Here is a 115,343-nt window from a genome sequence, read left to right on the forward strand (position 1 = left end):
GCTTTGAAAAATAAAGAAGTTAGAAAAATTATCATCACCCGCCCGGCCGTGGAAGCAGGGGAGAATTTAGGTTTCTTGCCAGGCGATTTAAAAGAAAAAATCGATCCTTATCTGCGTCCGATTTACGATGCTTTGGATGATATGGTACCGGCCGAGAAATTAAAATATTATCAGGAAAACCGAGTGATCGAAATTGCTCCCTTGGCCTATATGAGAGGTAGAACTTTACATAATGCCTTTATTTTGTTGGATGAGGCACAAAATACCACTCCTATGCAAATTAAAATGTTCTTAACGCGTATGGGGCCTCATTCTAAAGCAATCATTACTGGTGATATGAGTCAGGTGGATTTGCCTAAGAAGCAAAAATCAGGATTGATTGAATCCACTCAAATCTTAAAAGATATTAAAGGAATTGGCATTGTTCATTTGAAAGGAGAAGATGTAGTAAGGCATAGGCTGGTAAAACATATTATAGAAGCCTATGATAAAAATGATGCCCTTATTGAAAAAGAACACAAATGATTTCAGTAAAAGTAGTTGAAACTCCAGAAGAGCTAAAGCAAATATTTGCCATCCGAGAGGAAGTCTTTGTGAAAGAACAAAAAGTGGCTCCTGAGGAGGAATATGATGAGTTTGAAGAGATCTCCACACACTTCATAGCAATAGATGAAAGCGGCAATCCCTGCGGAACTGCCAGATGGAGATTCACCGATAATGGAATGAAGCTGGAGCGTTTTGCCGTTCTGAAATCCCATAGGGGAAAAGGAGTAGGACAGGCTTTAGTGAAAGCGGTAATTGATAACATCAAGGATAATCCTAAAGCTGAAGGTAAAAAAATGTATATGCATGCACAGCTTCCTGCTGTTTCTCTCTATGCCCGCTTTGGATTTGAAAAAGTTGGGGATCAGTTTGAGGAATGCAATATTATGCATTACCAGATGGAGATGCTGTAAAGGTTTTAATAGAAAGAAATCTAAACTAAAAGGCTAAGTAAGGATATATTTACTTAGCCTTTTTAATTATTTCCCACTCTCTTTCTTGCTTTCCTTGCTGGGACACCTTAGTTATTCAAAGTACAAATTATTTTAGTCAAATATTCTAAAAATATCCAGAAACAAGTAAAACAAGGTTAAGATAAGGGTATAATATGACCGAATTTATTTGCTGAGTTCATTAATGGCTAACTCCCCCAATTTCGCCTAAGCGAAAAAGCGGGCTGGAGGGTAAAATGGCGGGCCTGCCTGTGGCAGACAGGCGGGCGTTGGCATTTGCGGGAAGTAGCATCATTTTACCTAGATTTTTTGCCAGCCAATAGCTGGTCAGCCTCTGGCCGACATACTTTTTCATCAATGGAAAAAGTATGAATGATCAAGTTAGTATTAGATGCAAAAATTGGCAATTCAAAGCTTTATTTTGCTCTCTGCGACACAATAAAACAATGAAAAAATGCTCTTAAACCAATAAAAAGCAGTATTCTAATTTTACCGAGGAAAACAGGAGTAAGGATATAATTACTTAGCCTTTTTTATTTCCCAGCCTTTGCTATCCGTTTCTCTAAGTAATGCTCTTCTACCCCAAAATCCTTCTTTAAGCTCTCTATTTTAGAATCAATGGCTTCTGTATTGGGTGCTTTACTTGCCTTAGAGCCTACTAACATCACATTTTTTCGAGTATGCTCGTTTGAGATAAATTCGAATACTTTGGTTTTATACTGGTTTCTCTCCAAAATCAGCGCCCGGATAGTATCGGTTATCATCTCAAACTGACGTTCTTTAAAAATACCATATTTTAGAATGGGATTATCCTGAGCAGTTCCTTTTACACTTTGCCGAACCTGCTTATGACAGCAAGGAGCGCAAATAATTAATGAAGATTTGGATACTAAACCTTTAAAAATGGCATCGTCAGTAGCGGTATCACAGGCATGAAGTGCTATCAAAATATCTATTCTCGCCTCATCATAATTTTCTATCCTTTCTGAAACAAAGGATAGGTCATGATATTCACACTTTTTGGCTACCTCATTGCAATAGGTTACAAGTTCTTCCCTTAGCTCTATGCCTGTAACTTGCACATCTAGCTTTCGGGTATTGCGCAAGAAATCATAAAGAGCAAAGGTCAAATAGCCTTTACCGGATCCCATATCTACGATATTGATTTTCTTAGGAAGTGCAGTAGATTTGAGCAATCCTTCAATGATCTCTAAGTATTTGTTAATTTGCTTATACTTATCGGCCATTTTAGGAATAACTTTCCCGTGTTTATCTTTTATTCCCAAATGAAACAAAAATTCGCTTTCAGATGCACGTTTGACTTTCTGCTTATCATGATGGGCAGGAAGTTTATCGCTGAAGGTTGGGGGATTATTTGTAATCGTGGCTTTTCCCTTTTTATTGATTCGAATTGCAATATCTTTTTCCAAAGTAAATAAAGTGCCTATCCGAAAAGAGGTCTGCAATAGATTCCCCAATTCCACTTTGGCTTCCTCGTAGCTATAGTTTTTTACCTGATCATTTGTTTTGAAGCGATACGTAAAAGAAATCATCTTCTCATTTTTGATCTCTACTTCACGCAGATAAACATTTTCTAAATCTGCAGTCTTTCTTGTTGGCTTACTTAACGTAAGCTTTACAAAAGAAGCTTGCTGAAGGGATTTATCTATGTCCTGAAAAAATTGTTGCATTTCATTCATCTTAGGTGCAAAGCTACAGAAGCTTACTATATTAACCGAATTGAAATTAATCTTAGGAACAAATTAAGCAGTTTAAGCAGAAATAAGTTCCTTCAGTTGGTTTACCAGTTAGTCGCAAAACCAGCAGAAATAAAAAAAGCAGACGAAATGGTCTGCTTTCAATGTTCTCTTAGTTGGATCTTACTATTGGTAATAAAAACGTTCGTGAACGATTTTACCATCTTCCCATTTCTGAACACCCACTTGCTCCATGTTTACTCTGTTTCCGTCTTGGAAAGTAACGTCCATAGCCGTTTCATGCATTACAATTCCAGCTTCTTCATCAGAAGTAATAGCGGTAACTTCCATTCCATGAAATTCCTTGATCATGCCTAAGAATTCTTCTTCATGCTTTCTGCACTCGGCTTTACCTTTCCATGTCCCTCTTGGCTCTGTGATCACTACACTTTCGCCATAGTATTTATCGAATGCATCTAATAATTTTCCTTCACCTATTAGGTTGTAAATGTCTTGTGTTTTTTCTCTTAGAGTCATAATATTTTTGTTTAATGTAGGTACATATATGTATATACATATAAATATAAAAAAGGTTTAAAATAGTTGAAATTATTTTCAAATCTCTTGATCACAAGCTATCTACAGCATTGATTACTCCAAATCTACTGTGGTATTCAAACATGATTTTTAAGGGAAAAGATTAGTTGAGTTTTTGATATTACCTTTTTATAGTCCCGCTGATCTGTTTAAGCTGAATTTCATTTAGCTAGATTTGGTGAAAAGTGCATCTAAAGACCAATTATAGTATATTTGATGCAGAATTGACGTTTGGGTCATACCAATTTATTTTAGAAACTGTAGCCAAATGAAGAAAAATCATATTAAAGGAATTTTTAGGGTAGTTTTTATTGCAGTCAGCATTGGTTCTTTATTTTTTGTTCCGTGGATTTTGGTAAAGGCTTGGATTTTACCCTTGCCTGATACAGTTCAAGAACAGGTTGATGAAGCGATTGACCATGGATTTGATGGCATGATTGTGTATGTAGATGAAGCCGGAAAACCACCAGCATTTTATACAGGAGGATGGAAAGATCGAGAGAACAAAATACCAACCGACCCATCCGCATTATTTAAGATTGCCAGCATCAGTAAACTTTACGTAGCAGTTGCAGTTACTAAATTAGTTAAAGCCAATCGATTATCATTAGATCAGACCCTTGCAGAATACTTCCCCGAGCTGCAAGGAAGGATAGAAAATGCTGATAAAATCACCATAAGGATGATGGTGCAGCATAGAAGTGGAATTCCTAATTTCACCAATAATCCTGCCTTTTGGCAAGACGAACAGGAAAATGGAAAAAGAGCGCTTGATTTTGCGCTTGATTTACCGGCAAGCTTTGAACCTGATGCAAAATATGAATATTCAAATACAAACTATCTTTTGCTTCGAAGAATCATCGAGCAGGTGGTGGGCTACGATCATTTCCAGTTCATAAAAGAAGAAATTTTAATTCCGCTTGAACTGCATAATACTTTTGGTTCGATTGCTGAAGTGAATTTAGACGATGTCATGAGCGGTTATTATGTGGGTATTGAAGATGATTTTAAGTCAAATGAGAACGGAATGCTTGCCACAGCAGAAGACGTGGGTATATTTTTAAGAGCATTAAATGAAGGCAGCGTATTTGATGAAGGAGAACAAGAAATCTACTCTTCTATTTATGTTTATGAACATGGTGGCTTGGTTCCTGGCTATCAGAGTTTGGCTGAATATCACGAGGACATCAATACGGTGGTGGTGCAATTTATTAATACTACCAACTTCGATGGATATGAGTGGAATTTATCGGAAATTGTCATTAACCGCATTGTAGAAATAATACGAAGAGAAAAAAACTCTTGATTCTAATTTGCATCCCCTAATTGAATCATGGTATGCTGGACTTCTATAATTTAAATTCAGGATTAGCTGTTTTGAATCAACTCCTTCAGAAAAATCCACCCCGTCAAAGGTCTATTCTTTTATCTTTAGATAGCACTAAATTAAGTTTTCAGCAAAGAAGTGATAAACTGATCGACAGACCAATCAATCATTAACTGTAGCTAACTATAAATGTAAAAAGACTGGATAGTAAAAAAAGTTTTAGCGAGCTGTAAGATTATCTAACACCAGCCACTAATAAAGAAAAGATAAAATTATGAGAAAGATCAAATTATTATTTCTAGTGTTAGTGGCACCATTTCTAGCGTCTGCCCAACATATAACGGGCGATTGGTACGGACTTTTAAAAGTTCAGGGTATGGAGCTTCCACTTATTTTTCATATTACGGAAACAGAAGGTAAGTATTCTGCCACTATGGACAGCCCAGCACAAAAAGCCTTTGGTATGCCGGTTAGTTCCGTAACATTTATTGACGGTCAATTAGATTTGCAGATAGCCAATATTGGAGCACAATACAAAGGAGCGCTATCAGGTAGCAAGATCAAAGGAAAGTTTTATCAGGCTAACCAGTCTTTCCAGCTTGACCTCTCAACTGAACCCATAGCCGAAAAGAAGATTGTTAGACCTCAAGAGCCTACTAAACCCTATCCTTATGATACAGAAGAGGTAAGCTTTAAAAGCGAAGAAGGAAAAGTGATGCTTGCCGGGACACTGAGTTTACCAAGAAACAAAAGAAATTTTCCAACAGCTATCCTGATTTCTGGCTCAGGACCGCAAAACAGGGATGAGGAATTTATGACCCATAAGCCCTTCCTGGTGCTGGCAGATCATTTGACACGAAATGGCATTGCCGTTTTACGCTATGATGATCGAGGATTTGGAGCATCTACTGGCGATCACAATGCGGCTACCAGCGCTGATTTTGCCACCGATGTTAAAGCTGCTATCAAATTTTTAAAGAGTCGAAAAGACATAGATCCGGAGAAGATCGGTTTGATTGGTCATAGTGAAGGAGGCCTAATAGCGCCCATTGTAGCCGCTGAGGTACCAACGAGTTTCATGATATTGCTGGCACTAACCTGGAGTTCCCGGGGAGCAAATATCAATGCAGCAAATCGAGTTGTTAGGGAAGTTGCAAGATGCAAGCCAACAAGATATCAAAAATGAAATAGCGGTCATGAAAGGTATATTTGAGCTAATTAAAAATAATGGTGTTGATATCGAAATTTTAAGAAATAAGCTTGAAGTTTACATTAGCCATCAGCTGGAGAAAAATAAGGTGGTTATAGAAGGAATGAGCACCGAAGAATATATAGAAAAGCAAATAGCTCAGTTGACCAGACCCTGGTTGCGGTATTTTATAAGCTATGACCCAAGACCGACCTTGGCAAAAGTGACATGCCCAGTGCTTGCACTTAACGGAGAAAAGGATGTTCAGGTAGGTGCGGAAAATCTCATGGCCATAGAAAAAGCCTTGCTCAAAGGAGGGAACAAAGAAGTGACCATTCAAAAATTTGTCAGCATGAACCATCTTTTCCAGCGTTGTGAAACGGGCGCAATGGAGGAATATGCTCAAATTGAGACCACCATGGAACCTATAGTGCTGGAGACGGTCTCAACTTGGATTAATAAGCAGGAATAATGAGCAGCGATTTTTATCATTCTTCCATTGTGCCCTATGCAGCCATCATAGTCAAGATCTGCAGAGCCTATACCAATTCTCAGGAAGATTTTGAGGACTATTCTCAGGAAGTTTGTTTGCAAATATGGAGAAGCAGAGAAGGTTTTAAGGAGCAATCTGCCTGGTCAACCTGGATCTATAAAATATCCTTGAATGTATGCCTAACGCTCTTGAAGAAAAGGAAAAATAACGAGACCATTCATTTCACCTCCGATGTATTACCGGATTCAGTTTCTGTGACGAATAAAGCTTTCGAGAATGAGGCACTAAATCAATTATATACCGCCATCAAGCATTTATCGGAAGTAGACAGGGCGGTTATTCTCCTTTACTTAGAGGAAAAACCGCAACAGGAGATTGCAGAAATTTTAGGTACTAATCCAAATAATATTGGAGTGCGAGTAAAAAGAATTAAAGAACGACTTAAAAAAATTATAGATGAAAAATTCAATTGAAAATATGTGGAAAGAAGGCTTCCTGGAAGAAGGAGCTTTAGATTTACCGAAGATCAACAGATTGTACGAGCAAAAGTCTCAACATATTGTGGACAAAATAAAGAGTAGGTTTAAGTTCAACCTGAAGTTTATTATTGTAATGGCAATTGCGATCCCTATCATTTACTTCTTTTTGGACGCACTATGGCAAGGTGTAGCCGTAGCAGTTCTACTCCTGGCAACTGCATGGTTTAGCAAGAAACAAATTGAGCGAATAAAAGCTGTAGATACAGGACAGAATAGTTACGATTACTTAAAATCATTTAAGAGCTGGTTGGACACTATTCTGTTGAAAAATGGAAGCGTGATCCGTTTTACATACCCAATTTATTTCTTGATCGTCATAAATATGATTTTTTCTAGCTGGTCAAGTCAGGAAGAGCTAGTCAATGAAGTAGTACAGAAATTTCCGGATGTCACTTTTATTGGGGATGTTCCGCTCATGGCCTGGATCATAACTGCTGTGGTAACAGTATTGATGCTCATATTTTCTAAGCAGATATATTTATTTGATGTAAGACTTATGTATGGGCGTATTTTTGATAAGCTGGACGCTACTATAAAAGAAATGGAGACTTTGAGAACATAGTTAAAATTTAGAAATCGCAACTGTTTTGGTTCAATAGCGATGGGGTGGCTCATCGCTATTTTTTTATACTTTTAGAATAACTTCTTGTTATCAAACATAGAAGGTATAGCGCAGTAGTAATTGCTTTTAGCTTTTGCAAAGAGTTAAAATAGATATATGTTGCGCTAAGGTTACTATATTTGCAATATTCTTTGGTTTATATATACCGATGTGCACCATACAGCATAGATTAAGTATTATTCGAAATTTCATGTATCTTTGAATTATGGTTGATTTGGTTCAAAATAAACTTGATGAGATTGTAGACGCATGTAAAAAACATCATGTGATTGCTATTGCTTTGTTTGGATCAGCTGCAAAAGATGCTATGAATGAAGACAGCGACATCGATCTTCTCGTTGACTTTTCTGATGATATTGACGTCTTGGACTATGCTGATAACTATTTCTCTTTATTACATCACCTTCAAGAAATTCTAGATAGAAAGGTCGATCTCGTATCTACCAAATCACTGAAAAACCCAATTCTCAAAGAAGAAGTGTACCAGTCAAAAGTAGATTTGTATGCAGCCTAAACTACTCAAATACATTTTAGACATTGAGAGTGTTATCGTGGAGATCGAATCTATTAAACAGAAAACTCAAAATGACTTCAACAATTTTTCTAATGACATTATTTTGCAACGGGCTATAGAGAGGGATTTAGAAATCATTGGCGAAGCCATTAGGAAAATCATTGATATTAACCCAGACGTTCAAATTACAGCCTCTAAAAACATCATTGGATTGAGAAATATTATTTCACACGCTTACGATTCGGTTGAACCAGAGATGTTATGGGGAATAATTCAAAGGAATGTTCCTGTTTTAGCTGACGAAATCCGAACATTAAAAGGTGCATAACATTTGCCAGAACGCATTTGCTTACTGCTTCTAGCATAGTGAAGCGGTAAATCGCCACAAAGCCAAGCGGCTGTTTCAATTAGATTTAGGACAAGCATTCAGCATAGCTCTCTTCTTTTCTCTTTTAATAATTGTGGATATAGTTTGGCTTCGCTACTTTAGTATTTCATCAGCGAAGTGTAGCAAACGCATTTTAGCTTCGCCTTACCGGCAAGCTGAACAAACATATCGCATAAAAAATAACGGACGGCTTCGATATTGGAAAATCGTAAAGTGATTAATGTTACAGACTATTCCGAAAAGGACTTGTAAATTTGTTAGAAACAAATTAAAAAATCTAAAATATGGACAATATAAATAAAATTGGACTTGACAAAAACAAAGCAAAACATTTAGCCGAAAAACTAAATGAACTATTAGCGAACTATTCAATTTTTTACCAAAATACTCGTGGATACCATTGGAATATCAAGGGCGAAAAATTCTTTGAACTACATTTGAAATTCGAAGAGTTATATAATGACTTGCTTTTAAAAATAGACGAAGTGGCAGAGCGAATTTTAACTTTAGGACACACGCCAAAGCACAATTATGCAGACTATCGTACTACCTCAAAAATAAAAGAAAGTGTACAAGTGAGTGACGGAATAAAAGCTGTCGGAGACATTTTAGCTTCTTTTCAAACAATAATAGTACTTCAGCGAGAATTACTTACCATTTCTTCAGACGCTGATGATGAAGGAACAAATGCACTAATGAGTGACTATATTAGGGGACAAGAAAAATTAGTTTGGATGTATTCTTCATTCTTAAACAGATAAGCGGAATAAAGCTAGCAGATAAGAATGTATAAAAAAATAGATGAAATAGTAGTAAATTCAAAGCTTTTGACTCGTATCAAACTTTGAGTTAAACTGAAGGTTTAGTTCTATGAAATCACCTATTTTTCATATATGAAACCGTTGAATAGTAGCCTTCAACAACTTTCATCACTTATTCGTATATTTATATCATGAGTAGAGAAGAAGTAAAATCAGAAATCAATAAAATGCTGGAAAGCATTCCTGAAGAAACATTACAAGAGGTTTTGACTATTTAAAAGCTGTCAAGGACAAATCAAAAGATTCAATTTCATTATCTAAAAATATCCGGACAATACTAACTGAGGACGAAGAGCTCTTAGGAAGATTGGCTAAATGATTTCCGAAGAAGAAGTTCTTGAAATTCAAGAAGTCTTAATCGATAAATTTGGTGGATGAAAAGGTATCCGTGACAAGGAATTATTAAATTCAGCTCTAAGCCGTCCCTATCAAATATTTGATGCAAAGGAGCTTTACCCAACAGTCATCGGCCAGTGTAAAAAACCAGGTTTATACTGACGTTTTAATTTTAAATGATGTTAAAGTAAACTTCCAAAATCACCCCATGAAAAAAGTAAATCTAGAACAGAAATTCTCTTTATTTTCAGAACATTGGTCACCAAAGATTGTGGGCGAGCTGAATGGGCAACATGTAAAACTTGCGAAGCTGAAAGGGGAGTTTGTTTGGCATAAGCACGATGAGGAGGACGAACTCTTTTTTGTGGTGAAAGGCAGCTTTAAAATGGAATACCGAGATCGGGCAGTTGAAGTGAATGAAAACGAATTCTTGATTGTACCCAAAGGTGTAGAACACAAACCCGTTGCTGAAGAAGAAGTTTGGGTGATGCTTTTTGAACCCACTTCTACTTTAAATACAGGAGATGCAAAAAGCGACTTAACCAAAAATGATTTGGATAGCATCTAACATCAGCTTTTTAACAGTAGAAATCTTTGCTCCGTTCTAAGCAAAAGAATAATCTACCTCATTTAAACAAACTTCTCTCTAAACTGCAAATTAAACATTCCATATAGCAGACAAAGCGCACTGGCTACAATCAAGTACAATCGGTTTTTGAAAATGATGCTATGCCAGATGAACTCACTCATTTCCCGCGGTTCTGAGAATGGATTGAGGAATACATTATATACGTTGTATTCGAGTGGTTTAGCAAATACGAAAAATATAAAGGATACAATGACAATCACAATGGCGGTTCCGTTTCCATTTTTAATCAAAGTAGAAAGCATAAAGGCTAATGAGGACAGGAAGATTATTGGAAATAACACTTGCCCCACCATTGGCAGTAAATTAAATCGATAAAGTGTAAAATTCGCAATGCTGCCTAGGACCAGCAGGATTACAAATGCAACGCCTACTGCCAGAATAAAACGGACTAGCCATACCTTGTAGCGATAATTTGGAATACCAAAAATGGTCTCTAGCATCTTGGAATCATCATCGTTCTGAATTCCATAAGCCATCGGGTAGAAAATCAGTAGCAATCCCGGAAAAACTAGAAATCCGTAGATTACCGCTTCATTGAAATCAGGATCATCAAAAATGGCAATGGTGATGATAAAGGCAAAAAACAAAAAGGACGCCACCACAAAGTAGACGAACTTATTTGCGAATATCACCTTCACATTGTAGGTGATTAGTTTATATAGTAGCAGTAAGTAGCTTTTCATTTTTTTAATTATTGATAATCTCTATTTATTCTAAAAAACAACAACTTTTGTTTAAACAATATGCCAGCAGGTACCGTCATTGCGAACGCAGTGCGGCAATCTTAATGCCTGCTTAAAGCGAGATTGCTTCGTTGCACTCGCAATGACGCTTCGAACTAATGAAAGTAAGCGAGCCTCCTTTATCGCAATGACGTTCCAAAACCAAATTGTCCTGTTAATTTATAATCCTTCATTATCAGTTTTCCTACTAATTCTCTTCTGCGCGTATTCCCCCTTTGGGGGCTAGGGGCCGGAGCGACTCTTCATCAACCACAAATAAGCATCCTCCAGCTGAGCACGAACTTGAACGGCATCTTCCCTTGGTTGCACGCCTGCCAGACATTTTACCCTAATCTGATCTCCTTCACGCATGTGGTGAACAATCAGATAGTTTTCTTTTTCCCTTTCAAATTCTACAGGAGAAAGATGAAATTCCCATACTTTATCATTGGCCAACTCTGCCATGGTAGTAGGGCTGCCGATATATTCAATATTTCCTGAAATAAGTACCGCCAAATTATTACAGCTGCTGGCAATATCTTCTATGATATGGGTAGAGAAAACCACAATACGTTCCCGACTTAATTCTACCAATAGATTCCTGAATCGGATCCTTTCTAGTGGATCGAGACCTGCGGTAGGTTCATCTACCACTAATATTTTTGGCAAGTGAAGCAAGATTTGAGCAATCCCAATTCGCTGTTTCATACCTCCGGAGAAAGAGCCAATTTTCTTGTGCTGGTGTTCATCCATATGCACTGCTTTCAGCACGTATTGCACTCTTTCTTCTCGTACATCCTTTTGGCTAATTTTTCGCAAGATGGCCTGGTAGTCCAGAAATTCATAAGGCGTCATATTCTCATAAGTACCAAAAGCCTGCGGTAAATAGCCAATCAATCCCTGAAGCTCTTCTCTTCTCAGATTAGTATCATGTCCATTGATCCAGATTTTTCCATAACTCTGATCCATAATTCCGCATAGAATTCGCATCAATGTAGTTTTACCCGCTCCATTAGGCCCTAAAAGTCCGAACATGCCTTGTTCAATCGTCAGGCTAACTCCTTTAAGGGCTTTGAATTGTGATTTCTTTGGTTTAACAAAAGGAATAGCCAAGAGTAATTTGTAATACAGTCTTCTGATTTTTGCAAAACGCCCTTTAATCTCATCAATTATGACAGGTTTTTCCTTAAGCTTGCTGGCTATTCGCGCCAAAAACAAACCTGTAAACCATACAATAATTAGGAATACACCCACTCCTTTTGTCTGGATATCGCTATAGAGATAGGCTGCACTTACGATAGGGAAGCCCCAGTACAAGAACGAATAAATGAATCGTATGAACCTTTTCCCTTTTTGCGCTAGTAGAGCTACTTCCTTAAAAATAGATAATAATAAGGCATGAAGCGAAATCATAAACAGTAGTTGCCAGTAAGCTTTGTCCAGGAAGAAGTAGATAAAATACACTAGAAAGGCGATTAAAGCACCTTGCCATATGGCATTTTGCAATACTGCCTTGACGGTAACCGGTTCCTCATTACGTTTTTCAAACAATCGCCTATTGCCTTTCCATTCTCTGATCCATCGCTTATCTCTTCCATAAATTTTGGTCAGGCTTTGGATTTCAATATGCATGGCCTCATCAGGGCCTACCATTTTTGCATTGGCTTGTCGTAATGAAGTCATGATGAAATAGGTGCCTCCCGGAATTAAAATCACTGCTGCCAGGAACCAAATGATTTGCCATAGCGCACCTTCTATTTGGAAATAGATTAAGGCTGCAAATCCAATTAAAAGCACGATTTGCACCAGCTTCGTGCTGGTTTTAAGATTTCTAAACCAGTGCAATACGCTTTCAAGCCCTGCATTCATTGTAGGGATATAGATCAAAGTAAGCACGGTAGCAAAAGCCAATCCGCCCATTACGGTGACAGCAAAAGGCTGACCTATGCTGGTCACATATTCAGCATCTCCCATTGCCAAAGGCAACATGGCCACAAAAGTGGTAATAGAAGTGATGAGAATCGGCCTAATCCGAGAAATGCCACTCATCATCAGGGCTCGATATTTATTAAAACCTCTTCTTCTCAAAATTCGGGAATAATCAATCAGTATAATCCCATTATTGACCACCACTCCCAATAATATCATGAGTCCAATTAAAGTATTGGCATTAAGCAGTGAATTACCAGTGAAAGTAAGACCAAGGAAAGCACCTATTCCTGCTAGTGGAATTGAAAACATAATCACTAATGGCAAGTATAGCGATTCAAAAACTGCAGCCAGAATCATGAAAATGATCATGATGGCTGCAAAAATAAAGAAGTATAGCTCATCATACATTCCTTCATCATGGATGACATCCACCACCATGCCTTTAGGAATATTGACACTGCGTACAATTTGGTCAACCTCCATTCTGGAAGATTCAAGCAGGGATTCAGATTTTAATACTTCATCAATAAAGCTATAAGTGATTTCAATCCTTTTTTCCTGATTTAATCGGGTAATGGTGCTTTCTCCCGAAGAGTAAATTACGGAGCCAATATCGTCTAGAGAGTGTGCCACACCTGCGGTGCTGGTAACGGGCATCTCTCGAAGGTCTTTCATTTCTTTGGCTTTCCGAACCTGATTTTGAGTATGAATCGTAATCTCGAATTCTTCACCTCCGCTCACGAAATTAGAGCCGGAAGCAAAAGACGGTTGAAAATCATTCAATCCAATAGCCACATTTTGCAGAGTGATGTTATTGTCACTCATCCGCTTTTGGTTAAATAAAATATGTGCTTCAGGCCTCTCAGGACTAATATTGACGGTACTTCTTTTGATGGATTGTAAGCCCGTTACATAATTATTGATATCATTGGCAATAATTTTCATCAGCTCAAAATCCTGACCTTTGACGATGATTCGTTCTGACGGAGAACCAATTCCCAACATGCGTTCAAAATCAGAAGAAGCAGAGCTGCCCACTCCACTTTGCCCGCCTCTTGCGCGAGGAGGTTCGTCCAAAGAGATATCCATATCTTCAAAACTGCTGCTGATGCTTCTTAATTTGTTTTGAACATCCTCAACAGAGACGGTATCCAAATCCTTAAATCCTTCAATCAGCATGACAGTAAGCACCGCTTCACCTTCCGAAACCTGACTGATTAATTTATCCACCACCGGAATTTCCATCACCTTCTCCTCCAATTTTCTGGTTTTAATATCAGTAGTTGGGAGTGTGGCGCCTTCAGGCATGGTGACAAATAAATTCATTTGAGCATCATTCACTTCCGAAGGTCCTGACATGCTCACCAAAAAACTTAGGCCAATAGTGACGAAGAATAGTACTAATCCTCCAATAACGGTGAGTAATGGTTTTCTGAAGCATGATTTTAAAATCACCATATACTTCTGAATCAGTCGCTGGCGGATAGAAGCATTTTTTATCAATGGAGCTTTTTCTTCATCATCTTTATTAATGGCAGCATGCGCTAACATCGGGATTAAAACCAGTGCCACGACCAATGAAACCAATAGAGTTGATATAATGGAAATGCCGATATGCGTTCCGATTTTTGTGATCAGAAAATTGGAAGAAAATATAAAGGGAAGAAAAACGGTTACGGTGGTTAAAGTGGCCGCAACGACTGATCGCATCACTTCTTTGGTGCCATCTACCACTGCATCCTCTTTTTTCTTTTTATTGACTACATGGCGGTAGATGTTTTCCAAAACCACCACACTATTATCCAATAGCATCCCAATGGCAAGTGCCATGCCTATCAGGGTTAAGCTGTTAACGGAAATATCCGCGGCATAGAAGAAATTGAAAGCAGTATAAACTGAAATAGGAATGGCTAAAGCAATGCTCAAAATGAACTTTAATCTTCTGAGAAAGACCCACAAAACAAATATGGCGAGAAGACCACCAGTGACTGCCAAATTTTTGATTTGGTCAATGTTTTTAGTCATCAACTCGGCTTGATTGTTTTGCACCACCATTTCAACCTCCATGGATTCCAAATCCTTATTGATGGCATCAATAGTTTCTAGAGTTGCATCTGAAAGCGCAATAAGATTAGCCTGGGTACCTTTAGATAATCGAATGGAAACGGCATCTTTCCCATTGATACGGCTTAGGGAAGTCTGTTCTTTAACCCCAAAGAATACTTCTGCTACATCGCTAAGCAGGAGCGGACCTTTTTCTGAAACCACCAGATTCTGAATGTTTTTGATATCCTTTAATTCGGCTGTTACATTGACAAAAATCTGCTGTCCGTTTCGTTCTATTTGCCCCGCAAAAGCACTTTTATTGGAATTTTGAGAAAGTACATTGCTTATGGTGTTGGGCGTAATGCCGTTGGCTTCACAGATTTCATCATTCATGATGATTTCTATGGTTTTTTGACGACCCCCAAATACTTCTACTCCTCCGATTCCGTCAATATCATTGAGTCGGTCGGTTATATACTGATCCGTGACATTTCTTACTCGATCTACTCCGCCACTGCCCAAAACCTGCAAATCCATAAAAGCATTGGTGAACTGCTCAGTATCAATTTTTACAATATTGACTATAAACTCAGAACCAAGCTCAGCTTTAATGGCACTGACCTTTTGTTCTAGCTTTAAGTAAGCATATTTTATATTCACGCCTTGCCGGAAAGAGATAAAGATCATGCCTTGCTGACTGTCCGCATTGGCGGTGATTTCTTCTATACCTTCCATAGTACTTATGGCACTTTCAAGCGGAATAATGGCTTCTCTTTCCATGTATTTCGGATCCACCTCTGAAGTAGCGCCTACCTGCACAATCAATACAGGCAGTTCCACATTAGGGAAGAGCTCAACCGGCAATTTGTTGTAGGAAATATAGCCCATCACGGTGAAGCCGATGAAGAGCATGGAAACCAATACTTTCCTTTTTATGATCGTATGTAAAAGTCCGTTCTTACTCATGTGAAGCTTCTTTTTTGGCGCTAGATGTTCCTTTAATCTTGCTGATTAGATTTTCTATGCTTTCATAGAAGCATGGAATCACAATGAGGGTTAGTAAAGTAGAGGACACCAATCCACCGATTACGGCTACTGCCATTGGGGCACGTAGGGCTGCGCTTTCACCAAAACCAAATGTTAAGGGCAGCAATGCAAGGATAGTGGTAAGACTCGTCATAATGATGGGTCTAAATCTCCTTTGCGCAGCATCCAGTATGGAATCTCTTAAATCCATGCCACTCCTTTTGTTACGATTAATGCTATCCACCAGAATAATTGAATTATTAACCGCTATTCCGGCTAGCATGATGATGCCAATAAAAGCCATCATATTGAGGGACATTCCGAGGATCCAAAAGGAAACGAGTGCTCCAACACAAGCTAATGGAATCGTAAGCAATATGGTGAAGGGATGTAAAAGGGACTCAAACTGAGAAGCCAAAACCATATACACCAACAAAACCGATAAAAGCAGCGAAAACAATAAGTTGTTCATCGACTCCTGTCTTTTTACTTCCTGACCGGCTACACTTATTTTGTATTGTGGAGGCACTGACATTTCTGCGAAAGCGTCATCAACCGATTTTACAATTTGATTGTAAGCTTTGTCTTGATTGACTCGGGCACCCACGGTTACCATTCGGCTTTGATTTTTTCGGTAAATGGAATTGGCAGCATACTGCACACTGATATCGGCAATTTCGCTCAAAGGGAATTCTCTGTTGCTGCTTTTAATGCGCATATTTTCAAGTCCGCTCAGCGATATTTTAGGGACTTTTACAAGGATGTCCTGTAATTCTCCACCTCGCTCTAAGGTTCCGGCCTTCTTGCCTTCCAGCTGATCTTTGATTTGGGTGATAACATCCTCAATGGACAAACTCAATAAGCCTGCTCTGTATTTATCGACATCTACTTTAATTTGCGGTACGCCTTCTTCTAGATTGGAAACTGGTTCATAGATGTCTTCATTGCTGTTCAGTATCACCATCACTGAATCGGATAGTGCACTAAGCGCTTCGAATTCAGCACCGCTTACTTCTACTACCAAAGGCATCTGCTCCTCACCTAAGATTGCATTAAGTGCGCTTTCATCATTGCTAAAACTAGCAGTAAGACCTGGAATGCCTTCAAAATATGTAGATAGGGCAGAAGTGACCTCATTAATATCCAATTCTACATCCTCTTTGAAGATTAATTTTAGGGTGGCTTTATTCTCGTCATATACATTTTCATTATCAATGCCCGACTGACTTTTTTCAGGTCCGATATGAGAATACACATGCTCTAGCTGTTCTTCAAACAAGATTGATAGTTGTCCTTCAATTTGGTCAACAGTAGAAGAGGTTCTTGATAGGGGAGTTCCATTGGCTAATTTCAAATCAACTGCAATCGCTTTGGTGCCCGCTTGTGGCATGTATTCGCTGCCAATAATTCCAATTAATTGATAGGAACCCAAGACTAACAAAAAGGATAAGACAATAAAAGCAATTCTGTAATGTAGTACCTTATTTAAGAAATTTCGGTAGGCTTTATACTTTAGCGGCTTTTCCATTTGCTTCCTATTGTCCTTGCGGAAAATTTGTGAAAAAAGCATTGGGATTACCAAAATGGCAACGGCCAGAGATGAAATCAAGGAGAAAGCTACAGTCCATGCTTGATCTTTAAATAACTCACCGGATGGTCACTTGCAAATAAACAATCGGCAAGAAAACCACAATGGTAGTCAATGTGGAGGCGGTAATGGCACCACTCACATCACTGGTTCCTTTTACTGCTGCATCGATTACACTCATTCCTTCTTCTCGTCTTCTAAAAATGGCCTCTACCACTACAATGGCATTATCCACTAACATCCCGGCACCCAAAGCCAGACCACCTAGCGTCATCACATTTAAGGTCAAGCCATTAAAATACATCAGATTGAAAGTGGCGATAATAGAAACCGGAATAGCGATACTAATGATGAGGGTAGATCCTATTCTTCTTAAGAAAACGAATAAGATGATCACTGCGAAAAGTGCTCCATAAAGTCCTGATTCTTTTACTTCATCTATAGCGCCTTGAATAAACCTCCCTTGATTTTGAATGATCACAAACTCATAACCCGGAACAGATTTTTTCAGTCCGTCCAGTACTTCGGTTAATTCATTTACGGCATTGACTGTATTGTATTTTGTTTCTTTAAAGATGGAAAGCCCAAGACTTCTTTGTTGGTTCACTCTAACAATGCTGTTAGCTTCCTTATCCATGATTTTTAAAGTGGCTACTTCCCGCAACAATACTGGAACCTGACCAGTAGTGGAGGTCTGAGGATTTGAAGCTGATTGCGCCATTTCAGCATCCACATTGATGGAGCTAGGATTGCTGCTTGTGCTTTCACGATTAGTATAGCCTACTACCAATTCCTCTAAATCTTCAGAGTCTTCAATAATGCCAAGGCCTTTGATTACATATTTTCGACCTAATTCTTCAATAAAACCACCCGATACATTGCGGTTATAATTTTCAATTTTGGCTACTAAATCATTTACCGTGAGTCCGTAGGATGCAAGTAGATTAGGATCTGTTTCTAAAACCACTTCTTTCTCTTGCTCTCCTGAAAGTCGAACCTCAGCGATGCCCGGCAAGCGGATAATCTCATTTCTGAAGTTATTTTCTGCTACCTTTCTGAGTGCCTCAGTATCATTAGAATTGGGATTATAGATTCCCAAAATCATAATAGGAGTGGCGTTAGGATCAAATTGAGAGATGACAAATTCTTCAATTTCCTCATCTAAAGAAAAGCTAGAAAGCGATTTTTGTAGGTCCAGGAATGCCTCATCCATGTCTTTGCCCCAATCGTATTGCACGGTCACGCGACCATAACCTGTTTGGCTAATGGAACTTACTTCTACCGCGCCATTTTGCCTGATAGCAACCGACTCTATGGATTCTACAAATTGCTTTTCAATTTCTGATGGAGGTTTTATTCCTGCTTTGAGTTCCACAAATAAAGTAGGATTCTTTAGATCGGGGAACAATTCAATTGGTAATTTACCAAATGAAATGGTGCCTAATAAAATGACGGCCAGCACCAACATCAGGATGGAAATGGGGTAGGAAACGGCCAATGAAACTATCTTTTTCAAATCACTTGGGGTTAAATATTGAAAACATTAGAAACTGACTACTCATCAGTGCTTATTGTAATACACTTACCTTCGATTTATTTCTCAAGGTCTCAAATCCACTCACTACCAATCTATCGTTGATCTTGAGTCCACTTACCACTTCTATATCATCCATGGTTTCTAATCCGGTTGTGATCTGCTTTTCTGTGGCAATACCATTTTCCACTATAAATACCACTTTAGCATCTTGTCTGGAAATCACGGTTTCTTTTGGGATTACAATGGTGCTATCACGCTGCTCTGAAAGTATGGCCGCTTTAATGAACATGCCCGGACGAAGAGCGTGCTTATCATTGTTAATTTGCAAAACGCTTTGAAATGTTCGGGTTTCCGGATCAATGATGGGGGAAATCTGGCTTATCTTACCTTTGATGGTGTCATTACCCATATTGTAATTAGTGATTTGCACCAACTGATCTAGCGTCACTTCCGCTAAGTGTTTCTCTGGCAATTTAACATCCATCAATAGTTTGTTGTATTCCATCACCTTGAAAAGTGCTGTGCCCTGATCGATTTTTATTCCATTGGTATGATAAGGCAGTTCTACAATTACGCCATCAAATGGGACTCTAACCGCCATTTTGGCCAATTGAATTTCCGCATTTTCGTAAGAGTACTTTGCGTTTACGTATGAAATCGAGGCATTTTTCAGTTCAGTTTGGGTCACACCTCCTTTGTCATAAAGCGATTTTTGCTTTTGCAAATTATTCTCGGCCAACTCCAGGTTGAGCTTTTTCCCTTCTACTTGCAGGCCGTTAACGAACTCCTCATTTTCAATTCTTATCAAAACCTGACCCGCTTTTACCATATCTCCCAGTGCAAAAGGTCTTCCGGTAGCTGGATTTCTTTGAAGTTGATATAATCCACTCATTTCAGACTTCATTTCTCCTTCTTTGGAAGAATAGACTGTCCCGGTGGTTTCAATAAACCTGGAAATACTTCTGGGCTTGATGGTTTCTACTGATACTGGAATTTTTATTTCTGTTTGAATATTGTTCTCCTGCTTATTGCATGACCATAAAACAATCATTATCAGTAGGGGCGTGAACCCTTTTAATAGCTTTTTCATAATGTTTTTTTTAAGTAGTGTTGTAAGTTTTAAGTAGTAAGTATTAGGTAGTAGGTAGAGTGTCTATTCGTTATGTAGAATAACTTAAAACCTATCACCTATAACCTATAACTAATTATTCTTTATCATTACGGGTTGGTTTTTCTCAAAATCGTAAAGGGATTGCACCTTTAGGTTTAATAATTCCATCTTATAATTGATCAAGGCATCTGCCAATGCACCTTTTTTCTCCGAAAGCTGACTTTGAAATCTGTTGAGGTCAATACTGGTCAGATCACCGTTTTTGTATCGCTCCAGATTAATGTCATAAGTAAGCTTGGCATTTTTTACATTTTGTTCCGCTATGGAGATTTGGTTTTCCAGATTCTGCAGATTTCTATAAATTTTTCTAATGCCGATAATGATATTATTTTCTTCCACCTGTAAGTCCACCTTATTGATTTCCAGATTAGCATTGGCGGCATCCATTCTGGCTCTGTTTTCGCCCCAATCCCAAATCGGGATATTGAAAGTGATGGCTACTCGTGGGTTTAAATTGGGCTGTTCATAAACCTCAGGCGCCTGTTCGTTATCACCGAATACACCAAGTGATAAAGCGACTGATCCTTTAAACTCATTTAATGCTTTGGTTCGGGTTAATTCAAATTGCGATCTTTCGATGGCCATTCCTCGTTGTCTCAATTCCATCCTATGCTCTAGTCCGTGTTCAATGGCTTTTGCCAAGTCCACCTTTCTTGTGATGAAATCGATATCAACCGCTACTTCTATATCCTCATCCAAATTGAGTCCGAGGAGGAGTTTAAAGTCATCCGCAGCATTGTTGAGTAAAACCTCATTATTCTCCAGTGTGGATTTGGAAGAAGCAAGGTTCAATTCAGCCTGATACAATTCCTCTTTTGCTAAAAGATCAGCTTCTACTTTATTCAATGTAATTTCATAGCTGATTTTTTGATTCTCATATTCATCAGAGGCAATCTCCAAATTATTTTGGCGCTGATAGAAATTATAAAAAGATTGGGTCACATCCTGTTCCAAACTAAGCAGTTGGATACTATTGCTAATCTGTGCATTTTCAAGATTCAGTTCCAACTCCTTCAATTGCAGCTTCGTTCTGTTGTATGTGAAAATGGGCTGCTCCAGCTGTAGGTAGAGGTTGTTGCTAAAGGTTTTTGTTCTCACATCTTGAAATTCAGAATAGTTATCTCTATAGCCGAATTGGTTGATTAAGGAGATGCTACCATCAGTTGCGACAATAGGTTGAGTCACGGAAAAATTAGCAAAGGAATTATAATCTTCATTGGTGTTCCATTGTGAAAATAGATCATTGAAATTACGATTTCGATTATAATCGAAAGGTGTGACATCCAATGAAAACCTTGATTTTAAGGAGGCACGCTGAGCATCCAGAGATCTCTGGTTCCCATAGAGGTTCAATTTAGATTTCTTGATGTTTGGACTCTTCTGCTGAGCAATTTTAATAGCCTCTTGAAGAGTGAGCGTCTGTTGCCCCATTAGATTTTGAGACATTAAGCTGCATCCTACAATGATGAGCACCAGCAGTAATTGGCTGAATCTCTTTGGTTTGTTTCTTAGGTTTTCTTTAATTGTTTTCATGTCTTTATTGCTTAACCCATTTAATCGCATCTGCATAAACTGTTCGAAGGTCACATTCATCTGTTAATGAAATATTTCCCTCTTCTTCGTTGAAATAATAGGATCCCAGGTAATTCCAGCCCGGTTCCGCATTGGATATATTGTAATTGATATTGTCTTCGCCATCGGCATGCTTGATGATGTAGTGATAGAAATACTGCTTTCCATTGCTATCATTGCCACTATATGCGTTCTGATTTTTTCCTTTCATGTAGGTATAGATATCATAGAATCCTGCTTCCTTTATTTCAGGTGTCCAGCTAGCCACTTTTTCACCACTGCCTGAGCGGGTGAAGTGTGCCGACCGTATGACAGTCCCGAAATACTCAGAACCCGTTGTGGCTAACCATTTGGAATAAGGACGATCCCATTCCCCATAGTATTTTTGTTCAGTAGTTTTTCGACTGTCCAGATAGGCTTTTAAATAGGTAGGTTTTATTGGACTAAAGCTACTGAAATTGTCATCTTCATTGTCCACAATGACTTCTGTAAATGCCAACTCTTTATCTTCTGTAGCCAGCCTTTCACCCACAAACAAAGTAGCATTTTCACGCTTGCTTAAAGTTCCGACTGGTATGGTGATTTTAGAAGGTATATTTCTGGATATCAATGTGTTAATAGTGATATTATTCGGTTTTTCATCCAAGATGAAGCCTAGCTCCTTGGTTTCTCCCTTTTTAATTAAGGAAAGCTGTCCTTCAATTTCAGATTCAGTTTCCTCATTCACTTTCCCTCTATAAAATTCGCCATCGCTATTATCTTTATTGTCAAAGATTATCTCAATCACTCCATCATTATCACCACTGTTTTTAATTTTGGTCAATATTTGATAACGCTTTCTATCGCCATCCAAAATCTCATATTTCTGAAGTTCTAAAATCTCAAATGCTGGCTGCGATGTCTCAGAATAGACTTTTTGTATAATCGGATCAATATCCAAATTGAATTCATTCAAAAGTGCTGTTCTGAGATCCTCATAATGGGTCAACTGGTGGTTATGTGCATTGATCCATTCATATAGAAACCCTTTCAAGTTGGCTTCTCCTACTAATTGTCCAAGATAAGAGAAGAGGTATTCACTCTTCAATTCAATAGACTTCTGAATTTTATTGAATTCTGCCTCTGATACAATCTCGTCCAGTGAGGATTCCCTCATTAGATCGTTGCATTCTTCCGTAAAAGAAATTCCATTTCTGTTTCTGGAGAAATCTGTACGGGCCTGCTTTTCATTTATCAAATAATTGGCGATGCTACGGTTGAGTAGTCCCCATTCTTCACTGACAAAACCAGTATTGTAGGTATAGTAATTGGGAAAAATAGAGTAGTCGGCATCATCTTGGTTATATCCATCAAAAGTGTAGTTGGCTCCAATCTGCTTGGTGATTACTCTCTTAATTAAATCATTGAAAACGTTGGCCTGCTTCTGTTTATCTGTTAAAGTCTGATTTTGGGACTTTGCTTGGTTATTCATATCCCGTAATTGCATTCTGAGATCTAACTGCCGGATATCACCTCCTTTTTGGCCAAAAAACGGTTTCCGGCTGCAAATAAGCCTGATGTGTTTCGTACACTTTTGTGTAGGCTGAAAACTGAAGAGGAGTTTCTACAAATTGTAGCCTTTTGAAAGGATAGGAGATTTTTTGTGCATCTTCATATTCATTAGAAAGATCAGTAATAAGTGAGTTCAAAGTATCCGGTAGTTGATCAAGGTGATCCTCAAAAAAATCATGCTCTCGATAATGATATACCGCATACTCGATGGAATCTACGATAATGTCTTTCTTTACATAATCGCCTACTACCAGTGAAATTTGAGGCAGAGGATATTCCGGTCGGAATTCATAAATATTGCCGTTTATAAGTGGCTCACCTTGAGAAATAGCCATTTGCCCATCGCGCGTTTTTACTCTCAATTGAAAGTCAATAAAAGATATTTTATCTGTACTATGATTTTTGGGACTATATCCAATTTGAGTATCAGGATACCACATGACATCCTTGGTGAGCAATACATAGTCAGATTGCAAAAAGGCATATTTTTTTTGAAGAGAGAACATGAAGTATTCTAAAGGCGATTCATATCGTTCTTCATCCACTTCCAAATGTGCAGCTGATTCCTGAATAGTACCGCTATACTTCAGTTCTACATTCATTTCCTGCGCTGGTGCTAGGCTAAATCCTTTTGCAATTGATACGATATGCAGATTTTTTGCTGCAGGAACAGATTGCCCATTCACTAGCACATCATCGAGTTTTAGACCCGGATTTAAACTGAAGTAAATTTTATTGAGGGTTTCAGGCGTATTGTTCTTTACCAGCATTGCCGAATTCCCCATAATTTCATTTTCTGAGAGCTCCAAGTCGATGGAATGGGAAAGAATGCTAATGTTCGGTTCTTCTGCCCACTGTCCGTTGAGGCTGACCATTTGCTCTCTTAATTCTATCGGATCTTGACGCATATCCCATAATCTTAGCATGATAATGGAAGAAAATGCCAAAACTGCTAATCCAATTACTCCAGTTAAAACCTTGGTCGTTTTATGGCTTGAAAGTCGATCCAACAAAAAGGCAGTCATAAATAAAAAAGCGATGCCTAAGATGAAATAAAATGATCGTTGCATGAGTGCAAATTCCATGTCTTGGAAACCGGCAATATCAGAGGTAAACATCGGCAATCGGAAAGCCACAAAATCCAGAATATTGGAAAACTGATCGAAATAGTAGATCAACTGCACCCCGGCAAGTCCTAGTAGCAATACAATGCTAATCGGCTGGTTCTTTAAAATGGTCACCAGTAGGAACGATATTCCCGTGGTAAACATGATGGTGGGCATGCTAGTCAGCAAAGGATACAGAATATAAGCCAGTGGCTCGAAGGTAGTGTAGGGGCTGGTAATATTGAAGATCAGCGAGATCGAAACGAAAATCAGGTTTAACAGAAAGAAAAGCTTAAACAATGCCAGTGCTTTCCCTAAAACATAATCTAAATTGCTAATAGGACGCACAAAAAAGACCTCATTGGTATCCACTTTTTTATCTTTCTTAATCAAGCCAGTGGCCAAAAACACCACAGCAGCTGCTTGTGGTATGCTAATCAACACCAAACTGGCATAAGGCATCATCCAACTATTGGATAGGAAGGCCCATCTTGGGACATCTGCCTCGGAAAAGACCGCAATATTAAAAATAGTCAGGAAGCCTATTCCGGCTATGGCTAAAATTCTGAAAAACCAATTTCTCCAAAGCACTTTAGCCTCAAATCGGGAGATGGTCAATATGTTTTTGATTGAAATCATACCAGTGATACGCCTAGTTGGTTTTCCATAAAATATACATAAGCATGCTCCAGGTTAGGATTCGCATGAGTCGCTTTAGGATGCGGTGAATTTTCAGCAATCAATTGCACTTCCCATTTACCATCGATAGGAATGGTAGAAACCACGGAATATTCCGTTTTGATTTTGTTGAATTCTTCATCATCTAAGCTTACTTGCCATACATGCCCTCGCACTTTTTCTATCATTCCTTCCGGTGAACCTTTAAAGGCCACTTCTCCTTTATTGAGCATGGCCATATTATGACAGGTACTGCTGATATCGCCCACGATATGGGTGGAAAGAATAATGGTCACATCTTTTTGACTTAGATCAGATAAGATGTTTCGAAAGCGAATCCGTTCTTCTGGATCTAGACCTGTGGTGGGTTCATCTATTACCAATAACTTAGGTTCACCAATTAGTGCCTGGGCAATTCCCAGCCTGCGTTTCATTCCTCCGGAAAGTTTGTTGGCCAATCTTTCACGCACATCCAGAAGGCCAACCTGGTCCAACAGTTGATCTACTTTGATGATTCGCTCCTTCTTTTTGAGCGAGGTGGATAATTGGGCAGCATAATCAAGGAACTCCCAGGTCTTAAGCTTTGAGAAAAAGGTAAAATCCTGAGGAAGATATCCTATGCGGGTACGGATTTTTTGTCGGTGCTCATTGATGTCCATCCCATCCATTAAGATGCTGCCGGATGTAGCTTGCTGTGCGGTTACCAAAATGCGCATAAAGCTGGATTTACCTGCGCCATTAGGGCCTAGCAAACCGAACATTCCACTACCGATTTCCAGATTTACATCTTTTATAGCAGTATAACCATTAGGATAGGTCTTCGTGAGTCCTGTGATTTGTATATTCATTGGGCTTTAAAGTTGATAGCTTTAGATCTTTGCCTGTATTTCTTTCTTAGTGGATATAAGTAAGAAGCTGCAACTGCTTTTATGTTGCAGCGCCTACTGATTTATTCTTTTAATTCACAATTAATCTACCGCTTGACAACCTGCTAGTTTCATCTTTTTTGATTTGAATTTCACTTGTGCCAATTAAGTGTAAATAAGAGTCATTGGTCATAGATCCTTTCACAATTTTGATTGGTTCATTCGTCAGTACTTCGGCTGCATTCATGGTAGCATTTAGCGTGTCAAGCTCTACATCTTGTAAATTGAAATGAGCAGAATTCTTGATATTGAGGTTAAGCGTAGCTATTTCATTGCTTGTAGTCACCCTAATCCATCCGTCATTTTGATGAATGTCCAGAGTTTCCTGTTGCAAGTCAGATATGTATAGGAAAGGGTTATTTGCTGTTAAGCCTTTAAAACTCGATTTTGACACATAAATCGATATGTGTAAGGCTTGTTTTTTCTCCAAATCCATGGATTTTATACTTAGTGTATCACCCTCTAAATTATATTTCAAATATTGAAGTACATCTCCCGAAATACTTTTTACTTCTATTCTGGGTTTATCGGATCCGTGAAGCGTAATTTGATGGCCAATATCCTCAAGTTTTAGGTACTGCACTGAAGTAATGTCAACAGTTTCTGAAATGCTGTTGCTATCATCTAAGCGGTTTAAATCCCCTTTCAATCGCATTTCAGTAAAGGCCACAATCATATAAAGGAATAAGAAAGCAAAGAGGCCGATCAATATTTTATTGCTTAGTTTCATAACGATCAGTTTATTTTTTCAATATGTTTTTTCAATTCAGTGGCGCTAATACCTAGTAGCTGCGCTTGCTTCAAGAATTCAGGCAATACTTGATTAAAGAATTCTTCTCTTTTGCCCTCCAGAATGATTTTGGGTGCATTTTCATTGACGAAATAGCCAATTCCTCTTTGATTTTCTATAATATCCATAGCTTGTAGTTCACTGTAAGTTCTCATGATAGTATTTGGGTTTACCCCCATTTCCGCTGCTAACTCTCGCACTGAGGGTATTTTCTTGCCTGCAGGAAATTCGCCACTCACCACCTTGTCGGTAATGCTGTCCGCTATCTGCAGAAATATGCTTTTGCCGTTTTGAAATTCCATGTTATACCTCCCTTTCTTTTAATTTTCTGTAGGCTACAAATAGGATCACCAGATTACCGATGATGGCTAAAGTGCCGAAAAATTGCATTGCGCCCTTTTCACTATTAGGTATCAACCACATGCTTTCATTAGGCTGGTATTTTCCTACCCCAAAAGGTTCCACTATGATATAGAGACAGGCCGCATAAAAAATGACAATTATAGCTACTGCAAAAAGTGTTTTGACCAATGGCTGTTTGCTGAACATGGCCCCGCCCGTAAAAGGCAAAACAAAGCCTAACATCACCAATGCTATAATCATGGTCATAAACCAGGCTTGAAACTCTTGAATCTGATCGGGAAATTCCAAATCTGTCGCCATTCCGAAACCAATGCTTTCAAATTTTTCAGGAGTGAACAGATTGAAGAAATAGCCCTGAAAGTGGAACGTAAGCCAAAATAGCCCCGGGAGCAGTATTGCCACTATGCTTAATCTGGTGATGAATTCAAATAGAAACTTTTCCAGTACCGAGCTTGGCAGCATCAGATAATTGATCGTGCTTTCCTTGCTTCTAAAGGCAGGGAAAGAATAACCGGTATAGAGAATACCAAATACGGCCACGAAACCGATTATAAACCCTCTAAACATTTCCAGGTCATGTGGTTGACGGTCGTTGCCCATTTGCACAATAGTTAGCAGTAGGAATATAACCCCTACATAAGCGATGGACGCAAAGAACAATAGCTTCTGGTTTTGGATATAATGCTGTTTGGCCAACATTATAAATCTTTTGAAATTGAATATATTATTGGACATATTTTTTCAGGTTTTCATGGCCATTGGCTATGGCGTTAAACAATAGTTCTATATCAACATTGGAAGTTCCATTTTCCTGCTGGGTGATGACACGGAAGCCGCCAGGTACCATTTCGCTATACAAGATATGCTCGCCTTCAGCGGATGAAACCGTGGAGAAATTCAGCTGTGAGCCAATTTCATAAAGGTCTTTCTGCATAATGAATTTGCCATTATCCAGCATTAATACCTTATCGATCAAGTTTTCTACATCTTTCACCTGATGGGTAGAAATGATGACCAACTGATCTTCATCCAAAGAACCCGCCAATACTTTTCGGAAAATAGATTTTGAAGGAATATCCAATCCATTCGTAGGCTCATCAAGCACTAGCAAATGGCATTTAGTAGCCAATGCGAAAGAAATCAAGAACTTCTTTTTTTGACCATAGGAAAGCTTTTGCAAGCTTTTGGTTTCTGGTAATTCAAAATCCTTGATCAAGCGAAGCAGCAATTCCTTATCAAATCGCGGATAGAAACCTGAATTGGCCTTAACATAGTTATTGATGGAAATAGAAGGGAGATGAAACTCCTCTGAAACAAAAAAGACATCCTGCAAAAGGGAAGGCTGTCTTTTGGCAGGTTCATGACCTAAAATAGAAATATCACCCTTGTCAGGAAATAACAAGCCGATCATGAGCTTAAGCAAGGTGGTTTTACCTGCTCCGTTTTTACCCAGAAGGCCGACTATGCTGCCCGTTTGCAACTCGCAGTCCAGCTCATTGAAGAGCGGTTGCTGCTTTTTGGCGTAATTAAAAGTTAGATTTTTTATTACAATCATTATTACTGATTTAGTGTACTACTTAACTAATACAGTGCAATAGTAAAAGATTGATTTGGGATTTGCAAGGGAAAGGGGAGAAAAGTTTGGAGATGGGAGTTGGAAGATGGAAGTAGGAAGTAGGAAGTGAGAAGTGGGAAGAAGGAAGTTGGATGATGGATGAGTGTCGATCCCTAAATAGCATTGACCGTTTTGGTTAAACATTCATTTTATAATCCCACGGGCAATTATGAGCCTGAGGTTCTTTTCTTGGGCAAACTTCTAAGGGGCTCGATGCCCCTTGGAAGTTTTTCCTTCCCTCGGTGTAAATAATCACCTTCGGTCTATCTTGGGCATTTAAAGTTAATAAATTCTCTTTAAATTCATTAGGAGAATGTTCCATTTTAAATGCTCTGTGTTTCCTAGATTGATTATAATGATCAACAGCATTTTTTGTTTTCCTTTTTAAATCGTTAAAACTCCTTATTTCCCATTTTTTCAAGTATTCATTTTTAATTGTTCCGTTGACCCTTTCAGCATAGGCATTATCGGTGGCATATTCACCCATGCTAATGTGCATGCCGTTTTTTCTCAGCTCACCGGTGTAGGTTAAGCTGCTGTATTGAGCCCCTCTGTCCGAATGGTGTATGCTATCTCTTAAATCAGCACCCGTTGATTTCAATACCATTTGCAGTGCCTTTAAGTTTGCCTCTTTTCTCATATGGTCACTGACCCTGTAACCTAATATTATTCTGGTATAGACATCTACGATAAATATCAAGTAGTAAAACCTTTCATGGAGATAAAAATAGGTTATATCGCTCTGAAGCACTTGATAGGGCCTTGTTATCTGCATGCCTTCTATTAAATTAGGATAGCTTATAACACCTCTTATCGTAGTTCTACGGTGGTTTCTCTCAGGATTTACTCCATAACCCAGTGAAATAAATATCTCGCAAAATTTATCCCTGCCCATAAACTTAGGTTTAAGCGTATAGTACATCTTTTCAACCCCACAACCCGGATGAACCTTCTTGATTTGATCCGCCAACTTTACCAACTCTTCCAGTTCTTTATCAAAAGAAAACTGTCTTTGCTTGGCTTGATGGACTGATTGCTTGCTTGTCCCAACTGCCCTGTAAAGTTTGTTTAGGCTATAGCTCATTCTTTCCCTGTTCTTTTGGAACCACCAGAGTGTGGGGTATTGAAGTTTTTTTTGATATCGATATCATATTGCTCTTTCGCCAACTCTATCATCTTCTCTAAATAGTCAATATTTATCTGCTTTTGACCTACTGCCTGCTCCAGCTCTTTAACTTTTTCTTCAAGCTCCTTGACCTTATTGAATTGACTGTCTTTCATCTCAACTATCCTGACATTTCTCTCATTATAAGAAGAAAATTTATAAATCCATTTGTAAATAGTGACATTTGATATATTATAATGTCTCTCCATTTGACAGACACTCATAATGCCTTTTTCAAAATCACCTACGATTTTACGCTTGAATTCCTCAGAAAATCTCTTCCTGGCTTTGATACGTTTTCCCGTTTTTATCATAACTTTATTCGATTAAAAACGGTCAACTTATTTCAGAGAATGACAGAGGGACGTAGGGTGATGGATGTAGGATGTTGGGCTAGAGACTAATGAGGAATTGTTGTTTTGGGATATTACTATGTTCAATATTTGCCAAAAACTAGACGTAGTAGTGAATGTTGTCTAGTTTTTGGACAGGTTTCTGCATTATGTTCAATATTTTGGATAATCTGGACATTAGAGTGGTATTCAAGAGTGATATTTTTAGATTTAGTAATGTCAATATTACTTTTAGTTTTTTGAATTAAGCATCAGGGAAATAACAATCTGTTTACTTTGCGAAAACTTTGCGCCTTAGCGTCTTCGCGAGAACTTCTAAGCATCTTTGACGCCTGCGGACTAATCCATATATTAGAGCAATAAACGTGAAAATCAGACCTTACATATCCTCCGACAAAGCAGTTATCCTTCAATTATTTGATTGGAACACACCGCAATATTTTGATGAAACGGAAAGAGCGGGATTAGTCCATTACCTTGAGAATGAAACCGAAGATTACTTTGTAGTGGAGGATAAAGGCCAGATAGTAGGAGCGGGCGGCATTAACTACGAACCACAAGCCAAAACCGCTGTATTTTCTTGGGATATTATCAAACCCACTGAACACGGTAAAGGAATAGGGAGGAAACTGACCCAACATAGAATCCAGCATATCAATACAAAAGCTGATATTGAAAAGATCATAGTCAGAACCTCTCAATATACTGATAAATTCTACGAAAAGATGGGCTTTAAACTCTTAAAAGTAGAAAAAGACTATTGGGCGAAGGGTTTTGACCTATACCAAATGGAGCAGCTTAGCGAAAAAGTCTAATTTCACCGTACTAGCTAGAGATAATTACATTTTTGATCTACACCTTTTTTTTAGTAAATATTTTAAAGTTAATTCTAGAAATTAACTTTCTAGATGTTACAAATTAGTATACATTTACTGTAATGGTGATGTAAAGAAGAGAATCAATCGGGAACATAATTATTAATTATAATGAGTAAACAGATAACTTCACTAGTCTTATTACTTTTATTAAGTAGCATTGCATATGGACAACACTACTATAGTGGTGAGACAGTATATCCAATTGCGGACGCTATAAGAGATCAAGTTAATAAAGACAGACAAAAGTATTCAAACGTGAAGATAAGTGAGGAAGCTGAAATTCCTGTAATATTGAATGGACATCATGTGTTTATGGATACTCTGAGAACTGTCCAAATAAAAGATGTTAGTTCAATTTCTTTAAACTTTGAAAACGATAAGTATTTCTACTTGGGAACTAGAATAGAATACGGTGTAATTTTGATAAAAACGAAAGAGGAAGAAGAGGAAAAGTAATATCTTTGGAGGGTTAGCCAAAAAGTAAACTGAAATTAATCTCCAAAATTAGCATTATCTAGATTTTAAGGTTAATGACATAAAAAGTTCTAAACTATTTTTCACCGTCCCAGCCATGCTCAGCATGAGGGAGTTGAATTTTTTTTAAGTGTACCCCGTTCCCGCCATGCTGTGCATGGTGGCAATTTGTTCGATAGAATGAATCAAAATTACGAATAAACTTATTTAACCTGCTTGAAGAAAATAAATAAGGATTGAAAAAGCTGAGTCTTTTCCCTAAACTCAAAATCAAATGGATAATAATCTTCTGATCGCCATTTTTTCCATCATCCCCTTAATTGTTGGAGTTCACCTATGGCAAAAGGGAATTAGTTTGATCAGAAATGGAATAAAAGCAGAAGGGATTGTATTCAAAAATAATTTTAAAGGGAGTATTAACAATAAAACGGGTTTGTATTTTCCTGTGGTGCGGTTTTTAACCGAAAAGCAAGAATGGATTACCAAAGAACTTGACATCGGACAATATCCAGCCCTTGAAGAAGGTAAAAAACTTCAATTGATCTACAATCAAGAAAATCCTGAAGAAGTTGAAATTAATTCAATATTTAGATTGGAGATTTTGCCTCGTATTTTTGTGGCCGTTGGCATTCTGATGTTGATACTTGGTCTTTTAGGCTATTTGGAAATTATAGAATTAAACTTCGAGAATACATAGCTCTCAAAATTCTTGCTTCTACTGTACGTATTTATCGTACTGGATTTAATAACAGGCTTATTTAACCCGCTTGAAGAAATTAAATTCGAATTGATAAAAGTAAAATATTTGCGCTGCGGTTTGACGGTTTGAACCGTCAAACCGCTAAACTGTAAAAATGGCAGTTTCATGTATCGGTCAGACGGCTCCAGCCGTCAGACCAAATCGTATTTTGTTAATCAGGGCTTGGATAAGTTCCAGCGGAACGCCCTTATGGTAACAATCTCCAAGATAAATCCCTAAAGTTCCGTAGGAACGACCTTATATATGGAAGCAATCATCTTAGCATAAGGCCGCTCCTACGGAGCTTTTGTACTGCCCACAGTTTTCAGTTACCATAAGTAGGCACCTACGGAGCCTAAAATCTCTAGTATAACTTTTTCATGTTATACTTTCCATAGCGCGCGTTCTGAAGCTAAACCCTTGCGAAGTTTCAATCCTTCAACCACTCCAAAACCTCCCGAAAATGATCATCCTTTGCATCTTTATGGGTTAGCAAATTGATGTGATCATAATCATGTTGATAGCCTTGCTGTTTGCCAATCACTTTAAAGGTAAAGTTATCCTGATCACCAATTTCTTTTAGCAATCGCCTGCAGTCTACCGGGTGACCTATCTGTTTATCATTGGCACCTGTGATGGAGAGAATAGGCGGTAACGTTTTTTGTTGCAGGGCAGCGGCATAGTCAAAGCCATCCCTAAGGTCTTTCCAGTCTCGCGAGCGCACCCATTTATTTACTTCTAAGAAATAGTCTTTGGCTTCATCGGCACTGCCAATTTTATACTGTCTGGCGGGTAAATAACCTTTAGTTTTAGCTAGGAAAGTGCAGTAGCCAAACCATAATAAATCTACTATCAAAAACTTTTTGAGATTTTTTACCCTGATATCTCTTTTACTGCCAAAAAAGACCATTGATTTTAAATTGGGCGCTTCATTTTTAGCCAAATAAGCCATCAAATGCACACCACCCCAGCTGTGAGAAACCCAATGATCGGGTTCCTTGCCCTTAATAGATTTAATTTTTGCTATGAAATCAGGAATGTCTTCTTCAAAAGCAGATGCCATTCCAAAGTTGTTATCTCGACTTGGATGAGGCTTGCTTTTTCCTCTGCCTCTTAAGTCCGCCACAAATACATCAAATCCATTTTCGGCTAAAAAGGGCGCAAAACCTTTACCCGATTTGGAATAGAATATTTTGCCGTCTTCTATGCTTCCATGTACTAGAAATACGGATGGAGCTTTTTCTTTGGTGTAAAACCGCTTGAGGTGAAGGGTATAGTTTTCTTTTTCAATAAATAGACTTTCTGATTGCATGCTTGAAATTATATAAAAACTAGTAGGCATGCATAATAGATCACATTTTTTTTAACCACAAAGTTACTCTATGACTCTCACTAAGGACACGGAGGGAAAGCTAAAGCTTTTTTTACCACAAAAGAAAAGATAACAAAAGAATAGCCAAAGGCTGTAAAAAATTCTCGCAAAGCTGCTAAGGCGCAAAGTTTTCGCAAAGAAAAATATGTTTTGTTCATAATTATCTATTTTATCATTCTTTAGGTTGCGAGGTCGTTGCGTCATAGCGGCTTTGCGTGAATAACCTAAAAGCCTTAGGCTTTCATTTCTCCGTGAAACTTTGTGAAATCTCCGCGACCTTTGTGGTTAAATCAAAAGCCTTAGGCTTTCTTTTTATCCTTATGGCCTTTGTGGTAAGAAACAGGAGGGAAGACCCAGTTGCTGATTTGGTGCATTGGATAAATATCCATCAATTTGGTATTGACTTCCAGTTCCAAACCAGCATAATTTTCTTTATATTTTCCTCTGAAATAAGTGGTTAATCCATCATCAGTGCCTTTGTAGGGGTAATTAAATTTCACTCTCCAGCTATCCATTTTTTCATCTATACTTGCTTTCCAGGCTTCAGCAAATTCTTGCTCAAGATGATTTGCAGGATCAAACAGAATCCCGATTTCGGTCTTTCTTATTTCTCCGTTTAGAACAGGCGTGAAACTATGAAAAGAGAGATGAATCACTTGATGGTTATGATGTAAATGCTGTTCTATTTTTCTTTCAATTTGATTTCTATAAGGCAAATAGTACTCCTCAATTAATTCTTTCTTGATTTCTTCCGGCATCTTTTTCGAAAATTCAGAGAATAAATCCTCATGCCCTAAAGTTCGGTTGCATTCAATCAATAAGCGGCTTACGGAATTGGATATTAATTTACTATCAGCTCTACGGCTTATGTATTTGGCAATCTCCAAAGCCCCTTTGTCCCAGCCCCTGTGACTTTGCAATACAGCTTTTTGTCCAGTAAAATAAGATTTATAAAGTTCGGGGATTTCATAGCCCCCGTGCTCACAACTGAAGATGAACTTAGTCATTTCTTTTATTTGAGAATATCCTCATGTTAAATAATTTCATTTCGGCTTCAATGCTAATAAGTTAAGCCTTGAAGCCATATTGTTCACTGTAATCCTAAAAAATAACCTTGGTTATTTTCCTTTGTGTTCTATTGTATCTTTTGTGGTTAACAAATAATGGTGGTAATCTTTATCAACTGTAGCAAATTCCAACCACAAAAGATATAAAAGAAAACAAAAGGTTTTTCGCTTAAGCGAAAAAGTCTTTAAGGAAATCCCCTTAACTTGATAGCATTGAGGGCGTCATCTCGATCCCGATTTATCTGGATTAATTTTCTGGTATAAAGCTATTCTTACCTTAGCTCATAAAGCTTATTATCTTTCAAACAATCCACCAAAATCGCATATTCCTTTTTAATGTTTTCATCCGACCACTTTCTGTCTTTTAGATTTTCTAAAATACGTTGCGAAAGGTTACCATTGTCAAGGATGTATTGAATGATCTCTTTTTTATCATCTGATAAGTAAACATGTTTGAAAATATGTCTCCATACATCTTCTATGCTCACTTTCTCTTTTTTATCCAAATCAAAAATTCGAAGATATTCTTCATTTGAAATCATGCTTTTCCCACCTTTTTCCAGCGCTAATCGGTAAATATCATAGAGCTCATACTCATCAATCGGGTTATGCTCTTTGATATGTGGAATGATAAATTTTAATGCTTGTACCACAAATTCAGCTATAGCAAGATCTGCTGCTGGGCATTCCTGCAAATCAATAATTCTGATTTCTATGGCATTTCTGTCAAAACGAGCAATTGCACCTCTTGAATTCAGCCATTCATATTGCAAACTTTTGTCTTTATCAAAAGGTGCGATATCTTGAAAAATTCTCTTGAATATCACATCTTCATATTCCGCTTTGTTAGCTACAGATTCAGGAATTACTTTTCCCGTGATAGAAGGAATTTTCTTTTGATTTTGCTCATAGAAAGCCAATCTATTATCCAAAATCTCTGATTTCTGTCCGTCAAAAATAGGAGAGGAGGCCGTTAAAGCAGGTATTAAAGGCATGATATGCCTGATTGCCTCATGCAATAAGTAGAATTCTTCATCATTGGCAAATGGAAGATTGATATGCATACTTTGCAAATTGCCCCAGCCGTGTCCCTTACAATCGAATATTTGATTGTATCTGCTGTAAATTTCATTCCGCTCATGCGGCCAAAGCTTTACATCCTTAATTGGATTAAATAACGGATGCATGGCAGTCGGCATCAATTGCGCATCCAATGGCTCCAAAATCTCATTGATTTCCAATATGTTTTGATGAAAATCATGAGATAATCCTTCCACTCCGGGCATAGGATTAGTAGTTTTCAATTCCAATACATGCAATACCAATTCATTGGACCAGCTGATGCTACCGTTTTCCAGTTCATCTGTGATTTGTCCAAGTTTCTTTAATATCAATTGATCAGAAATAGGAGCTGGCATTAATGATTTGCGGTTCACAATCATGTATTCCAGCTCTATGCCGATGCATTCAAATAGAGAGTAGGTTTTAGTTGTATTTATTGCTTCCATCTTAATTCAGTACTACTTGTTTAGATTTTTGGATGCGGTTTAAAAACACATCCATCATTTTACTATATAATTTATCCTTAAGAACGGCATCTTCCACGCCTGTATCTATATTAGGATTATCATTGATTTCAATTACAAAAAACTTATTACCTTTTTGTTTGATATCCACTCCATAAAGGCTTTCCCCAATTAATTTGGATAGTTTTTCGGCAGTTTTAATCAAGGCTGTTGGTGCCAGCTCAACAGGCATAGTTTCTACTTTTCCATACTTTCCATTGTTATTCCAGTTGACGATTTGCCAATGTTCTTTACTCATAAAATATTTACAAGCATAAATGGCCTCTCCGTTGAAAACACCTACACGCCAATCAAAATCTGTTTGCAAAAATTGTTGACCTACAATCAGATCGGATTTCTCCAGCAAATCAGCTACCTTCTTTTTATATTCTCCCATGTTTTCAGCTTTGCTTACGCCTTGGCTGAAAGCACTATCAGGCTGTTTCAGAATAATGGGGAAGCCTAGAATATCTGGTGCCAAATGGATGTTCTCCTTATGAATTATTAAAGTTTCGGGCGCATCGATAAGGTGCATTTTCAAAAGCTCAGCCAAATAGACTTTATTGCTGCATTTGATAATGCTTTCTGGATCATCTACCACTACTAATCCTTCTGCTTTTGCACGCTGAGCAAATCGGAAAGTATGATGGTTTACGGCCGTTGTTTCTCTGATGAATAGTGCATCATAAGAAGAAAGCGTACTGTAATCATCTTTGGTAATTAAGTTGGCTTGAATTCCCTTTTGGTTTGCTGCCTTAATAAATTTTTGCAAAGTCTTTTCGGAGCTAGGTGCAGTTTTCTCCAATGGATCCCACAAAATAGCCATGGAGTAAGCAGCAGTTGTACGTTCAGGTACACTGAATTTTTTAGCTTCAAAGTATTTTTTAGTGGCTTCTTCCACAAATGTCCGGTGATCTTCAGGTATGTCGCCAGATGCAATAGGTGAAATATTCTGTATTGCCCATTTACCATCCCTTAATGTGAAATGGGCACGTATAAATGGAGACTGAAATAAGTTGAATAATTGTACGCTCAAGGCATCGTATTTCTTGGAAAGGTTTTTTCCGAAATAGATACTTAAAATAAATTTTTCTGACTTGATATCTTTAAGTGACTTTTGGATTAAAGAATCCAGTTCTGTTGATAAAATTTTTACAACAGAAAGTGTCTTCATTTCCTGAATCGTATTAATACTCGGAATGGCTTTATGTTTTCTTGCAGCAGCCAATAAGGATACATAATATCCCGTATTTTGGTATTTGTAATCTCTGCAAAGGTTAAAAACCCTGGCATTTTTTAAGTTGGAATAAACAGGATTGGTTAGGTACTGCTTTCCCGTGACAACTTCTACATCTTGTATGTCAAAATCCCAATCTTTTAGGCTAGTGACGGTTATAATAATCTTCATTTATTTATAATTAATAAATTTGCATCATAGGTGATTACCCCTAAAAGAATTGCGCAAATTAGGTGATCAATATCTACTGAATATAATTGTGAATCAAAAGGATTTCCGTGTAAAGGATCAGCTACTTGAACACTGCTATTTTCATAATTAATGCCGCTCAATACTACAAAATGACCGGATGGTTGACCTTTGATGTCATCATAAAGTACCGGTTCTTCTCCAAACTCCCTTTTCTCATTGTAGAGATAGGTCGCACTCAATCCGGTTAAAATGGGGATGTCTTGAATCAAATAAGACTGCAATAAATTTTTATTTAAGGTCTTATAGGTGATTTTTCCACCCTTTTCCAAAAATTGAATATAAGCTAATGAGGCTTGCTTGAATTTAGGAGTCTTTTTAAACTTCAGTTGAGCTTTTAACTTTTCGATTAAGTTAATATTGTCATCTTGAAACCAACTAGGATCAAATACTTTCAAATTGAATGTTATAATCTCTGCTTGAAAGCCTTTTTTTAAAGCATCAATACCTAGCATTACGGCTAAGGTCCCACCAGATTCTAAATATTCAATGGATTTTATGACTTCTTCGAGGCTAATTTCCTCGTTAAAAAAATTATAAACGGCATGCAAACTCGTGGGGCCACAAGTGCTGTCATTAGGTTGTCTGGAAATATCCAGTCTGAGTGTGTTATTTTTCAAATTAGTAGTTCAAAACTGATTCGATAACGCTGGATTTTAGGATTAGTTTCTTTTAAAGATTTTATTTTTGATTAATTTGATAATTATATTTAAACAACTGATAATCAGCTATTAATTATGCTTATTTTCTAATAAATATATAGCTGATATAGGCTATAAAAGTCACTAAATACAGAATAGCTTCCCATCTATCTAGTTTTTTGTTTTTAAGGGTGAACATAAATATAAATAACAAGATGGATCCTCCAATTAATACATAAAAATCGAAGTTCATATCTGTATTGAAGGTCAATGGAGTTACTACTGAATTTATGCCTAGGATAAATGTTAAATTAAAGATATTGGAGCCTATGACATTTCCGATTGCTATGTCTGCTCTATTTCGATAGGCAGCCACTGCGCTAGTAGCCAATTCTGGCAAAGAAGTTCCTGCTGCAATGATGGTTAAACCAATTAATTTTTCACTTAAGTTAAAACTTCTTGCTATATCCACTGCATTATCAACCACTAGTTTACCACCAATTACCAATCCTGTCAATCCTCCCAAAATTAACAATAAAGTAACCCAGTGGCTATGTATTGGGATTTCATCTGGTATATCTAAAGTGTGATTACTCTTTTTTACATTATAGAAAACGTAATAAATGAAAGCTATGAAAAGGAGTAAAAGGATAAATCCATCTATTAATCCTGAAGTATTTGTTTCGCTCCCAAAGAAAAAGGAATCATTCACCAGAATAAATAAAATGATTACTAATCCCATACTAAAAGGAATTTCTTTCCAGACGGTTTCAGATTGAACAACAAGTGGTCTGATAACTCCTGCAATACCTAAAATAAGAAATAAATTAAATATATTACTACCAATCAAATTACCGAAAACTACATCGTCTAATCCTTGTGAACCAGATACCAAATTCACTACTAATTCTGGTGCGGAGGTACCCATGGCGACAATTGTTAAACCAATGGCTATTTCTGAAACATTAAATCTTTTAGCAAATGAAGAGGCTCCGCTGACCATAAAATCAGCTCCTTTGATTAATAATATAAATCCTAATATGATGAATAACGTATCTAGAAATAGTTCCAAATTGCAATGCTGTTTTTATGCTCATCAAGTTAGCACAAGTATTTTTATTGGAAAACAAGAATTATAAAATTTTATCAAAATAGTTTAATTATTCTTATTTTAGGAATCTGAAATTAAGTGAAACAAAAATTATAATATTATGGGAAAAGGAGATAGAAAAACAAAAAAAGGTAAAATTTGGATGGGGAGTTATGGAAATACTAGGCCAAGACCTAATGCTGATAACGATAAAGTAGCATCAAGTTCGGCTAAACCTAAGGCTGAGAAAAAGACTGATGATGATAAAAAACCTAGCGCAACCAAGAAAACTACAGCAGCCAAAAAAACCACTGCTAAGAAAAAAACAGAAAAAGCTGACAAATAATTTTGCTTATTTGAATTTGCCGTTTACATTTGTGCAAATGCAAAAAAGAAATACAAATATCAACTGGTGGTGGACTTCTAATATTTAGAGGACAGCATTGGTATATACAATATTCAAAACCTCGCTGTCAAGTGAGGTTTTTTTTTGACTTAGAATTGATAAAAATGATTAATAAATTAAATAACGCATGGTGGTGGCACAAGAAAACATCTGAAACGGGATGAAGGGATATGCCATGCTTAATTGCGAACAAAAAGGCTTACCGGACATCCGGTAAGCCTTTTTTCTTTTTAAGATTATTTCATTTCGGCAAAGCCGAAAAAGGTAATTCTCGCAAAGACGCATAGCCTGTCCCGCACTGAAAGTCGGGAGGCGCAACGACCTCGCAACGTAAAAGAGAAGAAAAAAAATGACTATTTACATTTTTGATATAGAACCAATTTTCCTTTGCGAAAACTTTGCGTCTCCGCGTCTTCGCGAGACATTAAAAGCGTCAAAGACGCCTGCGGTCGAGTTTTATAGTCTATTAGGCAAAAGGAATTTTAAAACATTGTTAACCAAAAAATATTAATTGATTTAAAGATGACCAAAATCAAAAAGCAACACATTACGCTCCCGGCTGATTCATTCACCCCGGTAGCGCTTTACCTTCGCTTGAGGGATCAGTTTCCTCATACATTCTTAATGGAAAGTTCTGATTATCACACCAGAAGAAATAGTTTTTCCTACATTGGGGTTCAATCTATTGCGGAAGTAAAAGCCACTGAAGATAACTTCTACACAGAGATTGAAGGGGTTAGTAAAACTGAAAAACTAGATAGCAAATTAGACTTACCTGATAAATTGCAATCCTTTATTAATCAGTTTGAAGCTGAAGATCTATTTCCTCAGGAAGATTTTGAAGAAAGTGGTTTTTTCGGAGCTACTGGCTTCGATGGTGTACAGTATTTTGAAGATATCCATTTTGAAAAAGTGCAGGAAGATATTCCATTTCTCCGGTATCATTTCTACAGATTCGTATTGGTTTTTGACCATTTTAAAGATGAGTTACACGTTTTTGAGCATCAGCTTGGAAAAACTTATGATTTTGACCGCAATGATTTGGTGCAGGTGATTTTGAATCGCTCAGTTCCGCAATTTCAATTCAAGAAAGTAGGGGAGGAAGAAACCAATATGAGGGATGAGGAATTCCTGAATATCATAAATAAAGGAATAGAGCATGCTCAATTGGGCGATGTCTTTCAAATGGTGCTGTCAAGAGCGTTTTCGCAGGAATTTAAAGGAGATGAATTTACGGTGTATCGTGCCTTACGATCATTAAATCCATCTCCTTATTTATTTTATTTCGATTATGGCGATTATAAATTATTCGGTTCTTCACCTGAAGCGCAAGTTGGAGTTAAAGGCAATAAAGCCTATGTGAATCCAATAGCAGGAACTTATAGAAGGAGCGGAGATGATCAGGCTGATGCTAAATTGGCTGAAGAGCTCTTGAATGACGAAAAGGAAAATGCTGAGCACACCATGTTGGTTGATTTAGGTCGAAATGATTTATCAAAACATGGAAAGAATGTAAAAGTGGAGGTATATAAGGAAATTCAATTCTATTCTCATGTCATTCATTTGGTAAGTAAAGTAACAGCAGACGTTCCTGAAAAATCACCAGTTAAATTATTAGCAGATACTTTTCCTGCAGGAACCTTAAGCGGGGCGCCAAAATACAAAGCACTTGAGCTTATCAATAAGTATGAGCCTACTGGAAGAGGATTATATGGCGGAGCTGTAGGTTTGATTGGTTTAAATGGAAATTTAAATCATGCTATTGTAATCCGCTCATTCGTCAGCAAAAACAATAAATTGAATTACCGAGCAGGAGCAGGGATTGTGGCTTTATCTAATCCTGATAGTGAGCTGCAGGAAGTGCATAACAAACTATTTGCCTTGCGAAAAGCTATGGAAAAAGCTGAACATTTATTTGATCAACATCAAAAATAAGAGAAGGAAATGAAGATACTATTACTCGATAATTACGATTCCTTCACTTACAATTTGGTGGAGGTCATCAGGCAACAAAATATTGATGTTGAAATAGATGTGATCAGAAATGATAAAATCACTGTAGAGGAAGTGGCTAAATATGATAAAATTTTGCTTTCTCCTGGGCCAAGCGTTCCCGAAAATGCTGGTATTATGTTAGAGTTGATCAAACGATATGCTGCTGAAAAACCAATTTTAGGTATTTGCCTTGGGCATCAAGCCATAGGACAAGCTTTTGGCGGCAAACTTTTGAACATACAGCCTGTTATGCACGGTATTCAAAGTAAAGCTAAACTAGATGATCATTATTTATTTGAAGGAGTAAATAAAGAGATTAGTATAGGGCGATATCATTCATGGGTGATAGATGAGGTGGATTTTCCAGCAGATTTGGAAATCTTAGCTCGTTCAGATGATGGACAAATTATGGCTTGTAAGCATAAAAGATATGATGTTTGCGGATTGCAGTTTCATCCTGAATCGGTGATGACACCAGAGGGAGGACAGATTTTGAGAAATTGGATAGTCCAAGCCCCCTAATCCGCCAACGGGCGGAGAATAAGTCAGTACTTGACACTTAAAACTTATAACCTAAAACTTAAGACTTAAAAAAGAATGAAAGAACTTATAAATAGATTATCACAATACAACACCTTGACTAAAGAAGAAGCGAAAGCTATTTTCTTACGGATTGGTCAGGGGGAGTTTAACAATTCGGAACTGGCGGCTTTTATGACGCTTTTTATGATCCGGCCGGTGACGGTGGAGGAATTAGCGGGTTTCCGTGATGGATTGATGGAATTGCGAGTTCCGATTGATTTATCAGCTTATGATGGTATGGATTTATGCGGTACTGGTGGTGATGGAAAGAACACCTTTAATATTAGTACGATGTCTGCCTTTGTAGTGGCAGCTTGCGGACAAAATGTAGTAAAGCACGGTAATTATGGAGTTTCTTCCAAATGTGGAAGTTCCAATTTGTTGGAGCACTTTGGTTATGAATTTACCAATGAGCAAACTGAATTGGAAAAGCAATTGGAAACCAGTGGAATATGTTTTTTACATGCACCAAAATTTCACCCTGCTATGCGATTTGTAGGGCCTATTCGGAAAGAACTTGGAGTTAAAACCTTCTTCAATATGTTGGGTCCTTTAGTAAATCCGGCTTTACCCAAAAAACAAATGGCAGGAGTTTTTAGTCATGAATTAGCACGAATTTATTCTTATTTATTTCAGGAATCCGATACACAATATAGTGTGGTTTATGACTTAGAAGGATATGATGAATGTTCGCTTACGGGAGAAACTAAAGTGTTTTCATCTACAGGAGAAAAAATCTTGAAGCCAGAAGATTTCGGTTTGGAGCAAATAAAAGCAGAAGAAATCCATGGGGGAGAAACCATAGAGGAAGCCGCTAAAATATTCACCGATATTTTAAAAGGAGAAGGAACAAAAGCACAGAATTCAGTGGTTTACGCAAATAGCGCATTAGCATTACAAGCAGCAGGGAAATATGATAATTTATTAGAAGCAACTGAAGCAGCAAAAGAAGCTATTGAATCTGGAAAGGCTTATGGGGTGTTTAAAAGGTTAGCTCCATAGCCCGCAATAACCCCCTAGCCCCCAAAGGGGGATTGCTGGCTAGCTGGTGAACGTAAATTGAAATATATGGTCATCTCTGTACTTTGTACCCAGTACTCTGTACTTATAACTTAATACTTAAAACCTATTACTTAGGACTTAAAACTTAAAAAAATGAACATTTTACAACAAATAGCAGAATATAAAAAAGCAGAAGTAGCGGAGCGTCAAAAGCTATTCCCAGTGGATTTTTTGAAGCAGAAGCTCTATTATAAATCAAAACCAGTCAGTTTGAAATCCTATGTAATGGATGAAACTAAAACTGGGATAATAGCCGAGATTAAGAGAAAATCACCTTCTGAAGGAAAGATTAATTCACACATTTCAGTGGAGGAAGTTTCTATAGGCTATATGCAAAGTGGAGCAAGTGCTTTGTCTGTATTGACTGATGAGCCTTCTTTTGGCGGAAGTTTGAAAGATTTGGAAGTAGCCAGAAAATTTAATTATTGCCCTATACTAAGAAAAGATTTTATGCTGGATCCTTATCAGGTTTATGAGGCTAAAGCGCATGGTGCAGATGCCATTTTATTAATCGCAGCTATGATTGATAAAACCTTATGTCAGGAATTAGCTTCTCTAGCTTCTGAATTAGGAATGGAAGTTTTATTGGAAGTTCATAATCAGGAAGAATTGGATTCCCATTACGGCAATTATGCTGATTTAGTGGGAATCAATAGTCGTGATTTGAAAAGTTTTAATACTGATTTGGAAGTAGCTAAAAAGTTAGCTAATCAACTACCTGCGGGAGTACCAAAAATAGCAGAAAGTGGCTTGAAAACTCCAGAAGATGTAGTGGCCATGAAAAATGCAGGATTTGATGGCTTTTTAATTGGGACTTTATTTATGAAAAGCAGCGAGCCAGGCAAAAGCTGTCAAAGATTTTCCCAACAAGTTAAAAACTTGTTGAGAGAAGAAGTAGCCAAATAAAATGTTTAAAGTTTAAATCAAAAACCTTATAAAGGAAATGGAAAAACAAGATTTGAAAATAAAGATTTGCGGAATGCGGGATAAAGAGAATATCCTGCAGATTTTGAGATTTGAACCTGATTATCTTGGATTTATTTTCTTTGAAAAATCTTCCCGATATGTTCAGGAAGATCAAATGAAGGAAATAATCAAATTAAGTTTTGGCGAGACTGAAAGGGTGGGAGTTTTTGTAGATGAGGCATTTGAAAAGATTTTAGATTTTGCGGATAAAGGTTTTTTTGATGTGGTTCAGTTGCATGGAAATGAAACGCCAGAAATGGTAAAGGCTTTAAAAGAAGAAGGCTTGGAAGTGATTAAAGTGTTTTCTGTGGATGATGATTTTGATGCAAAGATTTTAAATAAATATACTGAAGCCGATTACTTTTTATTTGATACCAAAGGGAAATTACCAGGTGGAAATGGGGTCAAATTCAATTGGGATGTATTGGGAAATAGTAAAATTAAAAAGCCATTTTTCCTTAGTGGTGGTTTAGGAGTAGATGACATGGAAATGATTAACAGTTTCAAATCTAAAAATCTTTATGCATTGGACTTTAATAGTAAGCTGGAAGATGAGCCTGGACTTAAGAATTTAAGCAAAGTAAGAAAGCTAATGGAAAACATATTCGATGAGAAATAAATTGGATATAAGGTTGATATAAATAGATAGTAAAGTTGAAATAATTAGAAATATATGGTGAATATCTCTGTACTAGATACCAGATACTCACTACTCAATACTAATGATATGGAAATAAAAATAGATGAAAACGGATATTATGGAGAGTTTGGTGGAGCTTATATTCCAGAGCTTTTGCATCCGAATATCGAAGAGTTGAAAAATAATTACTTGAAGATTTCACAAGAGCCAGAATTTATAGAGGAATTCAAGGCTTTGTTAAAGGATTATGTTGGCAGACCAACACCTTTGTTTTTAGCTAAAAGACTATCCGAAAAGCATGGTGCCAAAATCTATCTTAAACGAGAAGACTTGAACCATACGGGAGCTCACAAGATCAATAATGCTATCGGACAAGCATTGCTAGCCAAGCGATTAGGCAAAAAGAAAATTATAGCCGAAACGGGAGCAGGTCAACATGGAGTGGCTACTGCTACTGCTTGTGCTTTATTGGATTTACCTTGTAAAGTTTTTATGGGTGAAGTAGACATGGAAAGGCAAAAGCCGAATGTAGAGCGTATGAAGATTTTGGGGGCTGAAGTTATTCCTGCTACTTCCGGTTCAAGAACTTTGAAAGATGCCACAAATGAAGCCATGCGCTACTGGATCAATAATCCGGATGATACACATTACATTATTGGCTCAGTTGTAGGCCCTCATCCTTTCCCTGATATGGTGACTCGTTTCCAGTCAGTTATCAGCGAGGAAATGATGGCGCAATTGCAAGAACAAGAAGGCACCAATGCACCCGATTATGTGGTAGCTTGCGTAGGAGGAGGAAGCAATGCAGCTGGTGCATTTTATCATTATCTGAATAATGAAAAAGTGAAATTAGTAGCGGTGGAAGCAGCTGGCCATGGTTTAGATAGCGGTGAAACAGCTGCCACCACAGCCAGAGGGAGTTCTGGAGTTTTGCATGGTTTTAAAACCTTATTGATGCAATCGGAAGATGGACAAGTAACAGAACCCTATTCAATTTCTGCTGGATTAGATTATCCTGGGATTGGTCCTTTGCATGCTCATTTATATGCAAGCAAAAGAGGTATCTTTAAATATGTAACGGATAAAGAAGCTATGGATGCAGGAGTTGAGTTAAGCAAGTTGGAAGGGATTATTCCGGCAGTGGAAACTGCACATGCTTTGGCTGCTTTGGATCAGTTTGAATTTAAAAAGGATGATATAGTGGTGATTAATTTATCAGGAAGAGGTGATAAGGACTTGCAGACTTATATCAACTTTGGAAACTACTGAAATGTAATTAATAATTAATAATTAGGAATTAAGAATTAAGCACGGCTCTCCGCTGTAGTCTTAATTCTAGATTCTTTACTCTTGACTCTAACATAATGACCAATAGAATTGAACATATATTTCAGCAGAAGAATAAAGAAAAGCTGACGATTTATTTTACAGCAGGTTATCCTAATCTGAATGATACTACAAGCATTTTAAAAGTTTTGGATAGAACGGATGTGGATGTAATTGAAATAGGTATGCCTTATTCAGATCCTTTGGCTGATGGTCCTACCATCCAGCAGAGCAGCATGAAAGCTTTAGCTAATGGAATGAATTTGAATATACTTTTTGAGCAACTATCTGACTTACGGAAAATCACGGATAAGCCCGTTTTCATCATGGGCTATTGTAATAATGTTTTGAAATACGGCACTGAAAAGTTTTGCCAAAAATGTGCTGAAGTAGGAGTGGATGGTTTGATTCTGCCAGATATGCCGATGCATGAATTCAAATTGCAGTTTAAGCCGATATTTGAGAAGTATAATTTGAAAAATGTATTTTTAGTTACGCCTAAAACCTCAGAAGATAGAATACGGGAAGTTGATGCACAGGAAGGCGGATTTATTTATATGGTGAGCAGTTCAAGCACCACCGGTGGAAGCTGGGGTGATAGCCCCGAAAGACTGGATTATTTGAAAAGAATTCAAGCCATGAATTTGAAAACACCAAGAATGGTAGGTTTCGGTATCAGCGATCATGAAGCTTTAAGTATGGTCAATGAATATGCAGATGGAGGCATAATCGGAAGTGCATTTATTAAGGCATTGGATGGTGATGATTTGGAAGGTAGTATTGAAGGGTTTATATCTAAAGTTAGGAAGAAGGATGATGGATGACGGAAGTAACATGTTTAAGTCAGTACCGAAGGTCAGACCGGAAATAGCAATGAGATAAATTGATATAAATTGAAGTAAGTTGAAAAAGTAGGAAGTATGAAGTTGGAAGCTTGAAGTGTTTCTGGGTTTTATACTCTAAAAATCTAAAATATGATTTTACAATTAGAAAAAGACATAAACAACACCCAAAAGGAAGATCTTATCTCCTCTTTGGGTAAATTCACTAAATCAGTGAGCGAAGTGCAAACCCAAAAAGGCTTCTATTTAGTGGCTTTAGAAAAAGGAGATATAGACATCCGTGAAATCGGACATATAGCAGGAGTTAAGGATGTGCATGTGGTTTCCGATAATTATCAGTTGGTTTCCAAGAAATGGAAAGTAAATCCGGCTGAAATCAAATTACGTGATGGTGATATTCTTTCGCAAAACCATTTCAATATTATGGCTGGCCCATGCAGTATTGAAAATGAAGATCAGGTGGATGCAGTTATCGCTCACTTGGTCGAGAATAATGTAAAAATTATGCGTGGAGGCGTTTATAAGCCCAGAAGCTCCCCTTATTCATTCCGCGGATTAGGAATGGAAGGCTTAAAAATGTGGCATGACAAAGCCAAAGCAGCTGGAATTAAAATTATTACTGAGGTGATGCAAGTCTCGCAGGTAGAAGAAATGTATGATTTCATTGATATTTATCAAGTAGGTGCTAGAAACACTCAGAATTTTAACTTATTGGATGAATTAGGAAAAGTGGATAAACCTGTCATGATTAAAAGAGGGGTGAGTGGAACAATTGAAGAATTACTTTATTCTGCAGAATATGTTTTCAGTGGAGGTAATGAAGATTTGATTTTATGCGAAAGAGGAATCAGGACCTTTGAAAACATGACCCGAAATACATTGGACATCAATGCAATCCCCGTTCTAAAAGATAGAACTCATTTACCAGTTGTGGTTGATCCTTCTCATGGAATAGGAATTCGAAAGCATGTTGAGCCAGTGGCTTTAGCAGGAATAATGGCAGGAGCTGATGGAGTGATTTATGAATTACACCCTGATCCTGAAAAAGCCATGAGTGATGGCCAACAATCATTATACTTTGCTGAAAGTACAGCAATGGTAAACAAAATGCGAAAAGCTTATGAGCTGAGAGGTGAATTGAATTGATTTATCTTTACAATAAGTATAAATAGCAATCTTTAAAAAGAGGTTGCTATTTTTATTTACTCGATTTTTATTAAACTTCTCTAGTTTAAAACCAGAACCCCTCAAAACTAAATAGAATAGTAAGATGATTGCCTTTATTTTTCTAAACTAATGGTTATTAATCAATTCAGTGTTATGGCCATTCTTTTCAAAAGAACCTAAATTAGTTGATTAGCCACAACTATTTCCCTTATTTATTCGGTTATTTTATTGGTATTTGTTAACTAATTCTTTATTATTGGCAATAAATCGCAAGTGTTTTTGATATATACCTATAAATAGGTATTTTAATTGTCCTAAATATTACAAAAATTGCAATTGAGATATAATAAGTAAGCAAAAGTGCTTTAAAATAAAAATAATCTATTCTATAGAAGAAAAGTGCAAATTCACCGAAAAAAATTGAGTAAAAAATTAAATACTTTGCTTTTTTTGTAATAAAATTATGTATTATTGTAAATAATTACTCGAAAAATTACATTTAAAACTACTAAAATTAAATTTTTAACACATAACCCGCTTAATATGAAATACTTACTAAAATGCACGATTAAGCTTTCCTTAGTCCTTAGCTTTTTGCTAGTCGGATACGGGCTTCAAGCGCAAATCGGTTTAGGTGCTAGTGTCGGCACTAACATCAATCAGTTAAACTCGCCTGGAGTTTATACAGGATTTAACGGAGGCGTTTTTGCTTCCTATGATATTCTGTTTTTAAATGCCAGAGCAGGGGTAAGCTACAACCAATTAGGGGGAGCTAGACCAAGCTTTACTGACTCTCCTCAAGGAGTTGATTTCACTACAGAATACATTAACAGACAATTGGTGTTTCACAATGTTGAGGTTCCGATTTATGTGAATGTATACTATCCTGGTTCTGAAGAAGCTGCCATCAAACCAAGATTAACCGTTGGTTTTGCTTATGGTTTCAATATTGCCACAGTTGAAAAAAGAGACTATAGACTCACTAATACTTCAAACGGAACTTATGCCGTTTATTCTGGTGACAAAGAGAACGTAAGAGGTGATTTTGTGAATCATCATTTTGATGTGGCAGGAGGCTTTGGTTTTGATTTTGCTTTGGAAGACGATAGAAAAGGATTTGTAGAGATCATTTATCGCCAAGGTTTGAATCAGATGAATAATGTTGGATTTGGTAGAGTTGGGAATGTGGGAGATGTATACACTAACAGCATTATGTTAAACTTTGGTATGACAATCTTTAATTTATAATTTTTAACCTTAATTAAATAATAATTCAAATTTTAAACTTAAATCAATAATTATGAAAATCAACAATTTACTTAAAATGTTCATGGGGGCATTAGTGATGACATTCATCATTTCTTCCTGTGCAGACGATTTTACGGAAGAGGATCTATTGCAAGCGCAGTATGATCAACAACAACAACAGCAAGATAGAGCAGATTCAAGAGAGGATTCTCTCAGAGCACAAAATGTTGCAGCTTTGAATGAAGCTGGCGAACTAGTAAGTTTACAATTAACTATTGTAGATTTAGATGGAACTCCAGTTGAAGGAGCTTCTGTTAGCTTAAGAGCTGCTGCTGGTGGTGAAGCTGATGAGCAAACTGCTACTTCTGCTGCGAATGGTACTGTTTTCTTCGATAGAGTTGCCATTGGTGGTAACACTATCAACATTTCTGGAACTGGTGTAACTCCTGCTACATTACAAGCAGATTTTGGTTCGATTCAACAAGGTGTTCATTATCAAATTGTTGACGGGGTAATTGTCCCAACACCTGTTACTGAATCAGCTGTGATTACAGTTATTTCTTCTAATGCAGTTACTGCTGAAGTTAGTGGTAATGTTACTATCGAAACTGATGTAACCAATACAACTCCTGAAGTACCACAAGATATAATTGTGAGAGCTAATTTTACTAATAGTTTGCAAGAGCAAGCTTCTTTTAGTTTAAATTATTTCTTTACAAACTCAGGTAATGAGTTTAATATTGGTGAAGCTGCAGTAGATAATACTACTGGAGACTATACATTAACAGTTCCAGCGAATATCACATTTAGAATAAGTGTGCCAGATATTTCAACTACACAAACAATAGCTATCAGTCAAGAAAATGGTGTTGCATTGGACAGACCTGAGTACAGAGATGTAGAAGCTTCATTTGGCCCTAATAGTGGTTCAGATAACATTAGAGGTGTAAGTGGCGCGATTATTACTTTTGATGAGCCAAATGGTGGAGGAACAGGATTCGCTATTGATTCTTGGGAAAGAGTACCTAGAGACCTTAGTGCTTCAGTTGGTTCAAATACAACTTTAACAAATCAAGGTAATTTCTTATACAAATTTACTGCTTTAGGTTCAGGTTATACTGAGTCTCCAGTAGTTACTATTACTGATGCTACTGCTGATGTTAAGTATGCTGAAGCTCATTTAGATTTAGCAATTAATGATTTAACTGTTGCAGAAGCAGGTGTTGGTCTTGGAGCTGGTTCATGGTTCGATTTAGTGTATGATGAAGTATATGACAGCGCAGATAATGAAACTGGTACTAATGAAGGACAGATTTGGGATACTTTCACATTATATGTAAATGCGAATGGGTCTGGTGTGATCACTCAGGATAGTGTGGATGTTGCTTTGCTGAAGCTATTGAGGATGAAGATCAATATTTTGATCAATCAGACTTAGACGCATTAAGTGATTATGCAACTAACTTAAGATTAGTATCACAAGGTGGAACAACTCAAGCTGTTGTTGACGTAACTGGAGCGAAATCAAGAGTTAGAGCAATGGCATTTAATGGAGAGAATTTTACTGAACCTTCTTTTACCTTCACAGGTGGCGGTGGTGCTTCTCAAGCAGTAGTTGAAATTTCTAAATTTGAGACTAAATGGACTTTTGAATTAAACAATAGCAATATCACTCCATATAGTTCGATTCCTGGTATATTCTTTGAGTATAATCCTGCGGATTTAACGCCTCAAAATTTACAAAGTGGAACTTTAGACATCTTAGATTTGGATGGTAATTTTGATTTCACAGATGGAATTACTAATAGATTAGAAGTAAATGAAGCTGGGGAAATAGTTTATCAAGATGCACTAGAAGATAATAGAACAAATTTTTTCTCTGCAATTGAGCCAAATCCAGTAATTACTAATCCACAAGGTGGTGTCGCACCAACTGCGAATGTAAACATCAACAATAATGGTGAAGTAACTGGTATAAATGATACTAACAATGAAGGTACTGCTGATAATTTTAGCAATACGGGATACACAACTCCAATTACTGCTGAAATACTTCCTGCTGCGGACGGAGCTCCAGGTACTGGTGCAATAATTGCTTTGACAGGAGGAGAATATAATGGTGATGGAACCTACAGATGGAATGGTGCTTTCCAAATGGCAGAAAATGGTACAGGTTACTTGCAAGATTTAAATCAACAAAATCTTGGTAACGGACAACAAGGATTCTCCATGTCTTCTGGAAACACTTTTACTAATAGAAATTTAGATCAAGGTCAAACCTTCCGTTTAGATATTAATTACGGAACTGGTGACAAAGTAGGTAATTTCTAATAATTGCCTAGTTCAAAAATTTTAAACCGATTCGGATTCCGAATCGGTTTTTTTATGTCTTAAGCTTAGGGCATTTTTGTTCGATGTAAAGAATTGCTTGAGTATTTTTTGTTTCTCCATAGAGTTCATTAATTTGCCCATTTAAATGCAACTAAATATTTAGCTAGATGAAACAACTTTACTTATTCATATTACTTATTTTAAGTAGCTTTTTGAGCTATAGTCAATCCGATTGTGGTGATGCTGTTACTGCCAGCGAAGGTTTAAATAGCTTTAATACCATAGGGTATGATTCCTATTGGTTCACCTATGAGTTGTCTGCTGGAAAGAAGGTAACTATAAGTTCTACTGATTTCGTGAATTTTGACATTTCTTCGGGACCCGATTGCGACAATAGAACAAATATTGTCTATGACTATCAAAATGTGACAATTAGTAACCTTGAAGACGGAGCGACCCTATATATTCGTTTAAGTAGATTCAACACGGAAACTTTTGAATTTCGTTTAGTTTCCTCGGACTTAATATCTGGTGATAATTGCAACTTAGCTACTTCTGCTAATGAGGGAGTAAATAGTTTTGATGCGGATGCATATGTACCACGTTGGTTTAGATTTGAACTTCCTGAAGATAAAAAACTTACGCTTAATTCTTCTAGTTACGGAGAAGTGGCAATGTTTTCAGGTTCTGATTGTGAATATCCAAGTAATTATACATCAGGAGATACCAATCTTAGTTTTACAAGGCTGTCTACAGGAGGAACAGTTTTTATAAAAATAAATCCATACAATACTGAAGTATTTGAATTTGAACTGACTGTATCAGATTTTGAAACGGGAGATAATTGCGAGTTGGCAGATCAAGCGGTAGATGGTGTGAATTCTTTTCCGGTTACAACTAATTCTATATACTGGTATAAATATACTATGGTAAAATCTGGAAATTTGAATATGGATTTTACTGGATATAGGCCGGTCAATGTTTACAAAGGTTCTAATTGTGCTGGTAAGTTTTTTATTTCGGGAGCAAGTTTTCCGCGGACTTTAACCGGTTTGAATGCTGGGGATGATCTCTATTTTCAGTGGACAAATAATGGAGATTTTGATTTTACATTGACCGAAGCTGATCCAATACCAGGTGAAAGCTGTGAAACGGCAGAAATAGCTGTACTTGGTACCAATTCCATACCTTCTACAAATGTTGATTATTTTTGGTATACTTATCGGATGCCTACTGACTTGAATCAGAAGATTATCATTGAAGCTGGCAATGATAGAGATATTACAGTATATTCTGGAAATTGCGAGTCGTTTTCTACATTAGGTAGTTCAGATGGTGCTTTAAAGGTACTTGGATTGGCCTCTGATGAAGACATATACATAAGAATAGACACAAATGGTTCAGGTGATTTTGATTGGAATTTAGGTGTAGAATCTGAAGGTGTGGGGGACAGTTGTGATGATCCGGAAGTAGCAACTACGGGTAGTAATTTCACTCCTGTGTCTCCTTATTGGTTTTCTTACACGACACCGATTGCTGGTACTTATACCATTTCATCTGTAGGATTAGCAACTGAAGATACCTACCTAAGGGTTTATTCAGATTGTCAAGGAACATTGATTGGTGAAAATGATGACTTTTCTGGCCTTCAATCTGAAGTAGAACTTGAATTATCTGAAGAACAAACTATTTATATTTTGTGGGATGATACCTATAATGCGGAAGGATTTAGTTGGAATATTTCTTCTGATGCAATTCCGGATGAGAAAGAAGACCAAACTATTACGTTTAACAGTTTGGATTCAAGGACTTTTGGGGATGCTGATTTTGAATTAACGGCTGAGACTAGTTCTGGCTTAGCTGTGAGCTATACAAGTTCAAATACAGTCGTAGCGACTGTAAGTGGTTCCACAGTTTCCATATTGGAGCCAGGAAGTACTATTATCACCGCTTCACAGACTGGTAATGTTGCCTATAATGCTGCTGATCCAGTTGAACGAACGCTGACCATAAAAAAGGCAAATCAAACGATAAGTCTTGATGCTATTTCTGATAAGTTGGTGACTGATGCTGATTTTACAATTCCAGCAACTGCTACTAGTGGGCTTACACTCAGTTATTCCGTTTCAGGGTTCGTGCAATAGTTTCAGGTAATACCTTAAGTCTAACTGGAGAAACTGGTTCTGTATCAATCACAGCTTCCCAAGAAGGGGATGCTAATTATAATGCAGCAGCATCAGTTTCTACTGAGTTTTTAGTGACAGACCCTGCTAAAACTAATCAAACCATTACTTTTGCAGAATTAGAAGCTAGAACGTATGGAGTCTTAGGGATTAATCTGAATGGAACATCTTCTTCAGGCTTATCCTTGACTTATGAAAGTAGCAATCCTAGTGTAGCCACAATTGATGGTAATTTAATTGTAGTCAATACTGCTGGTACAACAACAATAACGGCCAGTCAGGAAGGAGATGCAACTTATAATCCTGCAGAACCTGTGAGCCGTGAATTAGTAATTAACAAAGCAGATCAAACCATTACGGTTTCAGCCATAGGCGATAAAGAGGTTACGGACGAACCTTTTGATGTTGAAGCATCTGTAAGCAGTGGTTTACAGCTATCTTATGCTGTGGAAGGACCAGCTACAATTTCTGGAAATACTCTTACTTTAAGTGAGGAAGCAGGGACTGTAACAGTTAATGTATCACAAGCTGGAAATGTGAATTATAATCCAGTATCTGAGAGTGTAAGTTTTGAAGTTTCAAATCCAAGGAGCGACCAAACCATAAGCATCACCGAAATCTCCAATAAATTCACTACCGATGCACCATTTGAAGTAGAAGCTTCCACTACAAGTGAGTTAGCCTTAACTTATGAAGTAATCGGTCCTGCAACTATTGATGGAACTACTGTTACTTTGGATGGAACTGTTGGAACGGTGGAAGTGACTGCAAGCCAAGCAGGTAATGATAATTACAATCCTGCTTCAGAGACAATCAGTTTCGAAGTGACTGAAGACCTATGCTTAGATTTTTCAGCTACTGCCACTACAAGTGCAGTAAGTTGTGCAGGCTCCACAGATGGAACCCTAACAGTTGAAACAACTGAAGGAACTGCTCCATTTTCTTATAGTCTAGCAGGAGCAGATGCTGTTGAGAATAATGAGTTTACGGAATTGGAAGCTGGGGAATATACAGTAGAGGTAACCGATGCTAACGGATGTAGCACAACTGTTACCGCATCTATCACCAGCCCTGATGCTTTGGAAATAACTGCTGAGGTTGAGAATAGCAATAGCATTAATGGAAATGGTAGTATCAGTTTGACAGTAACAGGTGGAACTGGTGAGTATACTTACAGCTGGAGCAACGAGGCTACCACTTCATCTCTTGAAGCATTAGAGGTTGGGGAATATACTGTGACTGTTACAGACGAGAGTGGTTGTACTATAGAAGAAAGCTTCACCATAGGAGGAGTAACCGCGAATGAGGAAGCGTTAGCTGGAAGTCTGTTGATTTTCCCTAATCCTGCTAAGAATGTTGTGCAGTTGCAGCATAGTGAAAAAGCTAAGTCATTGAAACTGTATGATGCAAGGGGCAAGCTGATAAATGAAATAGCCACAGAAGGTGAAACCACAGAATTGGAAGTAAGCCAACTGCCTTCAGGCTTATACTTTATCAGACAAGAAGGAGCTTCGCAACTCTATAGATTTGTAAAAGAATAATAACCTTAAGAACAGATAAGAGAAGGGCGGCTATCCCTTCTTTTGTTTGTTTTTATTCTAAAAACATGGAACAAAAAATTAAAGAGATGAAAGATATTTTTAAATATACCGGCATAATACTGATAATAGCAGGGATCATGACTTCCTGTAAGGGTAAAGATGATCCAAAACCAGATGAAGACACACAAGCAGCCATAATAGAAGCCTTACAAGGTACATGGACAGCCAATGAAGTGAGGAAGGATCAAACGGTCATTTCTGATTTTGCTGATTTCAGCCTGACTATTTCAGAAAAGAATTACACAACTCAGAACGGAAGCCCTGTATGGCCAGAAAGTGGTAGTTACGATTTTGAAACTGCAGAAGCAGAGAGCGAATTCCTAAGACAAGATGGAAGACTATTTACAGCCAATGTCAATAATGGAGTGTTGACTATTGTCATCGTTTATGAAGAAGAGACAGGTAGGGGTGAATACGGAACCTATGAATTTGTGATGGAATAGATATTATTATAATTTATAAAAAGTAATTGAAAAGCATCCGCTAACTAGTGGATGCTTTTTTTATGAGACATAATCAGATATTCAATTGCAATAATCCCACTATAGATACTTAATTTGTCATTAAAACTAATCAAAAAGACTGTAATATTTCTTAGTGTTTTCATTTTATTAAATCTGATACTTGAGAATGTACCGAATTATTACAGGCATTCTTCCAGTTTTCATCGAAAACAATTCCTAGTATTATAAAGATGTCTATGTTTTACTTAACTTTATAAAGAATTTGAATTTGTAAATTGCTAATATGAAGAGTTTTTACTCCTTACTTTTTTTAATTTTTTTGAGTGGATCTTTAATAGCACAAGCACCTCAAGAGAGAAAATGTGCTGCTCAAATTGTGCATGCACAAAAGTTGGAAAATGATCCTATCTACAAATCTCGTTATGAGGAGATTCAAAGAAAAACCAGTGAATTTCAAGAGCAAAGAAAATTTGCCAGATCCGCTTTAACCACTACGGTAAGAGAAATTCCAGTTTACGTTCATATAATTTACGATGAAACCAAACCAGAACAGAATTTAAGTGATGCCCAAATTGAATCACAAATTGAAGTGCTAAATGAGGATTTCAGAGCACTTAATGTTGACGTATCTGATGTTCCAGCTGAATTTGAAGGATTAGTATCAGATTATCAGTTAATTTTTACTTTGGAGGGAATTACAAGAAAATCTTCGCCTGTAGCTGAATGGGATACCAATGATGAAATGAAAAGTAATGCTACTGGAGGTGTTGATCCTATTACCCCAGAAACACATTTAAATATCTGGGTTTGTAAAATTTCGGGAGATATTTTGGGTTATGCTCAATTTCCCGGTGGATCCTTAGATACGGATGGTGTGGTAGTAGGACCGAATTATTTTGGTAGTTCGGATTATGATGCTGATAATAATTTTTATTTAAGTACTCCTTTTGATAAAGGAAGAACTACCACTCATGAAATCGGTCACTATTTAAATTTAATTCATATCTGGGGTGATGGTGATTGCTCAGCTGATGATGAGGTAAGTGATACACCAATAGCATTTGAACCGAATTATGGTTGTCCTAATCCTTCTGCACCATCATGTGCAGAAAATACAACATACTCAACCGATATGTTCATGAACTATATGGATTATACAAATGATGCTTGCATGTTTATGTTTTCAGAAGGGCAAAAAACGAGATCTTATGCATTATTTGAACCAGGTGGAGTAAGGGAAAATTTAGGTCAGCAGGTGGATGGATGCGACTTGGCTACACCATTATATTTAGAAGTAACCAGAAGAAGCACTACTTCTCTAGGTTTAAGATGGGATGCAGTTCCTGAGGCTGACAGCTACACGATTTGGACAAACGGAATTATTATCACTAGCTCAAGCAATTCAATCGAACTAACTGAATTAGAGTCAGGAAATAATTATGAAATACGAGTAAAAGCAAATTGTCTTGAGAATGGATCTGGTGAATATTCTGATGTTTTAAGTGTTAATACTTTAGGCTGCTTTACAGCTCCACTTTCATTTTCGATTACTACAGACGGTTATGGCGCTGAAACTTCATGGGAATTATCTTTAAATGGTACTGTTGTTCAAACGGATTCTATCACTTATGATAATAACACCACCTATACAGAAACTTTTGATTTTGGGGATGGGGATTACAAATTCGAAATTTTTGATTCTGCAAATGATGGAATTTGCTGTGGTCAGACTGGTGATGGCTCATTTAGTTTGACAGATAGTGAAGGCAGAATTATTAAAACCGGAGGTGAATTCGGTTCAAAAGATTCCGTAAGCTTTTGTGTAGAGACTATTGAACCTATTGATTGTAGTAGTACGACAATTGCAACGGTAGGAAGTAATACTGCTGACTCTGCACCAGCTTTATTTGAATTTGAAGCAACCGAAGATAAGGAATATACTATTAGCTCAATAGGAACTACTACCCTTGATACTGATTTAAGCGTTTACAGTGATTGTAATACTTTATTGGCTGAAAGTGATAATTTTTCAGATCTTCAATCTGAGGTTACAGTGGTATTAAATTCAGGACAAAAAATCTATATCCTTTGGCAAGACACACATAGTACGGCAGGATTTGATTGGGAAATTACGAGAAATAAAAGCACTCAATCTATAAGTTTTGATGATATACCTGAAAAGTTGGTGAATGATGAACCTTTTGATTTAACAGCAACTGCTTCTAGTGGTTTGGAAGTTTCCTATACTTCTTCTGATCAAGATGTAGCCACTATATCGGGTAATACAGTCACTATTTTAGGGGCTGGAGAGACTACTATAACCGCAATCCAGGAGGGTAATGATGAATATTTAGCAGCCCCAGTGGTTCAAAAAGTTTTAAGGGTCAATAAACTTGATCAGACTATTAACATAACCCCAATTGATAATAAACTAACAACCGATGCTGATTTTGAAGTGGAAGCTGAGACTTCTAGTGGTTTGCCTTTGTCTTATGAAATATCAGGCCCAGCCTCAATAGCAGGAACTACAATTAGTTTAAACGGAAGTACAGGAACTGTTACAATAAAAGTAATTCAAGAAGGGGATGAGTTTTATAATAGTGAAAGTGCTTCTGTGAGTTTTCAAGTAGAGGAAGACCTTTGTTCAGATTTTTCTATTTCAGAAATCATTATTGATGATATTAGCTGTTCAGGTGAAAAAGATGGCCAAATTGAAGTGAATGTTGTAGGTGGTAAATCGCCCTATACTTATAATTTAAATGATGGCTCATCTGTAGAAAATAATATTTGGGAAGGTCTCTCATCAGGAGAATACACTATTAAAGTTACTGATTCGAATGGTTGTTTAGATTCTATGGTTGCTACGATTAAAAATCCTAATCCTTTAGAAATTTCAGCTGAAGTGAGCAATAGTAATAGTGTAGATGGGAATGGTATTATTGAATTGACCGTTTCAGGCGGAACTGGACCATATTCTTATGAATGGAACAATGAAGCTGATACATCAATTATAGAAAATCTTGAAGTTGGGATTTACACTGTGATAGTGACAGATGAAAATGGCTGTAGCTTAGAAGAAAGTTTCGAAGTCACTGGAGTAACTGCAACAGATAAGAATATTGAAAATGAATTGATTATTTTTCCAAATCCAGTTAGAAGTAAGGTTTCAGTAATACATCCAGAGAATTCTAATGAATTGTTGATTTACGATGCAAAAGGGAAATTAATTCTTGAAATGAAAATAATTGGTAAGAAAAGTGAATTTGATGTAAATAATTTCCCAACTGGATTATATTTTATTCGATTACCAAATGATAAAAGATATTATCGATTTATTAAAGAGTGATTGATTAAGTTACTCTCTCTCTTTCTAAGAAAAACAACGTTTTCAAAAGCCTCTTTAGAAATATGGAGGCTTTTTCCATTTTGGTTGATAAGAGATTTTATTCCTGTTTTCGATGAACTATAGAATTGACTAGGTATAAAAATATTATTAATTTCTTTATCACATGGTGTTGAGCTAATTTTGGGATTAGTTTTTTTTCTTTATGCGAAGACTTTTTATTCTACTTGCATTTATATTTTCTTATAAAGCAAATGCTCAATCGACTGATTGTTTAAATGCAGAAATTGCTGTTGAGGGTGATATCCAAACCCCATATGCCCCATATTGGTTTACATATGAAGCGAGTGAAGATTCATATGTAACAATTTCCTCTTATGGTAAATCAGAGATTCCCACCACTTTGAGGGTATATTCCGATTGTAATTTCAATAGCGTTGAAACAAAAATCAATACTTTTAATATTTCACAAGATGATGTGAGCTTTCCGCTTAGTAAGGGAGAATCAGTAAAACTGAAATGGGAAGCTTATGACAGTAATGAAGCATTTGATTGGGAATTAATATCGGAACCAGTACAATACGTTTTAGAATCTGACTCACTTGCACTCGTAGATTTATATAATAGCACTACGGGCGATAGTTGGTTTAGAAATGCTTATTGGCTAGAAGGTAATGTACAAAGTTGGCAAGGCATAACAGTAGAAAACAACAGAGTTACTGAAATATACTTAGAGCGAAATAATTTAAATGGTTCAGTTCAGTCCTCATTAGGTGATTTGTCAGAATTGAAAATATTAAATCTTGCACGAAATGAAAAGCTTAGTGGTGTTTTACCTTCGGAATTAGGTGACTTTTCCATGCTGGAGGAATTAGCCTTGCAAGACTGTAATTTTAGTGGTGCGGTTCCAAATGAACTATCAAATTTGACAAAGCTGACCAATCTCAGGTTATCCTCTAACAAATTTCATAGTCTTCCCGATTTGAGTCACTTTAATTTCGAAAGGTTAATTTTACATAATAACTATTTTGATTTTGCAGATCTGGAGCCCTATCGATACATCTATAATAACCTGCATAATTATAACAATTTGCAAGGGATTACTGGCGACCGATCTTCTGATATTGAGGCTGGCTCGAATTACACCTTAACATATGAGCCTGGAGGTTCAGAAAACGTTTATCAGTGGTTTAAAAATAATGAAGCAATTGAAGGTGCCAACTCGAATTCATACCAGATTTTGGATGCTTCCCTAGATGATATAGGTACTTACAGATTGGAAGTCACCAGCCCTCTAATGGATGTAAAACTCATTTCACGCGAGAATCAAATAACGGTTGATGGTTATAAATTTGGGGATATTTGCAGTTTAGCGGATAGTTTATCGCCAGGACGCCATGAAATGGATGAAGAAAAATTCTGGTACCTAATCAACAATGATTATAATTATGATCTTGTGGCTACGGCCGATGCACATAGCAGTGAATACCTCGACAGCAAATTTACTGTATTCGATGCTTGTGAGGGAAATATTGTTGCAGAAAACGATGGTCATCGTGATTCAAAAGCGGCATTAGTCAGTTTTATCATTCCAGCTGGCGAATCTTATTATCTACTTTTAGAAAATTTTGGAGAGATTGGAGATTTAGACTTTCAATATAATACTGAAAAACTGGAATATGTCAGTGAGCAGGATTCTTTGGCATTAGTAGATTTTTATAATGCCACTTTTGGAGAGTCCTGGGATTTTAAGGATAATTGGCTGCAAATGCCTGTCGCGGCATGGTTAGGGGTTAAAGTAGTGAACGGGCGGGTTAATGCTATAGATTTACCCTTTAACCATTTAACAGGTAGTTTGAATGCCTCACTTGGAAATCTTTCTGAATTAAAAACGCTGAAAGTTCACAATAATAGCATTTCAGGTTCAATTCCTCCTGAAATAGAAGGTCTTCTTCAACTTAAACATTTAGAACTACACAATAATAATTTAGAAGGAGCTATTCCACAGGAAATGGAAAAGCTATGGAGATTATATAATGTCAATTTAGCAAATAATAACCTTTCCGATATAGAGGCTGACCTGACTGAATTATCCTATTCCTATTTCAATATAAAAGGGAATAGGTTTGAGTTTGATGATCTGGAATTAAATAGGAACCGTTTCACTGATTACAACGAAATGCAGCTATTTGGTGACATGAAAAGTATTGGTATCTCATTAGGTGAAGATATTGTCCTTTCAGCGAATACAGGTGGAACAAGAAACAACTATCAATGGTATTTAGATGGTGAAGAACTTCAAGGCGCTACTGATGAGACTTTGCATCTCGAAAATATTACTTCCGATCAATTGGGAAGATATACTGTAAAAGTAAAAAACACCTACTTATTTCGTTTAGTTCTTGAACGAGAGCCCATCATCTTATACGAGTCAGGATTAGAACAAGGTGATGATTGTAGTAATCCGATGCAGGTAGAATGGTATAATATTTCTAATTTCAATCCAACATGGTATTCGTATTCAGCTCATGCAGATAGTTACCTATTGCTTGAATCTGAATGTTGCGATAACACAAGAATTGAAGTATATGATGCTTGTGGTGGAAACCTGATAGCTAGTAGTAATACAGCAGAAAACGGGGATGAATTTGCTTCTCTTAGATTTGAAGCCAAGCAGGGTAAGGACTATTATTTTTTGTGGATGAATGAAGATGAACGCCAGGTTCATTGGTACATGGAGGAATTTCCATCAGTATCAGTTTTGGAAGCAGATTCCTTAGCACTTGTAGACTTATTCAGAGCAACACAAGGTCAGCAGTGGTTTAGCCAATCAGAAACCTCGCAGCATTGGCTGGAAGGACCAGTAAGCACATGGTATGGAATAAGCTTAACGGGTAATCGAGTGACTGGTATTAATTTATATAATAATCTTTTAAAAGGACAGCTTCCTGAAAGCTTTGGAGATTTAACTGCTCTTGAAGTTTTGCAGTTACAAGGCTATTCAAATTATTTGGTTGGAGATTTACCTCAATCATTCTCGAAACTAGCAGATCTTACTGTTTTTGCTATTACAGGTAACCATTTTACCGGTAGCTTATCTTCCTTAGAAAGCCTGAATCAATTACGGACAATTGATATTATTGATAATGATTTTACAGAACTATTGGATGCTTCAGCATTATCTAACTTGAATACTTTTAATATTTCAGGCAACAGGCTAGAATTTGATGATATGGAATCAGTTGTGGACAAGCTTGACAAAAATGAATATCAGCAAAAATTTGGTACTGCTCAACAAATAGAAGCAAACATAGGTGAAGATAGAACGATAGATTTCCAAGTAGGAGGGACTAATAATTCTTATCAGTGGCAGAAGAATGGTGAAGATATTGAAGGAGCGACTAATGATTATTTGATCTTGAGTGATATTTTACCAGAGGACTCGGGTTCCTATCAATTACTAGTAGAAAATCAGGTAGTTCCAGGGCTTACCCTTAAAAGTAAGATTATCCAGATTAAGGTTTTAGGATCTGGGAAAATTGATCAAGACATCTCATTTGATCCACTTCCCAATAAAACTTTTGGTGATGCAGCTTTCAAATTAGATGCCACGGCAAGTTCAGGATTGGAAGTGTCTTATCAGAGTTCAGATCCTGCTATAGCTTCAATAATTGGAGACGAGATCAATATTAATGGGGCAGGTTCTGTCATGATAATGGCAACGCAAGATGGGGACGATAATTATTATAGTGCCACCCCTGTGCAGCAAGAACTCATAATTAACAAGGCAGATCAAGAAATTCAATTTGACTCTCTTTCAAGTAAAACTTATGGAGATTCAACCTTCATTTTAAATGCAAATGCTTCTTCAGATTTGTCTGTAAATTATGAAAGTTCAGACACAACGCTAGCTTTCATAAATGCTAATGAAGTTACGATTAGAGGGACAGGATCCGTCTTAATAACTGCCTTTCAAAATGGAGATGAAAATTTCAATCCGGCAGATGTGGTAGTACGGGAACTGCAAATTGAAAAAGCAGATCAAGTTTTGACGATAGAACCCATTTCCGATCAAGAAATAATTATTGATTCGGTTCAAATAGTAGCCAATGTTAATTCAGCTTTACCACTAAAGTATAGGCTTGAAGGTCCTGCTAATATTGTTGGGGCTACCATTGTCTTAAATGGTGAGCTTGGTTTGATTAAACTTTTTGTAGAACAGGCGGGGAATTCTAATTATAATGAAGTAAAGGATTCAATTTCTTTTAATGTTGTTGATAATAGATTAATTCAGGAAATTAGTTTTGATCCTATAGAGAATAAGTCAACTGATTCAGAACCATTCACTATTGAGGCGATAAGTACTAGTGAATTACCGCTTAATTTTTCAGTATTAAACGGGCCAGCTATCATTAATGAAAATACTGTAAGTCTCAAAGGGGAGTTGGGCTTGGTTGAAATTCAAATTATGCAAGAGGGCAATAGTGAATATAAACCAGCGGACACCATTCTGTCTTTTGAGGTTGTTAAGTTGTGTGAACTATTTGATGCTACTTTTGCTGAAACTAAAATGGTAAGCTGTTATGGTGAAAGTAACGGCTCATTAAAAGTTGTAGTTGAAGGCGGAAAACCTCCTTATTCGTACTCATGGTCACATGGTGGTGATAGTGCAATTGCAGAAAATTTGCAGTCTGGGTTTTATGAGGTTACTATATCTGACGAATCGAACTGCAGCGTAACCATTGGTACCAGGATTCATCAGCCAAATCCAATTCAAGTCAAAGCAGATATAATCTCTAGCACAGGAGCAGAAGGAAACGGATCAATTTCTCTTGATGTGAAGGAGGGTAATCCTCCATATACTTTTTTATGGAATACAGGTGAAGAGGATTCAGTAATCGAAAATTTAGCCCCAAGTATTTATGAAGTTTTTATTACGGATAGTGAAGGATGTACTAATCAGAAAACATACAGTGTTGGTGGAATTACTGCAATAGATTCTAAAGTTGAGGAGGGATTTTACCTCAAAGTGTATCCAAATCCAGTAGAAGATATTGTTACAGTTAGTAGTAGTAATATATGCTCAATCACCTTATTTGACGCTTTTGGTAAACTAATTAGGAAAGAAGAAATATCTTCTGGTGCTTTCAAGTTGAATTTGGATAATCTGGAATCAGGAGTGTATTTTCTTAAGGGTGACAAGGGTGAATATCACCGGATTGTTAAAAAGTGATATGATTATCTACAATCTTTAATTAAGAAATAAGTTATGTTCAACAGATAAATCTTATTCTAAAGATGATAAATTGATGTAATTAGGAAGATTTTAGGAATAAAAAAAGACTGCCATTTAGCAGCCTTTTTTAGTGAAGGTTGGTTGTAAAACGTTAAATTATTTTTTGCCGATAGGGGGTAAATTCACTTTGAATTCGAAATTAAATAACCTTCCAATAAAAGGGGAGGCGGTGAACTCTCTAAATTCTGCATCAAATAAATTAGTAACCTGACCTGATACGGTAAATTTATCATTGATTCTATAACCTAAACTCACATCAACGTTCACAAAACCTCCCAATGGTCCATAATTCCAGGTATCCGTACTTCTTGCATCCTCTACAATAGGAGTGCCTCTATAAGTTAAGTCTTGTGTTTTAGCAGCAATTTGGAAACTTGAGAAGTAATCATATTCCTCAACCCATCTAGTAAAAACAGTTCCGAAGAATTTACTACCTGAATAATTTAAGCCAAATCCTGCTCTGTTATTAGGTGAGTTTACTAATACATCTAGTTTGTTTACTACTCCATCATTATTGAAATCATTCTCCATATTATCCTCATCCACATAATAATCAAAGAAAGAGTAATTGAAATTCAAGCTTAAACTATTATTTAAAGCATAATTCAACCCTAAATCAAAACCATAAGTGTCCACTTCTCCAAAATTTATATAAGTGGCAACTAAACCACCATAAGCACCATAACCTGATTGTACTTCTTCTATAGGAGTGTCTCCTCTTTCTGTAGTTACACCAACAACTGTTACAGGGCTTAAGAAATCTTTAGACATATTATAAAAAGCATTGGCATCCAAATAGAGCTTTTTTGTGACTTTTCCTTTATAACCTAATTCAATTGTTTGAATCTGCTCTACTCTTTGTGGCTCTACCATACTTCCATCTGCTAAAGTAAAGCCTTCAGCATTTCCTAAAATTAAACCACTGAATAAATTTCCATACATATTTAAAATGGTAGGCGCTGCAATTCCTTTACTATAAGTTAATCTTGCTGCACCATTTTTGAATGATTTTACAATACCTCCTTTAGGCACAAAATTGAATTCATATATTTGGTGATAATCCCCTCTTGCAGCACCCGTTAATTTAAATCCATTTCCCAATTTGTAATCTAGTTGAGTATAAAAACCTATTTGGTTTATGGTTATAAAATCATTTTCATCTTCATCCAAAAGGTAAGTTCCGTGACTATTGGCCATATCTCTCTGAAATTGTGATCCTACCACTACATCTAAATCACCAATGCTATTGTTATTCTGTATTTCAGCGTTTATTCTTCTGGAATCATCTACGAATAAAGCTCCAGTTTCATAAGAGAAATCTCCTCTTGCTTCACCATCACTTAATCCTGCATCAATACCACTGTAGTATCGCTTTGTTCTGTCATCTATAGAATATGTAGAATCTGTTTTACTGGTAGTGTAATATGCTTGGGCAAACCATTTATCAGATATAAATTTTAAAGTGTAATGGTTAATTCGCCAATCTTTGATCTGATTTCTTCCTACATTAGTGGGCGCTAAATAAGTACTGTTGCTTCCGCCCCATGTAGCCACTAATTCAGCATTATCGCTTACTTCGTAGACTAGTGAAGCATTTCCTTTCAGAAATTCGAAGTCATTATCCAATTCTAATTCCTCTTCAGCTGATCTATAAGTGTTTCCTTCACTATCGACTCTATTTACATAAACCGAATCAGCAAATTCAAATTCTGTACCTCTTGTATATTCTCCTGATACTCTGAAAGATAACTTATCATTTATTTTTTGAGCATGTCTCAACCTTCCTGTAAACATATTTTGATTTCCTGCGCCCAATGCAAATGTTGTTCCTTCCGATGTTCTTGGATCCTTCATAATAGTGTTGACCAGTCCATTATGAGCATTTGGTCCATAAAGAGCAGCATTTGGCCCTAAAATTACCTCAACTCTGTCTATATCTTCTTTAGTGAATGTTGAAAGGGGCCTAAAGGCAAGCCAGTAGCAATTAAAGTAGCAAATCTCCCGTCATTTACTTGAAGGTTTTTAGCATTAAAGTTGCTATTAAAACCCCTGATATTCACACCAGTTCCAATTACTCCTGATCGTACGAATTCAACTCCTTTTACTCTGGATAAAAGCTCGCCAGCATTAAAGGAAGGTAATTCGTTTATCTCTCTTGAGTCAATTACCTGAATAGTAGCAGGTGTTTCTGTGATTTTTTCAGCTCTTCTTGTTCCGGATACTACCACTTGGTCTGATAAATAAACCAATGATGGTGTCAATGTAATTGTTCCTAAATCAGTAGAGCCACTAACTGTTTTTTTGATGGTCTCAAATCCTATAAAACTGAACACTAAAGTTGGGTTTGAACGAGAAGTTTTTAATTCAAATGTCCCATCGGTTCTGGTAGAAACTCCTTCTTGAGTCCCTTCAATCATAACGTTTACTCCTGGGAGTGGATCATTGCTTTCTCCATCCATTACTTTACCTGTAATGGTTTGTTGCGCATAACTAATATTTGCCCAGAAAAGGCAAATACTAATACCAATTGTAATTATCGTTTTCATAGTAGTCGTATATTAAGTGGTTTAATTGTTTTTTAAAAAGTTTTTCATGATTTCGTTTACTTGCTCAGGCTGATCAAAATGTACAAAATGACCTGCCTTGGGTATCATTTTCAATTCACTGTTTGGAATCTTTTTAGTCGCTGTTTCGCCCAATGATTGGGTAGTCAAATCCTTATGTAAATAGGTGTTAGGGATTAAGCGGTCTTCTTGGCCATAGCAGATCAATGTAGGTTGTTCAATTTCTCCTAATTGATCGAAAACAGGTTCATTTAACATGCCCATTACGCCTTCCGCCACTACATAGCTATAGTCCATGAATTGGTTGTCGGATTTAATTTTCATCCTGTCATCATACATGAATTCTGCTCTTTCATCCATTTCATAAAAATTCAATGAAAGATTAATGCGGTATTGTTCATCAGATATATTCGCTATACTTTCCGGAGTGGTGGAGTTTTTGAATATTGCTCTTTCCTGAGCTGTAAAGGTTTCAATGCCAGCAGGTGCCATCAGCATTAATGATTTTACTTTTTCAGGTCTATCCAATGCCATCTTCAAAGCTATTTGCCCTCCCATGGAATGCCCAGCAAGGTGAAAAGAGGAAATGTTTAATGCTTCCATTAACTCAAAAAGATATTGAGCATGAAAACTCATGTCAGCCTTGTATTCCCCTTTTGAAGATTTGCCATATCCGATTAAATCTACTGCTATGCACCTATAGGATTTCGATAACTCACTGATGTTATACTTCCATGCTGGTGCATAACTTGCTAATCCGTGAATGAATAGGATAGGCTCACCTTCACCAATATCAGCATAGGCTATTTCCTTATTATCCGAGAGCTTCACCTTGTTCATCTCATAAGGATATTCAAGCCCTTCAAATTTTTCTTGACTATGTGCTTTATTAGTAGTCAAACCCATAACTATCATTATTAGAAGAATAATACCAGTTGTAGTATTCTGTTTGCTGTAAAAATAATGTATTCCCATTTCTCATTATTGTAAAATTAACTTTGCTATAAATTACTTTTGCTAATCTATGAAAGCTTATATCAAACCAAATGAAGAATATTATTAAATGAGGGTTGACTTTTTAAGGTGTAGAATTTTAAAAAGTCTTATTAGTAATAAATAGGATGGTTATTTTAATTATTGCAGGGTGCGACTATTAGATTTTAGAATAACTCAGGTATGACTTTTTGTGTGTCTGTCAGCAATTCATTAACTGCTTTGCTCCTGTTGCTGATCTTGTCATATATTTTTAGGAAGCTTTTTGAGAATTCTCTTAATGCATGGAGTTCAATTTTTTCACTTTTGTAAGATGCTGCAAAGTAGTACCATTCTAAAGTGGCAACTGAACTGATTTTTTGCAAATACTTTTCTTCTCTTTCCAATAATTTAAATTTATTGATGTATTGCAAAATTTTTCTGTAGTGCCCTTTAAGAAATAAAGCCCTGAAATAAACAGTAAAGAAAAAATGCCATCGGTGCTCCAATAATTCCTTTTTATAAGCAGAAAGAAAAATTTCAGCGTGTGTGATAGCCTTATTCAATTCCTCAGAATCAGTAAGGCAACGAACATATGATGCCACAAAACTAACTCTATGGTGAAAATTTGGGCTATTCTTTGCTTGAGGAAAAGCTGTTTTCATTAAGCTAAGTGCTTCTTGTGTTTTTCCTTTTTTTAGTAATACTGTATTGAGGTTATTGACATAATGCAAAAAGTCACTGTTTTCAACTCGAATGGATAAATAGCCATATTTTTCAGCCAAATCTAATTGATTGGCTTTACTATGAAAGAGTAGGCGGTTTCCATAATAGTTGATTAAGATCCTTTTACTGTAGAAATTTCCTGATTCCAATAAGGGTTCCACTTCCTCAAAAAGATTTTCCATCTTTTCTTGTTGATTGTAATTGTAGTAAAGAAAGATAAGACGTACTAAAGCATAATAGCGGTTCATTCCATCCATCATGGGGTCACGGAAAATGGTTAACAACCAGCTTTCCCATTGCTTAGAATCTTTATCATTGAAAGTATATTGATTAGTGATATCGAAGGTGGCTTCCTGAATTCTTCCATATACCAATCGGCATTGGTCGTAATTGTTTTTGTAGCGATTTACAAAGTTAACGGCTTCATTATATTCTTTATGGCGCATCCTTACTAATAAGTAATTCAAAAGATGCATTGCCAACTCAAATCGCTTCATGAAGTAGTAATGCGAGGTATCCGTATTTTTTATGATGCTCAAAAGTATCTGTTCATCTTCAGTGCTAATGGCATCATTCATCAATTTCTTTTCTAGCTCAATCAGTAGGTCAAATTCTTTGTCCACATCCGCATTATTCAAATTTTCGCTGATCCACTGAATCATGCGAGAATACTTCCTTTTGTCAATGTGTGTGGAAAAATCTGGTTGGGGAGTTACACCTGCAACTTTCTCATGCGTTTGCTTGAGGATTACTAAATTTTCCGGATCAGCAAATTGCTGTTTGTTTAATAGATAGGTAGTTTCATGAGGCAAAAGCCCCATTATAAATTCATTAAATTTTTTAAGTTTTTGTTTTTTCAAAAGGCTAGTGGACTATTGTTAAATCTTTACTCTTCAGCTATGAAAATTAAGTTATTTTAAAGGTTAAATCAAAATTACTGATTTTTTATTCTTCAATACATTAGTCTGATACTATCCTCCCTGAAAGTGTTTTCACCTTCAGTTTCCGAGCGATAAGGTTAGCCTTCATGGTAGTAGTTTGGGTGAAAACACCCAAACGGGGGAGTGGGTTAGCAGAGCAACTTCCTATTAATCTTCCCAGTGTCATTCTTTGGAAGCTCTTCCAATACCTCAAAATGCTTAGGCACTTTATATTTAGCTAAATGCTTGATGCAATAAGCCGTTATATCAGACACTTCTTTCCTTCCATTTTTAAAGACCACAAATGCTTTCCCAACTTCTCCCCATTTTTCATGCGGAACGCCAATTACGCAGACTTCCTTAATTTCAGGATGTTTTAAGATACATTTTTCTACTTCAGCTGGATAAACATTTTCTCCACCTGAAATAAACATGTTTTTAATTCTATCTACCACATACAAATAACCATCTTCATCCTCCTTTAAAATATCACCTGTTTTAAACCAACCATCTACTATAGCTTTTTCAGTTTCTTTAGGGTTTTTCCAATAGCCAGAAGTTACGATTGGTCCTTTAATCCAAAGCTCTCCTTTTTCTTGGGTCCTGCTTCCACGCCATTTTCATCCATTAATTTTGTGTCCACATAAAAGTTAGGGAAACCAATCGATCCTCTTTTACGAATAGCATCTTCTGCCTCCAAAGAGGTGATATTTGGGCCACATTCTGTTAATCCATATCCTTGTCGAATAGGTACGCCTTGCTCATTCCATTGCTCAATTAGTGGAATGGGCAAGGCTTCACCACCTACTATCATAAAGCGTAATTTACCGAAATCTGTCTTTTTAAAATTTTCACTTTCACTCAGCATTCTCACCATAGTGGGCACTAACATACCTATACTAACTTGTTCATTTTCTAAAGCATACAGAACTTTTTCAGAATCAAATTTTGGCATCATAATGAGCGTTCCACCAAAATGTAGGATAGGTGCAGTCAATACATTCCAACCTCCTGTGTGAAAAGGAGGCATTACATTTAAATAAATATCATCCGAAGTGATTTTTAACCTGATTGCAGTATTGATACTGTTCCATAACATCATACCATGCGTGTAAATAGCGCCTTTTGGTTGCCCAGTTGTGCCGGATGTGTACAGGATAAATGCAGGATGGGTCTCCTCTAAAGGTTTTGAAGTATATTCAGCTTTTTGTTCTTTAGCGGCTATTTTTAGCCATTCTTCATATTGAGCAAATGCTATAACTTTCTCATTAATTAATTGCGGAACATTATTTAACAGGCTTCTATATTCTTCCGCTACTATAATCAAGCTTGGATCTGAATTTTGAACCAAAAAGGCAATTTCGCTTGCACTTAATCTATAATTAATCGGGACTAAGATGATTCCCATTTTTTGAGCTACGCCTAATAAAGCTACATATTCTGCATCGAAATCTGCCAGGATCAGCAGCCTATCACCTTTCGTTAAATTGAAATCCTTTTCAAATATATGCGACAAGGCATTGGCTGCATGATTCAATGATTTGTAATCATACCCTAAGCCGCTGTCAATATTTTTAACCGCTAGTTTGTTAGGGCTATAAGTACTCCATTTTTCGAACCAATCACATTTCATCTTTTGCTTGTTTTGGTAATACAAAATAAAATATTAATCCGATAACTGTTGAGCAAATAATGGCAATGGCTGATGATATTGCTGGATTTTTCACTTCTCCTTTCATATAAGGGGTTAAACCTCCATAATATATGCTAAAATAAACTATTAAAGCTGTGAAAGCAGCAATGTAAACCGCATTTGGGTTTGTCCTTTGAAGAAACATTCCGAATAGAACGGGTATAAATGCACATGAAAAATAAGCATAAACTCCATTTTGGGCAAATATAGCCACGCTCATATTCGGGTTTATCAATTGCTGATAGGAAAAAACAAAAGAAACCACAGCCAATAGAATGATGACTAATTTATTCACCAACATTCCGGTTTTAGGTTTGCTTAATTTTTCCCTTATGCTCATCGGGCTGATTTTCAATAAAATATCTGAAGTGATAGTAGTACTTAAACTTTGAATTAAGCCTTCCAAAGTAGACATTCCTGCTGAGATCAATCCAAAAATTATCACAATACTGATATAGACAGGAAATTTACTTACCACATAAGTGGAAATCAATCCGTCCGGTGCAATAGGACTTCCATCAGCCATTAAATTAGGAAATTCAATTCTGGCATATAAACCTGCTATTACCACTAAGAAAAATAGAAATTGCACTATGGAACCTACTATTAAATAGCGGTTTACATCACTTTCTTTCTTTAAGAGTAATGATTTAGTCAAGATATGAGGCTGACAAACAATGGCAATTCCCACCACCATCTGGCAAAAAATGATTTCAAAATAATCTCTGAAAATAGGGCTCTCAGGATTTAAAGGTTTGGTCAGTAAGGGATCAATAGTATTCAGTTTTTCCATAAAACCATTGATTCCCTCTTCCAAATATTCATAACCTGAACCTATTAGGATTATAGCTACTATCAACATAGAAAGGGCTTGAATTGCATTAGTGTAAACCATAGAATTAGCCCCGCCAAACATCATATAGCCGAAAATGAATACCACCACACCTGTTAAAACCCATACGGCATCTACATCCAAAGCCTTGGATAAAACCTGGCTTATTCCCACGCAAATCAGAACTATAAAAGTGATGAGAAGCAAAGAAAGGAAAGCAAAAAATAAAGAAAGACCTTTACTTTGATAGCGGTTTCCCATCCATTGTGCCATGGTGAGTGCGGAGACTTTACTACCAAATTTCCTGAATCCTTTGGTTAATAGAATAAGTGAAAAAACGGCAGCTATTGGCAAAGCCAAACCATAAGAAATAAAAGCGCTAATGCCATAAGTCCCAATCAAGCCAGGATTGATGATAAAAGTAGCTGCACTGGTCATGGAAGCAGCCAAGGATAAACCCACAAAAGCTGGTGAAAAGGAAATGCTGCCCACAGCATAGTCATTCATGTTTTGGGTTTGCTTAAAACCTTTAAAAACCAGATAAATAACTGCTATGGCATAGACTGAAAGTAAAATCGTTGTAGCTGTCGCCACTGGAATCATCCCTATTAAAAAGTTTATGTTATACACAGAATATAATTTTAAATTCTAAAAGCAGCACCAGCAAAGGATAATCCCCCACCAGAGCCAATTAAAAATATGATATCACCCTTATTAACTTCACCATTTCGAAAAGACTCATCAATTGCCATAGGGATAGCTGCTGAACCTGTATAGCCATATTTATGCATGATGTATTTAGCTTTGTCTTTTTCCAAGCCTAAATTATCCAACATTTCATAAATAGCATTGATATTAATCTGAGTCATAAAGAATTTGCTTACATCTTCTATCTTGATACCAGCTTCTTTTGCCATTCTATGGCTCATTTCTGTCCACATGGTAGGGTTCAATTCTTTTGGGAATTTTTTAACAAATTGAAGTTGATGTTTCCCGCTGTCCACCACTTTATGATTAACAGGACAGCCAGTTCCTCCAGCATAAATTCCCATCCAATCGTGATATTGTCCTTGCGTAAATTGATGGGCATTTAAAAAACCTCTATCGGTATTTTCTTCAGCACTTAAGATTACTGCCCCAGCACCATCTGCAAAGAGCGTCACTGTTTTTTTATCTGCTTTATTTAGAAACTTGCTCATGGCATAAGCGCCAATTACCAAAATGTTTCGGTATTGCTTATCTGCTATGATGTATTTTGCTGCGGTATCTATAGCGGTGACAAATCCTGCACAGGCAGTATTCAAATCAAATGTTCCTGCTCCTTTAGCGTCCAATCTATGCTGTAAAATTGAGGCAGTAGCAGGGGAAATGTATTCTGGTGTGTCAGTGGAAATAATGATTTGATCTAATTCATCAGCTCTTATTCCGGCACTTTCCAATGCTTTTAGTGCGGCTTGTTCACATAAATCAATGGTAGATTCATCCTCATCGCACCAATATCTCTGCTCTATGGTTAAATTTTCACGAAGCCAGGTATCTACATCTTCTCCTAAAAGCTCATTGAAATATTCATTTTTCAAGAGTCTTTTAGGGAAATAAGATCCAGTTCCGCTTATAACTGCATTTCTCATAATTTTTAATGGCTAGTTAAGTGATTTTGGAAATGATTCAATATTAAATGGTGACCGCACCGTCAACACTGAGTGTGGCGCCACTGATAAAAGATGCTTCCTCAGATGCTAAAAATGCATAAGCATTGGCAATTTCTTCTGGCTCACCTAATCTGCCCAAAGGCGTTTTCCCTTCCAACATATTGATTACTTTTTCAGGAATACTCTTGACCATTTCCGTGGCAATAAATCCTGGTGCTATTGCATTTACCGTAATGCCTTTTCTACCCAATTCCTTTGCCCATGTTTTGGTCATGCCTATTACCCCAGCTTTGGTGGCTACATAATTAGTTTGACCAAAGTTACCATAAATCCCCACAACCGATGAAGCATTAACAATACGACCATACCCTTGCTCCACCATAAAAGGGGAGATGGCTTTGGTGCAATAGAAAACCCCGTTAAGATTTACATCCAATACTTTTTGCCATTGCTCAATTGTCATTTTGGATAAGGTTGCATCTTGCGTAATACCCGCATTATTGATCAAAATATCAATTTTTCCGTAATCTTGATGAGTTTGTTGGGCGGCTTTTTCAACTTGCTCAAAAGAAGTAGTATCTACTTGATAGAATTTGGTGTTATTGCCTAATTCTTGAGCAGTTTGCTCGCCTTTTTCTTTTACTATGTCCCAAATGGCTACTTGAGCACCTTCAGCTATAAATTTTTGAGCGGTAGCTTTTCCTATGCCATTGGCGCCACCAGTAATTACCGCAACTTTATCTTTTAGTCTTTCCATAAATATCCTTTGATTTTAGGAAAGCAAATTGGGTAATTAAGGCTTATAGCTCAATGTATGAGTTTAAATTAGAGGGGTTGACTATTTGCAGATAGTGGAAATGATTCCTGCTTTTATTTTTTTTAATCGAACAACTTATATGTTAGCTTATTTCAACTCATAGATACTTTCAGGTGAAAAACACCTGAAAGAGGAGGTGGTTAATTTGTTGTGTATCAGTACTATCTTCCCATGTTTATGCAACCATTTATAGAAAAATCAAACATTATTCTTTACCACAAAAGTGAAAAAAGAAAACAATAGGTTTTTCGCTTTAGCGAAAAACTCGTTAAGAAATCTCCTTAATTTAATAGCGTTGAAGGGGAGGGGAGTACATACACCCATCTCACCATGTTTAGGTGTTTTCACCTAAACAACTACTATTTTAGCTTAATTTGTCTCACAGATACTTTAAGGTAAAAACACCTGAAAGGGGGGCGAACATGACATAACAACTTAAATAAACTATTTAAAGAGGGGTTGACTATTTAATTTCTTTAGATGTTTTATCAACTGAAAATATTTTTCTTTCAAAACCTGAGGATGAAAGCCTTTCATAAACATTCGATAAATTTTCAGGTTTGCCATGTTCACCTGCCAATAGCTATTGTCTTCATATTTTCTGGCAGACACCAACACTGATTTAGGGATGATGCCGAATTTATACTTCTTCCATAGTTTTTTTATCAGCTCGAAATCCTCCATCACCACATATTCTTCATTGAAGCCATTATTCTGATCAAAAACCGATTTTTTAATAAATAGAGTTTGATCGCCACCTCTACACCAAAGCACTTTAAAGCGGGTGAAAAATGAATTTACAGCCAGAAAGGGATGATTTGAATCGAATTTGAATCTATAACAACCAAAATCATATCCCTTTTGAAGGAAATTAATTATATCTGTCGCAAAAGTTTTAGGTGGCTTTGCATCTGCATGAACAAAATATAAAATATCACCCGTAGCTATTTTTGCTCCTTCATTCATTTGGTGTGCCCTACAAGTTTGTTCGCAGCAGATTACCTGAGCTCCAATATCTTTAGCAATTGCAGTGGTTTCATCCTTGCTTTCCGCATCACAAACGATGATTTCGGCTATGTGTTCTTGTCCATTTTGCTTTAAAAACTGGAGTAGTTCCCCAATATTTTCCGCTTCATTGAGTGTCGGAATAATGACAGTTATTTTATTATTGTAGCTTTCTGGCATCTGTAATTTAGAATAATGCGTATTTATATTTACATAACTTACGAAATAACAATAATGAAAAGATTTAGCCTTACACTATTTAGTTTTTATTTACTTTTTGTCGGCTTTAATAGCTTTGGACAAAGCAAAATTAAAAATGAACCCAATGAATTTGTCCGATTAAGCATGAATTTGATAGCAACAGTTAAAAATAAAGCGGATTACCAGAAATATGTGAATGAATATAAAGCCTTGCCATTAGATGAATTAGCTAATTCATTAGATACAGATAATAAAACCAAAGCATTCTGGATTAATACCTATAATGCTTATGTGCAAATACTTTTAACAGAAGATCCATCCCTTTTTGAAGACAGAGGTGCTTTTTTTAAGGGCGATTTAATTAATGTAGGAGGGGAGTTGTTAAGTTTAGATTTTATAGAACATGGAATTATAAGAGGTTCAGTGGTGAAATTATCCATGGGTTTTATAAAAGATCCCTTCGCAAGCAAATTAGAAAAGCAATTTAGAGTGGAGGAAACAGACGGTAGAATTCATTTCGCTGTTAATTGTGGAGCTACTTCATGTCCTTATGTGGCAGTTTATAGTGCCTATGAATTAGACAAAGAGTTGGATCAAATTACCAAACAGTTTCTACAAAGAACTACAGAATATGATGAAAGTGAAGATGAAGTTTATGTGACTACACTTTTCAGTTGGTTTAAAGGAGATTTCTCAGATCGAGGAGGTGTAATTGGATATTTAATAAAATATGATTGCATCCCCAAAGATGCTGATCCAGATGTAAATTATAAAGAGTACGATTGGACTTTGGAATTGGGAAATTTTACGGAATTGGAATAAGTGGTTTATTGTAGATAATATAGTTTAATTGTTTATGGTTTAAAATTCCCTCAATCAGATTTTGGTTGGGGGTTTTTAAAAAGCCTCATTAAAAGCAATATAGAAACCATTGCTATCTTTCCCCACAGCATAATCCAGCCTAACATTAATGTGTTTTTTAGTATCGAAAGTAAATCTTAAGCCTGCTCCACCAGCATAATTCCATCGGTTCATGCCGTAATCTCCCCAGGTTTCGGCTGTTTGTCCAAACGAACCAAATGCGGCCACCCCAATTCTCCAAAAAAGCTCTTGTCTTACTTCCAATTGCCCTAACAATAAATTATTGTCTTGGAAATAGCCTTGAAAATAACCTCTCATTTTTTTGTTTCCTCCTAATTGAGCTAGTCGGTTGAAAGGAACATCACCAACATTTGACCATGAAAAAGCATTAGCTGCCAAAACGGTTTTATCAGCAGGAGAATAATAATAAGCATAATCAAAAGAGAGGGCGGTGTAATTATGAGTACTACCAGTGTATTGGTGGTTGAATTCAACAAAGCTTTCTAAATAATGCCCTTTCCTTGGGTAATAAACTCCATCTCGGGTGTCATAAATCATGGCTGGCCCTAATCCACTCGTTCTATTGTAAGTTCCACCAGAAAAATCTTCCTGTTGGAAATCTCCAGTATTATCCCACTCAATAATATCATAATTCTCAAACCAATAGCGCCCGCCAACAAATAAATTAGGAGCAGTTTCTTTTAATAAAAACACCCTAACTCTAGGGAAACTTGCTCTGTAAGTAGAAAACACATCTTGCTGACCATTATTACCAATCCCATAAAATGGGTAGGCATAATTATAATAGCCTAATTCACCTATACTTCTCCACTTATTTTGATCCCAAAAAATCTGAAAAGGCAAAAATATTAAGGTTTGTTGTTTGGTAGTATAGCCGGCTGCCAATTGAATTTGACTTGCATTAATTGGTTTTTTTCTATTCGTAAAGAAATTATATAAAATACTCGCACCATAAAATAAGCCTGCTTCAGGAGTATAATAAACTACTGGTAGGGGGAAGAGAGAGTTTTTATCAGTTTCATAAAGTGCAGTGTCTAAATCAACTGTTTTTTTATCGATATTATCCTGAGAATATGATAATTCTGGCGCAGATATGCTAATAGTAATAGCGGCTAAAAATAATAATATATAGTTTTTAAAGGATTGTTCCATGAATATTGAAAATGATAAAATTATATTTTGTAATCATTTAAATTATAGATTATTTTCAGTTCAGTTTTGATTGATTTTATTCAATTCGAAATATAATGAGAAATTATGGAAGGAAGTAACTACTTCATATTCATTAATTTTTTTTGCTAAGATGAAAAACAACATATTACTCATACTTTTAATTGCTTTTTGCTTTAAACTTTCTGCTCAAAATTCAGAGGTAGATAGTCTATTAAATGTAGCTGCAAAAGCCAATGATAGTACAAAAATAGAAGCTTATCTTGATTTAGCGGTTGCTTACCGTGCATTAGAACCTGATGTAGCTTTGAAATACGCAAATAATGCATTGAAAATAGCGGAGCGTAATGAAAATTATTCAGGAAAAGCATCGGCATTACATATTTTGGGTGCTATTTATACTGTATTAGGTGATTATGAAAAAGCAACTTCTAATCTATTAGAATCATTAAGAAATTATGAGTTGCTAGGAGATTCTAAAGGGGTAGCGAATTCATCCAATAGTTTAGGGATTTTATATTTCAACCAGGAAGATTATGCAAGTGCAAAAAGCTACTACATTAAGGCCTTATCCTTAATTGACTCTTCTGAATATGCAATGAGTACTGCAGTTTATAAACTGAATATAGGAGAGGTTTATCAAGCTACGGGTGAAAATAAGGAGGCTTTAGAATTAGAAAAGGAAGCCTATAAAATTTTTGATCAGTTGGGTGATGTTAATGGAATGGCTTATGCTTTAGGTATTCAAGGTAAAATATATCATCAGCAGGGAAATCAAGACAAAGCAATTAGCCTGACTAAACAAGCTTTAGATTATTTAATAGAAGACCAAGATTATTTAGGGGCAGTAGAATATTTAAATTTTTTGGTAAAACTTTATTTAAAAACGGATGATTTGTTGGCAGCGGAAGAAAATGCCCTCACAGCATTAGAGATTGCACGACAAATCAATTCCTTAAAATGGAAAATCAAATCATTTGAAAATATTTCCAAAATCTTTTATCAAAAAGGGCTTTATAAAACTGCTTATCAATACAAAGATTCAGCTTATATTTTTGAAAACCAGCTAATGGATGAGGAAAAACAAAAGCAAATAGCCAACCTTAGAATAATATATGAGTCAGAACAAAAAGAGCAAGAAAATGAAATTTTAAGAATAGATAAAGAACTAAAACAAAAGCAAATATCTCAACAGCGTATTCTTAATGTTGCGATTGGAAGTGTTTTAGTTGTTATAATAGTTTTTGCCATCATTACTTTTAGAGCCAAAAATCAAAAGCAAAAGGCCAATAACCAACTTAAAATCCAAAATGAGGAGATACGCCAACAAAGAGAAGAAATAGAAACTCAGGCGGAAAGATTGAAAAACATTAACACAGATGTGATCAGAAAAAATCAGTTGATTGAAGAGAAAAATAAAAATATTACTGATAGTATTAATTATGCAAAAAGAATACAAACAGCCTTACTACCATTTCCACAAAGAATTAGAAAAGAATTAGAAGACTTTTTCATTTATTATAATCCTAAAGATATCGTAAGTGGTGATTTTTATTGGTATAGCGAATCAGGAGACAAGGTAGTAGTCGCTGTAGCAGATTGTACAGGACATGGAATACCGGGTGCTTTTATGAGTTTTATTGGTCATGATATGTTAAACCATATTGTAAATTTTAAAGGTGTTACTAAACCAGCTGAAATATTAAAGCAGCTTAAATTAAGTGTGATCCATATCTTAAGGCAAGAACAAAGTGATAATAGGGACGGGATGGATATCTCACTTTGTATATGGGATAAAAAGCAAAACAAAGTTCAATTTTCAGGAGCAAATCATTCCTTGATTTACATTCAAAATAAACAGCTCCGGCAGATCAAGGGAAATAAAACTACTATGGGCCTTGATGAAGGGAAAAACATTAAAGACTTTGATACCCATGAAATTAATCTGGTAGGAGATACTAGTTTCTATTTATTTTCAGATGGCTATGTTGACCAATTTGGAGGCGAACAGGATAAGAAGTTTATGATCAAAAATTTTAGAGAATTACTATCCACTATTCATATGAAAAAGATGGAAACGCAAGGTATCATCATTAGAGAAACCATAGAAGATTGGATGGGAGATAGAGAACAAGTTGATGATATGCTAGTCTGGGGTTTTAGGATTTTTAATTGATTAATTAAGTTCTTCTAGACAATAAGAAGTGTTGAATTTCAAAAATCCATGATTTTAAAGCTAAATTTCGATTTGTAATGCATTGAAAATAAGTGTTTTAAAAGCTATCTTACTTTTTTCTATGCTTAACTGATTCATCCTATTATTTTTGCACCATGACAGAGCAAATTATTATTCTTGATTTTGGGTCTCAATATACCCAACTCATTGCCCGAAGAGTTCGAGAACTCAACGTTTATTGTGAAATCCACCCTTTTTATGATGCCCCTGATCTAACCCCTGATGTTAAAGGAGTTATTCTTTCTGGAAGCCCGTGTTCGGTAAGGGATGAAGATTCTCCTAAAATTGATTTGACCAAATACAGAGGTAAGGTGCCTTTATTGGGAGTGTGTTATGGCGCACAATATTTGGCTCAGAATAATGGAGGTGAAGTTTTACCTTCTGAAATAAGAGAATATGGCCGGGCTAAGCTAACTAGCTTTGACCAAGATAATGATTTGCTTAAAAATTTAACCAAGGGTTCTCAGGTTTGGATGTCCCATGGAGACACCATCAAAACCTTACCTGAAGGTTTTAAAATTATAGCCAGTACTCCTTCTGTTGAAGTAGCTGCTTTTGAATTAGAAAATGAACCTACTTATGGAATTCAATTTCATCCTGAAGTAACACATACTTTAGAAGGGAAACAATTATTAGAAAATTTCTTAGTGAAAATTTGTGGCTGTGCCCAAGACTGGACTTCCGAAATTTTTGCTGACATTACCATAGCTGAATTAAAAGAGCAATTAGGAAATGATAAAGTAGTTTTGGGGCTATCTGGAGGTGTTGATTCTTCAGTTGCCGCTATGCTAATTCATCATGCAATTGGTAAAAATCTTTATTGTATTTTTGTAGATAACGGCTTACTCAGAAAGAATGAATTTGAAGAAGTTTTGGAGTCCTACAAACATATGGGCTTGAATGTAAAGGGTGTTGATGCAAAAGATCAATTTTACAAAGCATTAGCAGGAATTTCAGATCCAGAGGGCAAAAGAAAAGCCATTGGCAAAACTTTTATTGAAGTATTCGATCAAGAAGCGAAAGCTATAAAAGATGTGAAATGGTTAGCTCAAGGAACCATTTATCCAGATATAATTGAATCAGTTTCAGTAAAAGGGCCATCTGCAACCATTAAATCACACCACAATGTGGGGGGATTACCGGAAAAAATGGATTTAAAGGTGGTAGAGCCACTTAAAACACTATTTAAAGATGGAGTACGTTCAGTAGGAAGGGCTTTAGAAATAGACCATAAGATATTGGGCAGACATCCATTCCCTGGCCCTGGTTTAGCGATCAGGATTTTGGGTGATGTAACACCTGAAAAAGTGCAAATCATTCAAGATGTCGACTCCATTTTTATAGGAATGATGAAAGAAAGAGGGCTTTATGACCAAGTTTGGCAAGCTGGATCTATTCTTTTACCAATTCAATCCGTAGGAGTAATGGGAGATGAAAGAACTTATGAACGAGTGGTGGCTTTGAGAGCTGTTGCAAGTGTTGATGGAATGACTGCAGATTGGGTACATTTGCCTTATGATTTCTTAAGTGATGTTTCAAACGAAATTATAAATAAAGTAAAAGGTGTAAATAGAGTAGTTTATGACATCAGCTCCAAGCCACCTGCTACTATTGAATGGGAATAAGGCTTGAGTTTAAGATTGATGCTTAATTAATATTTTAATAAACATACTATGAGATTAAAACCAATAGTCATCTTTGGAGTGATTTTTATTTTAAGTGCTTTTCAATTAGAGGCACAAATAAATTATCAATCAGAGTATTTGTCTGGTAAGAATTACTTTAAAGCTGGTGATTATCAGAGAGCTCAAAATCATTTCAAGAATTTATTGGATACAAATGAAGACAATCCTTTCTATTTGTACGGGTCTTATTTCTATGGTATTTCCGCATATGAAACAGGGAATAAAACTAGAGCATTAGAAGTATTATCTAAAATTAGAACAACCCACCCTGAATGGGATAAAATAGAGGAGGTAAACCTTTGGTATGGTAAAATGCTAATGCAAGAAGGAAAGCTGATGGAAGGCCTTAATGTATTGAATAGCACAGAAAAAGGAGAGTTAGAATCGATAGCTAAGGAAATCAAAAAAGCAACCTTACCAGCATACGATAGCATCCCTCTATTGCAAAAAGCCATGGAATTGAATCCTTACGATGAGGTTTTAGCAAAGTATTTAGCTATCAAGATCAATCAGCAACCAATGGTAGATAGGCAAGTTGAGTTAATGGAATTTTTAATTGACTCTTTCGATTTAAATCGAGCTAGTTTCGACTTTGTTGACAAAAGTGTAACTGAAAAAAAGGACACCTATAGAGTGGCGGTCATGTTACCTTTTATGGCGGAAGGTTTATCTACATCCAAAGGAAATAAAGGGAACCAATTTGTTTTAGACATTTATCAAGGAATTTTAACAGCAGTAGATGAACTAAATCAAAAAGAAAAAAGGATAGAACTTTTTGCTTACGATACCGATCGGGATAGTTTAAAAACAGCGAAAATTTTGGATAGTGAAGAGTTATTAGAAATGGATATGATAATAGGGCCTCTATATCCTGTCCCTGCTAGTATGGTGAGGGAGTATTCATATAAACATAAAATCAATATGGTAAACCCCTTATCTACCAATTCTGAAACCATTGCTACTAACCCATATTCATTTTTAATGAAATCTACACCAGAAACTCGTGCTAAAACAGCTGCAAGGTTTGCAATTGAAAATATGGAAAATAAGAATGCCACTATATTTTATGGAAGCAAACCTCAAGATTCGATTTTTGCTTATACTTATAAAAGAGTATTAGAGGCTGATTCATTCAATATTACTTGGATGGCTGCTTCAAAATCAGCCACCTCTAGTTCGGAAATTTTAAGGACTTTAACAGAAGTTTATGACAAGGACACATTGAGTAATGTTGGCAAAGTTTACATAAGCAATACAGTTAAAGTTAGGGTGGGGGAAGATGATTCTCTTGTATTATCTAGAGACACTTTAGGTCATATTATGGTAGCTTCTTCTGATAACCTTTTGGTTTCAAATGTTTTAAGTGGTCTGGATACCAGAAGAGATAGTATTCCTATTATTGGTTATGATGAATGGTTGGATTTTAATCAAATTTCATTCGATCAATTACAGCGTATGGGCGTAATTATGATAGGTCAAAATTATTTTGATTTTAGTTCACATCAAGTAGCGGAATTTAAAGAAAATTACAGAAAAAAATATAACAAATTGCCTTCACAATATAGTTATGATGGGTATGAAACCATGTGGTTTTTTGGTGAACAACTTATTGAATTTGGTAATTATTTTCAATATGGATTGTACAATGAGGGTTTTCAGGCAGGCCATCTTTACTTTGGTTTCGATTACACCAATGCTAATGATAATCAGTTTGTACCTATCATGAAAATGGAAGATTTGGAATTGAGGATGTTGAATTATGAGAAAATTGAGGAAAAGCCATCAGAGTTTACCGACTAATTAAAGAATTTTAAAAATCATATTATTTATGCTGGACAAGTCCAAAAGCAAATCATTATTTTCAAAAGCACAAAATTTTATTCCGGGTGGAGTTAATTCACCAGTTAGGGCATTTAAAGCCGTAGGCGGAGATCCTATTTTTGTAAAGAGTGCAAAAGGAGCTTATATGTACGATGAGGACGATAACCGATATATTGACCTTATCAATTCTTGGGGGCCTATGATTTTAGGTCATGGAAATGAAGCCATAGAAGCAGCTGTTGCTGATGCCTTAAAAAACTCACTTTCCTTTGGTGCACCTACTTCAAAAGAGATTGAAATAGCAGAATTGATTACCCATATGGTTCCTTCTATTGAAAAGGTGCGAATGGTAAATTCTGGTACAGAAGCTACCATGTCTGCAGTTAGGCTTGCAAGAGGATATACGGGTAGAGATAAAATGTTAAAATTTGAAGGTTGTTATCATGGGCATGGTGATAGTTTCCTGATAGCAGCAGGTAGTGGAGCTGCAACCATGGGAACACCAAATTCACCAGGCGTTACAAAAGGAACTGCAAAGGATACCCTAACAGCCCCTTTTAATGATTTAGAGGCAGTCAAAAATATAGTAGCGCAAAATAAAAGTGAAATTGCCGCTCTAATAGTTGAACCTGTAGCTGGGAATATGGGCTGCGTAATTCCAAAAGAGGGATATCTTCAGGGGCTTCGAGAAATTTGTGATCAAGAGGGAATAGTGCTGATTTTTGATGAAGTGATGACAGGATTCAGATTATCAAAAGCTGGTGCACAAGGTATATTTGGAGTAAAACCAGATATTACTACACTTGGAAAAATAATTGGTGGTGGTATGCCCGTTGGAGCTTATGGTGGGAAAAAAGAAATCATGGATTATGTGTCGCCTCAAGGTTCAGTATATCAGGCTGGTACACTCTCAGGAAATCCTATTGCTATGTCAGCTGGATTAATGATGCTTCATTACTTAAATGACCATGACGAGGTTTATGAGCAAATTGGGGCGTCAGGTCAATATTTGGCAAAAGAATTGGCCAAAGTAAATACTGCTTTGGGTAAAAACTATACTATTAACCAATTAGGGTCAATGATAAGCATTTTCTTTACAGATCAAGCAGTAAATGATTTTGAGGGTGCAAAAAGTTGTGATACCGAAATGTTCGGAAAGTATTTTCAGGGCATGTTAAATGAAGGAGTTTATTTACCACCAGCACAATTTGAATCTTGGTTTTTATCTACCTCTTTATCGGCTGAAGATTTAGATCATATTGTAAAGTCGCACGAAAAAGTTTTGAAAAACTTGGTAGCTTAGGTGATTTCTGAGAAATTATTTACTATTTTTCCTTAATTTGTTAAGGATTTTTCTCATTTAGGGACTACATTTATTGTAGTCCTAATTAATTATTATATTTACAGCTGTAAAAAATAGAATTATAGTGAAGATAGTAAGACTCATACTCATCATATTGATTTCATATAGTTTCGTATTCACTGCGGATGCTCAGTTCAGAAGAAGATCTGAAAATAAAACAGTGACTTACGAGGAAATGTATAACGATCCTTATGATATCAATAAATTATTTATTGGTATAACACCTGCTTATGGTGACATACATGTAACCAATATCACTTCAGGTTTTGGCTTAGACGCTACTTATTATTTAAAAGATAAGATGCATTTCAAAGCACATGCAAGAACTCCTTATTTTATAGGGAGTGATTTTGCGAGGAATTCTGCTCAGAAGAATGGATTTGATCCTCAATCAAGATCCAGAACTTATTTCTTTGCTGAAGCTAGTGCCTCCTACCATATTTGGGATAAAGAGCAAGAGTCCGAAAGTTTAATTCCACTATATTCCAAAAACTATCAAGGAGCAGAGTGGGCAGCTAAAGTGCCTAAAAGAGCTCCTATACCTAATAAAAGAAGAGAAATATTATTTGCTCGACTAGGTGGCGTTTATTATGAAACTACTTCGGAGCTTAGTAGAGCAATTGCCTCTCAAGGAGTGGTAGTCAATCCAGTGGGTGAAACTGAAGAATCTCCCAATTCTATAACTGGGGAGAATGAAGAGGCTGTTTTTGGTAATGTTCTAGGAGCTGGAGTCTCAGTTGGTGGAGGATTTACATGGATTAAAAATTTCGCAGCAAAACCAGATAAAACTTATGAAGAATTAGTTGATGATCATGTGTTCTCAACTTTTATGGATTTGTTTATTTTCCCAATGGTAAATGTTGAAAATTTCTTTCACCAGCCAACAGGAGCTACTCAGTTTTTTGAATATGATGCCTCTACCATCAATACTTTCTTGTTTGGTGGAAGAATTGGTATAGATGGTCATTTTAACCGAACTCTTGGTTGGGGATATGGAGCTGAAATTGGCGTTAGACCAGGTCTGGAAAAAAGAGGTTTCTATGGCCTTTTAAAGATTACATTCCCAATGTATGGTACAAAATTAGATTATAATGTAGAGGCTTTTGGTAGATAAACAATTCAAGCTTTAGAATACATTTAAGTTGCAAAACTTAAATGTATTGTTCATCACATATGTAGTAGCATTTCTAATGCTCTATTTTTATTTGATATTTACCCAAAAGACCAGCAAGGCCGTCCACAGAAAATTTAGCATTCTTTAATTTGTTCTTCTCTGGATCTAAATTGTAATTATTGGCATTTCGGAAATCTGCTTTTTGCAAATCACAATTTTCAAAAATGGCTCCTGATAAATCTGATTGTTGAAATTGTGAATCACGAAGGTCACATTCGCCAAAGTCAACATCAATAAGTTTAGAATTGATGAATTTTGTTTTTGGGAGTTGAAGTTGGAAAAATATGGAATGGTTAAGCTGACAATTTTCAAAGCTTAAGGATAAACCAAAGCTATTGCATTCATCAAAATGAACTCCTAATATTTTACAACCTTTAAATTCAATGGTTTGTAAAGAGGTATTATTCATTTTTACTGAACTTAGATTACACTCTTCAAATTCGCAATCAATAAATTTAAAACCAGATAAATTGCTGTTTTGAAAATTACAGCCAATGAATTTACAGCTATCATATTCCCCTAATTCAATAGGGTTTTGTATAAAATCTTGATTTATAAATGATTCTTCAATTATTATTTCTTCCACTTGATGTCATTTGTTTTTTCATTGTGCAAATTATCATTTTAATCTTTTTTGAAAGCGTTTGGTGCTGCTTTTTGCAATTCACATGACATATATCATCTAATTCGTAACTTTTGTTACGCCTCCATGAATGTTCCTACATTAATTTTGTTTTATCAATTTGGGAAAATGATGGGATGCCTCATTTGAACATATTTTTAAACAAAGTATTAAGATTTAAAAAATTAAATAGAATTATTTATGAGTCAATTATTAGATTGGATTAGTCAGCCTTGGCCATGGTACGTTGCTGGCCCTTTGATTGCATTAGTTATGTTTTCCATGTTGTTTTTCGGTAAATCTTTTGGCCTATCAGCTAATTTAAGAACAATGTGTTCTATTTTAGGTGCTGGTAAGTCCTGTGAATTTTTTGATTTCGATTGGAAAACACAAACATGGAATTTGGTTTTTGCGGCAGGATTAGTTTTAGGTGGATTAATATCCTATTTGTATTTAGGCTATGAACCAGCAGCTAATATTTCTGAAACCACCATTTCCGAATTAAAAGGCTTTGGAATTGAATCTCCAGGAGAAACTGTAGTGCCTTTGGAAATATTCAATTGGGAAAATTTACTATCAGTTCAAGGCTTTATTTTTATGATTGTTGGTGGCTTTTTAGTTGGGTTTGGTACTCGTTATGCAGGTGGATGTACCTCTGGTCATGCAATTTCTGGTTTGAGTGATTTACAACCTGCTTCATTATTAGCTGTTGTAGGCTTCTTTATTGGCGGCCTTTTGATGACCTACTTTATTTTACCACATTTATTGGTAATGTGATTATTCTCAATTTTTAAAAAGAATACGGTCAATGACCAACTTATTATGAAGGCTATAAAGTGCAAATAATATACTGTAGTCTCAGAGTGATAGTAATTTAATTTAATCAAATAAAATAGATGAAATTTTTAAGATATTTATTAATAGGAACAATTTTTGGAATTACGCTTGCAAAAGCTGAAGTTATTTCATGGTTTAGAATATATGAAATGTTCAAATTCCAATCTTTCCACATGTACGGTGTTATTGGTTCTGCAGTGGTTGTAGGAATCATTGTGATTCAAATTATCAAGAGAAATAAATTAAAATCAATAGATGGTGAGAAAATAATTATCGCTCCAAAGCAATTCAGCTGGGCACGGTATTTAATTGGAGGATCCATTTTTGGTTTAGGTTGGGCTATGACTGGCGCTTGTCCAGGTCCCATGTTTATCTTGTTAGGAAATGGTGTAGGTGTAATCTTAGTTGTGATAGTATCTGCTGTTTTGGGAACTTATGTTTACGGTAAAGTAAGACATAAATTACCACACTGATATATTGTGATGCTTTTAAGTTAAGACTGATGTTCTTTTTCCATTATGATAAGGATAATAAGATGTGGGAAAATAATAATCTTAACTTAGAAGCATTACTAAAAACTAAAGGGTCTTCATCATGAGTTGGCCTTCGTTTAACTTAATTATAGGGAAATGGACTTTTTGAAATTGATCAGAATGACAACAGGAGTTATGTCAATCATTCTGGCTATTGTTACCGTACTTTTCGTGGCTTTCATATTTATAGATGAGGCTCCTCAGTGGTTGGGAGTCTCTTCTTCAAATGCCGATAAGGAATGGAGATTACCTAATATTGATTCGGATCTTCCTGAAGGTAAAAAGGGAAAGCAAGTTAAATTTGGCTATTTATTGGCAACTGAATCTCCCAAATGGATGGGACCACAAGTAATCAATAAAGATGAAAGGCTTTATGCTGGGAATAATTTGACCTGTCAAAATTGCCATTTGGAAGCGGGAACCAAACCAGGCTCTGGTTCTTGGGTGGGCGTAACCAATCGTTTTCCTCAATTTAGAGGCAGGGAAAATAAAATTGGAACCATTGAAGAGAGGATTAATGGTTGCATGGAGCGAAGTATGAATGGAAAAGCACTTCCAGAAGATTCTGAGCAAATGCAAGCACTGGTTGCCTATATGGAATGGTTGAGTGATGGAGTTCCTGCAGATACAGCGGATTGGTACAAAGGATTTATAAGTGTTAAAATTCCTGCTGTGAAGGCAGATACTGTTTTTGGTAAACAAGTTTATATCAACGAATGTCAGGTGTGTCATGGAGAAGATGGGCAAGGAACAAAGTTAGCAGATGAACGAAAAGGATATCAATATCCACCACTTTGGGGAGGTGATTCCTTCAATCATGGAGCTGGAATGCACAGAGTTTTAACAGCTGCTCAATTTATTAAAGCCAATATGCCGCATCTGATTGCTACAAAAGCAAATCCAAAACTAACGGATGAAGAAGCTTTTCATGTGGCAGCTTATATTAATAGTTTTGATAGACCTCAAAAGCCGAATACGGAAAAAGATTTCCCTGATTTAAAATTGAAGCCAGTTTCTACTGCTTATGGTCCTTGGGATGATCCATTTCCTGCTGAACAGCATAAATTCGGGCCATTTCAGCCTATAGTTCAATATTATGATAGTGTTTACCAAATCAAGAAAACCAAATAAATGAAGTTTACTTCTTTACTTATCATATTTTTTTTATTGCCATTATTTCTATTCGCCCAAAAGGACAATACCGAAGAGAAAAAAGGAAATTTAAGTGGTCAGTGGCGTAATTACTATCTGCATTCCTTTAATGAAGGCAATTTGCAAGATTGGTACGCAGTGGCTACTGGTTTGAAATTAAAATATATTTACGATTTTAATAAAAATTGGCGAATCGGTGGGGCTGTTTACAGCAGTTGGAATACGGGCATAAGTAATGTAGAAAGCATTGATCCCACAACTGGAAGGGAGAGTAGATATGTTTCTGGTAATTTTAATGTTCAAGATCTTTCTCAACGATTTATTGCTTATCCTGGAGAACTTTTTCTTCAATACAGAAATGGAAATCATCAAGTGAAAGTGGGGCGTCAAGGCTTCTTTTCTCCTTTTATGAACGGGCAAGATGGTAGGATGATTCCAACGCTTTTTGAAGGTGCTTTTTATAAATATGAAGAAAAAGATAAGTTAAAGTTACAATTGGGAGCCATAAACAGAATTGCCCCCAGAAGTTATAATGGCTTTGAAAATATAGGGCAGACCTTGGGCATATATCCAGTAGGAAGAAATATCGATGGACAAGGCAGCGAATATAGAGAAAACTCCCATTCGGATTATGTGGCTCTACTAAATATGGATTACCAATTCAAAAATTTAAAGATTGAGCTTTGGGATTATTATGTAGACAATATTTTTAATGTATTATATGTAAAGCCAAATTATAATATTAAAAACTCTGGTTTAACTTTAGCTTTTGAATGGCTTTTACAAAATAGAGTAGGAGATGGTGGAAATGCCGACCCAGCTTTACAATATGTTCAAAGTAAAAAAGCACAAATTTTTGGAGCTCAAATTTCACATTCTATTCCAAATGGTAAAATCAGTTTGGGGTATGATCACATAACCGGAGAAGGACGATTTTTATTTCCAAGAGAGTGGGGTAGGGAGTTTTTATTCAGCTTTCAGAAAAGGGAAAGAAGCGAAGGATTTGGAGATAATCATGCAGTAGTGATGTACTACCATCAAAATCTCAAATTTTCAGATCAGAAATTAAAGTCCATTCTTAGTGTTGGACATCAATGGCGACCTTCAGTTACCGAACCTACACTAAACAAATATGCTATTCCCAATTATATGCATGTCAACTTAGATTTATTTTATGAAAATGCTAAATGGAAAGGCCTTAAACCTGAGCTACTATTGACTTATAAACGAGGAACAGGAGATTTCCCAGATAATCCAGTTTTCATTTTGAATAAAGTCAATCTGTTTTTGATTAATGCGATAGTGAATTATGATTTTTAAAGTCTAACCTCAATCTCTAGTCTGCCTAGTGGAAGAATAGTGTTCCTATCGCCATCCTCTGGATGGTGATGATTACTAGCTCCTCTGGAGCAAATTAATAGTTCCTTAGACTAGCCATGAACAGTAGCAAGGAGTTCTTTCAATCAATTCTATAGTGGATTATAATTTTTAACAAAAAAAGACTTCCTCTCGGAAGCCTTTTTACATGAAACACTATTTAGTGTAAACCACGGAAACGGTATTTTAAAACTGCGCCTCTTCAGTTGAGCCTTTTAGTGCTGTTGTTGAAGATTTACCTTGCGTAACGGCATTCTGAACGGCATCAAAATAGCCTGTACCCACAAAAGCTTGGTGTTTTACTGCCTTGAAACCATGCTCTTGTAAAGCAAATTCTCTTTGCTGCAATTCTGAATAACCAGCCATTCCTTTGTTTTTATAGGCTGTAGCCAATTCAAACATAGCGGTATTCAAGGCGTGGAATCCAGCTAATGTGATGAACTGGAATTTATAGCCCATTTCAGCTAATTTTTCTCGGTATTCCAGCATTTCACTTTCGGTCAGTTTTGCTGCCCAGTTAAAGGATGGAGAGCAATTATAAGCTAACATTTTATCAGGATATTTTTCCTTAATTGCTTGTGCAAATTCCCTTGCTTCTCCCAAGTCAGGATGCGAAGTTTCACACCAGACTAAGTCTGCATAGGGAGCATAAGCTAGTCCTCTGTTGATGGCTTGTTCAAGACCGTTTTTCACGCCAAAGAATCCTTCATCTGATCTTTCTCCTGTTAAAAATGGACGATCTCTTTCGTCCACATCAGAAGTTAATAAGTTAGCAGCATCAGCATCGGTTCTGGCGATAATGATAGTTGGAACTCCCATAACATCAGTAGCCAATCTTGCAGAAATTAATTTATTGATGGCTTCTTGAGTTGGAACCAACACCTTTCCTCCTAAGTGGCCACATTTTTTGGCTGATGATAATTGATCTTCAAAATGAACTCCTGCTGCTCCTGCTTCAATCATGCCTTTCATTAATTCAAAAGCATTCAAATTTCCACCAAATCCAGCTTCTGCATCTGCTACAATTGGTGCCATCCAGTGAATATCACCTTCTCCGCTTACAGATTGAATCTGGTCAGCTCTCAGTAAAGCATTATTGATTCGCTTTACCACATTAGGAACACTATCAGCAGGGTACAAACTCTGGTCAGGATACATTTGTCCAGCAAGATTAGCATCTGCTGCAACTTGCCATCCGCTTAAGTAAATGGCTTTTAAACCCGCTTGAACTTCTTGTATGGCTTGGTTACCAGTCAAGGCTCCTAAACCAGAAACAAATTCTTCTGTTTTTAGTAAATCCCACAATCTTTCAGCTCCCAATCGAGCTAAGCTGTGGTCAATTTTTACTGTACCAGCTAATTTAACTACCTCTTCAGCAGTGTATGTACGTTCTACATCTTTCCATCTTGGGTTAGTGTCCCAATCTGCTATTAATTGATTGATTTTTTCTTGCTTGTTCATGTCGTTTATATTTATAGTATGATTTAAAATTGATTTATAAGTGTGGATATGCTTTTAAGGTTAGGAAGTCTTCAAAATCCTCGCTTTTCACCAGATTCTTCAATAAGTCTCTAGCGATTGCCAGTTTTCCAGTTTCTACTCTTTCCTGACCCAGCATTTCTTTTACTTTCTCGGTTTCTTCTTCCAATAGCATACAGAAAAGTGCTCTATTGAATATTTTTCCGTTTTTGAAGGATACTTGATGATGATACCATTGCCACAATTGTGCTCTACTGATTTCTGCTGTAGCGGCATCTTCCATAAGATTATATAGGGCTGCTGCCCCTGTTCCTTGCAACCAAGATTCGATGTACAAAAGCGCAACATTGATGTTCATTCGAACGCCTTTTTCAGTTACCTCTCCATACATCACATTTGGGCTAGTTAAAGCAGATGGAGTGGTTGTGAATTCTTCTCTTAAAACATGTTTTTGGTGAGGCTTATCTCCAATAATTTGATCGAAAACAGCTTCAACTGCTGGGATTAATGCTGGATGAGCTACCCAACTCCCATCATATCCTGCTAAAGCTTCTTCGGTTTTATCATTTCTTACTTTATCGAATATCTTCTGATTTTGCTCTTCATCTTTAGTTGGGATAAATGCAGACATACCACCAATGGCATGAGCCCCTCTTTTATGGCAAGTTTTCACCAACAGATTTGCATAAGCCTTCATAAATGGGACTTGCATAGTCACTTGATTTCTATCAGGTAGAATGTAATCTGGTCTATCTCTAAATTTTTTGATAAAGCTGAAAATGTAATCCCATCTACCTGCATTCAAGCCAGCCATGTGATCTCTCAATTCATAAATGATTTCTTCCATTTGAAAAGAAGCCGTAATGGTTTCCACGAGAACAGTTGCTTTTATAGTGCCAACCGGAATTCCTAATTCGTTTTGGGCAAATACGAATACCTCATTCCATAACCTGGCTTCACATCTGTGTTCTAGTTTTGGTAGGTAGAAATAAGGACCACTTCCATTTCTGATTAATTCGTGTGCATTGTGGAAGAAGTATAATCCGAAATCAAATAGTGAAGCGGAAATCTGTTCTCCGTTTACTAAAAAGTTTTTCTCAGATAAATGCCAGCCTCTAGGTCTCACTTTCAAGACAGCAGTTTTATCTTTTAATTTATAAGTCTTACCATTGTCGGCAGTAAAATCAATTTGCTTTCTGATCGCATCATATAAATTTTGCTGACCTTCGGTGATATTTTTCCAAGTTGGACTTGTGGCATCTTCAAAGTCAGCCATAAAAACCTTTGCACCTGAGTTTAGCGCATTGATGATCATTTTTCGATCTACAGGACCAGTAATTTCTACTTTTCTATTCTGTAAGTCTTTTGGTAATGGAGCAATTCTCCAATCAGGATCATTTCTAATATCTTCTGTGGTTTTTGGGAAATCCAAATCTTTACCATGTCTGATTTGGTCATAAACTTGCTCTCTTCTACCAAGTAGTTCAAATCTCTTTTCATTAAACCTTTCATGCAGTTTATTTAAAAATGAAATGGCTTCATCTGTCAATAAGTTAAAGCCTTCATTTTTATTTTTCGTTTTTCTTAATTGTGCTGATGTAGTTTCCATTTGATTATCAGTTTTTTATGTGTTCGATATTTCAAATGTAGGACAGCGAAAAATAAATAACAAGCGAATATTCGCTATTGGATTTTATTCGCTATATTAGCGAATGACTTTAAAAGAAGCAGTGATCAATTAAGGCAGTGAAAAAAAAATGAAAAAACTTTCTTCGCTTTTTAGGAGAATGATCGAAACGGGATTTTTTTCTTTTTTTATATAAAAATCTATTAATTCAATGACTTTTTGTCAAAGTCAATGAACAAAACTTTAAGAGAGTTAACAAAAATTTCTCTTTGCGAAAACTTTGCGGCTCTGCGCCTCCCGACTAAAGTGCGGGACAGGTATTGCGAGACATTTTTAGCGTCAAAGACGCCTGCGGCCGATTTTATTATATAGTAGAAAAAGTAAAATCCTACCCTGTTTGAGGGTATTAAAACAACTAAAAATGGCTATATCTCAGGAAAATGTAAAACTAATTTTCGGTTTAAAAGTGCGGCAATTACGCCTTGAAAAAGGATTGTCTTTTGCTGAATTATCAAAACAAACAGGCTTGTCTGCCTCTTATTTAAACGAAATAGAAAAGGGCAAAAAGTATCCTAAAATTGAGAAGATCAACAAGCTATCAGAAACACTTGAAGTCAGTTTTGATGATTTGGTTTCATTACAACTCAGCAAAAAATTAGCTCCATTAGGGGAATTATTGCAATCCAATCTTTTTAAAGAACTTCCTTTAGAGCTTTTTGGAATAGAACCGGCTCATTTATTGGACCTATTAAGTAATGCTCCAGCAAAGTTGGGAGCTTTTTTAAGTACTTTGATAGAAATTAGCAGGAATTATGGCTTAAGAGTAGAGAGTTTATACCTCAATATGCTTCGTTCTTTTCAGGAAATGCACGATAATTATTTTGAAAGCATAGAAGAATCTGTAGAAGCTTTTAGAAGTCAGTTTTTCCAGGAAGTTTCTTATCCTTATACTTTTCAGCAATTAGAGGAAATTCTTAAGTCAGAATACCATTATCAGGTTTTACCAAAGGGATTGGAGCATCAGCAGGAACTCAAGCCTTTACGTTCAATGACGATACCAGGTGAAAACCCGCAGTTGTTGATGAATCCTAAATTAACCGAATCGCAGAAGCTGTTTACTATGGCAAAGGAGTTGGGTTATCAAACTTTAAAACTGAATCCGCGCCCTTTTACTTCAAGTTGGATATCGGTGAATTCTTTTGAAGAGGTATTGAACAATTATAAAGCATCATATTTTGCCTGTGCATTAGCATTGCCTGAAAAAGCCATTATAGAAGATTTAAGGAAATTCCTTTCAGAACCACAGTTTAATGCAGATTTATTATTAAATATTTTGGAAAACTACCAATGCACTCCTGAAATGCTGATGCACAGGATGACCAATCTATTACCCAAGGTTTTTGGCATAAAGGAATTATTCTTTTTACGTTTTAGCACTTCAAATGAAGAAACTTTCAAGCTGACAAAGGAAATGCATCTTTCTGGTTTACATAATCCGCATGGAACTGCATTGGATCAGCATTACTGCAGAAGATGGGCTTCTATTGAGATTCTAAAAGAGTTACGAAATCAGGAAAATAGTGAGGATGACGGAGTAAAGTGCAAAGTACAGCGTAGTCAGTATGTTAATTCCGAGAATGAATATTTGATTATTAGTTTGGCCAAGCCCAGTAATAAAAATATTGGTCAAAACAGCAGTGTGTCTATTGGTTTATTAATCACTCCAGTTATGAAGCGCAAAGTAAAATTTCACAATGACCCCGTAATTCCAATTCGAATTGTGAATGAGACCTGTGAAACCTGTCCCCTTTATGATTGCCAGGAAAGAGCTGCACCTGCCCATGTATATGAAGAAAAGCAGCAATTAAATGCAATGAAAAAAGCAGTAGACTTATTGACTCGGCAATAACTTAAATTTTAGAACTGTGGAAAAGTTCGCATCAATTCTCTCTGTAACATAAGTTACACCTTATAGGCTTTTAATGATTATATTTATAAGAAATTAAACTCTTAAAGAAAATCATTATGGAAGCCAATATGGGATCTGCTGATAAAATCATTAGAATTTTATTAGCCATTACAGTCGGAGTATTTTATTATTTTGGAATTATTTCTGGAACATTAGCTATAATTTTAGGAGTGTTGGCTTTAGTATTCGTAATTACGAGTTTTATAAGTTTTTGTCCTCTTTATTTACCTTTTGGAATATCAACTAGAAGGAAATCAACTAAATAAGAATCACTAAAAATGAAAAAAGCGACTCTACTGAGCCGCTTTAAACCAATTAACTATTACGAAACTACTACTATAAAACAGTAAAAGAAATTACGATAACATCCTCATTGAATATTTCTGGCCCATCACCATTATCAGGAAAACCATATTCACCATCAACAGGATCTTCTACATGTAACATTGGAAATAATACATCTCCTGCAGTTACATCTCCTGCAGTTACACTTCCTGCAGAAACATCTACCATCACATCTGTGTTAGTTCCAGCTTCAACAAAAGTTTGTCCAATAACGGGTCCAGGAGCACCCTCTCCACTGTCTTCATGAATCACAATCCATCCATCCACAGCTGCATTAACTTCTGAAATGGTGACCATATCTTCAGATACAGCTTGGTCTTCTGCTGTTACACTTGGTGCTGTTATTTCGATTGAATCAAAAATGATTGGACCATCAAATCCGTTAGCTCCATCAAATTCATAAGATCCCACTGTACCATTATCATTATGCAACATAATCCATAATGTTTCTCCATCTGCTAGCTCTTCCGTAAATGATATCTCTACATTTTCAGTTGTACCTGCCTCTAAAGAAACTGGCTCAGATATGATGTCTGGTGCTACAAATGAACCTTCACCATTATCCCTATGCACCACAACCCAAGAAGGTTGGCTAACTGAGATACTTTCAACAATCACCTTGTTTTGCGATACCGTTTGATTACTGGCAGTAAATTCACCAGCTGGAGCTTCAATTGTAATGGCTTGAGTAGTGATTGGTCCATCAAAACCATTTGCACCATCAAATTCATATTCTCCTATTATACCATTTTCAGTGTGGATCATGATATAAATTTCATCTCCTCCATTTAATGGATTATCTGAATTTATTTCAATTTCCACATCAGTATTTGTTCCTTCCTCTAATTGAACTGGTGTTGAAATAATATCTGGTACTTGTGAACCATCTCCGGCTTCATTGCTAGCATGTACAACCACCCATGCAGTAGCATTCACGGTTAATTCTGCAACTGTAATTGTGTTTCCTTGAACAATTTGATCTTCCGCTGTAATTGAACCAGAAGGTGCCTCAGTTTCAAAACCTACTACCACTACATCTTCACCAAATACTTCTGGGCCATCACCATTATCAGGAAAACCATATTCTCCATCAGCCGGACTTTCAATGTGTAACATAGGAAACAGCATTTCACCGCCTGAGAAAGTAGCATCACCCAAATCGATCATTATATCAGAATTACTTCCAGCTTCAACAAAAGTTTGACCCAAAACAGGACCAGGATTTCCATCGCCATCATCTTCATGAATCACAATCCAACCATCAACTGCAGCGTTCACTTCCTCAATAGCTACCATATTTTCATTTACTACTTGATTGCTAGCAGTAATACTTGGTGCAGTTAGCGAAATTTCATTCATTACGATATCTCCATCCTCAGTTGTGATTGGAGCATCTAAGCCATTGGCACCATCAAATTCATAAGTACCTTCTTCACCGTCATCAGTATGCAGCATAACCCAAACGCTTCCTCCATCTGAAAGACTGGAAAAATCATTTAAAGGTACTTCAATATCACTACTTTCACCTGCTTCTACAAAAACAGGTTCTGAAATAATATCAGGAACTACAGGTTCACCTTCTTCATTTGCATGAACCACAATCCAACCATCTTGATCTAAATTAACATTTGATACATTAATGGTATTTTGGGAAATTAACTGATCAGAAACTGTCAACATTCCTGTTGGCATATCTGGCTCCATCATTTCCTCTTCCTCATCTTCATTATTACAAGCCGTAAATAGCAAACTTGATGCTGCAATTGCTATAAACGAACTTCTCATTAACGCTTTTAAGTTTTGTTTTTTAATCATCATCTTATTTTTTGTTTTGATTACAGATTGAACTACGCAACAGATTCAAATCCAGATTTTACAAGATTATATTTTTGGAGCTAATATGATGTAAAATCATATAGTTTTAATTTTAAGTTGCTGATAAAGAGGATATTATGTTTAATTTTAATGTTTTAAAAATTTAGTAATTAATTTGATTGATTATTTAATCCTATTATATTTTTCTTAGATTAGTGTAATTATTTTAAGGCTATAGTTTTAGCTAGGAAATTTTTTAATCTAAACCCATGGCACATTGCGTAGTTAGGTGTATATCATCGAAAAACATTTAATATGAAGATTCAATACAATAGATTATTAATTATTCTGTCCTCTATATTATTCCTTTATGGATGTGAATATGAAAGAATTGCAGATCCAGTAAATCAATGTGATCCTCAGAGTATAGAGCTAATAGTTGAGTCAGTCCAAAATACCGCATGTGCACAGTCATCTGGTGAAATAGTAGTTTCCGTAATTGGAGATGATCAATACGAATACCAAATAAATTCAGGAGGATTTAGTGATAATAATATCTTTACAGGATTATCAGCAGGTAGCTATTCGGTTCAAGCAAGAGCTACAGACTCCAATTGTTTAAGTGAAGAAATAGACGTTTCGATTAGTAATGAAGATGGGTTGCAAATTTCATTAGTTGAAAAGAATAATGCGAATTGTGGAGAGAATACAGGGACAATAATAGTGGAACAGCAGGGTGGAATTGAGCCCATCGAATACATTATCAATGAAAATGCAGCGCAAGAAAGTCCTGAATTTACAGGCTTATCCAATGGGGATTACACCATTGTGGCTCGTGATGCTAATGGATGTGAAGATGAAATCTCAGGAGTTGAAATTATGACGGGTATAAGTTTTAGTAATAATATTAAATCTATTATCACTACAAATTGTGCGGTAAGTGGATGTCATAATGGATCTCAACCACCTAATTTTTCAACAGATGAAAATATTATTCAAAATGCTTCTAGGATAAAAAGCAGAACAGGAAACGAGACCATGCCACCGGCAGGTAGACCTGATTTAACAGAAGATGAAATTCAAGCCATCGCTTGCTGGGTAGATGATGGGGCTTTAGATAATTAATATTATGAAAAAAATAATAACAATTTTAATCATACAGTTCTGGGTATTAAATTTATATAGTCAGGAAGATAGAGAAAAAGTGTTTCGAGATACACGTATTGTAAATGGACATTCCACAGAGGTCCTTCCAAAGGGGATGATGAAATTTATCATTTCACATCGATTTGGAGCTATCAATTCTGGTGTGCAACAACTTTGGGGGCTCGATAATTCAACTATACGAATCGGCTTGGATTATGCTTTCACGGATAATATAAATGTGGGATTTGGTAGAAGTTCTTTACAGAAACATTATGATTTTTATTTAAAATATAGATTCTTACAACAAAAAAAGGAGGGAGGAAGCCCTGTTTCTTTGGTTTATTATACCAATGCAGCTGTCAGGACTATTCAAACTCCCCAAACTGAAGATTTAAGCTTGGTCAATAATTTAACTTTTGTGCATCAATTGTTATTAGCTCGAAAGTTTAATGAATTTATAAGTTTTCAGATTATGCCAACTTATGTCCATCGCAATTATGTATTGGATCTGGAAAGTAATAATGACATTTACAGTTTAGGTACGGCAGGGAGGATTCAAGTCACTAAAGTTTTAGCTTTTAACTTGGAGTATTATTTTAATCTGCCTGATCAATTAGCTAGTCAGTACCAATCTTCAGCTGGATTGGGTATTGAACTTGAAACTAAAGGGCATATTTTCCAATTGAATTTTACGAACTCTTTGGGAATGATTGCTCCTTTATATATAGCTGAGACAACTGGAAGGATTGATAAAGGGGATATCCATTTTGGTTTTAATATCACAAGGGATTTTAAAATTGGGGCTAGGAAATAATTAGATCGGATGTATAAATTGAAATTCAAATATTGGATGGTAGTATCACTTACTTTAATTGTTATGGTGGCTTCTTTTACCACTATAGGTGATGTGGAGATAAATCCTCAGCAAAATTTAGCAGATGCTTTAAAATCTTTAGGGCAAGACTATCCTGATCATTACGTTGAGGATACTGATTCCATTGATATAAAAAGAGGATATGATCTTATTCATAAAGGAAAAGCTTATCCACCAGATGGATTAACTTCTAAATCCATTAGTAAATTTTATACTTGTACAAGCTGCCACAATGTAGAAAGAGAAGATCCTGATTTGACTTTAGTGGATCAGGATGCTCGCTTGGAATATGCTATGGAAAATGAACTTCCATATTTACAAGGTTCTACCTTTTGGGGTATAGTCAATAGGGAATCATGGTATAATGATGATTATGTTTTGAAGTACGGAAGTTTGGTTGAAAAAGCCAAAGAAAGCCTAAAGGAAAGTATTCATTTATGTGCTACTGTATGTTCTCAAGGCAGAGAGTTGGAAGATTGGGAGATGAAAAGTATTCTTTCCTATTTGTGGACACTTCAAATGAAAGTTGAAGATTTAGATTTAGAAAATAAAGAGATCGATCATATTAATAAATTGGCAGAATCAGATAAAGATAGTGCTATAGCATTTATTAAATCTCATTACTTAACCAAATCTCCAGCTACATTTGCAGATTTACCTGAAAGTAAAGAAAAAGGCTATCCTTTTGAAGGAAGGCCTCAATATGGAAAAGCAATTTACGAGCTGGGCTGCCAACATTGCCACCATGCTTATGGTGAAAGTGATTTAGTTTTAGATTACTCAATCCTTACCTTTAAATGGCTGAAAAAGCATATGCCTGAGAATAGCAAAAAGTCTATTTATGAAATTATAAGAAATGGATCCTATTCGGAATTAGGACATAAAGAATATATGCCTAATTATACTTTAGAAAAAATGAGCCATCAACAAGTAGAAGATTTGAGAGCTTACATTGAATCAAATTTGAAGTAAAATAAGCCCTATACTTTTTAAGAAATTAACCTTAAAAATCCCTTTCAAAGCGTATATTTGCCAATATGATTTCCAAAAAGTCAAAATACGCCATTAACGCATTAGTCCACTTGGGCAGAAAATACGGAGAAGGCCCTACTTTAATCAGTACCATAGCGGATGAAGAAAATATCCCACAGAAATTTTTGGAAGCTATATTGCTCGAATTAAAAAATGATGGTATTCTAGGAAGTAAAAAAGGAAAAGGAGGAGGATATTATCTCCGGAAAGACCCTGAGACTGTTAATCTAGCTCAGGTGTTAAGATTATTTGATGGTGCCATTGCTTTGCTACCTTGTGTTACTTTTAAGTTTTACGAACGTTGTGAGGAATGTAAAGATGAAGAAACCTGCTCCATCCGAGAAGCATTCCTAAAAGTCCGTAATGAAACCGTTAAAATTTTCAAAAGCCAAACACTCAAAGGATTAGTGGAAAAAGAAAAGAAATTAATGGCGAAGAAGAAAGCTTGATCGACTTGCCATAGATTTCAGAAACCTCTAAAGAATTACACATTTATTTTTCTCGCTATCAGATCATCTTAATTCTAATCTTCCTTTTCTTTAAATGAGTGTTATTCAATTTGTCGACCAGGTTTTTAGCTTTTTCAGCTTTTACAGCTACGAATGCACAGTCCTGTTTTAATTCTATCATACCCAGTTCATCTTTTGCTAATTTTCCTTCTTTCATAAAAAAACCAGCTATGTCTCCTTTGGAAATTTTATCTTTTCTTCCACCTGAAATAAAGAGTGTATCAAACTTCTTTTTATCCTTATTTTCTTTTTCAATTTCTTGAATGGAAACGTATTCTGCTGGAATAAAATCTGGCAATTGCTCATCGGGGGATTCCAAAACATAAGCAGTTCCACTTTGATGCATTCTTGCAGTCCTCCCATTTCTGTGGGTGAATTCTTCTGCTTTTATGGGTAGGTGATAATGGATTATAAATTTTATTTCAGTCACATCAATTCCTCTTGCAGCCAAATCAGTAGCTAAAATTAAATTGTATGTTCCATTTCTGAATTTGATCAATGATCTTTCTCTATCATTTTGTTCAAGTCCACCATAAAAACAACCATGTGGGATATTCATCGAGTTTAAATAATCACTTACTCTATCAATACTATCTTTAAAATTACAAAAAACTATACCTGGTTGGCTTCCTAACTGCTTTAAAAGCTCAGCTAGAGTTTCTAGCTTATCTTTTTTAGCACTTTTCACTACTTTAATAGAAAGCTCATTTACACCTTCATGCAAATAATTGATATAAAAAGGGTCTCTTAAACCAACAAATTCGGGGATTTTCTTGGCTTCTGTAGCAGAGGTTAAAACTTTTCTACGGATCTGTGGAAGCTCCCAGATAATGGCTTTCATTTCAACTTCAAATCCTATTTCCAAAGATTTATCAAACTCATCTAATACCAGTGTTTTTATATTTTTTATTGCAAAACTTTCTCTCTCAATATGGTCTGCTAACCTCCCAGGAGTTCCGATAAGTATTGCAGGAGGGTGTTGTAAATCAATTTTATCTTTTGCTCCAGCTCTTCCTCCATAAATAGCATTGGCTTTATATCCAGTTCCCATTTCTCTTACCACTTGTTCAATTTGAATGGCGAGCTCCCTAGATGGGACAACTATTAAAACTTGGACTTCATCACATTCTGGGTCAAGCATATCAATAATTGGGAGTAGAAATGCTAATGTTTTTCCTGTTCCAGTGGGAGAAAGTATCACCGTATCTTCAGAAGCTTTAATAACTTCTAAAGCTTCTTTTTGCATAGAATTCAACTCTTTTATACCCAATTTGGATAATATTTCTTCTCTGTTTTTAATTGCTTGCGCCATTCTGCAAAGCTAGGTATTTTAATGGATTTGATTGTTTATTAATATTTATGAATCGTTTAAAACTTAATTCTGACAAAGCTGAATATTGCTGTTATTGATTATATGCTTTTGTCAATTTTGTAGGCAACCTATAATCTACCAACTAAACAATCCTTATTTTTGAATGGATATTCTATAATTTCCTTATCTTTATTACTATGGAGAATAATCAAAATGACATGGTAAGGGTTTACAGTGATACTGAAATCAATATTAACATGCTTAATATAGAATTAGCTAAAATAGGTATTCCTTCTTTGGTGAAAAATGAATTTCAATCTGCTGTCATGGCAGGGTTTGGAGCCTCTCCAAATTCTGTTGATTTGTATGTAAACGCCTCGGATGTGGAAGAAGCCACTAAGGTAATTCAAGACTTGATGAAAGGAGAGTAAACCTTGGAAAGGATATTTTTGGACGTAAATTTAAAATGATTGGAAAAGAATCTACTTAAAAATCAGCATGTGCGGGATATCCTATTGAGTGTAATATTCGGATTGCTTTCTACGCTTTTAAGCTTGGTAAAATTTAATATACCAGGCTTCACTGCGGCTATAAGTAGTTTGAATGAAATTCCTTTGTTGATAAGTGTATTCTATATAAGCAATCCTTTTTATTTGATTATTACAGTAGTCATTTCTGCTTTAACTACTCCAGAGCAAGGTTCTGTTTATTCCACTATTTTAATGCATGCTGGAGGCTTAGCTTTTTTTGGGGTTTACTATCATTTGATTTTAAAGAAATTTTCAGAGCAAGTTTTTAAAAGTATTTTGTTCTGTGCAATAGGCATTACGCTTTATTATGCCCTGTTTTTAATTCCAATTTTTATAATCACTAACCAATTATTGGGATTGAATGAAACTGATTTTATTCAATTCTATTTTGAATTAAGAAGTTCTTTGTATTTTGAATACATAACTTCTTTGTTGGTTGTAACTTTGTTTTTAGTCCAGTTTAATTATGGTAAAAAATTACAAAAATATTCCATAAAATTAGAGGATATAGTAAGTGAGCGTACTGAAGAGTTAAGAAGCACAATTGAAGAACTTAATCATGCTAATGAGGAGCTGACTTCAATGAATGATGGTCTTGATTTAATAGTAAAAAATAGAACCACCGAACTAGAAGAAAGAAACTATCAACTGACAGAATATGCTTTTATTAATTCTCACTTATTGCGGGCACCTTTAGCAAGAGTTTTAGGCTTAACCGACTTAATTAGGATGGAAAGTACAGATCCTAAAACGCAAGAATTGATGGATAAACTGTTTAATTCTTGTGAGGAATTAGACGAAATAATCAAATTGATGAGCACCCAATTGTCAGATGGAAGTATTTTAAGCTCAGATCAAAAAGAAGAGTTGAAAAACAAAATAAATGAAATAATAGCTCAACGAGATAACTTAGATTCATAAGGTAAAGATTTGATACAAGAATCTACATCAAGATCAAATTATTCCCAAAATCTTATACAATTAACACCTATTTACTTTCACACTCCCAAACCTTAAGAAGATTTGTTGACCATAGTAGAAGCTGCTTGGGCTGTAGGAAAAATCAATACATCTGCTAAATTTACATGGGCAGGTCGGGATGCCATAAATAAAATTAAATCAGCTATGTCTTCAGGCTTTAAAGCATCATATCCTTCATAAACTGATTTTGAACGATCTTCATCACCTTTGAATCGGACTAAAGAAAATTCAGTTTCTACCAAACCAGGTGCAACTTGTGAAACTTTAATACCGTACTTATTTAAATCCATTCTCATTGAGCTATTAAGAGCATCCACTGCATGTTTGGAGGCACAATAGACATTTCCATTCGGGTAAGCTTCTTTTCCAGCTACTGAGCCAATATTAATAATATGCCCTGATTTCTGAGCAATCATTTTTTGAATTATTGGTTGAGAAACGTATAGTAATCCTTTAACATTAATGTCAATCATAGCTTCCCAGTCTTTCATGTTTCCATCTTCTATTGAAGCCAATCCATGAGCATTTCCTGCATTATTAATTAGAAAATCAATAGTTGCCCATTCTTTTGGAAGACTTTCTATGGCATTTAAAACTGCTTTTTGATCACGAACGTCAAAATTTAAAGTATGAATTTCAGTATGTTGACTTAACTTCTTTTTTAACTCATCTAATCGTTCTTGCCTTCTTCCAGTAGCAATGATTCTAAATCCATTTTCACCTAAAAGTATGGCGGTAGCTCGTCCAATGCCTGATGTTGCGCCAGTTATAAATGCTGTTTTTTTCATAGTTTTTTTCTTTCACTCTAAAATTCTCTCACAATAATTTTCTCACAGAATACACGGAAGGTCACAGAAAGAATTTTTAAGACTTAAATATAGGAAATGGATATGAGTTGCAACAATCTGACTATAATTAATTGATGACTCTAACCAAACTTTCGTTGTCAACCAATTTGGAGACATTGAAGTTAACTAATAAGCCTAATTTTTTGTCTGATAATTTGAGGTATGAGAGCAATTGCTTCTTATGGACGTTATGCAGAAATTCTACTGATTTGATTTCAATGATGATATGATTTTCTACTAAGACATCTATTCTGTAGCCTAATTCTAATTTAATGCCTTTGTAGACAACTGGTAAACCAACTTGGCTTCTTGCATTGAGCCCCATTTTATGTAGTTCATACATCAGTGCGGCTTCGTAAACACTTTCTAATAATCCTGGTCCTAATTCTTTAAATACGGTGAATATTGCTCCTCTTATTTGGTAGGTTAAGTCGTTTAAACTCATTGGGTTGGTTTTAAGGTTGAAAAATAGTTGAGATTTTAAATTAATGAGATTTTGTTAAAGAAAAACTTATTTTGAATGGATTCTCACAATTTATTGCGCACAGAAGCCACGGAATTTCACAGAATTTGAAGTTTGAGGACTGGTTAACTTTTAGGATGCCTTAGTGCGGTGTTTATCCCAAAAAAGGATTTAAGGTGTATTTCTAGTAAATTGTATAATCAATTTTTCTGTGTTCTTCTGTGAGCCGTAAATGTGTCACCTTTTCCCAAATACAAACCGATCTTTCCCCTGCATATCCCCCATGACTTTTACATTTCGAAAGCCCTTTTCTTCCATGAGTTTTTTAACTGCCTTTCCGAATTGCTCATTGATTTCAAAGTATAATTCCCCGTCAGGCACTAAATGTTCGAAAGCTAGTTGAGAGATTCTTTCATAAAAAACCAGAGCATCATGATCGGGCACAAAGAGGGCATTAGAGGGCTCATGTTCAAATACCTTCTCTTGCATTTCAGCTTTCTCTTTTTCCATGACATAAGGTGGGTTGCTAATCCAAATATTAGCCTTAGGTAAATCTAAATCTTCTTCTAATATGTCCGCTTGAATGAAACTTACATTAGCGTGATTTAGCAAAGCATTTCTTTTTGCCGTTGCCAAAGCTGAAGAGCTGATGTCCACCGCAATTACTTCACAATGCTTTCTTTCTTTGGCAATAGTGATGGGGATAATGCCACTACCTGTCCCTATGTCAACTATCATCTGCTCACTTAAGTCAGGATGGTTTTCTAAGATTAGGTGAACCAATTCCTCTGTTTCCCTTCTGGGGATTAAAACATTAGGATTTACTAAAAACTGCCGACCGTAAAACTCTACTTTTCCAAGAATGTGTTGAATAGGTTTTTCTTTCTTTAATTGAGATAGGATAGACTCTATTTTTTCTTCTTCTGAAGTTGAAATATCAATATCTTTTCCTATTAAAATATTCATTCTGGTAATCTGAAATAAGTCTTCAAGAATTAAAAACGCAATGGCTTCTGCCTCATCTTCGGTTTCAAATTCTATTAAAGATTTCTTTATTTTTTCTATGAGTAATTTGCTGTTCATTTCAGATTCCTTTTCACAAATTTCATGATTTTTTATTTAGTTTTGCCAATGATGAGCAAACAAGATGAATTATTTATGCAACGTGCCTTGCAATTGGCTGGTTTCGGCAAAGCAAGCGTTAGCCCTAATCCCATGGTAGGTTGTGTAATTGTCTTGGATGGGAAAATAATAGGAGAGGGCTGGCATCAGAAAGCTGGTGAACCTCATGCGGAAGTTTTGGCGATTCGCTCTGTCAAAAATGATGATCTATTAAAATTTGCCACTGCCTATGTTACCTTAGAACCCTGTGCTCATTATGGGAAAACTCCACCCTGCGCAGAATTATTGGTAGAAAAACAGCTGAAAAGAGTAGTGATTGGAGCAGTTGATCCAAATCCATTAGTGGCAGGAAAAGGAATAAAAATCTTAAAAAAAGCTGGTATTGAAGTGGAAACTGCAGTCTTAGAGAAAGAATGCCTCGCACTCAACAGAGCTTTCTTTACTTTTATGCAGAATAAGCGTCCTTACATAATTTTAAAATGGGCACAAACTTCAGATGGTTTTATTGCAAGGGAAAATTTTGAATCTAAATGGATTAGTAACCCCTTGTCCAGGCAATTAGTGCATAAATGGCGCACAGAGATTGATACTATTTTGATAGGGAAAAATACTGCTCAATATGATAATCCCCAATTAACAGCACGTGAATGGTCAGGAAAAAACCCTATTCGGTTGGTGATTGATCATCAATTAGCTTTAAGCGAAGACTTAAAAATATTTGATGGTGAACAAAAGACCATTTTATTTCATTCTAAAGATCAAAAATGGGAAATGCAAGGCGTAGAATCTATTCAATTAAAACAAGATAATTTTTTACAGGAAATGATGAACTATCTCCATCAAGAAAAAATTCAATCCGTTTTAGTAGAAGGTGGTTCAAAAACTATTCAGTCCTTTATTGATGCTGGTCTATGGGATGAAGCTCGAATATTTACTTCTCCTGTAAGCTTTGAACAAGGTATTAAAGCAGCGGAACTAAAAGACCATCAACTCGTTTGCCAAGAAAATATTCAAGAAAATAAGCAGACTGATGTTTTATCAATTTATTATAATACAACTAGTAGTCTAAAATCATTAATCTAATAATCTTAATAATATGTCAGAATCATTATTAATTGATGTCAATGCATCCAAAGAAGAAAAATACAAAGCACTAATTCCACAGATAAATGCTTTAGTGGAGGGGGAAGAAGATGTGGTGGCGAATTTAGCTAATATCACTGCTGCATTGAAAGAGGCTTTTGGCTATTTCTGGATTGGGTTTTATATAGTGAAAAATGGAGAATTGGTATTAGGACCATTTCAGGGACCGATAGCTTGTACTCGCATTCAAAAAGGAAAAGGCGTATGTGGATCAGTTTGGGCTGATGCTAAAACGATTGTAGTGGATGATGTAGAAGCCTTTCCTGGGCATATTGCATGTAGTTCAGCCTCTAAATCTGAAATAGTAGTACCAGGCTTTAAAAATAATGAAGTAGCATTGGTTTTGGATATTGATAGTGATGAACTCAATACTTTTGATGAAATCGATAAAAAGTACTTGGAAGAATTAATGAAAACGGTTTCTAAATTTTTATGAATAGAGCCTATTAATCAATTACAATGCAATTAAGTTAAGGAAATTTCCTTAACATGATTTTCGCTAAAGCGAAAGAACTTTCCCGAGTGGTCGGGAGAGGTTGTTTTTCCCTGCCTGCGGCAGGCAGGGTTTTGTATCTCTTCCCGATAAATGCGGGACAGGTCGTGGTTGGAATTTGCTAAGGTTGTTGCAGATTACCACCATTCTTTCTTAACCACAAAAGAGACAAGAGAACTCATAAGAAAATAACCAAGGTTATTTTTTTAGAATTTCGGTGAAAGATGTGACATCAAAGCTTAACTTAATAGCATTGAGGTAATTACATGAGAATCATTTATGTCTATTTGAAAAGGAGAATCAAATGACTATCGTTTGTACAATTTAATTTTAGAATCTATATAAGACTTATTTAATGAATACTGATAAAGCATCCATAGGACATTTTTTTCAAGAATTACAAGCGGATATTTGCGATAAGATTTCTGCCACTGACGGCAAAGGTAATTTTGAAATAGATGATTGGAGACACGTCAAAGGTGGTGGAGGTAAATCCCGTTTATTGCAAAATGGTAATATATTAGAAAAGGCAGGAGTGAATTTTTCGGCTGTAGAAGGGCCAGCCCCTGAAGGATTGTTGAAAACATTGGAAATAGATGCTAATCAGTCTGATGATTTAAGTTTTTTTGCCACGGGAGTTTCCATAGTGATGCATCCTTTCAATCCTATGGTTCCTATCATCCACATGAATGTCCGTTATTTTGAATTAAGTAATGGTACTTACTGGTTTGGTGGCGGGATAGATTTAACGCCCCATATTATTGATAAATCACAAGCTCAATATTTCCATCAGGAAATTAAAAAGGTTTGCGATAAACATGATATGGACTATTATCCCAAATTTAAAAAATGGGCAGATGACTATTTTTATTTACCGCACCGAAATGAAACCCGAGGAGTAGGAGGTATTTTCTTTGATCGACTTTCTGATAATGAAAAGCATAGCAAGGAAGAAATTTTTGCCTTTGTGCAGGATATTGGAAATCTATTTGCCCCCGTTTACAGCCATTTAATGGAAATTAATAAGGATAAAAACTTTTCTGATGAACATAAAAAATGGCAGTTTCTCAGAAGAGGAAGATATGTGGAGTTTAATTTAGTTTGGGACAGAGGAACTAAATTCGGTTTGCAAACAAACGGCAGAACAGAATCTATTTTAATGAGCATGCCACCCCAAGCCAATTGGGCTTATGATTATCAGGCCGAAAAGGATTTTGAGAAGGAAACCGCAGCTTTATTGAAAAAAGAGGTTGATTGGGTAAATATTCTATAAGCTCTTATTAGGTCATTTGTTAGTTATCCGTTAATTTCCTGAAATTTTTAAGAATGCTTGAATCCTTAATTGAACTCGACCAACAATTTTTTTTATGGCTAAATGGTTTACATGCTGATTGGTTAGATCCAATAATGTTGGCCATTACTGGAAGAAATATCTGGATTCCTTTATATGTATTGATTTTGTTCTTAGTCATTAGGAAACTAAAGTGGCAGAGTTGGTCAATGATTTTGGCTTTTGCATTATTAATCACTTTAGCTGATCAAGCTGCATCAGGTTTTTTTAAACCCTTTTTTGAGCGATTTCGACCTTGTCATGAACCTGCTATTAAGGATTTGGTACATTTAGTAAAAGGTTGTGGAGGTAAATACGGCTTTGCTTCTAGCCATGCATCCAATACTTTTGCATTGGCATTTTTTCTGTTATTCATTTACCGTAATGTTTACGCTAAATGGATGATTGCTTGGGCTGTGGTAGTATCTTACTCAAGAATATATGTTGGAGTACATTATCCAGGAGATATCATTGTAGGTGCTATATTGGGATTGTTAGCAGCTTTAATTACCTACCAATTATACAAAAGAATTTTCCCTAATCACTTAGAGAAAATTCATAGTATTGTATAAAGTTTCTTTGTAAGAAGCTCCAATTGGAATAGATTTCGCCTTGATGTGTACCGTTAAATCTTCTATGTAATCGATCTTTTCAATATTTACAATAAAAGATCTATGTACACGAACAAACCTGTGAACGGGAAGCTTTTTCTCCACACCCTTCATAGTGTGGTGTACGATATATTTTTTTGCTTCTGTATTGATTACCACATAATCCGCTAATGCCTCTACAAATAATACATCTTGTAATCTCAAGTGAACAATTTTCCCATCGCTTTTGATGAAAATATGTTCAATAATATTTTTCTTTTTACGAAAGGCTTCAATGTTCTTTTGAGCTTTTGATATGGCCTGAGAAAACCTTTCATATTCAAATGGTTTAACTAAATAATCAGTAACTTTTTGTTCAAAAGCATCAACTGCGTAGCTATCATTTGCTGTCACTAAAATTACTTCATAGCCATTATTTAAGCGTTGTGTCAATTCAATACCCGTCATTTCAGGCATTTGCACATCTAGGAAAATAATATCAACCTCATGTTCTTCTAATAAATCAAGAGCATTTGCGGCACTTTCAGCCTCTGTAACTAATTTTAGCCCATTAGTTTCTTTGATTTGTTTAGAAATATATTGTCTGAATATTGGATCGTCATCCACTATCATGCAATTCAATTCTGAAGCCATAGTGTAGTTGGTTAGTTAGTTTTATTTATTAGTTTATGTACATATTTCCCAATTATATCGAATTCTAAGTTCACTTCATCGTTTTTTTTCATTTTTTTGAAGTTTGTGTGCTCAAAAGTGTAGGGAATTATGGCTACGCTAAATTTTTCATCCGAAACATCGAAACAAGTTAGGCTCACACCATTTATGCAAATGGAACCTTTTTCTACCAAAACATTTTCTCTTGAATCATAAAAAAAATCGAAAATCCAGCTTCCATTTTCATCTTTTATGTTGAGACATTTCCCTTTTCCATCTACATGCCCTTGAACTATATGGCCATCTAATCTGCCGTTCATAATCATGCATCGCTCAAGATTCACAAAATCACCCTCTTTTAAATTTCCGATAGATGATTTTTGTAAAGTTTCATTCACAGCTACAACAGTGTGAGCGTCTAGATGTAATTCGGTAACGGTAAGGCAAACGCCATTATGCGAAATACTTTGATCTATTTTTAATTCATTAGAGATGTCACTTTTAATGGTCAGTTTTAGATTACTACCTTCTTTTTCAGCTGATTTGATTTCTCCTAATGATTCTATAATTCCTGTAAACATTATGTAATATTAATAAATGTAAATGGATTGAAAAACTGCTTTATATCCAAATAGTTTAGAATAATCTGAATGAGTTCAATTCATCTTATTCCTCTTGATCAGAAATTCTGCTAATACTTTTTGAATATTATCATTTATATCAATTCTGGTTAAATCTACTTTATATTGATGGCATTTTAAGGCAATCTGCTTATAATATTCATCTACCTTTTTATGATACGTTTCTTTAATTTGTGAAGGATTTAATTTCATTTTTTGACCACTTTCTAAATCTTCTATAACATAAGGCCTGTCTTCCAATTCAAAATCAAGCTCGGTAGAAGGTTCATTTACCTGAAAGAATAATACTTCATGTTTTCGGTGTTTAACATGCTGAATAGATTTAAAAAACTCTTCTAGTTGTTCTGGTTTAGTCATCAAATCGCTAAAAATAATGACTAAAGAACGCTTATGAATTTTTTCCGCTACAATATGTAGACTTTGGCTTATCTCAGTGCTTTTATGCTGTTGGTCTTGCTGTAAAATATGTTGAAGGTGCACAAAAATGTTTTGAAGATGAGCTCTGGTTGATTTAGCTTCAGTAAAAACATCTATTTTATCTGAAAAGGAAATTAAACCAACTGCATCTCTTTGTCTTTGTAATAAATAGGCTAGAGTGGAAGCTGCTAAAATACTAAATCGAATCTTCCCATTATTTTGAGTTGGGTAATACATAGAAGAGCTATTATCCAACAAGATATAAGCTCTTAAATTCGTTTCCTCATCATATCGCTTGGTATAAAGCCTATCCGTTTTGGCATAAACTTTCCAATCAATATGCCGAGTACTTTCTCCAGTATTGTATAATCTATGCTCTGCAAATTCTACAGAGAAACCATGAAAAGGGGATTTATGCATGCCCGTAATGAATCCTTCAACCAGCTGTTTAGCTAATAAATCCAGTGAAGGTATCTCAGGAAGGTTTTCTAATGATATATCCATCTATTTTAAATACTTATTTATTTAATTTATGTTTTGGCAATTTAATAAGGTCAATTTGCAAAAGTGTAAGTGTTTATACTATATTTAAGCCAAATAATAAAAAAACAACATTTAGAAAGAGTAGTGAAAGAGTTTATGGAAAGAGAACAGGAAGAATTATTTTCAAAGAGAGTAAGGGCAGGAAAGAGAACTTATTTTTTTGATGTAAGAACAACGAAAGCTAATGATTATTATTTAACCATTACCGAAAGCAAAAGAAAACCTAAAGATGACGGGTTTACTTTTGAGAAGCACAAAATATTCTTGTATAAGGAAGATTTTAACAAATTCGTAAATGCATTAAATGAAAGTGTTGAGCATATCAAAACTGATTTAATGCCAGAATTCGACTTCACTCAATTCGACAGAGATGAAGATGATGATTTAAGCTGGGATTAATTTTAATCTTAAATTTTTATAAATTTTAAAGCTCCTATTTACTTTGCGGAGCTTTATCTCTTCTTTTAATTTATTTGAAAGTAATTTTCAATCAAATACAAGGATTTATAAATTCTATGTCAGAACTTTGAGTTGCTTAAAAGAATTCCGAATTTCTGAACTTTTATTTGATGTATAAATCCATTATTAGACCCTTATTGTTTCAGTTATCTGCTGAAAAAGCCCACCATTTCACCTTTTCTTTAGCAAAATTTTTCTTCAATATCCCTGGAGTAAAATCTATTAATAGAAGCTTATTTAAAGTAAAATCTGCTCAGCTGGAGAGAGAATTGTTTGGTTTAAAATTTCCTAATCCTGTAGGTTTGGCAGCTGGATTTGATAAAGATGCAAAACTCATTGATGAATTAGCTTCTTTAGGATTTGGCTTTATTGAAATAGGAACCATCACTCCAAAAGCTCAGCCTGGAAATCCTCAACCAAGATTATTCCGATTACAGCAGGACAGCGGAATTATCAATCGAATGGGATTTAATAATCAAGGAATAGAAGCTGCAATTAAAAGATTGAAGAAAAGGAAAAGTAAAGTCATTATTGGCGGGAACATCGGTAAAAATAAAGTAACACCTAATGATGAAGCCTTCAATGATTATGAAAAATGTTTCCTTCAACTCTATCCTTTTGTTGATTATTTTGTAGTGAATGTAAGTTCACCAAACACCCCTGGTTTACGTGAATTGCAGGAAAAGGAGCCTCTAATGCAGTTGTTAAATCACTTAATGGAGCTCAATAAAAGGCAAGAAAAGACAAAACCAATATTATTAAAAATTGCTCCTGATTTAACGAATCAACAATTGGATGATATCATTGATATTGTGAGTGAGACGAAAATTGATGGTGTTATTGCGACCAATACCACCATAAGTCGTGACGGATTGAAAACTCCAGAATCAACTATTGAGGAAATAGGGAATGGTGGTTTGAGCGGAAAACCTTTAGGGAAAAGAGCCACAGAAGTGATTCGGTATTTACATGATAAGTCCAATGCGGCATTTCCAATCATTGGAGTTGGTGGAATTATGTCTTCTGAAGATGCTCTAGAGAAGCTAGAGGCTGGAGCAAGTTTAGTGCAACTATATTCTGGTTTTATTTATGAAGGGCCTGCCTTGATTAAAAAAATCAACAAGGCTATTCTTCAGAAATTGTAAGCTATTTATTAACTATTAATACAATTTAAAGAAACTACTCTATCGCTAGCCTCGTATGTTTACAATTCTTAAAAGTAATTAGTATTTTTAATAAAGCAATTGGACAAGGTGGAGAGTAACGCGCTTGCCTAAACAAGCCATGAGCTATGTTGAGCCGGAGATAATCCTCGCCTTGTTTTTACTCTTTGTAAAATCCGAACTAGAATCTAAAGAATTTCATCAATTGAAATATCTTGCATTAACACGAGACAGGATCCATAAGAGTATCTTATTGCTGATGTTTAACTAAATTTTAAAGCCATGAAAGTACTTAGACAATGCTGTGGAATCGATGTTTCAATGGATACGCTGGATATCGTTCTGATGACCCTGCAAGAGGATTTTGAATTTAAAACTGTATCAAGTGGTCAGTTTGCCAATACCAAAAAGGATATCAAGAAATTGATGAATTGGGTTAAAAGACATCAACTTAATGATCTCCCACTTCAAGTTGTCATGGAAGCAACCGGTGTTTATCATGAGCAATTGGCTTACACGCTTTACGATAATGGT

Annotated in this window: 101 protein-coding genes (2 of these 101 only partly in view); 56 read left to right on the top strand and 45 right to left on the bottom strand. The window is 36.0% G+C overall.

Annotated elements, in window-relative coordinates:
- A protein-coding gene (locus ABWH96_RS06650) for a PhoH family protein (RefSeq protein ID WP_375580692.1) crosses the window boundary here: on the top strand, positions 1-525 show its 3' portion. 447 nt of this gene lie to the left of the window's left edge; only the last 525 of its 972 coding nucleotides appear in the window; its start codon lies beyond the left edge, outside the window; the stop codon is at positions 523-525.
- Positions 522-956 (top strand): GNAT family N-acetyltransferase, encoded by a 435-nt coding sequence (locus ABWH96_RS06655; protein ID WP_375580693.1) that lies wholly within the window; start codon positions 522-524, stop codon positions 954-956. Before ABWH96_RS06650 ends, ABWH96_RS06655 begins: the two co-directional genes overlap by 4 nt.
- Before the next feature lie 572 nt (positions 957-1,528).
- On the opposite strand, the gene ABWH96_RS06660 is transcribed toward ABWH96_RS06655, so the two are convergent.
- Both ABWH96_RS06660 and ABWH96_RS06665 read right to left on the bottom strand, forming a co-directional pair.
- Positions 1,529-2,686, bottom strand: a complete 1,158-nt coding sequence (locus ABWH96_RS06660) for an SAM-dependent methyltransferase (RefSeq protein WP_375580694.1) — start codon at positions 2,684-2,686, stop codon at positions 1,529-1,531.
- Positions 2,687-2,878: 192 nt separating this feature from the next.
- Entirely contained in the window at positions 2,879-3,229 is a 351-nt protein-coding gene (locus ABWH96_RS06665) for a nuclear transport factor 2 family protein (RefSeq protein ID WP_041650393.1), read from the bottom strand.
- 328 nt (positions 3,230-3,557) lie between these two features.
- Here ABWH96_RS06665 and ABWH96_RS06670 point away from each other — a divergent pair, with 328 nt between their 5' ends.
- From ABWH96_RS06670 to ABWH96_RS06710, 9 genes are all read left to right on the top strand, one after another.
- Entirely contained in the window at positions 3,558-4,595 is a 1,038-nt protein-coding gene (locus tag ABWH96_RS06670; protein WP_375580695.1) for a serine hydrolase domain-containing protein, read from the top strand.
- Between the two features lie 295 nt (positions 4,596-4,890).
- Positions 4,891-5,802: an alpha/beta hydrolase family protein gene (locus tag ABWH96_RS06675; protein WP_375580696.1), complete on the top strand. Its 912-nt coding sequence runs from the start codon at positions 4,891-4,893 to the stop codon at positions 5,800-5,802.
- A gap of 10 nt (positions 5,803-5,812) precedes the next feature.
- On the top strand, positions 5,813-6,277 hold the full coding sequence (locus ABWH96_RS06680; RefSeq protein ID WP_375580697.1) for a prolyl oligopeptidase family serine peptidase: 465 nt from the start codon (positions 5,813-5,815) through the stop codon (positions 6,275-6,277).
- A complete protein-coding gene (locus ABWH96_RS06685; RefSeq protein ID WP_375580698.1) occupies positions 6,277-6,771 on the top strand; it encodes an RNA polymerase sigma factor in 495 nt (164 codons plus the stop codon). Before ABWH96_RS06680 ends, ABWH96_RS06685 begins: the two co-directional genes overlap by 1 nt.
- The gene (locus ABWH96_RS06690; RefSeq protein WP_375580699.1) at positions 6,755-7,399 is read left to right on the top strand and encodes a hypothetical protein; all 645 of its coding nucleotides are present in this window, start codon (positions 6,755-6,757) and stop codon (positions 7,397-7,399) included. The genes ABWH96_RS06685 and ABWH96_RS06690 overlap by 17 nt, the downstream gene beginning before the upstream one ends.
- Before the next feature lie 265 nt (positions 7,400-7,664).
- Positions 7,665-7,973, top strand: a complete 309-nt coding sequence (locus tag ABWH96_RS06695) for a nucleotidyltransferase family protein (protein WP_375580700.1) — start codon at positions 7,665-7,667, stop codon at positions 7,971-7,973.
- Complete coding sequence (locus tag ABWH96_RS06700) at positions 7,963-8,301, top strand: DUF86 domain-containing protein (protein ID WP_375580701.1); 339 nt, start codon at positions 7,963-7,965, stop codon at positions 8,299-8,301. The genes ABWH96_RS06695 and ABWH96_RS06700 overlap by 11 nt, the downstream gene beginning before the upstream one ends.
- Before the next feature lie 344 nt (positions 8,302-8,645).
- Positions 8,646-9,122, top strand: a complete 477-nt coding sequence (locus ABWH96_RS06705; protein ID WP_375580702.1) for a Dps family protein — start codon at positions 8,646-8,648, stop codon at positions 9,120-9,122.
- 499 nt (positions 9,123-9,621) lie between these two features.
- Entirely contained in the window at positions 9,622-10,086 is a 465-nt protein-coding gene (locus tag ABWH96_RS06710) for a cupin domain-containing protein (RefSeq protein WP_375580703.1), read from the top strand.
- A 62-nt stretch (positions 10,087-10,148) separates the two neighbouring features.
- On the opposite strand, the gene ABWH96_RS06715 is transcribed toward ABWH96_RS06710, so the two are convergent.
- The 15 genes from ABWH96_RS06715 to ABWH96_RS06785 all read right to left on the bottom strand — a co-directional run bounded on the left by ABWH96_RS06715 (position 10,149) and on the right by ABWH96_RS06785 (position 30,269).
- Positions 10,149-10,850 carry a hypothetical protein gene (locus ABWH96_RS06715; RefSeq protein WP_013453214.1) on the bottom strand — a complete coding sequence of 234 codons (702 nt, stop codon included), beginning with the start codon at positions 10,848-10,850 and terminating at the stop codon, positions 10,149-10,151.
- Between the two features lie 282 nt (positions 10,851-11,132).
- Complete coding sequence (locus ABWH96_RS06720; RefSeq protein ID WP_375580704.1) at positions 11,133-15,833, bottom strand: efflux RND transporter permease subunit; 4,701 nt, start codon at positions 15,831-15,833, stop codon at positions 11,133-11,135.
- On the bottom strand, positions 15,826-17,502 hold the full coding sequence (locus tag ABWH96_RS06725) for an efflux RND transporter permease subunit (RefSeq protein WP_375580705.1): 1,677 nt from the start codon (positions 17,500-17,502) through the stop codon (positions 15,826-15,828). Before ABWH96_RS06725 ends, ABWH96_RS06720 begins: the two co-directional genes overlap by 8 nt.
- Before the next feature lie 37 nt (positions 17,503-17,539).
- Positions 17,540-18,997 (bottom strand): efflux RND transporter permease subunit, encoded by a 1,458-nt coding sequence (locus tag ABWH96_RS06730; protein WP_375580706.1) that lies wholly within the window; start codon positions 18,995-18,997, stop codon positions 17,540-17,542.
- Between the two features lie 52 nt (positions 18,998-19,049).
- Positions 19,050-20,108 (bottom strand): efflux RND transporter periplasmic adaptor subunit, encoded by a 1,059-nt coding sequence (locus ABWH96_RS06735; protein WP_375580707.1) that lies wholly within the window; start codon positions 20,106-20,108, stop codon positions 19,050-19,052.
- Between the two features lie 111 nt (positions 20,109-20,219).
- Positions 20,220-21,722, bottom strand: a complete 1,503-nt coding sequence (locus tag ABWH96_RS06740) for a TolC family protein (protein ID WP_375580708.1) — start codon at positions 21,720-21,722, stop codon at positions 20,220-20,222.
- A gap of 4 nt (positions 21,723-21,726) precedes the next feature.
- A complete protein-coding gene (locus ABWH96_RS06745; protein WP_375580709.1) occupies positions 21,727-23,232 on the bottom strand; it encodes a hypothetical protein in 1,506 nt (501 codons plus the stop codon).
- A 37-nt stretch (positions 23,233-23,269) separates the two neighbouring features.
- Positions 23,270-25,057 carry a hypothetical protein gene (locus tag ABWH96_RS06750; RefSeq protein ID WP_375580710.1) on the bottom strand — a complete coding sequence of 596 codons (1,788 nt, stop codon included), beginning with the start codon at positions 25,055-25,057 and terminating at the stop codon, positions 23,270-23,272.
- The gene (locus tag ABWH96_RS06755; protein ID WP_375580711.1) at positions 25,054-25,944 is read right to left on the bottom strand and encodes an ABC transporter ATP-binding protein; all 891 of its coding nucleotides are present in this window, start codon (positions 25,942-25,944) and stop codon (positions 25,054-25,056) included. The genes ABWH96_RS06750 and ABWH96_RS06755 overlap by 4 nt, the downstream gene beginning before the upstream one ends.
- 109 nt (positions 25,945-26,053) lie before the next feature.
- On the bottom strand, positions 26,054-26,752 hold the full coding sequence (locus tag ABWH96_RS06760; protein ID WP_375580712.1) for a hypothetical protein: 699 nt from the start codon (positions 26,750-26,752) through the stop codon (positions 26,054-26,056).
- Between the two features lie 5 nt (positions 26,753-26,757).
- A complete protein-coding gene (locus ABWH96_RS06765; RefSeq protein ID WP_375580713.1) occupies positions 26,758-27,114 on the bottom strand; it encodes a GntR family transcriptional regulator in 357 nt (118 codons plus the stop codon).
- 1 nt (position 27,115) lies between these two features.
- Positions 27,116-27,910: a hypothetical protein gene (locus ABWH96_RS06770; RefSeq protein WP_375580714.1), complete on the bottom strand. Its 795-nt coding sequence runs from the start codon at positions 27,908-27,910 to the stop codon at positions 27,116-27,118.
- A complete protein-coding gene (locus ABWH96_RS06775) occupies positions 27,900-28,730 on the bottom strand; it encodes an ATP-binding cassette domain-containing protein (RefSeq protein WP_375580715.1) in 831 nt (276 codons plus the stop codon). Before ABWH96_RS06775 ends, ABWH96_RS06770 begins: the two co-directional genes overlap by 11 nt.
- 196 nt (positions 28,731-28,926) lie before the next feature.
- On the bottom strand, positions 28,927-29,874 hold the full coding sequence (locus ABWH96_RS06780; RefSeq protein ID WP_375577610.1) for an IS3 family transposase: 948 nt from the start codon (positions 29,872-29,874) through the stop codon (positions 28,927-28,929).
- Positions 29,871-30,269 carry a transposase gene (locus tag ABWH96_RS06785; RefSeq protein ID WP_375577609.1) on the bottom strand — a complete coding sequence of 133 codons (399 nt, stop codon included), beginning with the start codon at positions 30,267-30,269 and terminating at the stop codon, positions 29,871-29,873. Before ABWH96_RS06785 ends, ABWH96_RS06780 begins: the two co-directional genes overlap by 4 nt.
- A gap of 404 nt (positions 30,270-30,673) precedes the next feature.
- On the opposite strand from ABWH96_RS06785, the gene ABWH96_RS06790 reads away from it, so the two are divergent.
- The 3 genes from ABWH96_RS06790 (at position 30,674) to ABWH96_RS06800 (ending at position 32,357) form a co-directional block, all read left to right on the top strand.
- Complete coding sequence (locus tag ABWH96_RS06790) at positions 30,674-31,123, top strand: GNAT family N-acetyltransferase (RefSeq protein ID WP_375580716.1); 450 nt, start codon at positions 30,674-30,676, stop codon at positions 31,121-31,123.
- A gap of 171 nt (positions 31,124-31,294) precedes the next feature.
- On the top strand, positions 31,295-31,642 hold the full coding sequence (locus tag ABWH96_RS06795; protein WP_375580717.1) for a hypothetical protein: 348 nt from the start codon (positions 31,295-31,297) through the stop codon (positions 31,640-31,642).
- 292 nt (positions 31,643-31,934) lie between these two features.
- On the top strand, positions 31,935-32,357 hold the full coding sequence (locus tag ABWH96_RS06800; RefSeq protein ID WP_375580718.1) for a DUF3592 domain-containing protein: 423 nt from the start codon (positions 31,935-31,937) through the stop codon (positions 32,355-32,357).
- 472 nt (positions 32,358-32,829) lie between these two features.
- Here ABWH96_RS06800 and ABWH96_RS06805 read toward each other — a convergent pair whose 3' ends face one another.
- The 6 genes from ABWH96_RS06805 to ABWH96_RS06830 form a co-directional block, all read right to left on the bottom strand.
- Entirely contained in the window at positions 32,830-33,711 is an 882-nt protein-coding gene (locus ABWH96_RS06805; protein ID WP_375580719.1) for an alpha/beta fold hydrolase, read from the bottom strand.
- A gap of 359 nt (positions 33,712-34,070) precedes the next feature.
- On the bottom strand, positions 34,071-34,778 hold the full coding sequence (locus ABWH96_RS06810) for an N-formylglutamate amidohydrolase (protein WP_375580720.1): 708 nt from the start codon (positions 34,776-34,778) through the stop codon (positions 34,071-34,073).
- Positions 34,779-35,110: 332 nt separating this feature from the next.
- Complete coding sequence (locus ABWH96_RS06815) at positions 35,111-36,346, bottom strand: glutamate-cysteine ligase family protein (protein WP_375580721.1); 1,236 nt, start codon at positions 36,344-36,346, stop codon at positions 35,111-35,113.
- A gap of 1 nt (position 36,347) precedes the next feature.
- Entirely contained in the window at positions 36,348-37,811 is a 1,464-nt protein-coding gene (locus ABWH96_RS06820; RefSeq protein WP_375580722.1) for a RimK family protein, read from the bottom strand.
- Complete coding sequence (locus tag ABWH96_RS06825; RefSeq protein ID WP_375580723.1) at positions 37,808-38,509, bottom strand: C39 family peptidase; 702 nt, start codon at positions 38,507-38,509, stop codon at positions 37,808-37,810. The genes ABWH96_RS06820 and ABWH96_RS06825 overlap by 4 nt, the downstream gene beginning before the upstream one ends.
- 121 nt (positions 38,510-38,630) lie before the next feature.
- Positions 38,631-39,602, bottom strand: coding sequence for a calcium/sodium antiporter (locus ABWH96_RS06830; protein ID WP_375580724.1), 972 nt, complete (start codon positions 39,600-39,602; stop codon positions 38,631-38,633).
- 139 nt (positions 39,603-39,741) lie between these two features.
- Between ABWH96_RS06830 and ABWH96_RS06835 the strand changes: the two genes are divergently transcribed.
- From ABWH96_RS06835 to ABWH96_RS06915, 17 genes are all read left to right on the top strand, one after another.
- Positions 39,742-39,966, top strand: a complete 225-nt coding sequence (locus ABWH96_RS06835) for a 30S ribosomal protein THX (protein ID WP_375580725.1) — start codon at positions 39,742-39,744, stop codon at positions 39,964-39,966.
- 582 nt (positions 39,967-40,548) lie between these two features.
- Entirely contained in the window at positions 40,549-41,961 is a 1,413-nt protein-coding gene (locus ABWH96_RS06840) for an anthranilate synthase component I family protein (RefSeq protein ID WP_375580726.1), read from the top strand.
- A gap of 9 nt (positions 41,962-41,970) precedes the next feature.
- Positions 41,971-42,543, top strand: coding sequence for an anthranilate synthase component II (locus ABWH96_RS06845; RefSeq protein WP_375580727.1), 573 nt, complete (start codon positions 41,971-41,973; stop codon positions 42,541-42,543).
- Between the two features lie 75 nt (positions 42,544-42,618).
- Positions 42,619-43,605, top strand: coding sequence for an anthranilate phosphoribosyltransferase (gene trpD / locus ABWH96_RS06850; protein ID WP_375580728.1), 987 nt, complete (start codon positions 42,619-42,621; stop codon positions 43,603-43,605).
- 153 nt (positions 43,606-43,758) lie between these two features.
- Positions 43,759-44,571 (top strand): indole-3-glycerol phosphate synthase TrpC, encoded by an 813-nt coding sequence (gene trpC / locus ABWH96_RS06855; RefSeq protein WP_375580729.1) that lies wholly within the window; start codon positions 43,759-43,761, stop codon positions 44,569-44,571.
- A 37-nt stretch (positions 44,572-44,608) separates the two neighbouring features.
- Entirely contained in the window at positions 44,609-45,250 is a 642-nt protein-coding gene (locus tag ABWH96_RS06860) for a phosphoribosylanthranilate isomerase (RefSeq protein ID WP_375580730.1), read from the top strand.
- Positions 45,251-45,358: 108 nt separating this feature from the next.
- Positions 45,359-46,540: a tryptophan synthase subunit beta gene (gene trpB, locus ABWH96_RS06865; protein ID WP_375580731.1), complete on the top strand. Its 1,182-nt coding sequence runs from the start codon at positions 45,359-45,361 to the stop codon at positions 46,538-46,540.
- A gap of 95 nt (positions 46,541-46,635) precedes the next feature.
- A complete protein-coding gene (gene trpA / locus ABWH96_RS06870; RefSeq protein ID WP_375580732.1) occupies positions 46,636-47,421 on the top strand; it encodes a tryptophan synthase subunit alpha in 786 nt (261 codons plus the stop codon).
- A gap of 150 nt (positions 47,422-47,571) precedes the next feature.
- Positions 47,572-48,585 carry a 3-deoxy-7-phosphoheptulonate synthase gene (gene aroF / locus ABWH96_RS06875; protein WP_375580733.1) on the top strand — a complete coding sequence of 338 codons (1,014 nt, stop codon included), beginning with the start codon at positions 47,572-47,574 and terminating at the stop codon, positions 48,583-48,585.
- Positions 48,586-49,149: 564 nt separating this feature from the next.
- Positions 49,150-49,854 (top strand): hypothetical protein, encoded by a 705-nt coding sequence (locus ABWH96_RS06880; protein ID WP_375580734.1) that lies wholly within the window; start codon positions 49,150-49,152, stop codon positions 49,852-49,854.
- Positions 49,855-49,906: 52 nt separating this feature from the next.
- Positions 49,907-51,292 carry a carboxypeptidase-like regulatory domain-containing protein gene (locus ABWH96_RS06885; protein ID WP_375580735.1) on the top strand — a complete coding sequence of 462 codons (1,386 nt, stop codon included), beginning with the start codon at positions 49,907-49,909 and terminating at the stop codon, positions 51,290-51,292.
- A 101-nt stretch (positions 51,293-51,393) separates the two neighbouring features.
- A complete protein-coding gene (locus tag ABWH96_RS06890) occupies positions 51,394-52,185 on the top strand; it encodes a hypothetical protein (protein WP_375580736.1) in 792 nt (263 codons plus the stop codon).
- Between the two features lie 167 nt (positions 52,186-52,352).
- The gene (locus ABWH96_RS06895; protein WP_375580737.1) at positions 52,353-54,329 is read left to right on the top strand and encodes a hypothetical protein; all 1,977 of its coding nucleotides are present in this window, start codon (positions 52,353-52,355) and stop codon (positions 54,327-54,329) included.
- Between the two features lie 113 nt (positions 54,330-54,442).
- Complete coding sequence (locus tag ABWH96_RS06900) at positions 54,443-55,909, top strand: T9SS type A sorting domain-containing protein (protein ID WP_375580738.1); 1,467 nt, start codon at positions 54,443-54,445, stop codon at positions 55,907-55,909.
- A gap of 65 nt (positions 55,910-55,974) precedes the next feature.
- Positions 55,975-56,412, top strand: coding sequence for a hypothetical protein (locus ABWH96_RS06905; protein WP_375580739.1), 438 nt, complete (start codon positions 55,975-55,977; stop codon positions 56,410-56,412).
- Between the two features lie 340 nt (positions 56,413-56,752).
- Positions 56,753-59,779, top strand: a complete 3,027-nt coding sequence (locus ABWH96_RS06910) for a T9SS type A sorting domain-containing protein (RefSeq protein WP_375580740.1) — start codon at positions 56,753-56,755, stop codon at positions 59,777-59,779.
- 202 nt (positions 59,780-59,981) lie between these two features.
- Entirely contained in the window at positions 59,982-65,009 is a 5,028-nt protein-coding gene (locus tag ABWH96_RS06915) for a T9SS type A sorting domain-containing protein (protein WP_375580741.1), read from the top strand.
- Positions 65,010-65,168: 159 nt separating this feature from the next.
- Here the strand turns inward: ABWH96_RS06915 and ABWH96_RS06920 are convergent, their stop codons facing one another.
- The 10 genes from ABWH96_RS06920 to ABWH96_RS06965 form a co-directional block, all read right to left on the bottom strand.
- On the bottom strand, positions 65,169-66,926 hold the full coding sequence (locus ABWH96_RS06920) for a TonB-dependent receptor plug domain-containing protein (protein WP_375580742.1): 1,758 nt from the start codon (positions 66,924-66,926) through the stop codon (positions 65,169-65,171).
- Positions 66,927-67,003: 77 nt separating this feature from the next.
- Positions 67,004-67,618, bottom strand: coding sequence for a carboxypeptidase-like regulatory domain-containing protein (locus ABWH96_RS06925; protein ID WP_375580743.1), 615 nt, complete (start codon positions 67,616-67,618; stop codon positions 67,004-67,006).
- Between the two features lie 21 nt (positions 67,619-67,639).
- The gene (locus ABWH96_RS06930; protein ID WP_375580744.1) at positions 67,640-68,611 is read right to left on the bottom strand and encodes an alpha/beta fold hydrolase; all 972 of its coding nucleotides are present in this window, start codon (positions 68,609-68,611) and stop codon (positions 67,640-67,642) included.
- A gap of 185 nt (positions 68,612-68,796) precedes the next feature.
- The gene (locus tag ABWH96_RS06935) at positions 68,797-70,194 is read right to left on the bottom strand and encodes a hypothetical protein (RefSeq protein ID WP_375580745.1); all 1,398 of its coding nucleotides are present in this window, start codon (positions 70,192-70,194) and stop codon (positions 68,797-68,799) included.
- A gap of 209 nt (positions 70,195-70,403) precedes the next feature.
- Positions 70,404-70,688: a hypothetical protein gene (locus tag ABWH96_RS06940; RefSeq protein WP_375580746.1), complete on the bottom strand. Its 285-nt coding sequence runs from the start codon at positions 70,686-70,688 to the stop codon at positions 70,404-70,406.
- Positions 70,689-70,813: 125 nt separating this feature from the next.
- Entirely contained in the window at positions 70,814-71,887 is a 1,074-nt protein-coding gene (locus tag ABWH96_RS06945) for an AMP-binding protein (RefSeq protein ID WP_375580747.1), read from the bottom strand.
- On the bottom strand, positions 71,877-73,409 hold the full coding sequence (locus ABWH96_RS06950) for a sodium/pantothenate symporter (protein WP_375580748.1): 1,533 nt from the start codon (positions 73,407-73,409) through the stop codon (positions 71,877-71,879). The genes ABWH96_RS06945 and ABWH96_RS06950 overlap by 11 nt, the downstream gene beginning before the upstream one ends.
- Before the next feature lie 11 nt (positions 73,410-73,420).
- Positions 73,421-74,410, bottom strand: coding sequence for a 3-oxoacyl-ACP synthase III family protein (locus ABWH96_RS06955; RefSeq protein WP_375580749.1), 990 nt, complete (start codon positions 74,408-74,410; stop codon positions 73,421-73,423).
- Between the two features lie 43 nt (positions 74,411-74,453).
- Positions 74,454-75,188, bottom strand: a complete 735-nt coding sequence (gene fabG, locus ABWH96_RS06960) for a 3-oxoacyl-ACP reductase FabG (RefSeq protein WP_375580750.1) — start codon at positions 75,186-75,188, stop codon at positions 74,454-74,456.
- Positions 75,189-75,692: 504 nt separating this feature from the next.
- Positions 75,693-76,433: a TIGR04283 family arsenosugar biosynthesis glycosyltransferase gene (locus tag ABWH96_RS06965; protein ID WP_375580751.1), complete on the bottom strand. Its 741-nt coding sequence runs from the start codon at positions 76,431-76,433 to the stop codon at positions 75,693-75,695.
- Between the two features lie 54 nt (positions 76,434-76,487).
- Between ABWH96_RS06965 and ABWH96_RS06970 the strand changes: the two genes are divergently transcribed.
- Positions 76,488-77,276, top strand: a complete 789-nt coding sequence (locus tag ABWH96_RS06970; protein WP_375580752.1) for a DUF547 domain-containing protein — start codon at positions 76,488-76,490, stop codon at positions 77,274-77,276.
- A 75-nt stretch (positions 77,277-77,351) separates the two neighbouring features.
- Here the strand turns inward: ABWH96_RS06970 and ABWH96_RS06975 are convergent, their stop codons facing one another.
- A complete protein-coding gene (locus ABWH96_RS06975) occupies positions 77,352-78,488 on the bottom strand; it encodes a BamA/TamA family outer membrane protein (protein ID WP_375580753.1) in 1,137 nt (378 codons plus the stop codon).
- Between the two features lie 151 nt (positions 78,489-78,639).
- On the opposite strand from ABWH96_RS06975, the gene ABWH96_RS06980 reads away from it, so the two are divergent.
- The 5 genes from ABWH96_RS06980 to ABWH96_RS07000 all read left to right on the top strand — a co-directional run bounded on the left by ABWH96_RS06980 (position 78,640) and on the right by ABWH96_RS07000 (position 86,725).
- On the top strand, positions 78,640-80,682 hold the full coding sequence (locus ABWH96_RS06980; protein WP_375580754.1) for a tetratricopeptide repeat protein: 2,043 nt from the start codon (positions 78,640-78,642) through the stop codon (positions 80,680-80,682).
- A 155-nt stretch (positions 80,683-80,837) separates the two neighbouring features.
- Positions 80,838-82,367, top strand: coding sequence for a glutamine-hydrolyzing GMP synthase (gene guaA, locus ABWH96_RS06985; protein ID WP_375580755.1), 1,530 nt, complete (start codon positions 80,838-80,840; stop codon positions 82,365-82,367).
- 48 nt (positions 82,368-82,415) lie between these two features.
- The gene (locus ABWH96_RS06990; RefSeq protein ID WP_375580756.1) at positions 82,416-84,227 is read left to right on the top strand and encodes a hypothetical protein; all 1,812 of its coding nucleotides are present in this window, start codon (positions 82,416-82,418) and stop codon (positions 84,225-84,227) included.
- A gap of 28 nt (positions 84,228-84,255) precedes the next feature.
- The gene (gene hemL, locus ABWH96_RS06995; protein WP_375580757.1) at positions 84,256-85,551 is read left to right on the top strand and encodes a glutamate-1-semialdehyde 2,1-aminomutase; all 1,296 of its coding nucleotides are present in this window, start codon (positions 84,256-84,258) and stop codon (positions 85,549-85,551) included.
- A 124-nt stretch (positions 85,552-85,675) separates the two neighbouring features.
- Positions 85,676-86,725: a hypothetical protein gene (locus ABWH96_RS07000; protein WP_375580758.1), complete on the top strand. Its 1,050-nt coding sequence runs from the start codon at positions 85,676-85,678 to the stop codon at positions 86,723-86,725.
- A gap of 73 nt (positions 86,726-86,798) precedes the next feature.
- On the opposite strand, the gene ABWH96_RS07005 is transcribed toward ABWH96_RS07000, so the two are convergent.
- Complete coding sequence (locus ABWH96_RS07005) at positions 86,799-87,371, bottom strand: pentapeptide repeat-containing protein (RefSeq protein ID WP_375580759.1); 573 nt, start codon at positions 87,369-87,371, stop codon at positions 86,799-86,801.
- Between the two features lie 237 nt (positions 87,372-87,608).
- On the opposite strand from ABWH96_RS07005, the gene ABWH96_RS07010 reads away from it, so the two are divergent.
- The 4 genes from ABWH96_RS07010 to ABWH96_RS07025 all read left to right on the top strand — a co-directional run bounded on the left by ABWH96_RS07010 (position 87,609) and on the right by ABWH96_RS07025 (position 91,249).
- Entirely contained in the window at positions 87,609-88,184 is a 576-nt protein-coding gene (locus ABWH96_RS07010) for a YeeE/YedE family protein (RefSeq protein ID WP_375580760.1), read from the top strand.
- Positions 88,185-88,303: 119 nt separating this feature from the next.
- Positions 88,304-88,717, top strand: a complete 414-nt coding sequence (locus tag ABWH96_RS07015) for a DUF6691 family protein (protein ID WP_375580761.1) — start codon at positions 88,304-88,306, stop codon at positions 88,715-88,717.
- A 180-nt stretch (positions 88,718-88,897) separates the two neighbouring features.
- Positions 88,898-89,908, top strand: coding sequence for a c-type cytochrome (locus tag ABWH96_RS07020; RefSeq protein WP_375580762.1), 1,011 nt, complete (start codon positions 88,898-88,900; stop codon positions 89,906-89,908).
- The gene (locus ABWH96_RS07025) at positions 89,909-91,249 is read left to right on the top strand and encodes an OprD family outer membrane porin (protein ID WP_375580763.1); all 1,341 of its coding nucleotides are present in this window, start codon (positions 89,909-89,911) and stop codon (positions 91,247-91,249) included.
- Positions 91,250-91,492: 243 nt separating this feature from the next.
- On the opposite strand, the gene aceA is transcribed toward ABWH96_RS07025, so the two are convergent.
- Both aceA and aceB read right to left on the bottom strand, forming a co-directional pair.
- Positions 91,493-92,767, bottom strand: coding sequence for an isocitrate lyase (aceA, locus tag ABWH96_RS07030; RefSeq protein ID WP_375580764.1), 1,275 nt, complete (start codon positions 92,765-92,767; stop codon positions 91,493-91,495).
- Between the two features lie 34 nt (positions 92,768-92,801).
- Positions 92,802-94,394 (bottom strand): malate synthase A, encoded by a 1,593-nt coding sequence (aceB, locus tag ABWH96_RS07035; protein ID WP_375580765.1) that lies wholly within the window; start codon positions 94,392-94,394, stop codon positions 92,802-92,804.
- Between the two features lie 439 nt (positions 94,395-94,833).
- On the opposite strand from aceB, the gene ABWH96_RS07040 reads away from it, so the two are divergent.
- Both ABWH96_RS07040 and ABWH96_RS07045 read left to right on the top strand, forming a co-directional pair.
- Positions 94,834-96,321, top strand: a complete 1,488-nt coding sequence (locus ABWH96_RS07040; protein WP_375580766.1) for a helix-turn-helix domain-containing protein — start codon at positions 94,834-94,836, stop codon at positions 96,319-96,321.
- 116 nt (positions 96,322-96,437) lie between these two features.
- Positions 96,438-96,647 (top strand): DUF2892 domain-containing protein, encoded by a 210-nt coding sequence (locus ABWH96_RS07045; protein WP_375580767.1) that lies wholly within the window; start codon positions 96,438-96,440, stop codon positions 96,645-96,647.
- A 70-nt stretch (positions 96,648-96,717) separates the two neighbouring features.
- Here ABWH96_RS07045 and ABWH96_RS07050 read toward each other — a convergent pair whose 3' ends face one another.
- Entirely contained in the window at positions 96,718-98,544 is a 1,827-nt protein-coding gene (locus tag ABWH96_RS07050) for a hypothetical protein (protein ID WP_375580768.1), read from the bottom strand.
- Between the two features lie 312 nt (positions 98,545-98,856).
- On the opposite strand from ABWH96_RS07050, the gene ABWH96_RS07055 reads away from it, so the two are divergent.
- The 4 genes from ABWH96_RS07055 (at position 98,857) to ABWH96_RS07070 (ending at position 102,042) form a co-directional block, all read left to right on the top strand.
- Entirely contained in the window at positions 98,857-99,666 is an 810-nt protein-coding gene (locus ABWH96_RS07055; protein WP_375580769.1) for a hypothetical protein, read from the top strand.
- 4 nt (positions 99,667-99,670) lie between these two features.
- Entirely contained in the window at positions 99,671-100,501 is an 831-nt protein-coding gene (locus ABWH96_RS07060) for a DUF5777 family beta-barrel protein (RefSeq protein ID WP_375580770.1), read from the top strand.
- Positions 100,502-100,537: 36 nt separating this feature from the next.
- Positions 100,538-101,533 (top strand): c-type cytochrome, encoded by a 996-nt coding sequence (locus ABWH96_RS07065; RefSeq protein ID WP_375580771.1) that lies wholly within the window; start codon positions 100,538-100,540, stop codon positions 101,531-101,533.
- Between the two features lie 65 nt (positions 101,534-101,598).
- Positions 101,599-102,042 (top strand): RrF2 family transcriptional regulator, encoded by a 444-nt coding sequence (locus ABWH96_RS07070; protein WP_375580772.1) that lies wholly within the window; start codon positions 101,599-101,601, stop codon positions 102,040-102,042.
- Between the two features lie 58 nt (positions 102,043-102,100).
- On the opposite strand, the gene ABWH96_RS07075 is transcribed toward ABWH96_RS07070, so the two are convergent.
- Positions 102,101-103,414 (bottom strand): DEAD/DEAH box helicase, encoded by a 1,314-nt coding sequence (locus ABWH96_RS07075; RefSeq protein ID WP_375580773.1) that lies wholly within the window; start codon positions 103,412-103,414, stop codon positions 102,101-102,103.
- A 197-nt stretch (positions 103,415-103,611) separates the two neighbouring features.
- Between ABWH96_RS07075 and ABWH96_RS07080 the strand changes: the two genes are divergently transcribed.
- The gene (locus tag ABWH96_RS07080; RefSeq protein ID WP_375580774.1) at positions 103,612-103,845 is read left to right on the top strand and encodes a putative signal transducing protein; all 234 of its coding nucleotides are present in this window, start codon (positions 103,612-103,614) and stop codon (positions 103,843-103,845) included.
- 39 nt (positions 103,846-103,884) lie between these two features.
- Entirely contained in the window at positions 103,885-104,865 is a 981-nt protein-coding gene (locus tag ABWH96_RS07085; RefSeq protein WP_375580775.1) for a hypothetical protein, read from the top strand.
- 92 nt (positions 104,866-104,957) lie between these two features.
- Here the strand turns inward: ABWH96_RS07085 and ABWH96_RS07090 are convergent, their stop codons facing one another.
- The 3 genes from ABWH96_RS07090 to prmC form a co-directional block, all read right to left on the bottom strand.
- Positions 104,958-105,713 (bottom strand): SDR family NAD(P)-dependent oxidoreductase, encoded by a 756-nt coding sequence (locus tag ABWH96_RS07090; protein WP_375580776.1) that lies wholly within the window; start codon positions 105,711-105,713, stop codon positions 104,958-104,960.
- 127 nt (positions 105,714-105,840) lie between these two features.
- Entirely contained in the window at positions 105,841-106,218 is a 378-nt protein-coding gene (locus tag ABWH96_RS07095) for a GxxExxY protein (RefSeq protein WP_375580777.1), read from the bottom strand.
- 255 nt (positions 106,219-106,473) lie between these two features.
- The gene (gene prmC / locus ABWH96_RS07100) at positions 106,474-107,319 is read right to left on the bottom strand and encodes a peptide chain release factor N(5)-glutamine methyltransferase (protein WP_375580778.1); all 846 of its coding nucleotides are present in this window, start codon (positions 107,317-107,319) and stop codon (positions 106,474-106,476) included.
- A 48-nt stretch (positions 107,320-107,367) separates the two neighbouring features.
- On the opposite strand from prmC, the gene ribD reads away from it, so the two are divergent.
- The 4 genes from ribD to ABWH96_RS07120 all read left to right on the top strand — a co-directional run bounded on the left by ribD (position 107,368) and on the right by ABWH96_RS07120 (position 110,896).
- Entirely contained in the window at positions 107,368-108,441 is a 1,074-nt protein-coding gene (gene ribD / locus ABWH96_RS07105; RefSeq protein WP_375580779.1) for a bifunctional diaminohydroxyphosphoribosylaminopyrimidine deaminase/5-amino-6-(5-phosphoribosylamino)uracil reductase RibD, read from the top strand.
- A gap of 13 nt (positions 108,442-108,454) precedes the next feature.
- On the top strand, positions 108,455-108,937 hold the full coding sequence (locus ABWH96_RS07110; RefSeq protein ID WP_375580780.1) for a GAF domain-containing protein: 483 nt from the start codon (positions 108,455-108,457) through the stop codon (positions 108,935-108,937).
- Positions 108,938-109,349: 412 nt separating this feature from the next.
- Entirely contained in the window at positions 109,350-110,267 is a 918-nt protein-coding gene (gene hemF, locus ABWH96_RS07115; protein ID WP_375580781.1) for an oxygen-dependent coproporphyrinogen oxidase, read from the top strand.
- 53 nt (positions 110,268-110,320) lie between these two features.
- Positions 110,321-110,896, top strand: a complete 576-nt coding sequence (locus ABWH96_RS07120; RefSeq protein WP_375580782.1) for a phosphatase PAP2 family protein — start codon at positions 110,321-110,323, stop codon at positions 110,894-110,896.
- Here the strand turns inward: ABWH96_RS07120 and ABWH96_RS07125 are convergent.
- The 3 genes from ABWH96_RS07125 to ABWH96_RS07135 all read right to left on the bottom strand — a co-directional run bounded on the left by ABWH96_RS07125 (position 110,870) and on the right by ABWH96_RS07135 (position 113,148).
- Positions 110,870-111,568, bottom strand: coding sequence for a LytR/AlgR family response regulator transcription factor (locus ABWH96_RS07125; protein ID WP_375580783.1), 699 nt, complete (start codon positions 111,566-111,568; stop codon positions 110,870-110,872). The genes ABWH96_RS07120 and ABWH96_RS07125 overlap by 27 nt on opposite strands.
- An 11-nt stretch (positions 111,569-111,579) precedes the next feature.
- Positions 111,580-112,167, bottom strand: a complete 588-nt coding sequence (locus ABWH96_RS07130; protein ID WP_375580784.1) for a riboflavin synthase — start codon at positions 112,165-112,167, stop codon at positions 111,580-111,582.
- Positions 112,168-112,242: 75 nt separating this feature from the next.
- Positions 112,243-113,148 (bottom strand): DUF58 domain-containing protein, encoded by a 906-nt coding sequence (locus tag ABWH96_RS07135; RefSeq protein ID WP_375580785.1) that lies wholly within the window; start codon positions 113,146-113,148, stop codon positions 112,243-112,245.
- A gap of 135 nt (positions 113,149-113,283) precedes the next feature.
- On the opposite strand from ABWH96_RS07135, the gene ABWH96_RS07140 reads away from it, so the two are divergent.
- From ABWH96_RS07140 to ABWH96_RS07150, 3 genes are all read left to right on the top strand, one after another.
- Positions 113,284-113,586: a DUF3276 family protein gene (locus ABWH96_RS07140; protein WP_013453622.1), complete on the top strand. Its 303-nt coding sequence runs from the start codon at positions 113,284-113,286 to the stop codon at positions 113,584-113,586.
- A gap of 170 nt (positions 113,587-113,756) precedes the next feature.
- Positions 113,757-114,791, top strand: coding sequence for a quinone-dependent dihydroorotate dehydrogenase (locus ABWH96_RS07145; protein ID WP_375580786.1), 1,035 nt, complete (start codon positions 113,757-113,759; stop codon positions 114,789-114,791).
- Between the two features lie 300 nt (positions 114,792-115,091).
- Positions 115,092-115,343 carry the beginning of an IS110 family transposase gene (locus ABWH96_RS07150; RefSeq protein WP_375580787.1) on the top strand. Its footprint extends 819 nt past the window's final position, so only the first 252 of its 1,071 coding nucleotides appear in the window; it begins with the start codon at positions 115,092-115,094; its stop codon lies off the right edge, out of view.

Source organism: Marivirga tractuosa (genome assembly GCF_042140215.1).
In the GTDB taxonomy this organism is placed as follows: Bacteria; Bacteroidota; Bacteroidia; order Cytophagales; family Cyclobacteriaceae; genus Marivirga; species Marivirga tractuosa_A.

What these genes read in the sequence shown, in the direction of transcription:
- ABWH96_RS07025 (WP_375580763.1), top strand. Translation starts at nt 89,909, where the DNA reads ATGAAGTTTACTTCTTTACTTATCATATTTTTTTTATTGCCATTATTT.
- ABWH96_RS06785 (WP_375577609.1), bottom strand. Translation starts at nt 30,269, where the DNA reads ATGATAAAAACGGGAAAACGTATCAAAGCCAGGAAGAGATTTTCTGAG.
- hemL (WP_375580757.1), top strand. Translation starts at nt 84,256, where the DNA reads ATGCTGGACAAGTCCAAAAGCAAATCATTATTTTCAAAAGCACAAAAT.
- ABWH96_RS06815 (WP_375580721.1), bottom strand. Translation starts at nt 36,346, where the DNA reads ATGGAAGCAATAAATACAACTAAAACCTACTCTCTATTTGAATGCATC.
- fabG (WP_375580750.1), bottom strand. Translation starts at nt 75,188, where the DNA reads ATGGAAAGACTAAAAGATAAAGTTGCGGTAATTACTGGTGGCGCCAAT.
- ABWH96_RS06665 (WP_041650393.1), bottom strand. Translation starts at nt 3,229, where the DNA reads ATGACTCTAAGAGAAAAAACACAAGACATTTACAACCTAATAGGTGAA.
- ABWH96_RS07140 (WP_013453622.1), top strand. Translation starts at nt 113,284, where the DNA reads ATGGAAAGAGAACAGGAAGAATTATTTTCAAAGAGAGTAAGGGCAGGA.
- ABWH96_RS06695 (WP_375580700.1), top strand. Translation starts at nt 7,665, where the DNA reads ATGGTTGATTTGGTTCAAAATAAACTTGATGAGATTGTAGACGCATGT.
- ABWH96_RS06905 (WP_375580739.1), top strand. Translation starts at nt 55,975, where the DNA reads ATGGAACAAAAAATTAAAGAGATGAAAGATATTTTTAAATATACCGGC.
- ABWH96_RS06670 (WP_375580695.1), top strand. Translation starts at nt 3,558, where the DNA reads ATGAAGAAAAATCATATTAAAGGAATTTTTAGGGTAGTTTTTATTGCA.
- ABWH96_RS07020 (WP_375580762.1), top strand. Translation starts at nt 88,898, where the DNA reads ATGACAACAGGAGTTATGTCAATCATTCTGGCTATTGTTACCGTACTT.
- ABWH96_RS06895 (WP_375580737.1), top strand. Translation starts at nt 52,353, where the DNA reads ATGAAACAACTTTACTTATTCATATTACTTATTTTAAGTAGCTTTTTG.
- ABWH96_RS06660 (WP_375580694.1), bottom strand. Translation starts at nt 2,686, where the DNA reads ATGCAACAATTTTTTCAGGACATAGATAAATCCCTTCAGCAAGCTTCT.
- aceA (WP_375580764.1), bottom strand. Translation starts at nt 92,767, where the DNA reads ATGAACAAGCAAGAAAAAATCAATCAATTAATAGCAGATTGGGACACT.
- ABWH96_RS06750 (WP_375580710.1), bottom strand. Translation starts at nt 25,057, where the DNA reads ATGATTTCAATCAAAAACATATTGACCATCTCCCGATTTGAGGCTAAA.
- ABWH96_RS06980 (WP_375580754.1), top strand. Translation starts at nt 78,640, where the DNA reads ATGAAAAACAACATATTACTCATACTTTTAATTGCTTTTTGCTTTAAA.
- ABWH96_RS06885 (WP_375580735.1), top strand. Translation starts at nt 49,907, where the DNA reads ATGAAAATCAACAATTTACTTAAAATGTTCATGGGGGCATTAGTGATG.
- ABWH96_RS06700 (WP_375580701.1), top strand. Translation starts at nt 7,963, where the DNA reads ATGCAGCCTAAACTACTCAAATACATTTTAGACATTGAGAGTGTTATC.
- ABWH96_RS07040 (WP_375580766.1), top strand. Translation starts at nt 94,834, where the DNA reads ATGGCTATATCTCAGGAAAATGTAAAACTAATTTTCGGTTTAAAAGTG.
- ABWH96_RS06810 (WP_375580720.1), bottom strand. Translation starts at nt 34,778, where the DNA reads ATGACTAAGTTCATCTTCAGTTGTGAGCACGGGGGCTATGAAATCCCC.
- ABWH96_RS06735 (WP_375580707.1), bottom strand. Translation starts at nt 20,108, where the DNA reads ATGAAAAAGCTATTAAAAGGGTTCACGCCCCTACTGATAATGATTGTT.
- ABWH96_RS06690 (WP_375580699.1), top strand. Translation starts at nt 6,755, where the DNA reads ATGAAAAATTCAATTGAAAATATGTGGAAAGAAGGCTTCCTGGAAGAA.
- ABWH96_RS06970 (WP_375580752.1), top strand. Translation starts at nt 76,488, where the DNA reads ATGAAAAGATTTAGCCTTACACTATTTAGTTTTTATTTACTTTTTGTC.
- ABWH96_RS07110 (WP_375580780.1), top strand. Translation starts at nt 108,455, where the DNA reads ATGTCAGAATCATTATTAATTGATGTCAATGCATCCAAAGAAGAAAAA.
- ABWH96_RS06765 (WP_375580713.1), bottom strand. Translation starts at nt 27,114, where the DNA reads ATGGAATTTCAAAACGGCAAAAGCATATTTCTGCAGATAGCGGACAGC.
- ABWH96_RS06920 (WP_375580742.1), bottom strand. Translation starts at nt 66,926, where the DNA reads ATGAAGGATCCAAGAACATCGGAAGGAACAACATTTGCATTGGGCGCA.
- ABWH96_RS06745 (WP_375580709.1), bottom strand. Translation starts at nt 23,232, where the DNA reads ATGAATAACCAAGCAAAGTCCCAAAATCAGACTTTAACAGATAAACAG.
- trpA (WP_375580732.1), top strand. Translation starts at nt 46,636, where the DNA reads ATGACCAATAGAATTGAACATATATTTCAGCAGAAGAATAAAGAAAAG.
- ABWH96_RS07010 (WP_375580760.1), top strand. Translation starts at nt 87,609, where the DNA reads ATGAGTCAATTATTAGATTGGATTAGTCAGCCTTGGCCATGGTACGTT.
- trpB (WP_375580731.1), top strand. Translation starts at nt 45,359, where the DNA reads ATGGAAATAAAAATAGATGAAAACGGATATTATGGAGAGTTTGGTGGA.
- ABWH96_RS06915 (WP_375580741.1), top strand. Translation starts at nt 59,982, where the DNA reads ATGCGAAGACTTTTTATTCTACTTGCATTTATATTTTCTTATAAAGCA.
- ABWH96_RS06965 (WP_375580751.1), bottom strand. Translation starts at nt 76,433, where the DNA reads ATGCCAGAAAGCTACAATAATAAAATAACTGTCATTATTCCGACACTC.
- ABWH96_RS06880 (WP_375580734.1), top strand. Translation starts at nt 49,150, where the DNA reads ATGAAATACTTACTAAAATGCACGATTAAGCTTTCCTTAGTCCTTAGC.
- ABWH96_RS06990 (WP_375580756.1), top strand. Translation starts at nt 82,416, where the DNA reads ATGAGATTAAAACCAATAGTCATCTTTGGAGTGATTTTTATTTTAAGT.
- ABWH96_RS06820 (WP_375580722.1), bottom strand. Translation starts at nt 37,811, where the DNA reads ATGAAGATTATTATAACCGTCACTAGCCTAAAAGATTGGGATTTTGAC.
- ABWH96_RS06795 (WP_375580717.1), top strand. Translation starts at nt 31,295, where the DNA reads ATGAGTAAACAGATAACTTCACTAGTCTTATTACTTTTATTAAGTAGC.
- trpD (WP_375580728.1), top strand. Translation starts at nt 42,619, where the DNA reads ATGAAAGAACTTATAAATAGATTATCACAATACAACACCTTGACTAAA.
- ABWH96_RS06740 (WP_375580708.1), bottom strand. Translation starts at nt 21,722, where the DNA reads ATGAAAACAATTAAAGAAAACCTAAGAAACAAACCAAAGAGATTCAGC.
- ABWH96_RS06835 (WP_375580725.1), top strand. Translation starts at nt 39,742, where the DNA reads ATGGGAAAAGGAGATAGAAAAACAAAAAAAGGTAAAATTTGGATGGGG.
- ABWH96_RS07125 (WP_375580783.1), bottom strand. Translation starts at nt 111,568, where the DNA reads ATGGCTTCAGAATTGAATTGCATGATAGTGGATGACGATCCAATATTC.
- ABWH96_RS07090 (WP_375580776.1), bottom strand. Translation starts at nt 105,713, where the DNA reads ATGAAAAAAACAGCATTTATAACTGGCGCAACATCAGGCATTGGACGA.
- ABWH96_RS06760 (WP_375580712.1), bottom strand. Translation starts at nt 26,752, where the DNA reads ATGAAACTAAGCAATAAAATATTGATCGGCCTCTTTGCTTTCTTATTC.
- ABWH96_RS06715 (WP_013453214.1), bottom strand. Translation starts at nt 10,850, where the DNA reads ATGAAAAGCTACTTACTGCTACTATATAAACTAATCACCTACAATGTG.
- ABWH96_RS06680 (WP_375580697.1), top strand. Translation starts at nt 5,813, where the DNA reads ATGAAAGGTATATTTGAGCTAATTAAAAATAATGGTGTTGATATCGAA.
- ABWH96_RS06710 (WP_375580703.1), top strand. Translation starts at nt 9,622, where the DNA reads ATGCAAAGGAGCTTTACCCAACAGTCATCGGCCAGTGTAAAAAACCAG.
- ABWH96_RS06940 (WP_375580746.1), bottom strand. Translation starts at nt 70,688, where the DNA reads ATGTTTATTTCAGGTGGAGAAAATGTTTATCCAGCTGAAGTAGAAAAA.
- prmC (WP_375580778.1), bottom strand. Translation starts at nt 107,319, where the DNA reads ATGAACAGCAAATTACTCATAGAAAAAATAAAGAAATCTTTAATAGAA.
- ABWH96_RS06955 (WP_375580749.1), bottom strand. Translation starts at nt 74,410, where the DNA reads ATGAGAAATGCAGTTATAAGCGGAACTGGATCTTATTTCCCTAAAAGA.
- ABWH96_RS06840 (WP_375580726.1), top strand. Translation starts at nt 40,549, where the DNA reads ATGACCAAAATCAAAAAGCAACACATTACGCTCCCGGCTGATTCATTC.
- hemF (WP_375580781.1), top strand. Translation starts at nt 109,350, where the DNA reads ATGAATACTGATAAAGCATCCATAGGACATTTTTTTCAAGAATTACAA.
- ABWH96_RS07145 (WP_375580786.1), top strand. Translation starts at nt 113,757, where the DNA reads ATGTATAAATCCATTATTAGACCCTTATTGTTTCAGTTATCTGCTGAA.
- ABWH96_RS07065 (WP_375580771.1), top strand. Translation starts at nt 100,538, where the DNA reads ATGGTAGTATCACTTACTTTAATTGTTATGGTGGCTTCTTTTACCACT.
- ABWH96_RS06770 (WP_375580714.1), bottom strand. Translation starts at nt 27,910, where the DNA reads ATGTCCAATAATATATTCAATTTCAAAAGATTTATAATGTTGGCCAAA.
- ABWH96_RS06780 (WP_375577610.1), bottom strand. Translation starts at nt 29,874, where the DNA reads ATGAGCTATAGCCTAAACAAACTTTACAGGGCAGTTGGGACAAGCAAG.
- ABWH96_RS07095 (WP_375580777.1), bottom strand. Translation starts at nt 106,218, where the DNA reads ATGAGTTTAAACGACTTAACCTACCAAATAAGAGGAGCAATATTCACC.
- ABWH96_RS06860 (WP_375580730.1), top strand. Translation starts at nt 44,609, where the DNA reads ATGGAAAAACAAGATTTGAAAATAAAGATTTGCGGAATGCGGGATAAA.
- ABWH96_RS06930 (WP_375580744.1), bottom strand. Translation starts at nt 68,611, where the DNA reads ATGGGAATACATTATTTTTACAGCAAACAGAATACTACAACTGGTATT.
- ABWH96_RS07050 (WP_375580768.1), bottom strand. Translation starts at nt 98,544, where the DNA reads ATGATGATTAAAAAACAAAACTTAAAAGCGTTAATGAGAAGTTCGTTT.
- ABWH96_RS06925 (WP_375580743.1), bottom strand. Translation starts at nt 67,618, where the DNA reads ATGAAAACGATAATTACAATTGGTATTAGTATTTGCCTTTTCTGGGCA.
- ABWH96_RS07015 (WP_375580761.1), top strand. Translation starts at nt 88,304, where the DNA reads ATGAAATTTTTAAGATATTTATTAATAGGAACAATTTTTGGAATTACG.
- aceB (WP_375580765.1), bottom strand. Translation starts at nt 94,394, where the DNA reads ATGGAAACTACATCAGCACAATTAAGAAAAACGAAAAATAAAAATGAA.
- ABWH96_RS06945 (WP_375580747.1), bottom strand. Translation starts at nt 71,887, where the DNA reads ATGAAATGTGATTGGTTCGAAAAATGGAGTACTTATAGCCCTAACAAA.
- ABWH96_RS06755 (WP_375580711.1), bottom strand. Translation starts at nt 25,944, where the DNA reads ATGAATATACAAATCACAGGACTCACGAAGACCTATCCTAATGGTTAT.
- trpC (WP_375580729.1), top strand. Translation starts at nt 43,759, where the DNA reads ATGAACATTTTACAACAAATAGCAGAATATAAAAAAGCAGAAGTAGCG.
- ABWH96_RS06685 (WP_375580698.1), top strand. Translation starts at nt 6,277, where the DNA reads ATGAGCAGCGATTTTTATCATTCTTCCATTGTGCCCTATGCAGCCATC.
- ABWH96_RS07135 (WP_375580785.1), bottom strand. Translation starts at nt 113,148, where the DNA reads ATGGATATATCATTAGAAAACCTTCCTGAGATACCTTCACTGGATTTA.
- ABWH96_RS07070 (WP_375580772.1), top strand. Translation starts at nt 101,599, where the DNA reads ATGATTTCCAAAAAGTCAAAATACGCCATTAACGCATTAGTCCACTTG.
- guaA (WP_375580755.1), top strand. Translation starts at nt 80,838, where the DNA reads ATGACAGAGCAAATTATTATTCTTGATTTTGGGTCTCAATATACCCAA.
- ABWH96_RS07075 (WP_375580773.1), bottom strand. Translation starts at nt 103,414, where the DNA reads ATGGCGCAAGCAATTAAAAACAGAGAAGAAATATTATCCAAATTGGGT.
- ABWH96_RS06675 (WP_375580696.1), top strand. Translation starts at nt 4,891, where the DNA reads ATGAGAAAGATCAAATTATTATTTCTAGTGTTAGTGGCACCATTTCTA.
- ABWH96_RS07060 (WP_375580770.1), top strand. Translation starts at nt 99,671, where the DNA reads ATGAAAAAAATAATAACAATTTTAATCATACAGTTCTGGGTATTAAAT.
- ABWH96_RS06890 (WP_375580736.1), top strand. Translation starts at nt 51,394, where the DNA reads ATGGCATTTAATGGAGAGAATTTTACTGAACCTTCTTTTACCTTCACA.
- ABWH96_RS06775 (WP_375580715.1), bottom strand. Translation starts at nt 28,730, where the DNA reads ATGATTGTAATAAAAAATCTAACTTTTAATTACGCCAAAAAGCAGCAA.
- ABWH96_RS07045 (WP_375580767.1), top strand. Translation starts at nt 96,438, where the DNA reads ATGGAAGCCAATATGGGATCTGCTGATAAAATCATTAGAATTTTATTA.
- ribD (WP_375580779.1), top strand. Translation starts at nt 107,368, where the DNA reads ATGATGAGCAAACAAGATGAATTATTTATGCAACGTGCCTTGCAATTG.
- ABWH96_RS06720 (WP_375580704.1), bottom strand. Translation starts at nt 15,833, where the DNA reads ATGAGTAAGAACGGACTTTTACATACGATCATAAAAAGGAAAGTATTG.
- ABWH96_RS06975 (WP_375580753.1), bottom strand. Translation starts at nt 78,488, where the DNA reads ATGGAACAATCCTTTAAAAACTATATATTATTATTTTTAGCCGCTATT.
- ABWH96_RS07055 (WP_375580769.1), top strand. Translation starts at nt 98,857, where the DNA reads ATGAAGATTCAATACAATAGATTATTAATTATTCTGTCCTCTATATTA.
- ABWH96_RS07120 (WP_375580782.1), top strand. Translation starts at nt 110,321, where the DNA reads ATGCTTGAATCCTTAATTGAACTCGACCAACAATTTTTTTTATGGCTA.
- ABWH96_RS07080 (WP_375580774.1), top strand. Translation starts at nt 103,612, where the DNA reads ATGGAGAATAATCAAAATGACATGGTAAGGGTTTACAGTGATACTGAA.
- ABWH96_RS06845 (WP_375580727.1), top strand. Translation starts at nt 41,971, where the DNA reads ATGAAGATACTATTACTCGATAATTACGATTCCTTCACTTACAATTTG.
- ABWH96_RS07130 (WP_375580784.1), bottom strand. Translation starts at nt 112,167, where the DNA reads ATGTTTACAGGAATTATAGAATCATTAGGAGAAATCAAATCAGCTGAA.
- ABWH96_RS06800 (WP_375580718.1), top strand. Translation starts at nt 31,935, where the DNA reads ATGGATAATAATCTTCTGATCGCCATTTTTTCCATCATCCCCTTAATT.
- ABWH96_RS06655 (WP_375580693.1), top strand. Translation starts at nt 522, where the DNA reads ATGATTTCAGTAAAAGTAGTTGAAACTCCAGAAGAGCTAAAGCAAATA.
- aroF (WP_375580733.1), top strand. Translation starts at nt 47,572, where the DNA reads ATGATTTTACAATTAGAAAAAGACATAAACAACACCCAAAAGGAAGAT.
- ABWH96_RS06705 (WP_375580702.1), top strand. Translation starts at nt 8,646, where the DNA reads ATGGACAATATAAATAAAATTGGACTTGACAAAAACAAAGCAAAACAT.
- ABWH96_RS06805 (WP_375580719.1), bottom strand. Translation starts at nt 33,711, where the DNA reads ATGCAATCAGAAAGTCTATTTATTGAAAAAGAAAACTATACCCTTCAC.